General features: G+C 60.9%; 102 protein-coding genes and 2 pseudogenes (1 of these 104 running past the window's edge). 56 read left to right on the top strand and 48 right to left on the bottom strand.

Annotated elements, in window-relative coordinates:
- Window positions 1–201: pseudogene (locus tag CAF90_RS29625) on the top strand (hypothetical protein); the annotation flags it as partial.
- 218 nt (window positions 202–419) lie between these two features.
- Here the strand turns inward: CAF90_RS29625 and CAF90_RS11850 are convergent.
- Together CAF90_RS11850 and CAF90_RS11845 are read right to left on the bottom strand one after the other, a co-directional pair.
- Window positions 420–1,640 carry a CaiB/BaiF CoA-transferase family protein gene (locus CAF90_RS11850; protein WP_085606455.1) on the bottom strand — a complete coding sequence of 407 codons (1,221 nt, stop codon included), beginning with the start codon at window positions 1,638–1,640 and terminating at the stop codon, window positions 420–422.
- Window positions 1,641–1,653: 13 nt separating this feature from the next.
- Window positions 1,654–2,835 carry an acyl-CoA dehydrogenase gene (locus CAF90_RS11845; RefSeq protein WP_085606453.1) on the bottom strand — a complete coding sequence of 394 codons (1,182 nt, stop codon included), beginning with the start codon at window positions 2,833–2,835 and terminating at the stop codon, window positions 1,654–1,656.
- A 158-nt stretch (window positions 2,836–2,993) separates the two neighbouring features.
- Here CAF90_RS11845 and CAF90_RS11840 point away from each other — a divergent pair, with 158 nt between their 5' ends.
- From CAF90_RS11840 to CAF90_RS11795, 10 genes are all read left to right on the top strand, one after another.
- On the top strand, window positions 2,994–3,893 hold the full coding sequence (locus CAF90_RS11840; RefSeq protein ID WP_085606451.1) for a LysR family transcriptional regulator: 900 nt from the start codon (window positions 2,994–2,996) through the stop codon (window positions 3,891–3,893).
- 434 nt (window positions 3,894–4,327) lie between these two features.
- A complete protein-coding gene (locus tag CAF90_RS11835; RefSeq protein ID WP_085606449.1) occupies window positions 4,328–5,449 on the top strand; it encodes a Re/Si-specific NAD(P)(+) transhydrogenase subunit alpha in 1,122 nt (373 codons plus the stop codon).
- A 15-nt stretch (window positions 5,450–5,464) separates the two neighbouring features.
- Window positions 5,465–5,785, top strand: coding sequence for an NAD(P) transhydrogenase subunit alpha (locus tag CAF90_RS11830; RefSeq protein ID WP_003220416.1), 321 nt, complete (start codon window positions 5,465–5,467; stop codon window positions 5,783–5,785).
- Complete coding sequence (locus tag CAF90_RS11825) at window positions 5,785–7,218, top strand: NAD(P)(+) transhydrogenase (Re/Si-specific) subunit beta (protein WP_085606447.1); 1,434 nt, start codon at window positions 5,785–5,787, stop codon at window positions 7,216–7,218. Before CAF90_RS11830 ends, CAF90_RS11825 begins: the two co-directional genes overlap by 1 nt.
- 214 nt (window positions 7,219–7,432) lie before the next feature.
- Window positions 7,433–8,926: an acetyl-CoA hydrolase/transferase family protein gene (locus tag CAF90_RS11820; RefSeq protein WP_064592552.1), complete on the top strand. Its 1,494-nt coding sequence runs from the start codon at window positions 7,433–7,435 to the stop codon at window positions 8,924–8,926.
- Between the two features lie 321 nt (window positions 8,927–9,247).
- The gene (locus CAF90_RS11815) at window positions 9,248–9,463 is read left to right on the top strand and encodes a DUF1127 domain-containing protein (RefSeq protein WP_007911656.1); all 216 of its coding nucleotides are present in this window, start codon (window positions 9,248–9,250) and stop codon (window positions 9,461–9,463) included.
- A 332-nt stretch (window positions 9,464–9,795) separates the two neighbouring features.
- Window positions 9,796–10,113 carry a DUF2388 domain-containing protein gene (locus tag CAF90_RS11810; RefSeq protein WP_007953908.1) on the top strand — a complete coding sequence of 106 codons (318 nt, stop codon included), beginning with the start codon at window positions 9,796–9,798 and terminating at the stop codon, window positions 10,111–10,113.
- Window positions 10,114–10,220: 107 nt separating this feature from the next.
- Entirely contained in the window at window positions 10,221–10,529 is a 309-nt protein-coding gene (locus CAF90_RS11805) for a DUF2388 domain-containing protein (protein ID WP_007953909.1), read from the top strand.
- A gap of 27 nt (window positions 10,530–10,556) precedes the next feature.
- Window positions 10,557–10,877, top strand: a complete 321-nt coding sequence (locus CAF90_RS11800; RefSeq protein WP_007953910.1) for a DUF2388 domain-containing protein — start codon at window positions 10,557–10,559, stop codon at window positions 10,875–10,877.
- On the top strand, window positions 10,874–12,835 hold the full coding sequence (locus CAF90_RS11795) for a DUF4105 domain-containing protein (protein WP_085606445.1): 1,962 nt from the start codon (window positions 10,874–10,876) through the stop codon (window positions 12,833–12,835). The genes CAF90_RS11800 and CAF90_RS11795 overlap by 4 nt, the downstream gene beginning before the upstream one ends.
- Window positions 12,836–12,903: 68 nt before the next feature.
- On the opposite strand, the gene CAF90_RS11790 is transcribed toward CAF90_RS11795, so the two are convergent.
- The 3 genes from CAF90_RS11790 to trpB all read right to left on the bottom strand — a co-directional run bounded on the left by CAF90_RS11790 (window position 12,904) and on the right by trpB (window position 15,529).
- Window positions 12,904–13,347 carry an anti-virulence regulator CigR family protein gene (locus CAF90_RS11790; RefSeq protein ID WP_007953914.1) on the bottom strand — a complete coding sequence of 148 codons (444 nt, stop codon included), beginning with the start codon at window positions 13,345–13,347 and terminating at the stop codon, window positions 12,904–12,906.
- A gap of 122 nt (window positions 13,348–13,469) precedes the next feature.
- On the bottom strand, window positions 13,470–14,282 hold the full coding sequence (trpA, locus tag CAF90_RS11785) for a tryptophan synthase subunit alpha (protein ID WP_007953915.1): 813 nt from the start codon (window positions 14,280–14,282) through the stop codon (window positions 13,470–13,472).
- A complete protein-coding gene (trpB, locus tag CAF90_RS11780; RefSeq protein ID WP_085606443.1) occupies window positions 14,282–15,529 on the bottom strand; it encodes a tryptophan synthase subunit beta in 1,248 nt (415 codons plus the stop codon). The genes trpA and trpB overlap by 1 nt, the downstream gene beginning before the upstream one ends.
- A 112-nt stretch (window positions 15,530–15,641) precedes the next feature.
- Here trpB and CAF90_RS11775 point away from each other — a divergent pair, with 112 nt between their 5' ends.
- Entirely contained in the window at window positions 15,642–16,559 is a 918-nt protein-coding gene (locus CAF90_RS11775; RefSeq protein ID WP_085606441.1) for a LysR family transcriptional regulator, read from the top strand.
- On the opposite strand, the gene CAF90_RS11770 is transcribed toward CAF90_RS11775, so the two are convergent.
- Complete coding sequence (locus CAF90_RS11770) at window positions 16,532–16,858, bottom strand: YqjD family protein (protein WP_007953918.1); 327 nt, start codon at window positions 16,856–16,858, stop codon at window positions 16,532–16,534. The genes CAF90_RS11775 and CAF90_RS11770 overlap by 28 nt on opposite strands.
- Window positions 16,859–17,014: 156 nt before the next feature.
- Between CAF90_RS11770 and CAF90_RS11765 the strand changes: the two genes are divergently transcribed.
- Together CAF90_RS11765 and CAF90_RS11760 are read left to right on the top strand one after the other, a co-directional pair.
- Window positions 17,015–17,230, top strand: coding sequence for a dodecin (locus tag CAF90_RS11765; RefSeq protein ID WP_007953919.1), 216 nt, complete (start codon window positions 17,015–17,017; stop codon window positions 17,228–17,230).
- Between the two features lie 128 nt (window positions 17,231–17,358).
- Window positions 17,359–17,583, top strand: coding sequence for a DUF1161 domain-containing protein (locus CAF90_RS11760; protein ID WP_085606439.1), 225 nt, complete (start codon window positions 17,359–17,361; stop codon window positions 17,581–17,583).
- A gap of 61 nt (window positions 17,584–17,644) precedes the next feature.
- On the opposite strand, the gene CAF90_RS11755 is transcribed toward CAF90_RS11760, so the two are convergent.
- Window positions 17,645–18,646: an LLM class flavin-dependent oxidoreductase gene (locus tag CAF90_RS11755; RefSeq protein WP_065260633.1), complete on the bottom strand. Its 1,002-nt coding sequence runs from the start codon at window positions 18,644–18,646 to the stop codon at window positions 17,645–17,647.
- 243 nt (window positions 18,647–18,889) lie between these two features.
- On the opposite strand from CAF90_RS11755, the gene CAF90_RS11750 reads away from it, so the two are divergent.
- Together CAF90_RS11750 and CAF90_RS11745 are read left to right on the top strand one after the other, a co-directional pair.
- The gene (locus CAF90_RS11750) at window positions 18,890–19,321 is read left to right on the top strand and encodes an OsmC family protein (RefSeq protein WP_007953923.1); all 432 of its coding nucleotides are present in this window, start codon (window positions 18,890–18,892) and stop codon (window positions 19,319–19,321) included.
- Between the two features lie 103 nt (window positions 19,322–19,424).
- Window positions 19,425–19,664, top strand: coding sequence for a DUF1161 domain-containing protein (locus tag CAF90_RS11745; protein ID WP_007953935.1), 240 nt, complete (start codon window positions 19,425–19,427; stop codon window positions 19,662–19,664).
- 6 nt (window positions 19,665–19,670) lie between these two features.
- On the opposite strand, the gene CAF90_RS11740 is transcribed toward CAF90_RS11745, so the two are convergent.
- Entirely contained in the window at window positions 19,671–20,090 is a 420-nt protein-coding gene (locus tag CAF90_RS11740) for a hypothetical protein (RefSeq protein ID WP_085606437.1), read from the bottom strand.
- 40 nt (window positions 20,091–20,130) lie between these two features.
- Window positions 20,131–20,553 (bottom strand): hypothetical protein, encoded by a 423-nt coding sequence (locus tag CAF90_RS11735; protein WP_085606435.1) that lies wholly within the window; start codon window positions 20,551–20,553, stop codon window positions 20,131–20,133.
- Window positions 20,554–20,611: 58 nt separating this feature from the next.
- Here CAF90_RS11735 and CAF90_RS11730 point away from each other — a divergent pair, with 58 nt between their 5' ends.
- Window positions 20,612–21,688 carry an aminopeptidase gene (locus CAF90_RS11730; RefSeq protein WP_085606433.1) on the top strand — a complete coding sequence of 359 codons (1,077 nt, stop codon included), beginning with the start codon at window positions 20,612–20,614 and terminating at the stop codon, window positions 21,686–21,688.
- 114 nt (window positions 21,689–21,802) lie between these two features.
- Here CAF90_RS11730 and CAF90_RS11725 read toward each other — a convergent pair whose 3' ends face one another.
- Together CAF90_RS11725 and CAF90_RS11720 are read right to left on the bottom strand one after the other, a co-directional pair.
- Window positions 21,803–22,453: an HAD family hydrolase gene (locus CAF90_RS11725; protein ID WP_085606431.1), complete on the bottom strand. Its 651-nt coding sequence runs from the start codon at window positions 22,451–22,453 to the stop codon at window positions 21,803–21,805.
- A gap of 28 nt (window positions 22,454–22,481) precedes the next feature.
- Entirely contained in the window at window positions 22,482–23,027 is a 546-nt protein-coding gene (locus tag CAF90_RS11720) for a gamma carbonic anhydrase family protein (RefSeq protein WP_085606429.1), read from the bottom strand.
- Between the two features lie 89 nt (window positions 23,028–23,116).
- Here CAF90_RS11720 and prlC point away from each other — a divergent pair, with 89 nt between their 5' ends.
- The 3 genes from prlC (at window position 23,117) to CAF90_RS11705 (ending at window position 27,610) form a co-directional block, all read left to right on the top strand.
- A complete protein-coding gene (prlC, locus tag CAF90_RS11715) occupies window positions 23,117–25,168 on the top strand; it encodes an oligopeptidase A (protein WP_085606473.1) in 2,052 nt (683 codons plus the stop codon).
- Window positions 25,165–25,455, top strand: a complete 291-nt coding sequence (locus CAF90_RS11710) for a YheV family putative zinc ribbon protein (RefSeq protein ID WP_007953955.1) — start codon at window positions 25,165–25,167, stop codon at window positions 25,453–25,455. Before prlC ends, CAF90_RS11710 begins: the two co-directional genes overlap by 4 nt.
- A 112-nt stretch (window positions 25,456–25,567) precedes the next feature.
- Window positions 25,568–27,610, top strand: a complete 2,043-nt coding sequence (locus tag CAF90_RS11705; RefSeq protein WP_085606428.1) for a M3 family metallopeptidase — start codon at window positions 25,568–25,570, stop codon at window positions 27,608–27,610.
- Here CAF90_RS11705 and CAF90_RS11700 read toward each other — a convergent pair.
- The gene (locus CAF90_RS11700) at window positions 27,597–28,241 is read right to left on the bottom strand and encodes a dual specificity protein phosphatase family protein (protein WP_085606426.1); all 645 of its coding nucleotides are present in this window, start codon (window positions 28,239–28,241) and stop codon (window positions 27,597–27,599) included. The two genes, CAF90_RS11705 and CAF90_RS11700, sit on opposite strands and share 14 nt — an antisense overlap.
- 297 nt (window positions 28,242–28,538) lie before the next feature.
- On the opposite strand from CAF90_RS11700, the gene CAF90_RS11695 reads away from it, so the two are divergent.
- The 6 genes from CAF90_RS11695 (at window position 28,539) to CAF90_RS11670 (ending at window position 36,106) form a co-directional block, all read left to right on the top strand.
- Window positions 28,539–29,285, top strand: coding sequence for a gluconate 2-dehydrogenase subunit 3 family protein (locus tag CAF90_RS11695; RefSeq protein WP_085606424.1), 747 nt, complete (start codon window positions 28,539–28,541; stop codon window positions 29,283–29,285).
- Between the two features lie 2 nt (window positions 29,286–29,287).
- Window positions 29,288–31,072, top strand: a complete 1,785-nt coding sequence (locus CAF90_RS11690) for a GMC family oxidoreductase (RefSeq protein WP_007953975.1) — start codon at window positions 29,288–29,290, stop codon at window positions 31,070–31,072.
- 12 nt (window positions 31,073–31,084) lie between these two features.
- Window positions 31,085–32,386 (top strand): cytochrome c, encoded by a 1,302-nt coding sequence (locus CAF90_RS11685; protein ID WP_085606422.1) that lies wholly within the window; start codon window positions 31,085–31,087, stop codon window positions 32,384–32,386.
- A 74-nt stretch (window positions 32,387–32,460) separates the two neighbouring features.
- Window positions 32,461–33,519, top strand: coding sequence for a PA0069 family radical SAM protein (locus tag CAF90_RS11680; RefSeq protein ID WP_085606420.1), 1,059 nt, complete (start codon window positions 32,461–32,463; stop codon window positions 33,517–33,519).
- A gap of 238 nt (window positions 33,520–33,757) precedes the next feature.
- Window positions 33,758–34,489 (top strand): carbonic anhydrase, encoded by a 732-nt coding sequence (locus CAF90_RS11675; protein ID WP_007953979.1) that lies wholly within the window; start codon window positions 33,758–33,760, stop codon window positions 34,487–34,489.
- Window positions 34,490–34,579: 90 nt separating this feature from the next.
- Complete coding sequence (locus tag CAF90_RS11670) at window positions 34,580–36,106, top strand: SulP family inorganic anion transporter (protein WP_085606418.1); 1,527 nt, start codon at window positions 34,580–34,582, stop codon at window positions 36,104–36,106.
- A gap of 51 nt (window positions 36,107–36,157) precedes the next feature.
- Here CAF90_RS11670 and CAF90_RS11665 read toward each other — a convergent pair whose 3' ends face one another.
- Complete coding sequence (locus tag CAF90_RS11665; protein WP_007953981.1) at window positions 36,158–36,790, bottom strand: hypothetical protein; 633 nt, start codon at window positions 36,788–36,790, stop codon at window positions 36,158–36,160.
- Window positions 36,791–37,159: 369 nt separating this feature from the next.
- On the opposite strand from CAF90_RS11665, the gene coxB reads away from it, so the two are divergent.
- The 4 genes from coxB to CAF90_RS11645 all read left to right on the top strand — a co-directional run bounded on the left by coxB (window position 37,160) and on the right by CAF90_RS11645 (window position 41,454).
- Complete coding sequence (gene coxB / locus CAF90_RS11660) at window positions 37,160–38,287, top strand: cytochrome c oxidase subunit II (RefSeq protein WP_085606416.1); 1,128 nt, start codon at window positions 37,160–37,162, stop codon at window positions 38,285–38,287.
- A gap of 82 nt (window positions 38,288–38,369) precedes the next feature.
- Window positions 38,370–39,962, top strand: coding sequence for a cytochrome c oxidase subunit I (ctaD, locus tag CAF90_RS11655; protein WP_011331800.1), 1,593 nt, complete (start codon window positions 38,370–38,372; stop codon window positions 39,960–39,962).
- A 27-nt stretch (window positions 39,963–39,989) separates the two neighbouring features.
- Complete coding sequence (locus CAF90_RS11650) at window positions 39,990–40,541, top strand: cytochrome c oxidase assembly protein (protein WP_085606414.1); 552 nt, start codon at window positions 39,990–39,992, stop codon at window positions 40,539–40,541.
- A 25-nt stretch (window positions 40,542–40,566) separates the two neighbouring features.
- Entirely contained in the window at window positions 40,567–41,454 is an 888-nt protein-coding gene (locus CAF90_RS11645) for a cytochrome c oxidase subunit 3 (protein ID WP_007953985.1), read from the top strand.
- Window positions 41,455–41,462: 8 nt separating this feature from the next.
- Here CAF90_RS11645 and CAF90_RS11640 read toward each other — a convergent pair whose 3' ends face one another.
- Entirely contained in the window at window positions 41,463–41,666 is a 204-nt protein-coding gene (locus CAF90_RS11640) for a twin transmembrane helix small protein (RefSeq protein ID WP_085606412.1), read from the bottom strand.
- Between the two features lie 72 nt (window positions 41,667–41,738).
- Between CAF90_RS11640 and CAF90_RS11635 the strand changes: the two genes are divergently transcribed.
- From CAF90_RS11635 to CAF90_RS11615, 5 genes are read left to right on the top strand one after another with little or no spacing between them, the layout of a single operon-like run.
- Entirely contained in the window at window positions 41,739–42,479 is a 741-nt protein-coding gene (locus CAF90_RS11635) for an SURF1 family protein (protein WP_085606409.1), read from the top strand.
- Window positions 42,445–43,038 (top strand): hypothetical protein, encoded by a 594-nt coding sequence (locus CAF90_RS11630; protein ID WP_085606407.1) that lies wholly within the window; start codon window positions 42,445–42,447, stop codon window positions 43,036–43,038. The genes CAF90_RS11635 and CAF90_RS11630 overlap by 35 nt, the downstream gene beginning before the upstream one ends.
- 10 nt (window positions 43,039–43,048) lie before the next feature.
- Entirely contained in the window at window positions 43,049–44,128 is a 1,080-nt protein-coding gene (locus CAF90_RS11625; RefSeq protein ID WP_085606405.1) for a heme A synthase, read from the top strand.
- Window positions 44,116–45,015 (top strand): heme o synthase, encoded by a 900-nt coding sequence (gene cyoE, locus CAF90_RS11620; protein ID WP_085606403.1) that lies wholly within the window; start codon window positions 44,116–44,118, stop codon window positions 45,013–45,015. The genes CAF90_RS11625 and cyoE overlap by 13 nt, the downstream gene beginning before the upstream one ends.
- A complete protein-coding gene (locus tag CAF90_RS11615; RefSeq protein WP_007953994.1) occupies window positions 45,012–45,647 on the top strand; it encodes an SCO family protein in 636 nt (211 codons plus the stop codon). The genes cyoE and CAF90_RS11615 overlap by 4 nt, the downstream gene beginning before the upstream one ends.
- A 156-nt stretch (window positions 45,648–45,803) precedes the next feature.
- On the opposite strand, the gene CAF90_RS11610 is transcribed toward CAF90_RS11615, so the two are convergent.
- The 3 genes from CAF90_RS11610 to CAF90_RS11600 form a co-directional block, all read right to left on the bottom strand.
- Window positions 45,804–46,577: a MetQ/NlpA family ABC transporter substrate-binding protein gene (locus CAF90_RS11610; protein ID WP_007953996.1), complete on the bottom strand. Its 774-nt coding sequence runs from the start codon at window positions 46,575–46,577 to the stop codon at window positions 45,804–45,806.
- Between the two features lie 74 nt (window positions 46,578–46,651).
- Window positions 46,652–47,326, bottom strand: coding sequence for a methionine ABC transporter permease (locus tag CAF90_RS11605; RefSeq protein WP_007953997.1), 675 nt, complete (start codon window positions 47,324–47,326; stop codon window positions 46,652–46,654).
- Complete coding sequence (locus CAF90_RS11600; protein ID WP_007953999.1) at window positions 47,326–48,333, bottom strand: methionine ABC transporter ATP-binding protein; 1,008 nt, start codon at window positions 48,331–48,333, stop codon at window positions 47,326–47,328. The genes CAF90_RS11605 and CAF90_RS11600 overlap by 1 nt, the downstream gene beginning before the upstream one ends.
- Window positions 48,334–48,592: 259 nt before the next feature.
- Here CAF90_RS11600 and katE point away from each other — a divergent pair, with 259 nt between their 5' ends.
- Window positions 48,593–50,734 (top strand): catalase HPII, encoded by a 2,142-nt coding sequence (gene katE, locus CAF90_RS11595; protein WP_085606401.1) that lies wholly within the window; start codon window positions 48,593–48,595, stop codon window positions 50,732–50,734.
- A 108-nt stretch (window positions 50,735–50,842) separates the two neighbouring features.
- On the opposite strand, the gene CAF90_RS11590 is transcribed toward katE, so the two are convergent.
- The 4 genes from CAF90_RS11590 to zur are packed head-to-tail and all read right to left on the bottom strand — an operon-like array spanning window position 50,843 to window position 53,642.
- Window positions 50,843–51,556 carry a PA5502 family lipoprotein gene (locus CAF90_RS11590; RefSeq protein ID WP_011331786.1) on the bottom strand — a complete coding sequence of 238 codons (714 nt, stop codon included), beginning with the start codon at window positions 51,554–51,556 and terminating at the stop codon, window positions 50,843–50,845.
- Window positions 51,557–51,593: 37 nt separating this feature from the next.
- Entirely contained in the window at window positions 51,594–52,382 is a 789-nt protein-coding gene (gene znuB / locus CAF90_RS11585; RefSeq protein WP_007954005.1) for a zinc ABC transporter permease subunit ZnuB, read from the bottom strand.
- Entirely contained in the window at window positions 52,375–53,160 is a 786-nt protein-coding gene (gene znuC / locus CAF90_RS11580; protein WP_064379570.1) for a zinc ABC transporter ATP-binding protein ZnuC, read from the bottom strand. Before znuC ends, znuB begins: the two co-directional genes overlap by 8 nt.
- Complete coding sequence (gene zur / locus CAF90_RS11575; protein WP_011331783.1) at window positions 53,160–53,642, bottom strand: zinc uptake transcriptional repressor Zur; 483 nt, start codon at window positions 53,640–53,642, stop codon at window positions 53,160–53,162. Before zur ends, znuC begins: the two co-directional genes overlap by 1 nt.
- 66 nt (window positions 53,643–53,708) lie before the next feature.
- Between zur and CAF90_RS11570 the strand changes: the two genes are divergently transcribed.
- Entirely contained in the window at window positions 53,709–54,629 is a 921-nt protein-coding gene (locus CAF90_RS11570; protein ID WP_085606399.1) for a zinc ABC transporter substrate-binding protein, read from the top strand.
- Window positions 54,630–54,670: 41 nt separating this feature from the next.
- Here the strand turns inward: CAF90_RS11570 and CAF90_RS11565 are convergent, their stop codons facing one another.
- Window positions 54,671–55,624 carry a homoserine kinase gene (locus CAF90_RS11565; RefSeq protein ID WP_085606397.1) on the bottom strand — a complete coding sequence of 318 codons (954 nt, stop codon included), beginning with the start codon at window positions 55,622–55,624 and terminating at the stop codon, window positions 54,671–54,673.
- 61 nt (window positions 55,625–55,685) lie between these two features.
- Window positions 55,686–55,982: a DUF2782 domain-containing protein gene (locus tag CAF90_RS11560; protein ID WP_011331780.1), complete on the bottom strand. Its 297-nt coding sequence runs from the start codon at window positions 55,980–55,982 to the stop codon at window positions 55,686–55,688.
- A 74-nt stretch (window positions 55,983–56,056) separates the two neighbouring features.
- On the opposite strand from CAF90_RS11560, the gene polA reads away from it, so the two are divergent.
- A complete protein-coding gene (polA, locus tag CAF90_RS11555) occupies window positions 56,057–58,864 on the top strand; it encodes a DNA polymerase I (RefSeq protein ID WP_085606395.1) in 2,808 nt (935 codons plus the stop codon).
- A gap of 414 nt (window positions 58,865–59,278) precedes the next feature.
- On the opposite strand, the gene yihA is transcribed toward polA, so the two are convergent.
- A complete protein-coding gene (gene yihA, locus CAF90_RS11550; RefSeq protein ID WP_085606393.1) occupies window positions 59,279–59,923 on the bottom strand; it encodes a ribosome biogenesis GTP-binding protein YihA/YsxC in 645 nt (214 codons plus the stop codon).
- 191 nt (window positions 59,924–60,114) lie between these two features.
- Between yihA and CAF90_RS11545 the strand changes: the two genes are divergently transcribed.
- From CAF90_RS11545 to CAF90_RS11515, 7 genes are all read left to right on the top strand, one after another.
- Entirely contained in the window at window positions 60,115–60,420 is a 306-nt protein-coding gene (locus CAF90_RS11545; protein WP_045121721.1) for a cytochrome c5 family protein, read from the top strand.
- Window positions 60,421–60,452: 32 nt separating this feature from the next.
- Window positions 60,453–61,064: a cytochrome c gene (locus CAF90_RS11540; RefSeq protein ID WP_085606391.1), complete on the top strand. Its 612-nt coding sequence runs from the start codon at window positions 60,453–60,455 to the stop codon at window positions 61,062–61,064.
- A gap of 200 nt (window positions 61,065–61,264) precedes the next feature.
- Complete coding sequence (locus CAF90_RS11535; protein WP_007954043.1) at window positions 61,265–61,906, top strand: thiol:disulfide interchange protein DsbA/DsbL; 642 nt, start codon at window positions 61,265–61,267, stop codon at window positions 61,904–61,906.
- Window positions 61,907–61,920: 14 nt separating this feature from the next.
- Window positions 61,921–62,799, top strand: a complete 879-nt coding sequence (locus tag CAF90_RS11530; protein WP_085606389.1) for an endonuclease/exonuclease/phosphatase family protein — start codon at window positions 61,921–61,923, stop codon at window positions 62,797–62,799.
- A complete protein-coding gene (locus CAF90_RS11525) occupies window positions 62,796–64,886 on the top strand; it encodes a diguanylate cyclase (RefSeq protein ID WP_085606387.1) in 2,091 nt (696 codons plus the stop codon). The genes CAF90_RS11530 and CAF90_RS11525 overlap by 4 nt, the downstream gene beginning before the upstream one ends.
- A gap of 101 nt (window positions 64,887–64,987) precedes the next feature.
- Window positions 64,988–65,767, top strand: a complete 780-nt coding sequence (locus tag CAF90_RS11520) for an N-acetylmuramoyl-L-alanine amidase (protein ID WP_007954046.1) — start codon at window positions 64,988–64,990, stop codon at window positions 65,765–65,767.
- Between the two features lie 75 nt (window positions 65,768–65,842).
- The gene (locus CAF90_RS11515; protein ID WP_170929372.1) at window positions 65,843–67,456 is read left to right on the top strand and encodes an EAL domain-containing protein; all 1,614 of its coding nucleotides are present in this window, start codon (window positions 65,843–65,845) and stop codon (window positions 67,454–67,456) included.
- On the opposite strand, the gene CAF90_RS11510 is transcribed toward CAF90_RS11515, so the two are convergent.
- A complete protein-coding gene (locus CAF90_RS11510; protein WP_085606383.1) occupies window positions 67,453–69,243 on the bottom strand; it encodes a KinB sensor domain-containing domain in 1,791 nt (596 codons plus the stop codon). The genes CAF90_RS11515 and CAF90_RS11510 overlap by 4 nt on opposite strands.
- 10 nt (window positions 69,244–69,253) lie before the next feature.
- A complete protein-coding gene (gene algB / locus CAF90_RS11505; protein ID WP_007954049.1) occupies window positions 69,254–70,600 on the bottom strand; it encodes a sigma-54-dependent response regulator transcription factor AlgB in 1,347 nt (448 codons plus the stop codon).
- Window positions 70,601–71,027: 427 nt separating this feature from the next.
- Between algB and CAF90_RS11500 the strand changes: the two genes are divergently transcribed.
- The 5 genes from CAF90_RS11500 (at window position 71,028) to CAF90_RS11475 (ending at window position 75,372) form a co-directional block, all read left to right on the top strand.
- Window positions 71,028–71,312: a hypothetical protein gene (locus CAF90_RS11500; RefSeq protein ID WP_011331770.1), complete on the top strand. Its 285-nt coding sequence runs from the start codon at window positions 71,028–71,030 to the stop codon at window positions 71,310–71,312.
- A gap of 67 nt (window positions 71,313–71,379) precedes the next feature.
- On the top strand, window positions 71,380–71,544 hold the full coding sequence (locus tag CAF90_RS11495; protein WP_003177151.1) for a DUF1328 domain-containing protein: 165 nt from the start codon (window positions 71,380–71,382) through the stop codon (window positions 71,542–71,544).
- A gap of 2 nt (window positions 71,545–71,546) precedes the next feature.
- Window positions 71,547–72,011: an inhibitor of vertebrate lysozyme family protein gene (locus CAF90_RS11490; protein ID WP_007954053.1), complete on the top strand. Its 465-nt coding sequence runs from the start codon at window positions 71,547–71,549 to the stop codon at window positions 72,009–72,011.
- Window positions 72,012–72,708: 697 nt separating this feature from the next.
- The gene (gene gltP, locus CAF90_RS11480; protein WP_007954055.1) at window positions 72,709–74,040 is read left to right on the top strand and encodes a glutamate/aspartate:proton symporter GltP; all 1,332 of its coding nucleotides are present in this window, start codon (window positions 72,709–72,711) and stop codon (window positions 74,038–74,040) included.
- Between the two features lie 102 nt (window positions 74,041–74,142).
- Window positions 74,143–75,372: a nucleoside recognition domain-containing protein gene (locus tag CAF90_RS11475; protein ID WP_007954056.1), complete on the top strand. Its 1,230-nt coding sequence runs from the start codon at window positions 74,143–74,145 to the stop codon at window positions 75,370–75,372.
- Between the two features lie 7 nt (window positions 75,373–75,379).
- Here CAF90_RS11475 and CAF90_RS11470 read toward each other — a convergent pair whose 3' ends face one another.
- The 13 genes and pseudogenes from CAF90_RS11470 to CAF90_RS11410 form a co-directional block, all read right to left on the bottom strand.
- Window positions 75,380–76,003, bottom strand: a complete 624-nt coding sequence (locus CAF90_RS11470; protein ID WP_085606381.1) for an ABC-type transport auxiliary lipoprotein family protein — start codon at window positions 76,001–76,003, stop codon at window positions 75,380–75,382.
- Window positions 76,000–76,938, bottom strand: a complete 939-nt coding sequence (locus CAF90_RS11465) for an MlaD family protein (protein WP_007954061.1) — start codon at window positions 76,936–76,938, stop codon at window positions 76,000–76,002. The genes CAF90_RS11470 and CAF90_RS11465 overlap by 4 nt, the downstream gene beginning before the upstream one ends.
- Window position 76,939: 1 nt before the next feature.
- Window positions 76,940–77,743 (bottom strand): ABC transporter ATP-binding protein, encoded by an 804-nt coding sequence (locus tag CAF90_RS11460; RefSeq protein ID WP_085606379.1) that lies wholly within the window; start codon window positions 77,741–77,743, stop codon window positions 76,940–76,942.
- Window positions 77,740–78,888, bottom strand: coding sequence for an ABC transporter permease (locus CAF90_RS11455; protein ID WP_045121722.1), 1,149 nt, complete (start codon window positions 78,886–78,888; stop codon window positions 77,740–77,742). Before CAF90_RS11455 ends, CAF90_RS11460 begins: the two co-directional genes overlap by 4 nt.
- A 55-nt stretch (window positions 78,889–78,943) precedes the next feature.
- Window positions 78,944–79,972 (bottom strand): DUF5924 family protein, encoded by a 1,029-nt coding sequence (locus CAF90_RS11450; RefSeq protein WP_007954065.1) that lies wholly within the window; start codon window positions 79,970–79,972, stop codon window positions 78,944–78,946.
- Window positions 79,973–80,047: 75 nt separating this feature from the next.
- Window positions 80,048–81,439 (bottom strand): pitrilysin family protein, encoded by a 1,392-nt coding sequence (locus tag CAF90_RS11445; RefSeq protein ID WP_085606377.1) that lies wholly within the window; start codon window positions 81,437–81,439, stop codon window positions 80,048–80,050.
- Window positions 81,440–81,533: 94 nt separating this feature from the next.
- Complete coding sequence (locus CAF90_RS11440) at window positions 81,534–83,192, bottom strand: Na/Pi cotransporter family protein (protein ID WP_085606375.1); 1,659 nt, start codon at window positions 83,190–83,192, stop codon at window positions 81,534–81,536.
- 212 nt (window positions 83,193–83,404) lie between these two features.
- Window positions 83,405–84,040: a hypothetical protein gene (locus CAF90_RS11435; RefSeq protein ID WP_256578438.1), complete on the bottom strand. Its 636-nt coding sequence runs from the start codon at window positions 84,038–84,040 to the stop codon at window positions 83,405–83,407.
- A 57-nt stretch (window positions 84,041–84,097) separates the two neighbouring features.
- Window positions 84,098–84,715: a hypothetical protein gene (locus CAF90_RS11430; RefSeq protein WP_256578437.1), complete on the bottom strand. Its 618-nt coding sequence runs from the start codon at window positions 84,713–84,715 to the stop codon at window positions 84,098–84,100.
- 17 nt (window positions 84,716–84,732) lie between these two features.
- Complete coding sequence (locus CAF90_RS11425) at window positions 84,733–85,890, bottom strand: DUF2515 family protein (RefSeq protein WP_085606371.1); 1,158 nt, start codon at window positions 85,888–85,890, stop codon at window positions 84,733–84,735.
- 17 nt (window positions 85,891–85,907) lie between these two features.
- Window positions 85,908–86,406, bottom strand: a pseudogene (locus tag CAF90_RS11420) (PAAR domain-containing protein).
- A 141-nt stretch (window positions 86,407–86,547) separates the two neighbouring features.
- On the bottom strand, window positions 86,548–87,315 hold the full coding sequence (locus CAF90_RS11415; protein WP_007954068.1) for a TerC family protein: 768 nt from the start codon (window positions 87,313–87,315) through the stop codon (window positions 86,548–86,550).
- A 71-nt stretch (window positions 87,316–87,386) separates the two neighbouring features.
- Complete coding sequence (locus CAF90_RS11410; RefSeq protein ID WP_085606369.1) at window positions 87,387–88,694, bottom strand: CitMHS family transporter; 1,308 nt, start codon at window positions 88,692–88,694, stop codon at window positions 87,387–87,389.
- Between the two features lie 323 nt (window positions 88,695–89,017).
- Between CAF90_RS11410 and CAF90_RS11405 the strand changes: the two genes are divergently transcribed.
- Window positions 89,018–89,419, top strand: a complete 402-nt coding sequence (locus CAF90_RS11405) for a GFA family protein (RefSeq protein WP_085606367.1) — start codon at window positions 89,018–89,020, stop codon at window positions 89,417–89,419.
- On the opposite strand, the gene CAF90_RS11400 is transcribed toward CAF90_RS11405, so the two are convergent.
- Window positions 89,420–89,746, bottom strand: a complete 327-nt coding sequence (locus CAF90_RS11400) for a DOPA 4,5-dioxygenase family protein (protein ID WP_085606365.1) — start codon at window positions 89,744–89,746, stop codon at window positions 89,420–89,422.
- 84 nt (window positions 89,747–89,830) lie between these two features.
- Between CAF90_RS11400 and CAF90_RS11395 the strand changes: the two genes are divergently transcribed.
- Entirely contained in the window at window positions 89,831–90,490 is a 660-nt protein-coding gene (locus CAF90_RS11395) for an NAD(P)-dependent oxidoreductase (protein WP_085606363.1), read from the top strand.
- A 4-nt stretch (window positions 90,491–90,494) separates the two neighbouring features.
- Here the strand turns inward: CAF90_RS11395 and CAF90_RS11390 are convergent, their stop codons facing one another.
- Window positions 90,495–91,445, bottom strand: coding sequence for a LysR family transcriptional regulator (locus tag CAF90_RS11390; protein ID WP_085606361.1), 951 nt, complete (start codon window positions 91,443–91,445; stop codon window positions 90,495–90,497).
- Between the two features lie 114 nt (window positions 91,446–91,559).
- Between CAF90_RS11390 and betC the strand changes: the two genes are divergently transcribed.
- From betC to CAF90_RS11375, 3 genes are all read left to right on the top strand, one after another.
- Window positions 91,560–93,074 (top strand): choline-sulfatase, encoded by a 1,515-nt coding sequence (gene betC / locus CAF90_RS11385; protein WP_085606359.1) that lies wholly within the window; start codon window positions 91,560–91,562, stop codon window positions 93,072–93,074.
- A 16-nt stretch (window positions 93,075–93,090) separates the two neighbouring features.
- Entirely contained in the window at window positions 93,091–94,008 is a 918-nt protein-coding gene (choX, locus tag CAF90_RS11380) for a choline ABC transporter substrate-binding protein (protein WP_085606357.1), read from the top strand.
- A gap of 102 nt (window positions 94,009–94,110) precedes the next feature.
- The gene (locus CAF90_RS11375) at window positions 94,111–95,679 is read left to right on the top strand and encodes a SulP family inorganic anion transporter (protein ID WP_085606354.1); all 1,569 of its coding nucleotides are present in this window, start codon (window positions 94,111–94,113) and stop codon (window positions 95,677–95,679) included.
- A 7-nt stretch (window positions 95,680–95,686) separates the two neighbouring features.
- Here the strand turns inward: CAF90_RS11375 and aroE are convergent, their stop codons facing one another.
- Both aroE and hemF read right to left on the bottom strand, forming a co-directional pair.
- Window positions 95,687–96,508: a shikimate dehydrogenase gene (gene aroE / locus CAF90_RS11370; RefSeq protein ID WP_085606352.1), complete on the bottom strand. Its 822-nt coding sequence runs from the start codon at window positions 96,506–96,508 to the stop codon at window positions 95,687–95,689.
- A gap of 9 nt (window positions 96,509–96,517) precedes the next feature.
- On the bottom strand, window positions 96,518–97,432 hold the full coding sequence (gene hemF / locus CAF90_RS11365; protein ID WP_085606469.1) for an oxygen-dependent coproporphyrinogen oxidase: 915 nt from the start codon (window positions 97,430–97,432) through the stop codon (window positions 96,518–96,520).
- Window positions 97,433–97,579: 147 nt separating this feature from the next.
- On the opposite strand from hemF, the gene CAF90_RS11360 reads away from it, so the two are divergent.
- Window positions 97,580–98,557 (top strand): NADPH:quinone reductase, encoded by a 978-nt coding sequence (locus CAF90_RS11360; protein WP_085606350.1) that lies wholly within the window; start codon window positions 97,580–97,582, stop codon window positions 98,555–98,557.
- Between the two features lie 23 nt (window positions 98,558–98,580).
- On the opposite strand, the gene CAF90_RS11355 is transcribed toward CAF90_RS11360, so the two are convergent.
- The 5 genes in view from CAF90_RS11355 to CAF90_RS11335 are tightly spaced (at most 42 nt apart) and all read right to left on the bottom strand, a layout consistent with a single transcriptional unit that may run on beyond the window.
- A complete protein-coding gene (locus tag CAF90_RS11355; RefSeq protein WP_085606348.1) occupies window positions 98,581–99,879 on the bottom strand; it encodes a phenylacetate--CoA ligase family protein in 1,299 nt (432 codons plus the stop codon).
- The gene (locus tag CAF90_RS11350) at window positions 99,869–101,137 is read right to left on the bottom strand and encodes an aminotransferase class I/II-fold pyridoxal phosphate-dependent enzyme (protein WP_085606346.1); all 1,269 of its coding nucleotides are present in this window, start codon (window positions 101,135–101,137) and stop codon (window positions 99,869–99,871) included. The genes CAF90_RS11355 and CAF90_RS11350 overlap by 11 nt, the downstream gene beginning before the upstream one ends.
- Window positions 101,134–102,228 carry a DUF3419 family protein gene (locus CAF90_RS11345; RefSeq protein ID WP_085606344.1) on the bottom strand — a complete coding sequence of 365 codons (1,095 nt, stop codon included), beginning with the start codon at window positions 102,226–102,228 and terminating at the stop codon, window positions 101,134–101,136. Before CAF90_RS11345 ends, CAF90_RS11350 begins: the two co-directional genes overlap by 4 nt.
- Before the next feature lie 42 nt (window positions 102,229–102,270).
- The gene (locus CAF90_RS11340; RefSeq protein WP_085606342.1) at window positions 102,271–103,005 is read right to left on the bottom strand and encodes an iron-containing redox enzyme family protein; all 735 of its coding nucleotides are present in this window, start codon (window positions 103,003–103,005) and stop codon (window positions 102,271–102,273) included.
- On the bottom strand, window positions 102,983–103,041 hold the 3' end of the coding sequence (locus CAF90_RS11335) for a hypothetical protein (RefSeq protein ID WP_085606340.1). Its footprint extends 613 nt past the window's final position; 59 of the gene's 672 nt are visible here — the last part of the coding sequence; its start codon lies off the right edge, out of view; it ends in the stop codon at window positions 102,983–102,985. Before CAF90_RS11335 ends, CAF90_RS11340 begins: the two co-directional genes overlap by 23 nt.

Here is a 103,041-nt window from a genome sequence, read left to right as displayed (position 1 = left end):
AGTGATTATTTTCAGAAGTTTTCGAAGATTTCTTCAACAACTTCAACCACTTGCGCTTCCGATCTCTCGTTAGCGGGAGGCGAATTCTACAGCGTTACACGCTGCTGTCAACACCTCTTTTCTCCGCTTTCGACTGAGAAGATCGAACCGTTGAAAGCACCGAACAAACCGGCATTTCCAACTCCTTCCAGGCTTCGATGAACTGAAGCGACCCGCTCTCGAAACCTACTTAACTCATTGAATCTCAAGGAGTTTTCCGTTTCTACTGCGCCGGAAGTGGGGCGAATTATAGAGACTCAGAATCTGCCGTCAACCCTTAATTTCGCTTTTCTTTCAATAACTTGCGGATAGGCCAAAAAACACCCAATACCCTCTATATAGAAGAAGGATTCAGTACCCCTTCTATATAGAGAGAACCATCAGAGCACTCCATCCTCTTTCATCGCAGCCACCGCTCCAGCCCCAAGACCCAGCACCCGCTGCAAAACTTCCAACGTATGCTCGCCCAGCAAAGGAGGCGCATGGCGATACTCGACAGGCGTCCTCGACAGCCGAATCGGACTGGCCACCTGCGGCACCATCCCCGCCAGCGCGTGAGGCAGCTCAATCGCCAACCCGCGAGACTTCACCTGCGGATCCTCGAATACCTGCGACAGATCATTGATCGGCCCACATGGCACACCCGCCTGTTCTAGCTGAGCCACCCACTCGGAGGTCGTCTTGAAGACTGTCGCCTGGCGGATCAACGGAATCAGCACCGCACGGTTCGCCACCCGCAACTTATTAGTCGCGAAACGCGGATCGTCCGCCCACTGCGGTTGCCCCGCCACTTCGGCGAACTTGCGGAACTGCCCGTCATTGCCCACCGTGAGAATGAAGTCGCCGTCAGCCGTAGGGAAATCCTGGTACGGCACGATATTCGGATGTGCATTCCCCAGCCGCTTTGGCGCAGTGCCCGTCGTCAGGTAGTTCATCGCCTGATTGGCCAGGCATGCTACCTGCACATCCAGCAACGCCATATCGATATGCTGCCCGCCGCCATCGTGATCACGATGAGCCAGTGCTGCCAGAATCGCCACGGTCGAATACAGCCCCGTCAGGATATCCGTGAGCGCCACCCCCACCTTAACCGGTCCGGCACCTTCATCACCCTCAGGTCGCCCGGTCAGACTCATCAGCCCGCCGAGACCCTGGATCATGAAGTCATAACCCGCACGCTTGGCATACGGTCCGGTTTGACCGAAACCGGTGATCGAGCAATAGATCAGATCCGGATTGATCGCCTTCAGCGACTCGTAATCCAGGCCATAGGCCGCCAGACCACCCACCTTGAAGTTCTCGATCAGGATGTCGGACTTGGCTGCCAGCTCGCGAATCAGTTTCTGACCTTCGGGACGCGTGAAGTCGATCGTCACCGATTGCTTGTTGCGGTTGGCCGACAGGTAATAAGCCGCCTCGCTGGTGTTCTCGCCGTAAGCGTCCTTCAGGAAGGGCGGCCCCCAGGCGCGGGTGTCGTCACCATTGCCCGGGCGCTCGACCTTGATCACTTCCGCCCCGAGATCGGCCAGGATCTGACCAGCCCATGGGCCGGCCAGCACTCGCGATAAATCCAGTACCCGCAGATGCGACAGCGCGCCCATGGTCGCTCTCCTATTAATAGAACGCCTGCAGGCCGGTCTGCGCACGACCGAGGATCAGCGCGTGAACGTCGTGAGTACCTTCATAGGTATTCACCACTTCCAGGTTGACCAGGTGACGGGCCACACCGAACTCATCAGAGATCCCGTTGCCGCCCAACATGTCACGCGCCATGCGGGCGATCTCGAGAGACTTGCCGCAAGAGTTACGCTTCATGATCGAAGTGATTTCAACCGCAGCGGTCCCCTCATCTTTCATACGGCCCAGACGCAGGCAGCCTTGTAGCGCCAAAGTGATCTCGGTCTGCATATCCGCCAGCTTTTTCTGGATCAACTGAGTAGCAGCCAGCGGGCGACCGAACTGCTGACGATCCAGGGTGTACTGGCGAGCGGTGTGCCAGCAGAACTCGGCAGCACCCAACGCGCCCCAAGAGATGCCATAACGTGCGGAGTTGAGGCAGGTGAACGGACCTTTAAGACCACGCACGTCCGGGAAAATGTTCTCTTCCGGCACAAACACGTTGTCCATGACGATTTCGCCGGTGATCGAAGCCCGCAGACCGACCTTGCCGTGAATCGCTGGAGCGCTCAGGCCTTTCCAGCCCTTCTCCAGAACGAAGCCACGGATGTCGCCCGCATCGTCCTTGGCCCAGACCACAAACACATCGGCGATCGGGCTGTTGGTGATCCACATCTTGGCACCGGTCAGGCTGTAGCCGCCGTCGACTTTGCGTGCACGCGTAATCATCGCGCCCGGGTCGGAGCCGTGGTTCGGTTCAGTCAGGCCGAAGCAGCCGATCCACTCCCCGGAAGCCAGCTTCGGCAGGTACTTCTGCTTCTGTGCTTCAGTACCGAATTCGTTGATCGGCACCATCACCAGCGACGACTGCACGCTCATCATCGAACGGTAGCCAGAGTCGACGCGCTCGACTTCACGAGCGATCAGGCCATAGCTGACGTAGTTGAGGCCGCTGCCGCCGTACTGCTCGGGAATGGTCGCACCCAACAGGCCGACTTCACCCATTTCACGGAAGATCGTCGGATCGGTCTTCTCGTGGCGGAAGGCTTCCAGAACGCGTGGCGCGAGGCTCTGCTGGGCGAATTGCGCGGCAGTGTCGCGGATCATGCGTTCTTCTTCAGTCAGCTGTTGATCCAGCAGCAGTGGATCGATCCAGTTGAAGCTAGCTTTACCGCCCATGAGTGAGTCCTCGCAAATCGGGTGAATTAACGTGGCATTGATCCTAGGCCCGCTTTGCCATCCCGGCAAACGAGGATTTCGCATCCTGTTGTGCTAATTTCTCACTCCGAAACGTCGCAAAATGCCGATTAAGCGATGTATTAGTGAGGTTGACGTACATGCGCCGCAAGATACCCAGCACCACCGCCCTGATCAGCTTCGAGGCCGCCGCCCGTCACGAGAGCTTTACCAAGGCCGCCGAAGAACTTTCCCTCACTCAGGGCGCCATTTGCCGACAGATCGCCAGCCTCGAGGACTTCCTCAGCGTCGAACTCTTCCGACGTTCGCGTCGCGGAGTGAAGCTGACGGAAGCCGGGCTTTCCTACAGCCGTCGGGTCGCCACCCAACTTGATGCGGTTGAGCGCGACACCCTGTCGGTGATGGGTCAGCAAGGCACCAATGTGATCGAGCTCGCCGTGGTACCGACATTCGGCACGCAATGGCTGCTGCCAAGATTGAAGGACTTCCAGCTCAAGCACCCGGAAGTGACAGTCAACCTGACCAACCGCACGCGCCCGTTCCTGTTTGCCGACACTGACTTCGATGCCGCCATCTACTTTGGCGATGCCGACTGGTCCGGTACCGAATCCCACAGACTGATGGGGGAGAATCCGATGCCGGTATGCAGTCCCGTCCTGCTCGGCAACAAGACGCACCTGACACCCGATGAAATCGCCGATCTGCCGCTGCTCCAGCAAACCACCCGCCCCTACGCCTGGCGACAGTGGTTCAACTCGCAACACCTGAACATCCCCCGTGACATGACAGGTCCGCGCTACGAGCTATTCTCCATGCTGGCCCAGGCGGCCATGCATGACATGGGCATCGCGCTGATCCCACCGTTCCTGATTCAGCGCGAACTGGCCGAGAAGCGCCTGGTGGTTGCCAACCCGAACGCGCTCTCCAGCATCAAGGCGTATTACCTGATGATTCCGGAACGAAAGGTCGAATCGGCGTCACTCAAGGCTTTTCGTGACTGGCTGGTGAACCAGGCACACAGCTACAACCTAGAAGGATAAAGGCCTCCAGCGATTACTAACCCCGTAGTCAGGAAAACCAAAGCCCTACAGATATAACTATTTGTCGCAAACAGACAGACTGTATCCGAAAGTCGTACAGACGTCCCACAAGCGCCTGCCGACGTGGCTTTGCGCCCTCATTCGCGACTCATTGCGGCCTATTCACGTCACCGATGAGAAAATTCTTCAAATTCATCCAGACTCCTTGAAAGGCACGGCCTGCAAGGGATTCAACTGGCCATCTGCGACATTCGGTCACGGGATGACTTGTAGTTAATTTTCCGTCACCCGTCATAATCCCTTGAAGGGCATAAACTTCGCCTGCAAAATGCCGCGCCCCGCCCTGATTTGGCGGGATCGTGCTGATCGGCCGCCCCAGTCGCACCATCCGTAGTGCATGGGTTTACTCAATAAGATCACGCAGGAGATTTGACGTGCACATTGGTGTTCCTCTCGAAACCCAGACCGGTGAAACACGGGTTGCTGCAACCCCGGAAACCATTAAAAAGCTGATCAGCCAAGGTCATAAGGTCACTGTGCAAACCGGCGCCGGCATTAAAGCCAGCGTTGTCGACAGTGCCTATGAAGCGGCAGGCGCAACCATTGGCAGTGCCAATGACGCGTTTGGCGCCGAGCTGATTCTCAAAGTGGTCGCGCCAAGCGATGCCGAACTGACGCTGATCAAGCGCGGAACGGTGCTGGTGGGCATGCTCAACCCGTTCAACAACGACACCATCGCGAAGATGGCCGAGTGCGGGATTACCGCGTTCGCCCTGGAAGCGGCGCCACGTACCTCCCGGGCCCAGAGCCTCGACGTGCTGTCGTCCCAGGCGAACATTGCCGGCTATAAGGCGGTGCTGCTGGCCGCTCACTACTATCCGCGCTTCATGCCGATGCTGATGACCGCTGCGGGCACCGTGAAAGCGGCGCGCGTGCTGATTCTGGGTGCTGGTGTGGCCGGGTTGCAGGCGATTGCCACGGCGAAACGTCTGGGTGCCGTCATCGAAGCGTCCGACGTACGTCCGGCCGTGAAGGAACAGATCGAATCCCTCGGCGCCAAATTTGTCGACGTGCCTTACGAGACCGATGAAGAACGCGAATGCGCGGTCGGCGTCGGCGGTTACGCACGCCCGATGCCGGCGAGCTGGATGCAGCGCCAGGCCCAGGCCGTGCACGAGCGCGCCAAGCAGGCTGACATCGTCATCACCACCGCACTGATCCCGGGCCGCAAGGCACCGACATTGCTGAGCGCGGACACCGTGGCGCAGATGAAACCCGGCTCGGTGGTCATCGACCTCGCAGCCGCCCAGGGTGGCAACTGCCCGCTGACCGTCGCCGATCAGGTCGTGATCGAGAACGGCGTGACGATCGTCGGCCCGACCAACCTCGCCGGTGAAGTCGCCGCAGACGCCTCGGCGCTGTACGCACGCAACCTGCTGGACTTCCTGAAGCTGGTCTTCACCAAAGAAGGCCAGTTCGAAGTGAACCTCGAAGACGACATCGTCGCCGCGTGCCTGATGTGCCGCGACGGCCAAGTCATCCGCAAAAACGCCTAAGCAGGGATTCAGACGATGGAAGAGCTTATCTCCCCCGGTATCTACAACCTGATCATCTTCGTGCTGGCGATTTATGTCGGTTACCACGTGGTCTGGAACGTTACACCCGCGCTGCACACGCCTTTGATGGCAGTGACCAACGCCATTTCGGCGATCGTGATCGTAGGCGCCATGCTCGCTGCTGCATTGACCGTCACTCCGCTGGGCAAGACCATGGGCACCCTCGCGGTGGCACTGGCCGCGGTCAACGTGTTCGGTGGCTTCCTGGTCACCCGCCGCATGCTTGAGATGTTCAAGAAGAAAGCCCCGAAAGCAAAAGAAGAGGCGCCTAAGTAATGAGCATGAACCTCGTCACGACGCTCTACCTGATCGCGTCGATCTGCTTCATCCAGGCCCTCAAGGGTCTGTCGCACCCGACCACGTCGCGCCGCGGCAACCTGTTCGGCATGCTCGGCATGGCGCTGGCAATCCTCACCACCGTCGGCCTCATCTATAAGCTGGGCGCTGAGCTGGCGACTGCTGGCATCGGTTACGTGATCGTCGGCCTGCTGATCGGCGGCACCGCCGGTTCGATAATGGCCAAACGCGTTGAAATGACCAAGATGCCTGAACTGGTTGCGTTCATGCACAGCATGATCGGTCTGGCAGCGGTGTTCATCGCCATTGCTGCCGTGGTCGAGCCGCAGTCGCTGGGCATCGTCAAGCAACTGGGTGACTCGATCCCGGCGGGTAACCGTCTGGAGCTGTTCCTCGGCGCAGCCATCGGTGCAATCACCTTCTCCGGTTCGGTGATCGCCTTCGGCAAGTTGTCGGGCAAATACAAGTTCCGTCTGTTCCAGGGCGCACCGGTACAGTTCAGCGGTCAGCACAAGCTGAACGCGGTACTGGGTCTGGCGACTCTGATCCTCGGCATCACCTTCATGCTGACCGGCAACCTCGCCGCGTTCGCACTGATGCTGGCCCTGGCGTTCGTCATGGGCGTGCTGATCATCATCCCGATCGGCGGCGCCGACATGCCGGTGGTGGTGTCGATGCTCAACAGCTATTCCGGCTGGGCAGCAGCGGGTATCGGCTTCTCGCTGAACAACTCGATGCTGATCATTGCAGGTTCGCTGGTGGGTTCGAGCGGTGCGATCCTCTCGTACATCATGTGCAAGGCGATGAACCGTTCCTTCTTTAATGTACTGCTCGGCGGTTTCGGCAATACAGCAGACGCCGGTCCTGCCGGTGAGAAGGAAGCCCGCCCGGTGAAATCCGGCTCGGCTGACGATGCGACTTTCCTGCTGACCAACGCTGACACCGTGATCATCGTTCCGGGTTACGGCCTAGCGGTAGCCCGCGCACAGCACGCCCTGAAAGAGCTGACCGAGAAGCTGACCCACCATGGCGTGACCGTGAAGTACGCGATCCACCCGGTGGCCGGTCGGATGCCTGGGCACATGAACGTACTGCTGGCCGAGGCCGAAGTGCCGTACGACCAGGTGTTCGAGATGGAAGACATCAACTCCGAGTTCGGTCAGGCCGACGTGGTGCTGGTGCTCGGCGCCAACGACGTGGTCAACCCGGCCGCCAAGAACGATCCGAAATCGCCGATCGCTGGCATGCCGATCCTCGAAGCGTTCAAGGCCAAGACCATCATCGTCAACAAGCGCTCGATGGCCAGCGGCTATGCCGGTCTGGACAACGAACTGTTCTACCTGGACAAGACCATGATGGTGTTCGGCGACGCAAAAAAAGTCATCGAAGACATGGTCAAAGCAGTCGAGTAACCCTCGCCGGCAACACCGAACGCCCCGACTTGTCGGGGCGTTTTTGTTTACGCAAAACGTCGGACAATTTGCCGCGTTGTTGCAGATCCAGTAACGGTGTTTTACTTGAAACCCGCTAAATAGACGCCTCGTTTGCGACCTTGGTAGCGGGACAGGCGCTCGCGAAATTCACTAGACTGCGCATCCTGCTACTCGCTGCCCGAGAAAATAATCCATGTACCGTGACCGTATTCGCCTGCCTTCGTTGTTGGATAAAGTGATGAGCGCCGCCGACGCCGCTGCGCTGATTGAGGACGGCATGACCGTCGGCATGAGCGGCTTCACCCGCGCCGGCGAAGCCAAGGCCGTGCCCCATGCGCTGGCCGAGCGAGCCAAGGTCACGCCGCTGAAGATCAGCCTGATGACCGGCGCCAGCCTGGGCAATGACCTCGACAAGCAACTGACCGAAGCCGGCGTGCTGTCGCGGCGTATGCCGTTCCAGGTCGACAGCACCCTGCGCAAGGCGATCAACGCCGGCGAAGTGATGTTCATCGACCAGCACCTCTCGGAAACCGTCGAGCAACTGCGCAACCAGCAGCTGAAGCTGCCGGACATTGCCGTGATCGAAGCCGTGGCCATCACCGAACAGGGCCACATCGTGCCGACCACTTCGGTGGGTAACTCGGCGAGCTTCGCGATCTTCGCCAAACACGTGATCGTCGAGATCAATCTGGCACACAACGCCAACCTCGAAGGTCTGCACGACATCTATATCCCGACCTATCGCCCGACCCGCACGCCGATTCCGCTGGTAAAGGTCGACGACCGCATCGGCAGCACCGCGATCCCGATCCCGCCGGAGAAGATTGTCGCCATCGTCATCACCCAGCAGTCGGACTCGCCGTCCACCGTGTCGTCGCCGGATGTCGATACCAAAGCCATCGCCGATCACCTGATTACCTTCCTCAAGCAGGAAGTCGATGCCGGGCGCATGACCAACAAGCTCGGCCCGTTGCAGGCCGGGATCGGCAACATTGCCAACGCGGTGATGTGCGGGCTGATCGATTCGCCGTTCGAAGACCTGACCATGTACTCCGAAGTGCTGCAGGACTCGACCTTTGACCTGATCGACGCCGGCAAGCTGAGCTTCGCCTCGGGCAGCTCGATCACCCTGTCGGAGCGGCGCAACAGCGACGTGTTCGGCAACCTGGAGAAGTACAAGGACAAGCTGGTACTGCGTCCCCAGGAAATCTCCAACCACCCGGAAGTGGTGCGGCGCCTGGGCATCATCGGCATCAACACGGCCCTGGAGTTCGACATCTATGGCAACGTCAACTCCACCCACGTCTGCGGCACGCGGATGATGAACGGCATCGGCGGCTCGGGCGACTTCGCGCGCAACGCACACCTGGCGGTGTTCGTGACCAAGTCGATCGCCAAGGGCGGTGCGATTTCCAGCGTGGTGCCAATGGTCAGCCACGTCGACCATACCGAGCATGACGTCGACATCCTGGTGACCGAGGTGGGCCTGGCCGACCTGCGCGGCCTGGCGCCACGCGAGCGCGCCCGGGTCATCATCGATAACTGTGTGCACCCGGATTTCCGCCAGGCGCTGAACGACTACTTCGACAAAGCCTGCGCCATTGGCGGCCACACCCCGCATATCCTGCGTGACGCCCTGAGCTGGCACATCAATCTGGAAGAAACCGGACGCATGCTGGCGGTGTAATCCGCACAGATTTCCCGTTGGTGCAAACACAGTTTCGCCAGCGGGATTCTGAAAACCTCTGCAACCGTCAAAAACTGTACTGCTGTACCGGTCTTTTCCTACGGCTTTTGCCTACTCGAACCATCGAATTGGGTAAAAATGCACCAAATAAGCGCAGACAGGTACAGTTTGCGCAATTTTGACCCGTACACCCCCTATAAACAGTTAACTGGTCACTCACAATACAGGTGAACTGTATCTAGAGAGACTGGCCAAACGAGAGGATCATGGGCACCAGTTAAACCACTACCTAATCCCGCCACAAGCGGAAGGATGTCAACCATGGAACGTACACTCAGTTCCGAACTGTTCTTCGAAGACAAAGCTGTAAACACCCAGGCTTCCCTGCCTCTGCGCGTTATCGCCAACCTGATGCTTTGGCAGCGCCGCATCTCCAGCCGCCATCAACTGGCTCGTCTGGATTCGCGTCTGCTGGCTGACGCCGGGATTAGCGAAGCACAACGCTACGAAGAGCTGAGCAAGCCGTTCTGGCGCTAAGCAGCGTCGCTGGCTCTGGTCGCTAGACCCACCGCCAGCAACCCGAATTGAACACACAAGACCCGTCGCGGGAAACCGCGACGGGTCTTGTCGTTTCAGGGCAGAAAAACCTGAATACCCAGCCTGAAACACCAGACAGGTACAGTTTCTTTAAATTGATTAATGACAAGTACAGTTACGCAAAATGTGTTCAGGCCAGCATCCTGACCACTGTGCGAACTCGCAACGGAGGCCTAAGATCCATGCAGAACGTGGCGAATGCTGTGCGACTGGCGTCTGACCTTCAGACACCGAGCCACCTCTCAATACGGTTTATCCACAGGAGTTCTCCCATGTCCCGTCTTCGTCTGCTCAGCGCCGCCGCTCTGCTGGCCGTAGCTGCCAACGCCAGCGCCACTAGCTTCATCGTTACCACCGACGCCGTTGTTGGCGCGCTCAAGTCCTCTTCCGATGCCACCTCCGACGTCACCTCGTCCTTCCGTGACGACAAGATCGTGCTCGCTGCCCGTGACGACGCTGCCAGCTTCGTGGCCAGCGAAGGCGAAATCCGTGGCGTGAAACTGGAGAGCGCACTGGATCACATCCGTCATCAGGCTCCACAACTGAACGCGACCGACGCACAACTGGCCCAGGCCATTCTGACGATCTAAGCGACAGAGGCATCGCGGGACACGCCGGTCGTGTCCCGATGTTTCGGCGCTGGCTCTAGTCCGGGCATTGCGCTAGCCTTGGGACTCGCCAACAGCTGCCGAGTCCCATGCGTTTTCTTACAAATCTGCTTATCCCTTCTATCCTGATCACCGCCTGCTGGGTTCCTCTTGCAGACGCCTTCGATGTGTCCACGCAGAACACCGTTGTCAGCGTCTGGGCCACCGGCATGGTGTCTTCCGCGCCGTTCGACCGTAAACTGATCATCGCCGCGCACGACGATGCCGCAGCGTTCGTTGCCAGTGACGGCCAGATGCGCGGCGCACAGCTCGAATCCGCCCTGCATTACCTGCGCAAGAGCCGGCCAAAACTTCATGTCAGCGACCTTGAACTGGCACAGGCAATTCTCGTCCAATAGTCATCCCTGTCTTTTCGGAGTCGTTCCATGCGTAGCCCGCTGATTGCTGCCGCCCTTGGCCTGCTGTTGTTGGCCGATATGGCCCAGGCACACACCCTGGTAGCCACCAGTAACATCATCGTCCGCGCTTCCCAGCGCACCATCGATTTCACTTCCGACACCACCACGTCGATTCGCGATTCGAAAATCATCCGCGAAGCCCACGACGACGCCGCCAGTTTCGTGGCCAGCGACGGTGATATCCGTGGTGCAAACCTGGAAGCCGCCTTCAACACCTTGCGCACCCGCGTGCCGGAAGCTCGCGACGCCAGTGATCAGGTACTCGCCGAAGCCATCCTCGCACTGTGAAGTCACTCGGCGCCTGGCTGCTGGCCGGGGCGTTGTTGCTGCTTGGCAACAGCGCCCACGCCGGCCTGCAATTGCGGCTCAAGACCGACGGTCTGAGCCCCGCCCAACAACAGGCCAGCCAGGCACTGCTCGATGAAGCCATGCAGGCGTTGCCGCCGAGCTTCATCGAACGTCTGGACCGGCGCATCGATGTCGGCTGGACCGACGACATGCCCGGCAACGCCTACGGCCAAGCGACACTCGTCTCCGAGCTGGATCTGAACCGCAAACTGCTCGCCAGCCTCACCGACGGCAGTGCGGCGAAACAAAAAACCAATCGCCCCCACGGCACCGTTCGCCGGGAACTGCTGGCCACGGTGCTGCACGAAATCACCCATATTTACGATCGCGCGCGCTTGTGGCCGGCGGCCGAACGCACGCTGATCCAGCGCTGTACCCGACGCAACAACAGCGCCGGGCTGATCGGCATTCCCGATGAATGCCGCGGCCAGAACGGTCGGCGCTTCACCCTCAGCGATGATCCACGCCTGCTCGACCTCGCCGGCTGGCAGCAATACGTCGGGCGTCGGGGTGAGCGGGAACAGCACAACCGGCAGATCGCCCGCAGCCCCGACCTCTACGAAATCTCCAGCCCAAAGGAGTTTGTCGCGGTCAACATGGAGTATTTCCTCCTCGACCCGAGTTACGCCTGCCGTCGCCCGGCGCTGTATCACTATTACCAGGAACACTTCGGCTGGGCACCGCCCGCGAAAGATGAGTGCGCCAAAACCTTCGCCTTCCTCAATGCCGGCAACGACTTTGCCAAACAGCCCCTGGGCCAGGTCGATCCGGAGCGCGTGTACGCGGTGGATTACCTGTTGGCCGAAGCCAATCAGAACTGGGTCAGCCGTTGGGGCCACAGTATGTTGCGTCTGGTGATCTGTGCACCGGGCCGACCACGCGGGCCCGACTGCCGACTGGATCTGGACCAGCATCTGGTGCTCTCGTACCGCGCCTTCGTCGGTGACGTACAACTGTCGAGCTGGGACGGACTGGTCGGCAAGTACCCGTCACGACTGTTCGTGCTGCCGCTGGCGCAGGTGATCGACGAATACACCAAGACCGAACTGCGCAGCCTGGCGTCGGTGCCGCTGAATCTCTCGCGCAGCGAAATCGAGGGCGTGGTCGAACACGCCGCCGAAATGCACTGGAGCTACGACGGCAATTACTTCTTCCTCTCCAACAACTGTGCGGTGGAAGGACTGAAGCTGTTGCGCAGCGGCAGCAACAACGCCCGGCTCACCGGCCTGGACAGCATCATGCCCAATGGCTTGCTGGAAGTGCTGAAGGGGCGAGGCCTGGCCGACACCAGCGTGCTCGATGATCCGAAAGAGGCGTTGCGCCTGGGTTATCGCTTCGACTCGTTCCGTGATCGTTATCAAGCGATGTTCGATGTGTTGAAGAAGCAATTGCCGATCAAGCAGACAACCGTGGAAGAATGGCTTTCGCTGTCTGCCGAAGAGCGTCGCCCGTGGTTCGAACGGGCCGACCTGCGCACCAGCGCCGCGCTGTTGTTGCTGGAGCAAGCCAGTTTCCGCCGCCAACTGTTGCTCGCTCAGGATGAGGTCAAGCAACGCTACCTCGGCGCCCGGGAGCTGGAGAACGGTGGCATGGACAAGGCCAACGCGACCTTGCAACAGATCCTCGCCAACAGCGGCTTCCTCAGCCGGCCGGCAGAGTTGCTCGACTCCCGAGGTTACGGCCTGCCGCAACCAAGCGAGTTCAGCAGGCTTGAAGCCGAAAGCAGTCAGCGCCAGAAACAGTTGCTGGCACTCACCGGCGATCTGGATAAAGAAGTGCGCGCGCTGCTGGAGCCAAGGCGAGCAGCCGAGATTGCGGCCAGCGAGGCCAACGTGAAGCAGATCGGCGAGCATCTGCGCAAACTGCACAAAGCCTCGGGCGGACTGGAGCTGCCCTGAAAAACAACGACCCTGAAAACAAAAGACCGCAGCCTGTGAAGATTGCGGTCTTTTTTATTGCCTGACGATCAGTACAGAACGCCATCCAGCACTTCGTAAACGACCCCGCTACCCACCGCGATCAGCACGATGTCACCACCGGCACGACGCCATTCATAACCCGGGTAATACGGCAGACGACTCAACGCCCGGTTATCCAGCCGCTCGCCGTAATAGCCGTGGGGCAGCGGCCGGCCACGTACCAGATGGATGCCTGGAGGTGGCGGTGCACCGCGAACGAAGTAGCCATGATTGTCGCGGATCACCTGACGCACCGGGCCGAAATCCCGAGGCGGCGGGCCGCCGCGATGGTTGCTTTGCCAATCATGGTGATCGCCACCGCGATTGTCGTAGTGGCCCTGTTGCGGGCCGCCGTGGTCGTGATCGTCGCGCGGATCGGCGCTGGCCAGCAGCGGCGTCGCGCTGATCATCAGCACGCCCAGACTGGCAATCAGACGTTTCGGCATTTTCATCGGGTCTTTCCTCACTGCACTGACAGCAAAAAGGGATTCAGAACGTGGTTCTGAATCCCTCGGTCTTGCTCAATTAGTCTGTGCCGCGAGGCCCTAATTCCTCTGTATCAGGAACTTTACCTTCAGCTGACGCGAGCCTTACGCACGCCTTCGGACAGCGCCGAGCACAGGCTCAGCACGCCGTCGATGGCCTGGTCCGGCGTGGTCGCATTGGCGATGTGATCGATCAGCGCCGAACCCACCACCACACCGTCGGCCAGACGCGCGATGGACGCCGCCTGCTCCGGCGTGCGGATACCAAAACCGATGCTGATCGGCAGGTCGGTATGCCGACGCAGACGCGCCACCGCTTCTTCGACGTGTTCCAGCGTAGCCGCACCGGCACCGGTCACACCGGCAACCGACACGTAGTAAACGAAGCCAGAGCTGCCGTTCAACACTTTTGGCAGACGCGCATCATCGGTGGTCGGGGTGGTCAGGCGAATGAAGTCGATCCCCGCCGCCTGGGCCGGGTCGCACAGCTCCGAGTTGTGTTCTGGTGGCATGTCGACCACGATCAGGCCATCAACGCCGGCCTCTTTGGCTTCGGCGATGAAGCGCTCGACGCCGAACTTGTGGATCGGGTTGAAGTAACCCATCAGCACCAGCGGCGTGTCGCTGTTGTCCTTGCGGAACTCGCGGACCATTTGCAGGGTTTTGATCAGGTTCTGCTTGGCGCCCAAAGCACGGATGTTCGCCAGCTGAATCGCCGGGCCGTCGGCCATCGGGTCGGTGAACGGCATGCCCAGTTCGATCACGTCGGCACCGGCTTTCGGCAGGCCTTTGAGGATGGCCAGCGAAGTGTCGTAGTCCGGGTCGCCAGCTGTGACGAAGGTCACCAGGGCGGCGCGGTTCTGTTCTTTGAGTTCGGCAAAGCGGGTTTGCAGGCGGCTCATCAGTGTTTCTCCTGCTTCGATTGCTCTTGTTGAGAGTGTTCCATGTGGTGCATGACGGTCTGCATGTCTTTGTCGCCGCGACCGGAAAGGTTGACCACCATCAGGTGATCCTTCGGCAGTTTCGGTGCACGTTTGAATACTTCGGCCAAGGCATGGGCGCTTTCCAGTGCCGGGATGATCCCTTCCAGACGGCAGCACTGGTGGAACGCAGCGAGGGCTTCGTCGTCGGTCACCGAGGTGTACTGGACGCGGCCGATGCCATGCAACCACGCGTGCTCAGGGCCGATGCCGGGATAGTCGAGGCCGGCGGAAATCGAGTGGGCGTCGATGATCTGGCCATCGTCGTCCTGCAGCAGGAAGGTACGGTTGCCGTGCAGCACACCCGGTACGCCGCCGTTGAGGCTGGCCGCGTGTTTGCCGGTCTCGATACCGTAACCGGCGGCTTCGACGCCGATGATTTCCACGCTCTTGTCGTCGAGGAACGGGTGGAACAGGCCCATGGCGTTGGAGCCGCCGCCGATGCACGCCACCAGGCTGTCCGGCAGGCGACCTTCCTGGGCTTGCAGCTGATCGCGGGTTTCCTTGCCGATTACGGCCTGGAAGTCGCGAACCATGGCTGGATAAGGGTGCGGACCGGCCACGGTGCCGATCAGGTAGAAGGTGCTGTCGACGTTGGTCACCCAGTCACGCAGCGCTTCGTTCATCGCGTCTTTCAGGGTGCCGGTGCCGGCGACCACCGGGATCACTTCGGCGCCCAGCAGCTTCATGCGGAACACGTTGGCCTGCTGACGTTCGATGTCAGTGGTGCCCATGTAGATCACGCAGTCCAGACCGAAACGTGCAGCCACGGTGGCGGTAGCCACGCCGTGCATGCCGGCGCCGGTCTCGGCGATGATGCGTTTCTTGCCCATGCGCCGCGCCAGCAGGATCTGGCCGATGCAGTTGTTGATCTTGTGCGCGCCGGTATGGTTCAGCTCTTCGCGCTTGAGGTAAATCTTGGCGCCACCGCAGAACTCGGTCAGGCGCTCGGCGAAGTACAGCGGGCTCGGACGTCCGACGTAGTCGCGCTGGAAGTAGGCCAATTCTTCTTTGAACGCCGGATCTTCCTTGGCCGCTTCGTATTCGCGGGCCAGGTCGAGGATCAACGGCATCAGGGTTTCGGCAACGTAACGGCCGCCGAACGAGCCAAACAGGCCGTTGGCGTCAGGGCCGTTACGCAGATCGGAGGTGTTCGAAGTCTGGGTCATGGTTCGCTCCAGCGGATTTCACGAGAAGACAATGGCGTTCACTCTACCCCTGACCTTCCAGGCTGAAAACCGATAAGATCGCCACAACCTGTCAGGAAAACTCACAGATATCATGAGCCATGACCTTCCCCCGCTGAATGCCCTGCGCGCCTTCGAAGCCACCGCCCGCCTGAACAGTGTCAGCCAGGCTGCGGAGCAACTGCACGTCACCCACGGCGCGGTCAGCCGCCAGCTCAAGGTGCTGGAAGAGCACCTCGGCGTCAGTCTTTTCGTCAAGGACGGTCGTGGCCTGAAACTCACAGATGCCGGCATCCGTCTGCGCGATGCCAGCGGCGAGGCGTTCGACCGCTTGCGCAGCGTTTGCGCCGAACTGACCCAAAGCACCGCCGATGCGCCGTTCGTACTCGGTTGCTCAGGTAGCTTGCTGGCGCGCTGGTTCATTCCGCGATTGGGGCGCTTGAACGCCGATCTTCCGAATTTGCGTCTGCACTTGTCCGCCGGTGAAGGCGATCTCGACCCGCGTCGCCCGGGGCTGGATGCATTGCTGCTGTTCGCCGAACCGCCATGGCCGGCAGACATGCAAGTTTACGAGCTGGCCAGCGAGCGCATCGGCCCGGTCATGAGCCCGTTGTTCAGCGGCTATCAGCGCCTGCAATCGGCACCGCCCATTGCCCTGCTCGACGAACCCTTGCTGCACACGACTTCACGCCCGCAAGCTTGGCCGAGCTGGGCGCAGCAAAGCGGCCTCGACGCCAAGGCGTTGAAGCTGGGGCAGGGTTTCGAGCATTTGTATTACTTGCTGGAAGCGGCCGTCGCCGGGCTGGGCGTGGCGATCGCGCCGGAACCGCTGGTGACCGAAGACTTGAAGGCCGGGCGCCTGGTCGCGCCGTGGGGTTTCAGTGAAACCCCGGCGCAACTGGCGTTGTGGCTACCCAAGCGCGCCGTAGACGGGCGCGCCCGGCAATTGGCGCAGTGGCTCAGGAACGAGCTGCGCCAGGCGGATCACTCGCCGCGCTTGAACAGCAAGTAAGCGGCCAGCAGACCCAGCGCACCGACCGCCACACCGGCAGTCGTCCACGGATGTTCCTGCGCGTAATCGCGGGTGGCGATCCCGGTCTCGCGGGTTTTGACTTTGACTTCTTCGTAGGCATCGCTGAGCAGGCTGCGCGAGTGTTTCAGCGCGCTTTCAGCGTTGCCCTTGAGCGCCTTGAGGGTCTTGCGCGACTCGTCAGAAGCGTCGTCCTTCAGGCTTTCCAACGACTTGAGCAGACTCTCGATCTCCGCTTCCATGCTTTGCAACGAGGCTTTGCGTAACGAGGTGTTGGCCATGGTGGCTCTCCTGCATTGGTGATGAGTGGCGTGTGTTGGTTGGGACTTCACGGGTTCTGGAAAGTGCAGAAAATCTGAACTTCCCCTCGCCCGGATCGCCGAAATCAACACGGCAAATCGCTGCTAGGCTCAATTGCACACTTCAAGGAGAACACCATGAGTGACCATCACACCTACAAGAAAGTCGAGCTGGTCGGTTCGTCCACCAGCAGCATTGAAGACGCCATCAACAATGCGTTGGCCGAGGCCAACAAAAGCATCAAGCATCTGGAATGGTTCGAAGTGACCGAAACCCGAGGCCACATCAAGGACGGCAAGGCGGCGCACTTTCAAGTGACCCTGAAAGTCGGGTTCCGGATTGCCAGCAGCTGAGTTTGGTCTACGCTTCTGAACTTGCGCGCTGGCCGAGTGCCATAGGAATGGCAAAGCGCTACAAGGTGAGCGCATCGGGCGAACGGCTCGATGCCCGCCTTTTTTAATCCGACCAGGGAGTGCGACCGATGAAGAAGTTCATGTTGGCGGTAGGTTTGTTGAGCCTTGCGGGTGGTGCGTTTGCTGCCGGCAAGCCCTGTGAAGAACTGAAGGCTGAAATTGCGGCCAAGCTGGATGCTAAGAACGTTTCCGGGTATTCGCTGGAGATTGTCGACAAGGGTGCGGCCAGTGGCGGCAAAGTCGTCGGCACCTGCGAAGGCGGTGCCAAAGAGATCGTCTACACCCGCGGCTGATCACGCCGGAAAAACAAAAGCCGACGCAATGCGTCGGCTTTTTTGTGCGCGGCGATCGGGCTCAGCCCTTCATGACCTGCGCCAGCAATTCGTAGGAATGCAGGCGATCGGCGTGTTCATACAGGTCGCAGGTGAAGATCAGTTCGTCAGCCTGGGTCTGTTCGATCAGCACTTCGAGTTTCGCGCGGATTTTCTGCGGACTGCCGACCATCGCCAGACCGAGGAAATCCCCCACCGCCTCACGTTCATGCGGCAACCACAGACCGTCCATGGTTTTCACCGGCGGGCGCTGCACCAGACTTTGCCCACGCATCAGCGCGAGAATTCGCTGGTACACCGACGTTGCCAAGTAATCGGCCTGCTCATCGGTGTCAGCGGCCACCAGCGGCACGCCGAGCATCACGTACGGTTTATCGAGTACCGCCGATGGCTTGAAGTGATTGCGGTAGACGCGGATCGCCTCGTGCATGAAGCGCGGTGCGAAATGCGAGGCGAAGGCGTAGGGCAAACCGCGCTCGCCGGCCAGTTGCGCACTGAACAGACTGGAGCCGAGCAGCCAGATCGGCACATTGGTGCCGGTGCCCGGCATCGCGATCACCCGCTGATCCGGGGTGCGCGGGCCGAGGAAGCGCACCAGCTCTGCCACGTCCTCGGGGAAGTCATCGGCACTGCCGGAGCGCTCACGGCGCAGGGCACGGGCGGTCATCTGATCCGAACCCGGCGCACGGCCCAGACCGAGGTCGATTCGCCCCGGATACAGGCTTTCGAGGGTGCCGAACTGCTCGGCAATCACCAGCGGTGCATGGTTGGGTAGCATCACGCCACCGGAGCCGACTCGGATGGTCGACGTGCCGCCGGCCAGGTAGCCCAGCAACACCGAGGTGGCAGAACTGGCAATGCCATCCATGTTGTGGTGCTCGGCGACCCAGAACCGCGTGTAACCGAACTTTTCAACATGCTGCGCCAGATCCAGCGAATTGCGCAGCGACTGGGCCGGGCTGCCGTTCTCGCGTACCGGCACCAGATCAAGGGTGGAAAACTTTACGTCGGACAGTTGCTTCATAAACCTGCATCTCCGATTGAGGGCGCAGGTGTGTTCTTGGCGAACGCAAACCTGCCCAATTCATAAGCGTGTTCTGTGCAATAAGGGCATATACCCGAGTTTCAATAGCCGATCCGAAATTTCCTACTAAAAAAGTCAACGATTCACTTGGGCTGAACTTTGTTCCGGCGTCTATCCTCAGAAGCCTTGCAGGCAAAAACCACGACGGCGCGGCGTTTCGCGCCCGAATTGAAGGAGGCACACATGGCTATCGTGAAGAAGGCATCCGCGCATTGGGAAGGTGACCTGAAAACCGGCATCGGCTCGATTTCCACCGAAACCGGCGTCCTGCGTGAAGCGCCGTACGGCTTCAAGGCCCGCTTCGAGGGCGGCAAGGGCACCAATCCGGAAGAACTGATCGGCGCCGCCCATGCGGGCTGTTTCTCCATGGCGTTCTCGATGATTCTCGGTGACGCCGGGCTCAAGGCCGACAGCATCGACACCCAGGCCGAGGTCACGCTGGATCAGGTGGATGGCGGCTTTGCGATCACCGCAGTGAAACTGATCCTCAAGGCAAAAATTCCGGGAGCGACCCAGGCGCAGTTCGAAGAACTGAGCAACAAGGCCAAGGAAGGTTGCCCGGTGTCCAAGGTGCTGAATGCGAAGATCAGTCTCGACGCGTCGCTTGTTGGCTGACGGGATTGAGCCGGATCAGAACCCGCCAGGCAAAAATGTGGTCGAATAAATGACAGCAGCTTTCGCGCATCTTCGTGCGCGCTGCTTCGATGGAGCTTCAACCATGAAACGTTTTGCCTTGGCGGTTATCTGTGGCGTGCTGGCAACGTCAGCCTTCGCAGCGCCCAAAGACTGCGAAGAACTCAAGCAAGAGATCGAAATCAAGATTCAGGCGAATGCCGTGCCCTCCTACACCCTGGAGATAGTCTCCAAGGAAGAGGCTGAAAAACACGACATCGCCATGATCGTCGGCACCTGCGACAACGGCACAAAAGCCATCATCTATCAGAAGAACGACCGCTGATGCGCCTCAGATGATGCAGTTGACCTCGCGGTCCTCGGCGACGATTTCCCGCTTGTCGTTGTACAGGCGGGCACTCGGGGTAAACGCCAGCGAACGGCCTTCGAGCAAGTAACGCTGGCCTGCCTCGAAATGATCGTAGCGGATGGTCAGATAGCACAGCCGCTCAACGGGGCCGGTCATCAGGCTGCCGCCTCCGCCGAACACTTCAAAGTCGAAGCGCACCCGCATCTCATGGCTGCCGGGGGTGACCTGGAAGAAACGTCCGTCAGTCAGCCGCTTGTTGTCGAGACGCTCGGCCATCAGCAGTTTCCCGCCGGGGGTTGGCGTAGAGAATTCGACCCAGGCCATGTTCGGGTCGACGGGGGGCAACGGTGTCTGGCACCCGGCGAGTACGCCTGCGGCCAGCAACAGCATCAACGTGCGCATGATGGATGTCCGTGAGTTCGGACATCCAGCATAACGCCGATCAGGTTCGCTGACAGCCCGCCGGCGTGCCTTGGCCCACCACGTTGCGTTGTTGATCGTAGAGCTTGGCCCATGGACGGAAACCAATGCTTCCCGCCTGCAACTGATAACGCTGGCCGGCGTTGAAATCCTTGAATTTCACGTTCAACTGACAATCGCGCCACAGCGGCTCGGCATCCGGGCCGATATTGGTCGCTTCGACCGGGAATTGATAACGCACCGTCAGCTCATGACTGCCGGGCTGCACTTCGAAGTAACGATGATCGACGGCAGCCTTTTTGTCGACTTCCAGCGCCTGCAACGCCGTGTCCTGTTGCCGGGCATCCAGATCAATCCAGGCTTGCGAGGGGTCAGGGGACGGCATTCCGAATCCGGCACAACCGGCCAGCGTCAGCACGCTTCCTGTCAGTATCAACATGCGCATAGCGGAGCTCCAATGGGCGGGATAGTCTTGGGCAGACTTTCCGGGGGGATTTCTTATTTTGATCAGGCCGCTTCCAAGCCATGGGTTACTTGATCGCGTTTTGCGGGTTTTGTTTCCGGGTGTGATGATTTTGTTGCTCAACGGTTGCTCAAGCCTGAGCTATTACAGCCAGCTGGCCAGCGGTCAGCTGCAGCTTTTGCGGGCACGGGAGCCGGTGGCCAAGGTGATTGCCGACCCGGCTCGCGACGCCAAACTGCGCACTCACCTCGCCCAGTCCCAGAAAGCCCGGGCCTTCGCCAGCGAACACCTGCACCTGCCAGACAACCAAAGCTATCGCCTCTATGCCGACATCGGTCAGCCGTTTGTCGTGTGGAATGTGTTCGCCACCCCGGAATTTTCCCTGAGCCCGCAGAACCATTGCTTCCCGATTGCCGGTTGCGTGGCCTACCGCGGCTATTACAGCCAGAGCGCGGCGCGGGGCGAAGCCGCGATTCAGCGCTTGCAAGGCATGGACGTGTCGATCGGCGGCGTCGAGGCCTACTCGACCCTGGGCTGGTTCAACGACCCGATCCTCAATTCGATGATGGGCTGGGGCGACGAGCGTCTGGCGACGCTGATTTTCCATGAGCTGGCCCACCAGCGCTTCTACGTGAAGGACGACACCGAGTTCAACGAGTCTTTCGCCACCTTCGTCGAGCAGGAAGGTACGCGGCAGTGGCGAGCGTTTCGTAACTTGCCCCCGGAAAACGACTCGAAGCTCAAGCAGCGGGATCAATTCATTCAGTTGATCCTCGATACCCGCTCACGGCTTGAAAAACTCTATGCACAACCATTGGCGACAGCGCAGATGCGCGAGCGCAAGGCGGCGGAGTTCGAACGGTTTCGACACGACTATCGAACAATGCGCGATGGTCAGTGGGCCGGCGACAAACGCTATGACGCCTGGGTCAATGCGCCGTTGAACAACGCACGGCTGTTGCCGTTCGGGCTGTATGACCAGTGGGTGCCGGCGTTTACGGCGTTGTTCAGGCAGGTCGGTGGGGATTGGGTCAGGTTTTACGCAGAGGTCGAGAAGTTGGGTGGCTTGCCAGTCGTTGAGCGTAAGTCGGCTCTGAAACTGCTGGCAGGCTCTTAAACCTGGAGCGGCTTTTTGTCCCCATCGCGAGCAAGCTCGCTCCCACAGGAAACCGGGATCTATTACTGAAACGCGGTCACTGTGGGAGCGAGCTTGCTCGCGATGGCTGACTCATCAGCGCTGCAAAAACGCCTGATGCAGCTCGGCCAGCGTCTCGAAGTGATACGCCGGCGCTTCGGCACTCAGCTCTTCATGGCTGCCAAAACCGTAACCCACGGCCGCCGCATCCAGCCCGTTGCTGCGAGCACCGATCAGGTCATGCTTGCGGTCACCGATCATCAGCGTATTGGCCGGATCCAGACCCTCTTCAGCGATCAGGTGCGCAATCAGCTCGACCTTGTTGGTGCGGGTGCCGTCCAGTTCGCTGCCGTAAATCACCTTGAAGTGTCTGGCGAAATCAAAGTGCCGGGCGATTTCCCGGGCGAACACCCACGGCTTCGACGTCGCGATATACAGCTGGCGGCCCTGGCCGCTCAGGGTTTCCAGCAACGGCGTGACGCCCTCGAACACCCGATTCTCGTACAGGCCGGTGACCTTGAAGCGCTCGCGATAGAAATTCACCGCCTCCCAGGCTTTCGCTTCATCAAAACCATAAAACTGCATGAACGCCTGCAACAGCGGCGGGCCGATGAAGTGTTCCAGTCTGGTCAGGTCCGGCTCATCGATGCCGAGTTTGCTCAAGGCGAACTGGATGGAACGGGTGATGCCCTCACGCGGGTCGGTGAGAGTGCCGTCGAGGTCGAATAGAACGGTCTGGTAATGCATGAAAAATCCCGGGCAATAGAGAGAAAAGTCAGAGCTGGTCGTAGCCTTCGGCCAGATGCAGGTCCTTGAGCTTCACGTAGTTCGCCGCGCTGTAGGTGAAAAAGGCGTTTTCCTTGTCGGTCAGCCGGCGAACCTGCTTCACCGGGCTGCCCACGTACAGAAAACCGCTTTCCAGACGCTTGCCCGGTGGCACCAGGCTGCCGGCGCCGATGATCACATCGTCCTCGACCACCGCGCCGTCCATGACGATGCTGCCCATGCCGATCAACACGCGGCTGCCCACAGTGCAGCCATGCAGCATGACCTTGTGGGCGATGGTCACGTCATCGCCGATCAGCAGCGGGAAGCCATCGGGATTGAACGGGCCGGCGTGGGTGATGTGCAACACGCAGCCATCCTGCACGCTGGTGCGCGCGCCGATGCGGATGTGGTGCATGTCGCCGCGGATCACGGTCAGCGGCCACACGGAGCTGTCTTCGCCGATTTCGACGTCGCCGATCACCACCGCGGAGCCGTCGACAAAAGCGCCTTGGCTCAAGCGTGGGGTGTGATTCTGGTACTTGCGAAGGGACACGATTAGTTCTCTCTCTGTCGCCGATAGCTGCGGTGGGTGTCGATTGTAATTAAGATGGGCGCATGTTTCTTCCAGCCAAGGTGCCAACCGTGAGCGTGAACAACCCTCTTCTGCAGTCCTACGACCTGCCGCCGTTCTCCGCGATCCGTGCCGAACACGTGCAGCCGGCCATCGAAACCATCCTGGCCGACAACCGCGCCGCCATTGCCGAAATCCTCAAGACCCAGGGCCAGAACCCGACCTGGGCCGGGCTGGTGCTGGCGATGGACGAACTCAATGATCGCCTGGGCGCAGCCTGGAGTCCGGTCAGCCACCTCAATGCCGTGTGCAACAGCGCCGAACTGCGTGAAGCCTACGAGTCGTGCCTGCCGGCATTGAGCGCCTATTCCACCGAAATGGGCCAGAACCGCGAGCTGTTCCAGGCTTATGAAGCCCTGGCCAACAGCCCGGAAGCCGCCGGTTTCGACGTGGCGCAAAAAACCATCCTGGAACATGCCCTGCGCGACTTCCGCCTGTCGGGTATCGATCTGCCGGAAGCCGAACAGAAACGCTACGCCGAAGTGCAGAGCAAACTGTCCGAGCTGGGCAGCCGCTTCTCCAACCAGTTGCTCGACGCCACTCAGGCCTGGACCAAACACCTGACCGACGAAGCCGCCCTCGCCGGCCTGACCGATTCGGCCAAGGCACAAATGGCTGCCGCCGCACAGGCCAAAGGCCTCGATGGCTGGCTGATCACCCTGGAATTCCCGAGCTACTACGCGGTGATGACCTACGCCCAGGACCGTGCGCTGCGTGAAGAAGTCTACGCCGCCTACTGCACCCGTGCGTCGGATCAAGGCCCGAACGCCGGCCAGAACGACAACGGCCCGGTGATGGGCGAAATCCTCGACCTGCGTCAGGAACTGGCCAAACTGCTCGGTTTCTCCAGCTTCTCCGAACTGAGCCTGGCGACCAAAATGGCCGAGTCCAGCGATCAGGTGCTGAGCTTCCTGCGTGATCTGGCCAAGCGCAGCAAACCGTTCGCCGCCCAGGATCTGCAACAGCTCAAGGCTTACGCCGCCGAACAGGGCTGCGCCGATCTGCAAAGCTGGGACAGCGGTTTCTACGGTGAAAAACTCCGTGAACAACGCTACAGCGTCGCCCAGGAAACCCTGCGCGCCTACTTCCCGATCGACAAAGTGCTGGGCGGCCTGTTCGCCATCGTTCAGCGCTTGTACGGCATCGAAATCGCCGAACTGAAAGGTTTCGACACTTGGCACCCGGATGTTCGCCTGTTCGAGATCAAGGAAAACGGCCAGCACGTCGGCCGCTTCTTCTTCGATCTCTACGCCCGCGCCAACAAGCGCGGCGGTGCCTGGATGGATGGCGCCCGCGACCGTCGCCGCACCCTCGACGGCGTGCTGCAAAGCCCGGTGGCCAACCTGGTGTGCAACTTCACCCCGGCCGACAGCGGCAAGCCTGCGCTGCTGACCCACGATGAAGTGACCACCCTGTTCCACGAATTCGGCCATGGCCTGCATCACCTGCTGACCCGCGTCGAGCATGCTGGCGTGTCCGGCATCAACGGCGTGGCGTGGGATGCGGTCGAGCTGCCGAGCCAGTTCATGGAAAACTGGTGCTGGGAGCCGGAAGGCCTCGCGCTGATTTCCGGCCACTACGAAACCGGCGAGCCGCTGCCGCAGGATCTGCTGGAAAAAATGCTCGCAGCGAAGAACTTCCAGTCCGGCCTGATGATGGTGCGTCAACTGGAGTTCTCGCTGTTTGACTTCGAACTGCACGCCACCCACGGTGATGGCCGCAGCGTTGCCCAAGTGCTGGAAGGCGTGCGCAACGAAGTCTCGGTAATGCGTCCTCCGGCCTACAACCGCTTCCCTAACAGCTTCGCGCACATCTTCGCCGGCGGTTACGCGGCGGGTTACTACAGCTACAAGTGGGCGGAAGTGTTGTCGGCGGATGCCTTCTCGAAGTTCGAAGAAGACGGCGTGCTGAATGCCGACACCGGTCGCGCCTTCCGCGAGGCAATCCTGGCCCGTGGCGGCTCGCAGGAACCGATGGTGCTGTTCGTCGACTTCCGTGGCCGTGAGCCGTCGATTGACGCACTCTTGCGCCACAGCGGCCTGAGTGAGGACGCGGCAGCATGAGTGAGGCACCCGTGAAGACCAAAAAACGCTTTATCGCCGGGGCGGTCTGCCCGGCGTGCAGCGAGCCGGACAAACTGATGATGTGGAGCGAGGACGATGTCCCGCACCGCGAATGCGTGGCGTGCGGCTACAGCGATACGCTGAATGCCCAAGGGCTTTCGGTACCGAAAGAACTGGGCACGAGGGTCAACACCAGCGCGCTCAAGCCGGCACCGGACAAAACGGTTCAGGCGGTGCAATTCTTCCCGAATCCGAAGCTGAAGAAAAAGCCCGACGAGCAGCACTGATCCAGAACCACCTTCCCCGATTCGTCGGTGGAAGGTGGTATTGGCTTAACACCTGTCCCCCGCACTTGCTTCGTAGGCTGGCCCTTTGTGCCACGCCTCGAAGGAAGCTGCCATGCCCGACACCAATCCCCTCCTGCAACACTGGACGCTGCCACCGTGGCCAGCGATTCGAGCCGAGCACCTGCTGCCGGCCGTCAACGGCATCATTGCCGACAACCAGCGAATCATCGCCCAGGTGATCGCCAGTCAGGCCGAACATCCCGGCTGGGATGATCTGGTGCTGAGCATCGACGAGGCCGACGCGCGCCTCGGTGAACTCCGCTCGATTCTCGAAACGTTGTCGATGGTCAGATCCGACGATGCCACCTGGCTCGTGGAAAGCGCCAAGGCGCATCTGGCGATCAATCAGTATCGCTCCGAAAAAGCCCGAAATCGCCCGTTGTACGAGGCTTACCAGCGTTTGGCGCAGAGCTCGATCGCCGGCAGTTTCGATGAGTCGCGCAACATCGCGCTGGCGCGGATTCTGCGCCGATTCAAGCAGTCGGGCATCGAGCTTCCTGCTGAACAGCAACAGGAACTGGCGCGATTGAACCGCGAGATCGGCGGGCTGGAGTACGTGTTTCTGGACAACCTCGAGCGCTGGACCGAGGCGTGGAGCAAACGTGTAGACGATATTGCGCTGCTTGCGGGCCTGTCGTCGGCGATGACGAATCGGCTGGCACTCGCCGCACGCGAGGCCGGCCATGACGGCTGGCTGATCCGGCTGGACCAGAACACCTGCCAGCACATCCTCAAGTACGCCGAGAACCGTGCCTTGCGAGAGGAATGCTACGTTGCCTACATGACCCGCGCCTCCGATCGGGGCCCACTGGCCGGCCGCTTCGATAACGGCCCGGTGCTGAAGAAACTGCTCGCCCTGCGCCAGCAGAAAGCCCGTTTGCTCGGCCATGAAAACGCCGCGCAACTGAGCCTGGCCAAAAACAGCGCCGGGACGACCGCATGGGTCAGTCGCTTTCTCCAGCGTCAGGCGGCGCAACGGGCACCTGCCCTCGCGCAGGATATAGCGCAACTGGCAGCCTTCGCGCAGCAACGCGGGATCGACCGGGTCCAGCCGTGGGACGAAGATTTCCTCGCCGAACAATGGCGCCAGCAGCAGTTTCCCGGTGCGCTGAAAAACCTGCGTGATTACTTTCCGCTCGAGGGCACCCTGCGCAGGCTCTTTCTGTTCTGCGAACGGATGTTCGGGATCCGCATCGTCGAGCGGTCCAGTGGCGGCCACTGGCATGACGATGTACGCCTGCTGGAAATCAGCGAGCATGAGCAGGTCATCGGCTACATCTACCTCGACCCGTTTCACCGCGACAACGCGGTGGACTTCCCCGGCACCTCCACACTGCGCAATCGCCGGATCAATGCCGAAGGTCGCCCCGCGCTGCCGATTGCCCTGCTCTACAGCAACTTCACACCGGCCACCGACCCCCATCCGTGCCGGCTCGAAATCGACGATCTGCGGGTGCTGTTTCATGAATTCGGCCACTGCCTCCAGCACGTGCTGACGCGCTCGTCCCATCACAGCCTGTCCGGCATCCTGCAACTGGGCCATGAAGCGGCGGAGTTTTCCGGGCAGTTGTTCGAGCAGTGGTGTTTGTCGCGGGAATTTGTGCTGTGGCTCGGCGCGCATTTCCAGACCGGCGAACGCTTGAGCGCCATTCGGGTCGACGCGGCACTGTCAGCTGCTCAGGCCCACTCCAGCCGGCAGCAGGCCTTGTTGCTGATGGGGGCGATGATCGACTTCGAACTACACCTGACCCACGGCGATGGGCGCTCGGTCGAGGAGGTTTGCAACGATGTGCAGCGCAACCTGGGTCCTCTGCAACTGCCGGACGATCACCGTTTCGCCAATGGATTCGATTACATGGTGACCCAGTACGACGCTTCGGTTTACGCCTACATCTGGTCGGGCGTGCTGGCTGAGGAAGCGTTCAAGCGCTTCAGCCGGGACTGGGTGTTCAACGCGCAAACCGGCCGAGAGTTTCGTGCAACGTTCTTTGCCCCGGGTGCCGGGCGTCCGTTGCTGGACGCGGTGGAAGCGTTCATCGGCCAGCCGGTCGCCGGCCTCGTTGACGGAGAGGCCGGACGAGTTACTTCAGATTGACCGTCTGAAACCAGCTCTTCATCGAGCACGTAGCAAACGCGCTGGTGCTGCAATCGCCATTGGCCAGCGCGGTGCGCAATTTATCGACATCGGCCTGCATCACGTAGCGCACGCTGTCCCGGAAGTGCCCACTCTCACCAAAGCCGCCCTGGGTCATTTCGTTGAGGGCGTCTTCCTTGCTCCAGCCCTGCACAACGATCCGGTACATCGCCGCCATCAGGCCGGTGCGATCGGAGCCGTGCTTGCAGTGCATCAGCACCGGGCCGTCGGCTTCGGCGGACTGGATGGCACGCAGGGTCTTGAGCACATCACTGTCGTCCACGTGATTGGTGCGATAGGGCAATTGCACCTGATGGATACCGGGGGCTTTCAGCCAGCTGGAATCCGCTTCCGGCAGGAAGTTGATGACCGTGGCCACCTTCAGGTTGGTCAGCAACGGTACCGCGCCGTCATCCGGGAGCGCGCTGCGATACAGCGTGGGCGACATCTGGAACAGGTTGTATTGCACTTCTACCGGTTGCGCCCACTCGACGGGACGGGAAGCCGGAGTTTCCGCGGCCTGAGCGGGAATCCAGCTGAACAGCGCAAGCAGCGACAAACAGAGAGCAGAGGAAAAACGCGTCAGGAACATGCTTTACGGCGACCGTGTGGGTTTCGTCAGTGAAGACCGCAGCTTGCGAGCCACGCAGTCAAATCCCTGTGAGGCGCTTGTAAAAGAATCGTGAAGACGCCGGTTCCCTTGGTCGAAAAGCGGTCTTTTTTTGGCTGAATCGGTTCATCCGGTTGCTTAGCCTGCTACCATTTGTCACATCATGTTGCAGACGCGTCCCCCTTCTCCCGGTCATTCCGGCCACGTCGCAGCCAGAAAACTCTTGAGCCGTTCACAGAAACGGCTGACAACCATCAATGCCTGATGAGGTGCATCCCCATGTCTGATGAAGATCGAGACAACCCGCGGCGTGAGTTTTTGCGCAAATCCCTGACCCTGATTCCGGTCGTGACTCTGGCCGGCAGCGGTCTCGGCAGCACGGTGCTGCAAGCAGCGCCTGAAAGCGCGCCTGCCACAGCCCCGGCAAAATCGGCCGCCGTTGAAGCCAGCACTTATCAGCCGAGCTACTTCACCGCCGAAGAGTGGGCATTCATCAATGCCGCCGTCGCGCAGTTGATCCCCAACGATTCGCAGGGTCCAGGTGCACTCGAAGCTGGCGTGCCGGAATACATCGACCGTCAGATGAATACCCCGTACGCCGCCGGTGCCCTTTGGTACATGCAGGGCCCGTTCAATGCCGACGCCGCGCCGGAGATGGGCTGGCAGAGCAAACTGGTGCCAAAAGAGATCTATCGCCTCGGCATCGCCGCCACGGATCAGTGGGCAAAATCCATCAACGGTAAAACATTTGCCGAGCAAGACAGCGCTACCCGAGACGATCTGCTCAAGCAGCTTGAAGCCGGAAAACCGCAATTCGACGCTGTTCCCGCGAAGATTTTCTTCAGTCTGCTGCTGCAAAACACCAAGGAAGGGTTCTTCTGCGACCCGATCCACGGCGGCAACAAAGGCATGGTCGGCTGGACCATGATCGGCTTCCCCGGCGCCCGCGCCGATTTCATGGATTGGGTGGAACGCAACGAGCAGTACCCCTTCCCGGCAGTTTCGATTCGCGGCGAGAGGGCGTGAGCATGGCAACGGTAATGAAGAAGGTCGACGCAGTGATCGTCGGTTTCGGCTGGACGGGCGCGATCATGGCCAAGGAGCTGACCGAAGCCGGGCTCAACGTGCTGGCGCTGGAACGCGGGCCGATGCAGGACACCTACCCGGACGGCAACTATCCCCAGGTGATCGACGAACTCACCTACAGCGTGCGGAAAAAACTCTTCCAGGACGTTTCCAAGGAAACCGTCACCATCCGCCACAGCGTCAACGACATCGCCCTGCCGAACCGTCAGTTGGGCGCGTTCCTGCCGGGCAATGGCGTGGGCGGCGCCGGGCTGCACTGGTCGGGCGTGCACTTTCGTGTCGACCCGATCGAGTTGCGCATGCGCAGCCACTACGAAGAGCGCTACGGCAAAAGCTTCATCCCCAAGGACATGACCATCCAGGACTTCGGCGTCAGCTATGAAGAGCTGGAACCATTCTTCGATTTCGCCGAAAAAGTCTTCGGCACCTCCGGCCAGGCCTGGACCGTGAAAGGCCAACTGGTCGGTCAGGGCAAGGGCGGCAACCCGTACGCGCCGGATCGCTCGAACCCGTTCCCGCTGGAAGCGCAGAAGAACACGGTTTCCGCACAGCTGTTCGGCAAAGCGGCTACGGAGGTTGGCTACAAACCCTACAACCTGCCTTCCGCGAATACTTCAGGGCCGTACACCAACCCCTACGGCGCGCAGATGGGCCCGTGCAACTTCTGCGGTTTCTGCAGCGGTTACGTCTGCTACATGTATTCCAAGGCCTCGCCGAACGTGAACATTCTACCGGCGCTGAAGCCGCTGCCGAATTTCGAACTGCGGCCTAACGCGCACGTCCTGCGGGTCAACCTCGACAGCACGAAAACCAAGGCCACCGGCGTTACCTACATCGACGGTCAGGGTCGCGAGATCGAGCAACCGGCGGATCTGGTGATCCTCGGCGCGTTCCAGTTGCACAACGTGCGTCTGATGCTGCTCTCCGGCATCGGCAAACCGTACGACCCGGTCAGTGGTGAAGGCGTGGTCGGGCGCAACTTCGCCTACCAGAACATGGCCACGATCAAGGCGTTCTTCGACAAGGACACCCACACCAACAACTTCATCGGCGCCGGCGGCAACGGTGTGGCGGTGGATGACTTCAACGCCGACAACTTCGATCACGGGCCGCATGGCTTCGTCGGTGGCTCGCCGATGTGGGTCAACCAGGCCGGCAGCCGACCGATCGCCGGCACCTCCAACCCGCCGGGCACCCCGGCCTGGGGCAGTGCGTGGAAACGCGCCACCGCCGACTACTACACCCACCAAGTGTCGATGGACGCCCACGGCGCGCATCAGTCCTACCGTGGCAACTACCTTGATCTGGACCCGGTGTACCGCGATGCCTACGGCATGCCGCTGCTGCGGATGACGTTCGACTGGCAGGAAAACGACATCAAGATGAACCGCTTCATGGTCGAGAAAATGGGCAAGATCGCCGAGGCCATGGGCCCGAAAGCCATCGCCGTGATCGGCAAGAAAGTCGGCGACCACTTCAACACCGCGTCGTACCAGACCACCCACCTCAACGGTGGCGCGATCATGGGCACCGATCCGAAGACCAGCGCGCTGAACCGCTACCTGCAGAGTTGGGACGTGCACAACGTATTCGTCCCGGGCGCCTCGGCATTCCCGCAAGGCCTGGGTTACAACCCGACCGGCCTGGTTGCCGCGTTGACCTACTGGTCGGCGAAAGCGATCCGCGAGCAGTACCTGAAAAACCCCGGCCCGCTGGTTCAGGCTTAAGGAGCGATGACCATGAAGACTCTCGTTATCGCGACCCTGGCCCTGCTCGGCAGCACTGCCGTTCATGGCGCCGAAGTTGATCAATCCTTGATCAAGCAAGGCGAATACCTCGCCCGTGCCGGCGACTGCGTGGCCTGCCACACGGCCAAGGACGGCAAGCCGTTCGCCGGTGGCCTGCCGATGGAAACCCCGATCGGCACGATCTACTCGACCAACATTACCCCGGATAAAACCGGCGTCGGTGACTACAGTTTCGAGGATTTCGACCAGGCCGTGCGCCATGGCGTGGCCAAAAACGGCAGTACCTTGTACCCGGCGATGCCGTACCCGTCCTACGCCCGCGTCAGCGAAACCGACATGCAGGCGCTTTACGCCTACTTCATGCACGGCGTGGAACCGGTGGCGCAGGAGAACAAGGCCAGCGACATCCCTTGGCCATTGAGCATGCGCTGGCCGCTAATGGGCTGGCGCTGGCTGTTCGCGCCGAAGGTCGAGGACTACAAAGCCGCGTCGGACGATGCCGTCGTCAGCCGTGGGGCGTATCTGGTGGAAGGCCTCGGACATTGCGGCGCCTGCCATACGCCACGAGCCCTGACCATGCAGGAAAAATCCCTGAGCGCGGCCGAAGGCAGCAGCTTTCTGTCAGGCAGTGCGCCGCTGGAAGGCTGGATCGCCAAGAGCCTGCGCGGCGACCACAAGGACGGTCTCGGCAGCTGGAGCGAAGAACAACTGGTGCAATTCCTCAAGACCGGTCGCAGCGACCACAGCGCAGTGTTCGGCGGCATGAGCGACGTGGTCACCCACAGCATGCAGTACATGACCGACGCCGACCTGACCGCGATTGCCCGTTACCTGAAATCGCTGCCGGCCAATGACCCCGCCGACCAGCCGCACCAGTACGACGAGAAAGCCGCCAAGGCCTTGTGGAACGGTGACGACAGTCAACGCGGTGCGTCGGTGTACATCGACAACTGCGCGGCGTGCCACCGCACCGACGGCCATGGCTACACCCGGGTGTTCCCGGCGCTGGCAGGCAATCCGGTGCTGCAATCGGACGACCCGACTTCGCTCATCCACATCGTGCTCAAGGGCGGCACCCTGCCTGCGACGCACACGGCGCCGTCCACCTTCACCATGCCGGGTTTCGCCTGGCGTCTGTCGGATCAGGAAGTGGCGGATGTGGTGAGCTTCATCCGTGGTAGTTGGGGCAACAAGGGCGCGCCGGTCAAGGCCGCTGATGTGGCCGAGTTGCGCAAGGAAGACATGACGCACACCTCGACCGATGACCTCGGCCAGGTGACACAACACAACTGACTGTTCGCCCAACGGCACTAGTCAGATCGACAGTGCCTCGATACTGTATATGCACACAGTATCGAGGCACTGCCATGTCCATCCCTCTTCCTCCGCGCGGTCGCGGCACCGCCACCAACCCGCACAACCGCTTCGCGCCGAGTCGTTCGGTGGCGGAGGATGACGGCTGGTTTCAAGAAGTGCCTTTGACCCAGGGCACCGAAGTCAGCTTCGAAACCGCGAAGACCATCATCACCCGCAACACTTCGCCGGACCTGCCCTTCGACCGCTCGATCAATCCCTATCGCGGCTGTGAGCATGGCTGCATTTATTGCTACGCACGGCCCAGCCACGCCTATTGGGACATGTCGCCGGGGCTGGATTTCGAAACCAAACTGATCGCCAAGACCAACGCCGCCCAAGTGCTGGAAGAACAGCTGGGGAAAAAAGGCTATCAATGCGCGCCGATCAACCTTGGCTCCAATACCGATCCCTATCAGCCGATCGAACGCGAACACCGGATCACCCGCCAGACCCTCGAAGTGCTGCTGCGCTACCGGCATCCGGTGACCATTGTCACCAAAGGCTCGCTGATCCTGCGTGATCTCGATCTGCTCACCGAACTGGCACAACAGCGGCTGGTGGCGGTGATGATCAGCCTCACCACCCTGGACGACGAACTCAAACGCATCCTCGAACCCCGCGCAGCTGCGCCCAAGGCCCGGTTGCGGGCGATTCGGGTGATGCGCGAGGCGGGGATTCCGGTCGGTGTGCTGTGTTCGCCGATGATTCCGATGATCAACGACAGCGAAATCGAAAGCCTGCTGACCGAAGCCCACGCCGCCGGCGCCCAGAGCGCTGCGTACATGATGCTGCGTCTGCCGCTGGAGGTGGCGCCGCTGTTCGAGGAATGGCTTGAAGCGCACTACCCGCAACGTGCGGCGCATGTGCTGAGCCTGATCCGCCAGAGCCGTGGCGGCGAGCTCTACGACAGCCGTTTCGGTGCCCGGATGCGCGGCGAGGGGCCGTTCGCCGACCTGCTCGCCCAGCGCTTCGCCAAAGCGCTGAAGCGCCTGGGGCTCAATCACCGCGAAGGCTTCAATCTCGATTGCACGGCCTTCTGTCCGCCGGGTCGCCAGATGGCGCTGATTTAGGGACAATTGGCCTATGGTTGAGAGGAAGGAATGCTTGGCCCGGTTTACGCCGGTCACGTTTTTTGTGACCTGGAACACACGTTCTAGAGCGCTTGATTCAGTTTGAGTTAAGTTTCGGCGGTTACCTTGTTCATCGAGTGACTGACGGGTCGGGATGACCCGGATGTTCTAAACAGCCACTGGCTTCACACCGGAATACACGGGAACGACTCCCCGAATCCGCCAATGAGGATGAATCATGAGTGACAAGGATAAACAGCCGTTGGCTGCGTCGGCGCAAGCCGCCCCTGTGGCGGAATCCGCCGATGCAGCGTTGAAGCATATCGTTGACGGCTTTTTGCATTTTCATCATGAGGTCTTTCCACAGCAGGAAGAACTCTTCAAGAAACTCGCCACGGCCCAGTCGCCACGAGCGATGTTCATCACCTGCGCCGACTCGCGCATCGTGCCCGAACTGATCACCCAGAGTTCCCCCGGCGATCTGTTCGTGACCCGTAACGTCGGCAACGTGGTGCCACCCTACGGCCAGATGAACGGCGGCGTTTCCACCGCCATCGAATACGCGGTACTGGCCCTTGGCGTGCAGCACATCATCATCTGCGGCCACTCCGATTGCGGCGCCATGCGTGCGGTGCTCAATCCGGACAGCCTGGAAAAAATGCCGACGGTCAAAGCCTGGCTACGCCACGCCGAAGTCGCGAAAACCATGGTGCAGGACAACTGCAACTGCGCCAACGAAAAAGAAAGCATGCCGATCCTCACCGAGGAGAACGTCATCGCCCAACTGCAGCACTTGCGTACCCATCCTTCGGTAGCCTCGCGCATGGCGAACGGTCATCTGTTCATCCATGGCTGGGTCTACAACATCGAAACCAGCGAAATCAAAGCTTACGACGCGGATCAGGGTTGCTTCCTGCCGCTCGACGGCAGCCATCCGATCCCGGTGGCGACGCCCAAAGCGCGCTTCTAAATCCTCCTAAAAATCTGTGTGGTTTGACGCCGGCCGCTGTTTCAGCGGTCCGGCCTCGCCACGCCTGAAGAAAACTTCGGGAGTATCGCCATGCGTGCGGCTCAATTGAAAGCTGTGTTGCCACGGGAGCTGCTCGCTTCAGTGGTTGTGTTTCTGGTCGCCCTGCCGCTGTGCATGGGCATTGCCATTGCGTCAGGGCTGCCGCCAGCCAAAGGCCTGATCACCGGGATCATCGGCGGTCTGGTGGTGGGCTGGCTGGCGGGTTCGCCGTTGCAGGTCAGCGGGCCGGCGGCGGGTCTGGCGGTGCTGGTGTTCGAGCTGGTGCGCCAGCACGGCATCGAAATGCTCGGGCCGATCCTACTGCTCGCCGGTTTCCTGCAACTGGTGGCCGGACGGCTGAAGCTCGGTTGCTGGTTCCGGGTCACGGCGCCAGCGGTGGTGTACGGCATGCTTGCGGGGATTGGCGTGCTGATTGTGCTGTCGCAGGTACATGTGATGCTGGATGCCGCGCCGAAACCGTCTGGTCTGGACAACCTCACGGCATTCCCCGGCGCGGTGGCGCAGGCCTTGCCGTCCCTTGGCTGGCAGGCCGGGTTGCTCGGGCTTTCGACCATCGCCGTGATGTGGCTGTGGGAGAAATTCCGCCCGCATTCGCTGCGCTTCATTCCGGGCGCGCTGCTCGGTGTCGGCCTGGCGACAGGTGCCAGCCTGCTGTTGGCGTTGCAAGTGAAACGAGTTGAAGTGCCAGAGAATCTCGCCGAAGCCATCGACTGGCTGAAACCAGCGGACCTGCTCAGTCTCGCCGATCCAACGCTGCTGATCGCCGCGTTCGCTGTGGCCTTCATCGCCAGCGCTGAAACCCTGCTGTCCGCCGCCGCGGTGGATCGCATGCACAGCGGCCCGCGTTCGGATTTCGACCGTGAGCTGTCGGCGCAAGGCGTCGGCAACATGCTCTGCGGGCTGGTCGGTGCGCTGCCGATGACCGGGGTGATCGTGCGCAGTTCGGCCAACGTCCAGGCTGGCGCCACCACGCGCTACTCGACGATTTTCCATGGCCTGTGGCTGCTGGCGTTCGTGCTGTTGCTGTCGAGCGTGTTGCAGAGCATTCCTGTGGCGAGTCTGGCGGGTGTTCTGGTCTACACCGGTTTCAAACTGGTGGATCTCAAGGCGTTCCGTGGTCTGGGGCGTTATGGCCGGATGCCGATGTTCACCTACGCCGCCACGGCGCTGGCGATCATCTTCACCGACCTGCTGACTGGTGTGCTGATCGGTTTCGGCCTGACCCTGGTGAAGCTGGCGTTCAAGGCTTCACGCCTGAAAATCAGCCTGATCGATCTGCCGCAGGACGGGGAAATGGAGTTGCGTCTGGTGGGCGCGGCAACGTTCCTCAAAGTGCCGGCACTGACGCAGGTGCTGGGCAGCATTCCGCCGGGCACCACGGTGCATGTGCCGCTCAACAATCTGAGCTACATCGACCATTCGTGTCTGGAACTGCTCGAAGAGTGGGGCCGGGCGAATGCGGCCAAGGGGGCGAAACTGTTGATCGAGTCGCGCGGGTTGAAACGGCGGCTCGAAGGGCGGATCCGCACCACCACCGGGATCGGAGCGGCGGGCTGAAAACACTTGGGGGAACAGAGCAATCTGTTCCCCCAATCGTTTGCGCCGAGATCAAGCCGCAGGCTGATCCAGCTCCAGGCCCACGCCCAAACGGCGGCTCATGCACGGCCAGCGTTTCCACGCCGCACCGGTGTCCGGGCTGCTGAGTTTCTCGCGGTAGGCTTCCACCGACTCCAGCGCAAAGCTGTCGTCGTCGAGCATGCTGTCCACCGCGTGATGCACCACTTCGTCGAGTTGGTTGGCAAATTCCTCACCGATCAACTGGTGAGCAATCAGATTGGCGACCGTCATGTCCAAGGGGATCAGTGGCTGGCCGAAATGCTTGATGTACAGGTCGTTTACCTCTTCGACAAAACGGTGCGCCAGATAGGCTTCGTCCAGCAGACTGTCCAGGCCCACGGGCGGCTGGATGAAGTACTGCTCGGCGATTTTCAGCACCGGTTTGATCTGCGACTCGATTCCCGCTTCCCTGGCGACTTCATTGGCTGCATCCAGCAGGTCTGGCACTTCGTCGATGTAGGCGGCGACAAAACGCGTCAGCACGCCGTTGGCGTCGGTTTCCGGCAACTGGATGGCCGGGTGCAGGTGTTGCAGTTGGGCTTCCAGCTGACGGGTCAGCTTTCCGGTTTCAATCTCGTGTTGTCGGGCTATGTGGATCTGCTCGCGCAATGCGGCGGTGTTCATGAAAACTCCAGGAAACAAGGCAATGAAATAGGGAAGACATAACTTAGCTGGCTTACGAAAAATGCTAAGACGCATTTGTCATAATTATTTCATCCTTGATGCAACGGCGTTATATCGGTTTGCCACCACTCGTCTGCATCCTTCTCCATTCGTGCCCTGGAACGCAAGCGTCAGCTGTTTCATTCGATTTACGTCCGCACATTGCATTTTTCAGCCGCTGTCTATACTCGCCATTGAATGGAGTTAGCTGATGACGCCCGACTGCCCACGCAGCAAGGCCCGGCGATTCAAGTTCGTAGTCTGATGCAGCCGCTCCCTTGCCTCTGGTGAAAGCCGGCGGGATAACAAGAACGATAAGGGGAACCCGCAATGATGCGACATCCACACGTCTGGATGGGCCTCCTGTTGTGGTCGATTTTCAGCCCGGCGCACGCTGCCTGGACTGTGAATATGGCGCCTGGAGCGACTGAAATCAGTCACGCAGTATTCGACCTGCACATGACCATTTTCTGGATCTGTGTGGTGATCGGGATCATCGTCTTCGGCGCCATGTTCTGGTCGATGATGGTGCACCGCCGTTCAACCGGGCAGGTCGCCGCAAAATTCCACGAAAGCACCACCGTCGAAATTCTCTGGACCGTCGTCCCGCTGCTGATCCTGGTGGCGATGGCCGTTCCGGCGACCGCGACCCTGATCAAGATGTACGACACCAGTGAGCCGGATATCGATATCCAGATCACCGGTTATCAGTGGAAGTGGCACTACAAATACCTGGGCCAGGACGTCGAGTTCTTCAGCAACCTGGCCACGCCCGCCGAGCAGATCCACAACAAGGAAGCCAAGGGCGAGCACTACCTGCTCGAGGTCGACAAGCCGCTGGTGCTGCCGACCGGGGCCAAGGTGCGCTTCCTCGTGACCTCCGCCGACGTGATCCACTCCTGGTGGGTGCCGGCCTTCGCGGTCAAGCGCGATGCGATCCCGGGGTTCGTCAACGAAGCCTGGACCCGCATCGACAAGCCCGGCCTCTACCGTGGTCAGTGCGCCGAGCTGTGCGGCAAGGACCACGGCTTCATGCCGATCGTGGTCGACGTCAAGGAGAAGGCCGACTACGAAAAATGGCTCGCCGAGCGCAAGGCCGAAGCATTGCAGCTCAAGGAGCTGACCAGCAAGGAATGGACCCTCGACGAACTCAAGGAACGTGGCGACAAGATCTACCACACCACCTGCGTCGCCTGTCACCAGGCTGAAGGCCAGGGCCTGCCGCCGATGTTCCCGGCCCTCAAGGGCTCGAAAATCGCCACCGGCCCGAAAGACGCGCACCTGAGCATTGTCTTCCACGGCAAGCCCGGCACCGCCATGGCGGCGTTCGGCAAGCAGCTGTCGGAAGTCGATATCGCAGCGGTCGTGACCTACGAACGTAACGCCTGGGGCAACAACAAGGGCGACATGGTCACGCCAAAAGAAGTGCTGGAGCTGAAACAGGCGGAAAGCAAATGAGCCGGTCTATTGCGTACTTCGTGAACCGGTCGGGGCCCTGCGCCCCGGCCTGCCCAGTCCACTCACTTGAAGGAGACCGGCCATGAGCGCTGTCATCGATGACCACGGTCATGCCGACCACGACCACGCCCACGGCCCCGCCAAAGGCCTGATGCGCTGGGTGCTGACCACCAACCACAAGGACATCGGCACGCTGTACCTGTGGTTTGCGTTCTGCATGTTCCTGCTCGGCGGCTCGTTCGCCATGGTGATCCGCGCCGAGCTGTTCCAGCCCGGCCTGCAGATCGTCGAGCCTGCGTTCTTCAACCAGATGACCACCATGCACGGTCTGGTGATGGTGTTCGGTGCGGTGATGCCGGCGTTCGTCGGCCTCGCCAACTGGATGATCCCGTTGATGGTCGGCGCGCCGGACATGGCCCTGCCGCGGATGAACAACTTCAGCTTCTGGCTGCTGCCGGCGGCGTTCCTGCTGCTGGTCTCGACCCTGTTCACCGCCGGTGGCGGGCCGAACTTCGGCTGGACGTTCTACGCACCGCTGTCCACCACTTATGCGCCGGAAAGCGTGACGTTCTTCATCTTCGCCATCCACCTGATGGGGATCAGTTCGATCATGGGCGCGATCAACGTGATCGCCACCATCCTCAACCTGCGCGCCCCCGGCATGACCCTGATGAAAATGCCGCTGTTCGTCTGGACCTGGCTGATCACCGCGTTCCTGCTGATCGCGGTGATGCCGGTGCTGGCCGGGTGCGTGACGATGATGCTGATGGACATCCACTTCGGCACCAGCTTCTTCAGTGCCGCCGGTGGCGGTGACCCGGTGCTGTTCCAGCATGTGTTCTGGTTCTTCGGCCACCCCGAGGTGTACATCATGATCCTGCCGGCCTTCGGTGCCGTCAGCCAGATCATCCCGACCTTCTCGCGCAAACCGCTGTTCGGCTACACCTCGATGGTCTACGCCACGGCGAGCATCGCGTTCCTGTCGTTCATTGTCTGGGCGCACCACATGTTCGTGGTGGGCATCCCGCTGGTGGGCGAGTTGTTCTTCATGTACGCGACGATGCTGATCGCGGTGCCGACCGGGGTGAAGGTGTTCAACTGGGCCAGCACCATGTGGCAAGGCTCGATGACCTTCGAGACGCCGATGCTGTTTGCCGTGGCGTTCGTGATTCTGTTCTCGATCGGCGGTTTCTCCGGGCTGATGCTGGCCATCGCCCCGGCGGACTTCCAGTACCAGGACACCTACTTCGTGGTTGCGCACTTCCACTACGTGCTGGTGCCGGGGGCGATCTTCGGGATCTTCGCGTCGGCCTACTACTGGCTGCCGAAATGGACCGGCCACATGTACGACGAAACCCTGGGCAAGCTGCACTTCTGGCTGTCCTTCGTCGGCATGAACCTGACGTTCTTCCCGATGCACTTCGTGGGCCTGGCGGGCATGCCCCGGCGGATTCCGGACTACAACCTGCAGTTCGCCGACTTCAACATGGTCTCGTCGATCGGCGCGTTCATGTTCGGTGCCACGCAGATCTTCTTCCTGTTCATCGTGATCAAGACCATCCGTGGCGGCGAGCCGGCACCGGCCAAACCGTGGGATGGCGCCGAAGGTCTGGAATGGAGCGTGCCGTCACCGGCGCCGTATCACACCTTCACCACGCCGCCGGAAGTGAAATGAACCCCGTAGCCGTTGAGGACCGCCACCATGGCTGACTCGATTTCGATGAAGAAGCTGGTCACCCGACTGCTCGGCGTGGTGGTGGCGATGTTCGTCTTCGGTTTTGCCCTGGTGCCGATCTACGACGTGATGTGCAAGGCGTTCGGCATCAACGGCAAGACCGCCGGGCAGTACGAGGGCGAGCAGACCGTCGATGCCACCCGGCAGGTGCGGGTGCAGTTTCTGTCGACCAACACCGCCGACATGCCGTGGGACTTCTACCCCAAGCATGACGAACTGACGGCCAACCCCGGCGCGGTGAACGAGATGATCTTCATCGCGCGCAATCCCACCGACAAACCGATGAGCGCTCAAGCCGTACCGAGCATCGCGCCGAGCAATGCAGCGGCGTATTTCCACAAGACCGAATGCTTTTGCTTTACCCAGCAGGTGCTGCAGCCCGGTCAGCAGATCGAGATGCCGGTGCGTTTCATCGTTGACCGCGACATGCCCAAGGACGTGAAGCACCTGACGCTGTCCTACACGCTGTTCGATATCACCGCCCGACATCCTCCGGTGGCTGCAAACACTGGCGGTTAAGCGTGCCCGATAAGGAGAACAATAAATGGCAACTCATGAGCACTATTACGTCCCGGCCCAGAGCAAGTGGCCGATCGTGGCCACGGTGGGGATGTTCGTCACCGTGTACGGTCTGGCGACCTGGTTCAACGATCTGAAGGCAGCGCGCCCGGAATCCCACGGCCCGCTGATCTTTTTCGTCGGCGGCCTGTTGCTGGCGTACATGCTGTTCGGCTGGTTCGGTACGGTGATCAAGGAAAGCCGCGCGGGGTTGTACAGCCCGCAGTTGGACCGCTCGTTCCGCTGGGGCATGAGCTGGTTCATCTTCTCCGAGGTGATGTTCTTCGTCGCCTTCTTCGGCGCGCTGTTCTACGTGCGGCACATCTCCGGCCCGGCGCTGGGCGGCGAAGGCACCAAAGGCATCGCCCACATGCTCTGGCCGAATTTCCAGTTCACCTGGCCGCTGCTGCACACGCCGGATCCGAAACTGTTCCCGCCGCCCAAGGAAGTCATCAGCCCCTGGGGCCTGCCACTGATCAACACCATCCTGCTGGTGAGCTCCAGCGTGACCATCACCATCGCCCACCACGCGCTGAAGAAAGGTCATCGCGGCGCGCTGAAACTGTGGCTGGCGATCACCGTGCTGCTGGGCTGCGCGTTCCTCGGCTTCCAGGCCGAAGAATATATCCACGCCTACCACGAACTGGGGCTGACCCTCGGCTCGGGCATCTACGGCGCGACGTTCTTCATGCTCACCGGTTTCCACGGCGCCCACGTGACCATCGGCACGATCATTCTGTTCGTGATGCTGATGCGCATCATGAAGGGCCACTTCGACAACGAACATCAGTTCGGCTTTGAAGCGGCGAGCTGGTATTGGCACTTCGTCGATGTGGTGTGGATCGGCTTGTTCATCTTCGTTTACGTGCTCTGAGGATCAGCTCACCAAGGCGCGTGCGACACCAGTTGGCCGCTGTAAAAACCCCAGGCAATCAAGCCGACGGTGACAGCGGCCAATGCCACCCGAACACTCAAGGCGATCACCAGCCGATTCGATCTGCTGTCGTCCTTGACCAGGAAAAACAGGCCGCTGAACAGGCTGACCACCGTGGCAATCAGCATCAGGACGATGGCTGCTTTGAGCATGGGAAGAACTCCGGGGGAACAAGCGATGCAGTTGAGTATAGCGATCGCGCACACTGATTTTCTGGCACGGCCATGAAGCGCTTCCGGCCGGGCGTGGTGCCGACACTGGTAGTCGGCCTGCTGCTGCCGTTGCTGATTTCGCTGGGCTTCTGGCAACTGGGCCGGGGCGCGGAGAAAACCGCCCTGCTCGCCAGCTACGCCGAACGCCGCGCCGCCGAACCGATGGCCAGCACCGAGTTGCTGCACAGCGCCGATCCGGCGTTTCGCCGGGTGCATCTGCACGGCCAGTTCGATGCCGCCCACAGCCTGTTGCTGGACAACCGTCAGCGCAACGGCAAGGTTGGCGTCGAATTGCTGCAACCGTTTCAGGATCAACGCAGCGGCCAGTGGCTGCTGGTCAATCGCGGCTGGCTGCCGTGGCCGGACCGGCGCACAGCCCCGCAATTCAACACACCGACCGACGCCGTGAACATCGATGCCTGGGTGTACGTCGCCCCCGGCGCCACCTTCCAGCTGCATGCCGATCCGGTCAGCAGCCGCTGGCCGCAAACCGTCACCGCCGTCGAACCCGCAAAATTGTGGAAAACCCTCGAACGCGACGGCTTCGCCTACGAATTACGCGCCGAACCTGGACCCGCCAGCTATCAGGCCGACTGGCCGGTGGTCGCGATGGGCCCGGAAAAACACCTCGGTTACGCCGTGCAGTGGTTCGCCATGGCCACCGCCCTGTTCGGTCTCTACCTCTATCTCGGCTGGCACAACGCAAAGGAGAAACACCATGGGAGCGGCCATGAATCCACCCAGCATGTCTGAAGCAAAAGCCCCGGCCAGTCGCCGTCGCGGACGCATCCAGCTGCTGCTGATCGTGCTCGGCGTGGTCGGGCCGATGATCCTCGCCACCGGCATGTACAAGTTGCAGTTCTGGGTGCCGGAAGGTCGCAGCTACCACGGCGAACTGATCGGCAACGGCCAGACCCGCGCCGACCTCGGCATCCAGGCTGACGAAACCCGCTGGCAGATGCTGGTCACCGCACCGAAGGACTGCGCGGTGGACTGCCAGCAACTGGTGTACCTGGCGCGGCAGATCCAGATCGGCCTCGGCCGCGAAGCCGGGCGCGCCAGCCACGCCCTGGCCGCTGCACAACCGTTGGCTGCCGACTACGAAGCCAAGCTGACCCGCGAATATCCGCAGCTGCAACGCTACCCGCTGGACGCAGCCACCTTCAGCAAGGCCACAGGCGACAAGGCCACACCGCAGCTGTGGATCATCGATCCCCACGGCAACCTCGTGCTGCGCTACGACCCGAGCGTGAAAGGCAAGGATCTGCTCAACGACCTGCGCCACCTGCTGAAACTGTCGAACATCGGATAAGGGCATCGTCATGGCCAAACCTGGATTTCGCCTCGCGCTGTTTGCCACCCTGCTGGCACTGATCGTAGTGCTGCTCGGCGCCTACACCCGCCTGACCCACGCCGGCCTCGGCTGTCCGGACTGGCCGGGCTGCTACGGGTTCATCAGCGTGCCGAAAAGCGAAGCCCAACTGGCCCATGCCGAACTGCATTACCCCGACTCGCCAGTGGAGGCGCACAAAGGCTGGAACGAGATGATCCACCGCTACTTCGCCGGCACCCTCGGCATGCTGATCTCGGTACTGGCCGGGCGCGCGTGGGTCAATCGTCGTCATCCGGGGCAACCGCTGAAACTGCCGCTGTTTCTGCTGGCGGTGGTGTTCGCCCAGGCCGCATTTGGCATGTGGACGGTGACACTCAAGCTCTGGCCGCAAGTGGTGACCGGGCATTTGCTCGGTGGCTTCGCGACCTTGAGCCTGCTGTTTCTGCTGACCTTGCGACTGTCCGGCGTGCTGCCGGCGCTGACCGTGCCCAAGCGTCTGCAATATTGGGCGACCGCCGGCCTGTTGCTGGTGATCGGCCAGATCGCGCTGGGTGGCTGGGTCAGCTCCAACTATGCGGCGGTGGCCTGCATCGACTTTCCGACCTGCCACGGCCAATGGCTGCCGCCGGCGGATTTCGCCAACGGCTTTCACCTGACCCAACACATCGGCCCCAACTACCTCGGCGGGCAACTCGACAGCGATGCACGCACGGCGATTCACCTGACCCACCGCATCGGCGCCCTGCTGGTGACGATTGTCCTGCTTGGTCTGGCCTGGCAACTGAAAGTGGTGGGCATGACGCGACTGGCCGGGCTGGTGCTGATCGCCCTCGCCGCGCAGATCACCCTTGGCATCAGCAACGTGCTGTTCCATCTGCCGCTGCCGGTGGCTGTGGCGCATAACGCCGGCGGTGCGGCGCTGCTGCTGACGATGGTGCTGGTCAACTATCACGCGCGGACCAGCCTGTTTCGGGTCAAGCAACCGATGATCGCGCGCTGGCGCCTGAGCCCGCGCAAACACTCGGCGGCGCCCATCACTATTAAAGGAGAGACGCCATGGCGATTCTGATCGGCGAACGTCCGGCGCAGGCGCTGTGGCGTGATTACCTGGAGCTGACCAAACCGAAAGTCGTGGTGCTGATGCTGATCACCTCGCTGGTTGGCATGTTCCTCGCGACCCGCGCCGGGGTGCCGTGGACGGTGCTGGTGTTCGGCAACCTCGGGATTGCGTTGTGTGCCGGTGGCGCGGCGGCAGTCAATCATGTGGTGGACCGGCGCATCGATGCGGTCATGGCCCGCACCCACAAACGGCCGCTGGCGGAGGGCCGGGTTTCGCCCACGGCAGCACTGACCTTTGCGCTGGTGCTGGCGTTGCTCGGCCAGGCCTTGTTGCTGACCTTCACCAATCCGCTGACCGCATGGCTGACCCTGGCCTCACTGCTCGGCTACGCGGTGATCTACACCGGTTTCCTCAAACGCGCGACGCCGCAGAACATCGTCATCGGCGGCCTTGCCGGCGCTGCCCCGCCGCTGCTCGGCTGGACCGCCGCCACCGGCCACGTCAGCGCCGAACCGTTGCTGCTGGTGCTGATCATCTTCGCCTGGACCCCACCGCACTTCTGGGCGCTGGCGATCCATCGCAAAGAGGAATACGCCAAGGCCGACATTCCGATGCTGCCGGTCACCCATGGCGAGCACTACACCAAGGTGCACATTCTGCTGTACACCTTCGCCCTGCTGGCGGTCAGCCTGTTGCCGTATGTGATCCACATGAGCGGCCTGCTGTACCTGATCTGCGCGCTCGGGCTGGGCGCCAGGTTTCTGCAATGGGCCGTGGTGCTGTACCGTGGCACTCGGCCGCACGCGGCGATCAACACCTTCAAGTACTCTATCTGGTACTTGTTTCTGCTGTTCATCGCCCTGCTCGTAGACCACTACTTACTGTTGAACCTATGACTCGAACCCAGAAAACCGTCTTCATCCTCGTCGCCGTGATCGCGCTGATCCTCGGCCTGACCGTCAACAAAGTGCTGAGCGGCAAGGGCCAGGGCGACCCGACCGCACTGATCGACGCCGGCATCATCCTGCTGCCGCAGAGCCGCAACCTGCCGGACGTGACGATGACCAATCAGGACGGCCAACCGGTCACGGTCAACGAGCTCAAGGGCAAGTGGAGCCTGCTGTTCTTCGGCTACACCTTCTGCCCGGACATCTGCCCGACCACCCTCGCCCAGCTGCGCCAGATCAAGAGCGAACTGCCGAAGGACGCTGTGGATAAATTGCAGATCGTGCTGGTCAGCGTCGACCCGAACCGCGACAACCCTGCGCAGTTGAAGCAGTACCTGGGCTACTTCGATCCACAGTTCATCGGCCTGACGCCGAAGTCGATCGACGAGCTGCAGAAGGTGGCGAACGCGGTGAGCATCCCGTTCATTCCGGCGGATACCAGCAAGCCGAATTACACGGTGGATCACAGTGGGAACCTGGCAGTGATTGGGCCGGACGGGACGCAGCGCGGGTTTATTCGGGCGCCGTTGAATAATGCCAAGCTGGTTGCGCAGTTGCCGGTGATGCTTAACCGCAAGTAAAAATGAACGCACAAAAAAGGGGACGCCACTGGCGTCCCCTTTTCGTTTTGATCGTTCCCACGCTCTGCGTGGGAATGCAGCAAGGGACGCTCTGCGTCCCAGCGGACGCGGAGCGTCCGGGGATGCATGCCCACGCAGAGCATGGGCACGATCAGATTAGAACGCCGGCAGTACCGCGCCTTTGTACTTCTCGGTAATGAATTTCTTCACTTCCGGGCTGTGCAGCGCAGCGGCCAGTTTCTTCATGGCGTCGCTGTCCTTGTTGTCCGCGCGGGACACCAGGATGTTCACGTAAGGCGAGTCGCTGCCTTCAATGACCAGCGCATCCTTGGACGGATCGAGCTTGGCTTCCAGCGCGTAGTTGGTGTTGATCAGCGCCAGGTCGACCTGGGTCAGCACGCGCGGGATGGTCGCGGCTTCCAGTTCACGGATCTTCAGGTCTTTCGGGTTCTGGGCGATGTCCTTGACGGTCGACAGGATGTTGGTCGGATCCTTCAGGGTGATCACGCCAGCCTTGGCCAGCAGCAACAGCGCACGGCCGCCGTTGGTGGCGTCGTTCGGGATCACCACGTTGGCGCCGCTTGGCAGCTCTTCGATTTTCTTGAACTTGCTGGAGTAGGCGCCCAGCGGTTCCAGGTGCACACCGGTCACGGACACCAGGCTGGTGCCCTTGGCCTTGTTGAACTCATCGAGGTACGGCTGGTGCTGGAAGAAGTTGGCGTCCAGACGCTTCTCGGCCACCTGCACGTTCGGCTGAACGTAGTCGGTGAAGACCTTGACCTTCAGATCCACGCCTTCTTTGGCCAGTACCGGCTTCACGAACTCGAGGATTTCCGCGTGCGGCACCGGAGTGGCAGCAACGGTCAGGGTTTCGTCGGCGTGGGCCGAGAACGCTGCAACGGCAGCCAGGGCAACGATCAGTTTTTTCATTCAGCTAACTCCTTTTTACGGCGCCCGTCTGGCGCCTGCCAGCGAATGGCCGGCTCATGTCATTACAAAACCGGTTATTTGCGCGAGAAGTGCACGACCAGTCGGTCGCCTACCATTTGCAGCACCTGCACCAGAATCAGCAGCAACACCACGGTCACGATCATCACGTCGGTCTGGAACCGCTGATAGCCGAAACGGATCGCCAGGTCACCCAGGCCACCGGCGCCGACCACACCGGCCATCGCCGTGTAGGAAACCAGTGTAATCGCCGTCACCGTAATCGCTGCGAAGATGCCCGGACGGGCCTCCGGCAGCAAGGCGTTCATGATGATCTGGCGAGTGGTCGCGCCCATCGACTGGGTCGCTTCGATGATGCCGCGATCGACTTCACGCAGGGCAGTTTCCACCAGCCGCGCGAAGAACGGGGTCGCGCCCACTACCAGCGGCGGAATCGCACCGGCCACGCCCAGCGAGGTGCCGGTGATCAGCACGGTGAACGGGATCATCACGATCAACAGAATGATGAACGGCAGCGAACGCAGGATGTTCACCACCAGCGACAGCAGCGCGTAAACGCCTTTGGCTTCGAGCAACTGACGCGGGCTGCACAGGAACAGCAACACGCCCAGCGGCAGGCCGAGCAGCACGGTGAACAACAGCGAACCGCCGAGCATCATCATGGTGTCGCCGGTGGCGAGCCAGATTTCGTACCAGTCGATATTGGTGAAGAAACTCATCAGGTCTTCCATTAGCGCAACACCTCCATGTGAACGTCAGCGGCGGTGAAGCGGGCAAAGGCCGCTTCCATGTCGCCACCGGTGACGGCGAGGGTCAATTGCCCGTAAGGAATGTCTTTGATGCGGTCGATACGACCGGCCAGGATGCTGTAGTCCACACCGGTTTCCCGGGCGACGGTACCGAGCAACGGCGCGTAGGTCGCTTCGCCCTGGAAGGTCAGACGCACGATGCGACCCGGCACGTGAGCGAAGTCATCGCGCTGCTCGCTTTCGTCGATCTGCTCGCTTTCCTGAACAAAGCGCTTGGTGGTCGGGTGCTTCGGATGCAGGAACACATCGGCCACCGAACCTTGCTCGACGATCACACCGGCGTCCATCACGCCAACCTGATCGCACACGCGGCGGATCACATCCATCTCGTGGGTGATCAGGACGATGGTCAGTTTCAGTTCGCGGTTGATCTCGGCCAGCAATTGCAGGACCGACGCCGTGGTCTGCGGGTCGAGGGCGCTGGTGGCCTCGTCGCACAGCAGGATTTTCGGCTTGGTCGCCAGAGCACGGGCGATGCCGACGCGCTGCTTCTGACCGCCGGACAGCTGTGCCGGGTACTTTTTGGCGTGATCGGACAGACCGACCCGCGCCAGCAACTCGGCCACACGCTGGTCGATCTCGGCGCGGGACAGTTCACCGGCCAGGGTCAGCGGCAGCGCGACGTTGTCGGCCACGGTCTTGGATGCCAGCAGGTTGAAGTGCTGGAAGATCATCCCGACCTGCTGACGGAAACGGCGCAGGCCGTTGGCGTCCAGCGCGGTGACTTCTTCGCCGTCGACGATGATCTTGCCGCCACTGGATTGCTCCAGGCGATTGATCAGACGCAGCAGGGTACTTTTTCCCGCACCGGAATGGCCAATCAGGCCGAACACCTGACCGTTCTCGATGGAGAAGCTGGTCGGGTGCAGCGCGGTGATGTCCTTACCGGCGACGCGGTAAGTCTTATGGACGTTTTGAAACTCGATCACGTAGCGAACCTTGTGGGGCGCGTTGGAAAAGGATCAGCGGTTAGCCGGGCGCGCATTTTAGCCTGTCCGTATAGAGGTTATTAGCATTTATTCCGCATTCAACCTTTCATTTGGCAATAACGCGATCAAAGGTCATAAAAAAGGAACGGCCAAAACCCTCATCAGTCACTAGTTAAGCGACTTGAAACTCCGGGCGCCGTGTCCGGGAACCACTCAAGAGCCTCGGCAACACCGAGGTCAAACGAGGAGTTTACGTCTGATGAGCAGCAAAAAACCTGTCCCTTCCAAAAGTGAGCTGGCCGGAACCGATACCGCGGATCGCGCCAACACCAACGCCAAACTCGACAGCCTGGAAAAATTTCGCTCCGACGCCACCGGCCAGGCCCTGCGCACCAATCAGGGCGTGAAGGTCGCGGACAACCAGAACACCCTCAAGGCCGGTGCTCGCGGGCCGTCGCTGCTGGAAGACTTCATCATGCGTGAAAAAATCACGCACTTTGACCATGAGCGGATTCCCGAGCGCATCGTCCACGCTCGCGGCACCGGCGCTCATGGTTTCTTTCAGAGCTACGAGAACCATTCGACGCTGACCAAGGCCGGTTTCCTGCAGGATCCGGGGAAGAAAACCCCAGTGTTCGTGCGTTTTTCCACGGTACAGGGGCCACGCGGTTCCGGCGACACCGTGCGTGACGTGCGTGGTTTTGCCGTGAAGTTCTTCACCGACGAAGGCAACTTCGATCTGGTCGGCAACAACATGCCGGTATTTTTCATACAGGACGCGATCAAGTTTCCTGACTTCGTCCACGCGGTGAAACCCGAACCGCATAACGAGATCCCTACCGGCGGCTCGGCTCACGACACGTTCTGGGATTTTGTGTCGCTAGTGCCGGAATCGGCGCACATGGTCATCTGGGCCATGTCCGACCGGGCCATCCCGAAAAGCCTGCGCAGCATGCAGGGCTTCGGTGTGCATACCTTCCGGCTGATCAACGCCGAGGGCAAATCGCGCTTCGTCAAATTCCACTGGCGTCCAACTGCCGGCACCTGTTCGCTGGTGTGGGACGAAGCGCAGAAGCTTGCGGGTAAAGACACCGACTACCACCGGCGCGATCTCTGGGAAGCTATCGAGATGGGTGATTACCCGGAATGGGAACTCGGCGTACAGGTCATCGAGGAAGAAAACGAGCACGACTTCGATTTTGACATCCTCGACCCGACCAAACTGATTCCCGAGGAAATCGTTCCGATCACGCCGCTGGGCAAAATGACCCTCAACCGAAACCCGGACAATTTCTTCGCCGAGACCGAGCAGGTCGCGTTCTGCCCCGGCCATATCGTACCGGGCATCGACTTCTCCAATGACCCGCTGCTGCAAGGTCGGCTGTTTTCCTACACCGACACGCAGATCAGCCGACTCGGCGGGCCGAACTTTCATGAGCTGCCGATCAATCGCCCGGTCGCACCGTTCCACAACGGCCAGCGCGATGCCCAGCACCGTACGGTGATCGACAAGGGCCGCGCGTCCTACGAACCGAACTCCATCGATGGCGGCTGGCCGAAAGAGACCCCACCGGCCGCGCAGGACGGCGGGTTCGAAAGCTATCCGGAGCGTATCGACGCCAACAAGATCCGTCAGCGCAGCGAGTCGTTCAGCGAACACTTCTCCCAGGCGCGGCTGTTCTTCAAGAGCATGAGCAAGCACGAGCAGGAACACATCATCTCGGCTTACAGCTTCGAACTGGGCAAAGTTGAACGCGAGCACATTCGGGCGCGGGAAGTGAACGAGATCCTGGCCAACATCGATCTGGAACTGGCCAAGCGCGTGGCGCAGAACCTGGGGTTGCCAGCACCGGCCAAAGGCACGGTCGACGTGCCAAAGACATCACTGGATCACTCGCCATCGCTGAGTCAGGCCAACCTGCTGCCGGAGAACATCAAGACGCGAAAAGTCGCAATCCTTGCGGCCAACGGCGTCGATGGTGCGGCGATTGATGCTATGAAAAAGGCGCTGGCGGCAGAAGGTGCACACGCCAAATTGCTCGGCCCGACCTCAGCGCCGGTGAAAACCGCCGATGGCAAAAGCCTGGCGGTGGATGCGTCGATGGAGGGTTTGCCATCGATAGCGTTCGACGCGGTGTTCGTGCCGGGTGGCGCGGCGTCGGTCAAGGCGTTGAGCGGTGATGGGGTGGCGTTGCATTACCTGCTGGAGGCGTACAAACACTTGAAGGCGATTGCGTTGCATGGCGAGGCCAAACAGTTGCTGGATGTGCTGAAGCTGGAGGCGGATGCCGGATTGTTAGAAGGCAAGGATGTTGGCGCGCTGACCAAGCCATTCTTTGCTGCGATCGGGCAGCATCGGGTCTGGGATCGGGAGCCTAAGGCCAAGGCTATTCCCGCTTAAGATCTTCGCTGGCTGAAAGGACGCTTTCGCGAGCAAGCTCGCTCCCACAGGGTTCAGGCTGTACCTGTGGGAGCGAGCTTGCTCCGGGCGGCGTTCCGACGATGCTTTTTAAGGTTTACGCGGGCTCAGAACCATCTGCGCCGGCACCGTGCGCAGAATCTGTTTCTCGATTTTCAGATCGAAATCCGGATCGAGCTTCTTCACGCGCTTGGTGATCAACGTCGCCAGCCACGGGTAATCATTGGTGCGCGGGGCCTGGATGCTCACCGCACAGTCGTAATTCACCACATCGGCGGCGATCGCATCCAGTTGGCGGCGAAGTTTGCGGCTATCGGTGATATTCAGCGCGACCGTGGTGCTCTCGGCGGTCGGATCGATCACCTTGGCTTTCGGCTTGGCTTCAGCGGCCTGCAGCGCTGCTTCGGCTTTCTCCAGCTCGGCCTTGCGCGCTTCGGTGATCGCGCCGTTGACGCCACCGGTCAGCGCCGGGGCCTTGGGCATCAACACGCGGGCACGGGCCAATGCGGTTGCGGCCGCATTCACATCGCCCTTCTGCAGGACGATCTGGCTGCGACGCAGATAGGCTTCGGCCAACTGGCGCTGGTATTGCTCAAGGGATTGATCGTTGGGTGTTTCGGCCTGCAAGGCTGCCAATTGGTCTTCGGCAGTGGCCAGTTCGCTGCTGGCCAGGCTTTGCTCCAGCTGTGCGATGGCCGTGGCCCGCGCATCGGGGACTTCGGCCACCGGCGGCGTGCTTTGGCAGGCGCCCAGCAGCACTGAAAAGGCCACAAGGAGCAGATAACGGGAGGCGAACGGCTTCATTCCTGCGACTCTCTATTTGCGCAAAAAACGAGCAAGTCTACACCCCTCGACGGGGCAGAACAAAACTCAGCAGAAACAGTGCGGCCGCCGTCACAACGATTGACGGGCCGGCCGGGGTATCCTTGAACCAGGACAGCGCCAGCCCGCCACACACGGCGAGCATGCCCAGCACGCTCGCGCCCAGTGCCATCTGCTCCGGCGAACGGGCGTGACGTTGTGCCGCAGCCGCCGGGATGATCAACAGCGAAGTAATCAGCAACACACCGACGATTTTCATCGCCACCGCGATCACCACTGCGATCAGCAGCATCAGCGCCATGCGCAGACCGGCCACCGGCAGGCCTTCGACTTTGGCCAGTTCTTCGTGCACGGTGATCGCCAGCAGCGGTCGCCACAGCGTCACCAACAACACCAGCACCGCCGCGCTGCCGCCGAGGATCCACGCCAGATCGGTCGGGCTGATCGCCAGCAGGTCGCCGAACAGATAGGCCATCAGGTCGATCCGCACTTCATGCATGAAGCTTAGTACCACCAGCCCGAGAGAGAGCGTGCTCGGTGCAAGAATGCCCAACAGCGTGTCGGACGCCAGTGGCTGACGCTGTTGCAAGGTCACCAGCAGCACCGCCAGCAACAGGCATCCAACGGTCACCGCCACGGTCGGGCTGACATCCAGCAGAAAGCCCAGCGCCACGCCGAGCAGAGCGGCGTGGGACAGGGTGTCGCCGAAATAGGCCATGCGCCGCCAGACCACGAACGAGCCCAGCGGCCCCGCGACCACCGCCAGCGCCAGACCTGCAAGCAGGGCGTAGAACAGAAAATCAGCCATGCTTGCAGCTATCTCCGTGAACGTGAGGTTGGCCTGTCACAGGCCCCTTGACCACCGAACCGTGCAGGTCGTGGGCGTGGTCATGATGGTGGTGATAGATCGCCAGGCTCGGCGCATTGTTGCCGAACAGCTCGACGAAGGCCGGATCGCCACTGACCTGCTCGGGATGCCCGGAGCAGCAGACGTGACGGTTGAGGCACACCACCTGATCGGTAGTGCTCATCACCAAATGCAGATCGTGGGACACCATCAGCACGCCGCAGCCGTGACGGTCACGCAGACGGGTGATCAGGCTGTACAGCTCGGCTTGCCCGGCGACATCGACGCCTTGCACCGGCTCGTCGAGCACCAGCAGTTCCGGCTCGCGAAGCAGCGCCCGGGCCAGCAGCACACGCTGCATTTCACCGCCGGAAACGCTTTGCACCGGGCTGTCGATGACATGCTCGGCGCCGACTTCCTTGAGTGCCGCCAGCGCACGTGGGCGATCGACGCCCGGCACCAGCCGCAGGAAGCGCAGCACTGACAGCGGCAGGGTCGGATCGACGTGAAGTTTTTGCGGCATGTAACCCACGCGCAGTTTCGGCTTGCGCCAGACGCTGCCGCTGTCGGGTTTCAACAGCCCGAGCACGGCGCGCACCAGCGTGGTCTTGCCGGCGCCGTTGGGGCCGATCAGGGTGACGATCTGCCCCGGCTCGACGCTCAGGTGAATGTTGTCCAGCACGTTCTGCCCGGCAAACCGGACCGCCACCTGCTCCAGACGGATCAACGCATCGCTCATCAAGCCCCCCGGCAACCGGAGCAGAGGCCGACCACTTCCACGGTCTGGGCCTCGACGATGAAGCCGACATCCTTGGCGCTGTGGACGATGGCGTCGCTGATGGTTTTTTGCTCAAGTTCGATGGCGGCGTGGCATTCACGGCAGATCAGGAACTGGCCCTGGTGCGAATGTTTCGGGTGAACGCAGCCGACGAAAGCGTTGAGCGAAGAGATGCGGTGCACCAGACCGTTTTCCAGCAGGAAATCCAGCGCCCGGTACACGGTTGGCGGCGCGGCACGGCGGCCGTCCTGCTCGCTGAGCACCGCCAGAATGTCGTAGGCACCCAGCGGCTTGTGGCTCTGCCAGACCAGTTCCAGCACCCGCCGGCGCAGCGCGGTCAGGCGCAGGCCTTTCTGTGCACACAGGGCATCGGCCTCGGACAGCGCGCTGTGAACGCAGTGCGAGTGGTCATGGGGACGGCTGGCAATCGGTGTAATAGGCATGAGCGGCGACGAGTTTGGTTAGAGACGTTATTATGTTACCCGTTCTCGCCTCATTGAGTGGTCATCGTGTCCCGACTTTTTTCTGTTTTTGTCGTATTCATCACCGGTTTTCTGCTGATCGGTCCGGCTCAGGCCGAGGTGAGAGTCCTCACCAGCATCAAGCCCCTGCAACTGATTGCCGCTGCGGTGCAGGACGGCGTGGCGATTCCGGAAGTGCTGCTGCCACCGGGCGCTTCGCCGCATAACTACGCGTTGCGTCCGTCCGATGTACGCAAGGTGCAATCGGTGGACCTGCTGTACTGGATCGGCCCGGACATGGAAGGTTTCCTGCCTCGCGTGCTGAACGGTCGTACGCTGCCGAGCGTTGCCGTGCAGGATCTGCCGGGCATGAAACTGCGCCGCTTCGCTGCGGACAGCCATTCCCACGCTGAAGAAGCCGACGAACACGATCACGACCATCGCCCGGGCAGCCTCGATGCGCATTTGTGGCTATCACCGGTGAACGCACGGGTTATTGCCGACAAAATGGCCGCTGACCTGAGCGCCGCCGACCCGGCCAATGCCGAGCGCTATCAGAGCAATGCCAAAGCGTTCGATGAGCGTCTGGATGCACTGGATCAGCGCTTGAAGAAACGTCTGGCCGGTATTGAAGGCAAACCCTACTTCGTCTTCCACGAAGCCTTCGACTACTTCGAAGACGCCTACGGCTTGAAACACACCGGCGTGTTCAGCGTCGTGGCGGAAGTGCAGCCGGGCGCTCAGCATGTGGCGGCAATGCGCACGCGTTTGCAGGAAGTCGGCAAGACCTGCGTGTTCAGTGAGCCGCCGCTGCGTCCACGTCTGGCCGAGACCCTGGTGGCGGGCCTGCCGGTGAAACTGGCAGAACTCGATGCGTTGGGCGGATACACGCCTGCGACGGCTCAGGGTTATGAGCAAGTGCTGGAGAAGCTGGGGAATGATCTGGCGGGATGCCTGGAATCGCTCTGATACAAAAAAACCGCAGCCTGCACAGGCTGCGGTTTTTTCTTTTACAGGGCGAAAGGTAGCGGCGTACTGACCGTCTGACGCTGCGCCAGACGCTGCTCGAACTCTTTCGGATCGTGGATCAACACGTCCTGCCCGGCGAACGATTCCGCCGCGATCAGACGCGACAGCCAGAACCGCACGCACGCCACTCGCAGCATGGTCGGCCACAGCTCGGCTTCGGCTGCCGTGAACGGACGCAGTGCCGCGTAGGCACCAAGAAACGCACGTGCACGCGGGCCGTCGATCAGGCCGTCATCGTCCGAACACCAGTCGTTCAGGGCAATCGCCACGTCATAAAGCATCGGGCCAGAGCAGGCGTTGTAGAAGTCGATCAGCCCGGTCAGGTGCGTGCCTTCGAACATCGCGTTGTCGCGGAACAGGTCGGCGTGGATGTTTGCCCGTGGCAGCGCGAGAATTTTCTCTTTCTGTTGGGTGATTTCGTCCAGCGCCTTTTGCAGCAGCGCACGCGGTTCATCGCTCAGGTGCGAAAGAAACTGCGTGCCCTCTTCCAGCATCCAGTCCAGGCCACGATCGGTCTTGCGCTTGATCATGTTGTCGCCCTGGGTCGCCAGGTGCAGGTGCGCCTGCAACTCACCGACCTGCGCGCAATGCTGGGCGTTGGCCTGCTTGATGTGCTTGCCGGCCAGGCGCGGTTGCAGCAGCGCCGGTTTGCCTTTCAGCTCGCGCAGGGCCACGCCGTCAGTGGTGCGCAGTGCATAAGGCACCGGCAGATCGGCTTCGTGGAGGACATCGAGCAGGTCGATGAAGAACGGCATTTCCTGCACCGGGCCGCGCTCGACCAGGGTCAGGACGAACTCGCCCTTTTCCATGCTGATGAAGAAGTTGGTGTTTTCGCTACCGGCGGCGATCCCCTGGAAATCGAGCAGACGGCCGAGCCCGTAAGGGGCGAGAAAGGTTTCCAGCTCGGGCCGAGCCAGGGGGGTGAACACAGACATGGTTAAAAACTGCTCAGTTCTGGCGCCGCCATCAAACGGCGCCGATTAAAAGTCAGGAAACTTACTTCCAGGTAAAGATTTCCCACGACGGAATCAGCATATCCGGCTGGTCGGACCGGATGTAGTTCGCGTCCGTACCATCGGCGCGCACCAGGAAATAGGGTTTGCCGCCCTTCGGTGTGACCTTGATCGCATACACGAATCCACTCCGGCTGTATTCCTGAATGACCTTGTCGCCTTCCGTGTGCGTGCTAATGGTAACTTCCGGCTCCGACGATGGCGCATCATCCGCCGCGATCGCGGCCAGCGGTGAGACAGCAATCAGACTGACCAGCAGCAAGCGATTTAACGTACGCATGATAACCTTGTCCCTTTGTCGTCAACGGTCCCGCTATTCTAGCGCCGGGCCCGCCGAAAAGGTTGATTCTGCTCATGAGCCAAGCCCCCCTCGTCCTGGTGGACGGTTCGTCTTACCTGTACCGCGCCTTTCACGCGCTGCCACCGCTGACCACCTCCAAAGGCCTGCCGACCGGTGCGGTCAAAGGCGTGCTGAACATGCTCAAGAGCCTGCGCAAGCAGTATCCGGACAGCCCGTTCGCCGTGGTGTTCGACGCCAAGGGTGGGACATTTCGCGATGAGATGTACGCCGAATACAAGGCCAACCGCCCAAGCATGCCCGACGACATGCGCGTGCAGATCGAGCCGCTGCACCAAAGCGTGATCGCTCTCGGTTTCCCGCTGCTGTGCGTCGAAGGCGTCGAGGCCGATGACGTGATCGGCACCCTGGCCCGCAGCAGCGCGGCCGCCGATCGCCCGGTGATCATCTCCACCGGCGACAAGGACATGGCGCAATTGGTCGACGGCCACATTACCTTGGTCAACACCATGTCCGGTAGTTCGATGGACGTGGAAGGCGTGAAGGAGAAATTCGGCGTCGCTCCGGAGCAGATCATCGATTATCTGGCCCTTATGGGCGATTCTTCCGACAACATCCCCGGCGTTCCGGGCATTGGCCCGAAGACTGCTTCCGGCTTGCTGGTAGGGGTCAACGGCGGTCTGACCGAGCTGTATGCGCAGCTCGACATCGTGCCGACCCTGCCGATTCGCGGCGCCAAGACCCTGCCGGCCAAGCTCGAAGAGCACAAGGAGATGGCCTTCCTCTCCTATCAACTGGCGACAATCAAGGTCGACGTGCCGCTGGATATCGGCCTCGACGACCTGCAAATGGGCCCGGAAGATTCGGCCAAACTGCTTGAGCTCTACACCCTGCTGGAGTTCAAGAGCTGGATCAACGATCTGGAGCGGGACGCCAAGCGTCTGGAGCTGAGCGCTGCCACCGAGCCTGCGCCGGTCGGCGATCTGTTCAGCGCGCCTGCCGAAGAAGAAGTGCCTGCCGCTCCGGCTGAAGCCGCGTACGAAACCATCCTCGATCAGGCGCGATTCGACGTCTGGCTGGAAAAACTGAAGAACGCCAAGCTGTTCGCCTTCGACACCGAAACCACCGGGATCGATGCGCAGCAGGCACAACTGGTCGGTCTGTCCTTCGCAGTGCAGGCCAACGAAGCGGCCTACATCCCGCTGACCCACTCCTACATCGGCGTGCCGGAGCAGCTGGATCGCGACACCGTGCTGCGCGCGCTCAAGCCAATCCTTGAAGACCCGAACAAGCTCAAGGTCGGCCAGCACGCCAAGTTCGACATGAACATCCTGGCCAACTGCGCCATCGGTGGCGATCAGAACGAAGGCATCACCGTACGCGGGATCGCCTTCGACACGATGCTTGAGTCCTACGTGCTTAACTCCACCGCCACCCGTCACGACATGGACAGCCTGGCGCAGAAGTACCTGGATCACACCACCGTGAGCTTCCAGGACATCGCCGGCAAAGGCGCCAAGCAACTGACCTTCGACCAGATCGCCCTGGAACAGGCCGGCCCATACGCCGCCGAAGATGCCGACGTGACCCTGCGTCTGCACCAGACGCTGTTCGAGAAGCTGAGCGCCATCCCAAGCCTGGCCAGCGTACTGACCGATATCGAGATCCCGCTGGTGCCGGTGCTTGCTCGCATCGAGCGCCAGGGCGCGTTCGTCGACGCTGAGCTGCTCGGCATCCAGAGCATTGAGCTGGGCAACAAGATGGTCGCGTTGGAGCGTGAAGCCTTCGAGATCGCCGGTGAAGAATTCAACCTGGGCTCGCCGAAGCAACTGGGCGTGATCCTCTACGAAAAGCTCGGTCTGCCGGTGCTGAAGAAGACCGCCAAGGGCCAGCCGTCCACCGCCGAGGAAGTGCTGGCGAAACTGGCCGAAGACGATCACCGCTTGCCGAAAGTGCTGATGGAACACCGTTCCATGAGCAAGCTGAAAAGCACCTACACCGATCGCCTGCCGGAGCAGATCAACCCGCGCACCGGGCGTATCCACACTTCGTACCATCAGGCCGTTGCGTCGACCGGTCGCCTGTCGTCGAGCGATCCGAACCTGCAGAACATCCCGGTGCGCACTGCTGAAGGCCGACGCATCCGTCAGGCGTTCGTCGCGCCGAAAGGCTACAAGCTGCTGGCGGCGGACTACTCGCAGATTGAACTGCGGATCATGGCGCACCTGTCTCGCGACGAAGGCTTGATGAACGCGTTCCGCAACAATCTGGACGTGCACACCGCCACCGCGGCCGAAGTGTTCAAGGTTGAGCTGAACGAAGTGTCCTCCGACCAGCGCCGGGGCGCCAAGGCGATCAACTTCGGTCTGATCTACGGCATGGGCGCGCAGAAGCTGGGTAAGGACATCGGCGTCGACACCAAGACTGCCAAGGCCTACATCGACACCTACTTCGCGCGCTACCCGGGCGTTCGTGAATACATGGACCGCACCCGCACCCAGGCGGCGGATCAGGGCTTCGTGGAAACGATCTTCGGTCGTCGCCTGTATCTGCCGGACATCAACTCCAACAAGCCGCAGGAACGCGCTGCCGCCGAACGCACGGCAATCAACGCGCCGATGCAAGGCACCGCAGCAGACATCATCAAGAAAGCCATGGTGGCGGTGGACAACTGGCTGAGCGCTTCCGGGCTGGACGCCAAAGTCATCCTGCAGGTGCACGACGAACTGGTGCTGGAGGTCCGCGAGGATCTGGTCGATCAGGTTCGCGAAGAAATTCGTGTGCACATGAGTGAAGCGGCAAAACTGGATGTGCCGTTGCTGGTAGAAGTGGGGGTTGGCAACAACTGGGACGAGGCGCACTGAGGCGTCTGGGGCGGGGTTTTGCCGCGACCGAGCGTCGCGGCAAAGGCACCGGAAAGCGCTTAGGCCTGATCGTTCTTTAGCTTATTCCAAAGTTTTTTGAAAAGATTCTGAACTAATCTTGCGACAGGGCACTCAGAGATACTGAATGGCTGGTGAAGCCCTTCGATGCTCCTATGTTGTGTTAAGTGTTGGCAGATATCTGAACCCCGCCCTAGCGGTTCGGAACTTAAACCCCGGAACTTCTCCCTCCCCATATGAAGTCCGGGGCTTTTTTTTGCCTCAAAATTGGCTGTAGCGCGGTCATGCTGCGTTAAAAGCGTTAGTAAAAATGCTCATTTAGGTCCCCTAAACTCCGCTTTTTACTAACACTTTTGCCTTGCCTGACCGCACTACAGCCAATTTTCCATATTCCGATTATTCGGTCGCCGCTTCCGCGCCTTTGTCTGCCAGTTCCATCCAGCCCGCCAGCACAGTGTAGGCCTCTTCCAGGCCCATGCGTTTCGGGGCGGAGAACAGCTGGATCGTTACCAGATCGCCCCAGCCCTTACGAATTTCCGACTGCACCTTGAGCAGCGTGTTCTTGGCTGCGCCGTAGGTCAGTTTGTCGGCCTTGGTCAGCAGGATGTGCATCGGCATGCCGGCGGCAACGGCCCAGTCGAGCATCAGCAGGTCGAAGTCGGTCATTGGATGACGGATGTCCATCATCAGAATCAAACCCTTCAAACTCTCGCGGCCACCGAGGTAAGCCTCAAGATGACGCTGCCAGTGTTGCTTGAGCGGGATCGGTACTTTTGCATAACCGTAGCCCGGGAGGTCGACCAGACGCCGTTCATCGTCTAGCTTGAAGAAGTTCAACAGCTGTGTGCGACCCGGGGTTTTCGAGGTGCGCGCCAGGCTGGCGTGAGTCAAAGTGTTCAGTGCGCTGGATTTACCGGCGTTGGAACGACCGGCGAACGCCACTTCGAAGCCTTCGTCGTCGGGGCACTGATCGACTTTGGCGGCACTGAGCATGAACGTGGACTGTTGGCACAGGCCGAGGATGGGATTCTTGAGTTGCATGGGATTTCCGATGTGGGCGGCGCCGGGATTAGGCGCGGAACGCGGTGTCGCTTCCGTTTCAGTGACGCCAGTATATAATGCCGCAGATTTTGTGTGTGCTTTGTCCCAGCGAAGGATGAAGTTCACGAGAGCGACAGACCTTGATTGCGCATTAGAACGCAGAACGCTCTCAACCCTGAAAAGGTCGTTTTATGACGAAATGGCTGCTGGCTGCCGGAGTCTTGATGCCGCTTTACAGCGCACAGGCTACACAGGATCCGGAAGCCGTGTACAACCGTGTTTGTGGAGCCTGTCATTCCGGCCAACTACCCATGGCGCCCAGAAGAGGCGATCAGGAAGCTTGGACGCCGAGGTTGGCGAAAGGTATGGAGACGCTGGTGCAACACGTGACCCAGGGTTTCAAGGCGATGCCGCCGCGTGGTTTGTGCATGGACTGCAGTGCCGAGGATTACCAGGCCCTCATCCTCTGGATGAGCGAGAGTAAGCCCGGTCCATAACTCTTAACCCTTAGCCGTAGTTGGATTAGCTGATGAACAAACTGATCGTGAGTCTGCTGTTGACCGTGGGAATCTCAGGCTTCGCCCATGCTGCCGGTGATGCAGCCGCAGGCCAGGCAAAAGCCGCCGTATGCGGCGCCTGCCATGGCCCGGATGGCAACAGCATGGCGCCAAACTTTCCAAAGCTGGCCGGACAGGGTGAACGCTACCTGACCAAGCAATTGCACGACATCAAGTCGGGCAAGCGCACCGTTCTGGAAATGACCGGCCTGCTGACCAACCTGAGCGATCAGGACCTGGCCGACATCGCCGCTTACTTCGCCAGCCAGAAAGGCAGCGTCGGCGCCGCCGATCCGAAGATCGTCGCTCGCGGTGAAGCCCTGTTCCGTGGCGGCAACCTCGAGAAAGGCCTGCCAGCCTGCACCGGCTGCCACTCGCCGAACGGCGCCGGCAACGCAGCCGCCGGCTTCCCGCACCTGGGTGGCCAACACGCTCAGTACATCGCCAAGCAACTGACCGATTTCCGCAAGGAAGAAGCCGGCCGCAGCAACGACGGCGACGCGATGACCATGCGCACCATCGCCCGCAAGCTGAGCGACGAAGACATCGCGGCAGTCTCCAGCTACATTCAGGGCCTGCACTAAGACGCGCGATTCGAGCGTTGTGTGCAATGGCCAACGCCTGCCACGTTAACGCTCGATTAATCCGTCGCAGCAAGTATAAAAAGGGTGGCTTTGGCCGCCCTTTTTTGTGGCCGCTGCCGTTACACTACAGAACTCATGCCCGCCAGGATCTGTCTGAAAACAGGTCGCGCGAGGCGACCAAAATTGTCCAGGAGTAAAGCATGCGTAATCTGATCATCAGCGCCGCCCTCGTCGCTGCCAGCCTGTTCGGCGTGACCGCCCAGGCCGCCGAAGCCCCTGCTGCCCCTTACGTCGAACTGAGCAACCCGGTACCCGTCGCCGTGCCTGGCAAGATCGAAGTGGTCGAGCTGTTCTGGTATGGCTGCCCGCATTGCTACGCGTTCGAGCCGGTGATCAATCCGTGGGTTGAAAAACTGCCGTCCGACGTCAACTTCGTGCGCATTCCTGCGATGTTCGGTGGCCCGTGGGACGCTCACGGCCAGATGTTCCTGACCCTGGAAGCAATGGGCGTCGAGCACAACGTACACGCTGCCGTATTCAACGCGATCCAGAAAGAACACAAGAAACTGACCGACAAGAACGACATGGCCGACTTCCTCGCCACTCAAGGCGTGGACAAGGACAAGTTCCTGGCGACCTTCGATTCGTTCGCCATCAAGGGGCAGATCGTGAAAGCCCGCGAACTGGCCAAGAAGTATGAAATCTCCGGCGTTCCAACCATGATCGTCAACGGTAAGTACCGCTTTGACATCGGCTCTGCCGGCGGTGCCGAACAGGCGCTGAAACTGGCTGACCAACTGGTGGCCAAAGAGCGAGCGACCAACAAGGCAGCCGCCAACTAAGCGCGGCAATCGCCATGCGCCGCTGGGGAACCGAACGCGTCGTTGGCCTGCATGATCCGCAGGTCAACGAGCATCACCTGGAATCGACGGGCCTGCCCGCAGACAGCCGTCTGCGCTTGCTCAGCTTCAATATTCAGGTCGGCATCAGCACCGAGCGCTATCGGCACTACCTGACCCGCAGCTGGCAGCATCTGCTGCCGCACCCCGGGCGCTCCACCAATCTGCAAAAGATCGGCAATCTGCTCGGCGACTTCGATCTGGTCGCCCTGCAGGAAGCCGATGGCGGCAGCCTGCGTTCAGGCTACGTCAATCAGGTCGAACATCTGGCCCAGCTCGGCGCCTTCCCCTACTGGTATCAACAACTCAATCGCAACCTTGGCCGACTGGCCCAGCACAGCAATGGCGTGCTCAGTCGCCTGCGGCCGTGGGCGATCGAAGACCATCCGCTGCCGGGTCCGAAGGGACGCGGTGCGATTCTGGTGCGCTTCGGCGAAGGCCCGGAAGCGCTGGTGGTGGTGATGATGCACCTGGCGCTCAGCGCCCGGGTGCGTAGCATGCAGCTGGCCTACATCCGCGAACTGATCGGCGGCTACAAGCATCAGGTGCTGATGGGCGACATGAACACCCACGCCAGCGATCTGCTGCAACACTCGCCGTTGCGCGACCTCGGCCTGCTGGCCCCGCAACTCGAAGCGACATTCCCCAGCTGGCGCCCCCAGCGCTGCCTGGACCATATTCTGCTCAGCCCGACCCTGACCCTGGAAAAGGTCGAAGTGCTGGCACAACCGATTTCCGATCACCTGCCGGTCGCGGTAGAGATTCGTCTGCCGGGTTCGCTCACGGCCGATGCATTGCCCGCGTTGAGCACTGCCCTTCGCGGAACCCCTGAATGAGCGACGAAGCCCAGCGCTGGAAAGAGAAATACCTCAAAAGCATCGAACAACAGGAAAAGCTCGAACGTCGATGGGACGCCCGGCTCGACCTGCTGCGCCGTGGCCTGGTGCGCAGCACCCTGGCGGCGGAAGGCACCGACCGCGTGGTCGATCAGTGCATGAAAGAGATGCGCGACGTGGTGCGCACCGATGACATGGACGCCGGCCTCGCCGCCTTGCTGCCGCGCCTGGAAAAAGCCGTGCTTGATTCCGAGCAGCGCCGGGAAACCCGGATCGAACAGGTCAGCACTGCACTGACTGCGCTGGTCACTCAGTTGCAATCCCTGCCCCTGCCCCGCGATGTGGCCCAGCCGCTGAAGAAATTCGCCAAGCAGCTGGACGGCCGGGTGAGTCAGGCAAGGGAAATGCCGCTGCTGCTCAGCGAACTCAGCGGCTTGCAGGGCAAGGCTTTGAGCCAGCTGGAGACCCCGGCAGAACCGGGACGCCCCGGATTGTTGCAGCGTCTGTTCGGCAGCCGCGACAACGAGGAAACGCCTGCGACGGCGACCCAGCCTGCCGTGGCGGCACCGCCCGCACCGTCAGAGCAAGCGCCCGTCACGCATGAAACAGCGCCCTTGCAGGAAGCGCCTGTCACGACCGCCGAACCGGTCGCCTCTACGCCCGTCAGCCAAGCACCGATCGCCGCCCCCGTGGCCGAACCAGCGAAAATTCCGGAGCCAACCCCCGAGTATCATGCGGAGCCGGAGGTGGTGGCCTTCGAGCCGGCCAGAATCCTCACCGAAGCTCCTACCGCCTCTAGCGAACCAGAACCCGCCGAGCCAAAACCGGAGCCGCAGGCTTTCACGCCTCCACCGGTTTTCGCGCCGACAGTGCCAACAGCCATCAACCCGGACGAACTGATCCACCCCGGCGATACCCCGCCGCCGGTGATCCTCGACAGCCTGCCCCTGCCCGAGCCCATCGCCCAGGCATTGGCCGCAATCGATCCCGAGCAATCCGAGCACGACATCCTCTACGCCCTGCCGGACTCGCCAGAACCATCCTACAGCTCGGTCGCCAAACACATCGAAGACACGCTGATCGGGTTGCTGGACGACCTGACCCTGCCGGAGCGCCACCGCCCGCAAGCCGAAGCCATGCGCGATCGCCTGAAAAACGGTCTGAACTGGTACGAACTGCTGCCGATCCTCGACGATCTGGCGACCTTGATGCTGGCGATTACCGACAGCGGCCAGCACGAATTCGAAGCTTATTTGCAGCAACTCAACGAACGCCTCGAAGCGTTCCAGAGCAACTTGCAGGCCGCCAGCGAAGGCCACGCCGACAACAGCTCCGCGGCGCGGGCGATGGACACGCAGATCCGCGAACAGGTCGACGGCTTGCAGAACAGCGTGCAGGAAGCGGCCGATCTGGATGATCTCAAGCAAGTGCTGGAAAACCACCTCGAAGGCCTGCTCGGCACGATGGATCAGCACCAGAAGCAGCGTGACGCCCGAGAACAGGAAGTCGCCGGACGCCTGAAAAGCCTGGCCGAGCGCGTCGCGCACATGGAGCAGGAAGCACTCGGCTATCGCGAACACCTTGAAGAGCAGCGCCAGAAAGCCCTGATCGACCCCCTCACCGGCCTGCCCAACCGCGCGGCCTGGACCGAACGGCTCGAACATGAAATCGCCCAATGGCAGCAACATGGCAACACCCTGAGCCTGGCCATGCTCGACCTCGATCACTTCAAACGGATCAACGATAACTACGGCCACCTGGCCGGCGACAAGGTGTTGAAGATCATCGCGACGGTGCTGCGCAAACGCCTGCGTGGCAGCGATTTCATTGCCCGATTTGGTGGAGAGGAATTTGTATTGCTGCTGCCGGCCACTCCGCCGGCCGTCGGCACCAAACTCCTGGAAACCCTGCGCGCTTCCATCGAAGCCTGCCCGTTTCACTTCAAGGGCGAGCGCGTCACGATCACGGTTTCCATGGGGCTGGCGGCGTTCCGGCCGGGAGAACACAGCGATCTGGTGCTCAAAAGAGCCGATCAGGCGCTTTACCGGGCGAAAAACGCAGGGCGTAACCGGGTGGAGCTGGGCTGAGGCAATTGTTCCATATTGTTTAAATCAGCCCTTTAAGCGTCGAAGCGCAAGGCGATACGTTACACTGTTGCATTATCGTCTTGCGTGTACTGCCCTCTGCCATGAAATTTTTTACCCTGCTCGCGTCGCTACTCTTACTGGCCGGTTGTGCCAGCGGCCCGCGTTTTGACACCAGCCATCCTTCGGTCAATCACGACAGTCGCGTGCAATTTGTGATCGTGCACTACACCTCCGCTTCACTCGAACGCTCATTGCAGTTGTTGACCCACGGCGAAGTCAGCAGCCATTACCTGATCGGCGACGACAAGAACGCCACCATCTACAAGCTGATGGACGAAAACCTGCGGGCCTGGCACGCCGGCGAAAGCGAATGGCAAGGCCGTACCTGGCTCAACTCCAGCTCGATCGGCATCGAGATCGTCAATCCGGGCTTCAAGGACACGCCGACCGGGCGCCTCTGGTATCCCTACAGCGAAGCCCAGGTGCAATCGCTGATCGTTCTGCTCAAGGACATCAGCAAGCGCCAGGGCATCAGCCCGCGCCACATCATCGGCCATAGCGACATCGCCCCGCTGCGCAAGCTCGACCCGGGACCGCTGTTCCCCTGGAAGCGCCTGGCGGCCGAAGGGCTGGGGCTCTGGCCCAACGAACAAGCCGTGGCACGCCAACAGGCGCAGTTCGACGCCGAGCTGCCGAGCATCACCTGGTTCCAGAGCCAACTGGCGCGCCTGGGCTACTCGACGCCGCAGACCGGGGAGCTGGATGTGGCGACCCGCCATGTGCTCGCGGCCTTCCAGATGCACTACCGCCCGACGCGCTTTGACGGCACGCCGGATGCGCAAACGGCAGCGTTGCTGCTGGTGCTGAATCAGACAAAATAATGACGCCCGCCCGACGGTCAGGGCGAAAGTGCAATCAGCAGCTATAACTCATTGGTAATTCTTCGGATATCCATGATGGTTGCTACCCGAGAGACGCTGCGTAGCTGGTTTTATCGCCCCTGGTTTCTGGCGATGATCGCGGCTGTCCTCAGTGCGAGCCTGCTGATCACCGGCGGGCTGTTCGTGGCCATGCGCCAGGTCGAACAAAGCGAAAGCCAGGAAATGAACGCCCAGGGCGAGCGGTTCCTGGCGCGTCTGGAGCAACTGTTCGGCCAGTTGCGCGAAAGCCTCGACGACCTCGAAGCCCAACCCTTGCGCAGCTGCGACGACGAAATGATCGCCACGTTGCAGCAAGTGACGTTCAACTACCGCTTCGTCTATGAAGCGGCCTACATGGACGCCACGCGGATCTGCTCCAACCGTCCGCGCCAGGAAGGCCTGTCGGTGATCCGTCCTCCGGACATCAAAGGCCCGACCTACAGCTATTGGCTGAACACCACCACCGAACCCGATGAAAACCGCGCAGCGCTGATGCTCGGGCGCGGCAACTTTCGCGTCGCCACTTCACGCGGGCATTTGACCGACATGGTCGACCTGTCGCCCGGCAGCAGCCTGCTGGTGGTGCTGGATCACGGGACCCGGGCGATTCCGGTACTCGGCGTTCCACAAGCCTGGCCACCCACTGAACCCTGGCCGCCGAAAACTCCGGATGCGCTGCAAGTCACCCAGTCGCACCTGATCTACCGCATGCCCACCGATAACCCGGAATACCAACTGGTGCTGATCAGCCCGCGCTCGGGCATGCACATTCCGGAGCTTTGGTGGTGGATGGTGCCGTTCTGTCTGGTGCTCGGTGCGCTGGTAGGCGTTCTGGTGTTCTGGATCGTGCGCCAGCGCCAGTCGCTGGATGCCGAGCTGCACGGCGCGATCCGCCGGGGCGAGTTGCAGGTGCTTTATCAACCGATCTTCGATCTCGACAGCCGCAACTGCGTCGGCGCCGAAGCCCTGCTGCGCTGGCGCCGGCCGGACGGCACGCTGACCAGCCCCGATTTGTTCATCCCGATGGCCGAGAACACCGGGCAGATTCGCCAGATGACCGACTTCGTCCTGCAACGCTTGCTTGAGCAGTTGGGCCAGTTGCTGCGAGCCAATCCGCAGTTGTACATCTCGGTGAACCTGGCCGCCTGCGACGTGATGGTGCCGCGCATCGGCCAGGTCATGGCGCGGCTGTTGACCCTGCATAGAGTCGCGGCGCGGCAGATTGCTTTCGAGGTGACCGAACGCGGCCTGATCGATGTGGTGGTGGCCCGGGAAAACCTGCAGGCGCTGCGGGATGTCGGCCATCAGGTGCTGATTGACGATTTCGGCACCGGCTATTGCAGCCTGGCGTACCTGCAAACCTTGCCGGTGGATTGCTTGAAGATCGACAAGGCCTTCATCGACGCCCTCGGCCATGACGCCGCCAGCAGCGGTGTCGCGCCGCACATCATTCACATGGCCCAGGCCCTGGACCTGAAGGTGATCGCCGAAGGGATCGAATATGAATCCCAGGCCGAGCTGCTGAGCAGCGAAGGGGTGAAATTCGGTCAGGGCTGGCTGTTCGCCCACGCTTTGAGCGCGGTGCAGTTCATCGAACTGATCACCCGTGGTCGGCGGCTAGCCGGCCGCCGGATTGACGACGAAGCCTAGACCGCCAGCGCCATGTAGAACTGCGTGCCCTGCCCCGGCCGTGAGTAAACACCCATCCGCCCACCGTGCAACTGGACGATTTCCTTGCACAGCGCCAGACCCAGCCCGGCCCCGCCCTTTTTCCTGCCGACTTGAACGAACGGTTCGAAGATCCGCCCTTGCTGACCGTAAGCAATCCCTTCGCCGTTGTCTTCGACGCTGATGATCACCCGCTCGCCATGGCGCCGGGCCTGCAAGCGGATCAGCCCGTCGCGCGCCGTGTGGCGCAAGGCGTTGTCGATCAGGTTGTCGAGGACTCGATCGAGCTGCGCCTGATCCGCCTGCAAGCGTGGCAGCGGGCCTTGCGCTTCGACTTGCAGGGTAACGCCCTTCTGCGCCGCCGAATCGGCGAAACGCAAACGCGCCTGCTCCAGCAGATCCTCGATGGAGCACGGCGCCAGCGTGAGCTTCTGCAAACCGCTCTGATAACGCGAGAAATTCAGCAGATCGTTGATCAGTTGCATCAGGCGCTGCATTTCTTCGTTAACTGTGTCGAGCAGGTCGGACTCGCGCGACTCCGGAGGAAACTTAGCCCGCTCGCGGAACAGCCCGAAAGCCATGTGCATGCCCGTGACCGGTGTGCGCAATTCGTGAGACGCGCGCAGCACGAACTCGCTGCGCACCCGTTCGAAGGCGCGTTGCTCGGTGACGTCATGCAAAACCATCACGGCGCCAAGGATATGCCCTTGGGTATGGCTGACCGGCGTCAGGCTGTAGGTCAGCAGGCGCGATTCGCCATCGACCTCGATGCTCAAATCTTCCGGCGCCCGCTCGAGGGTGCCGCCGCGCAACACCAGTTGCAGCTGTGCATCCAGCTCTGGACGCTGAAGCGCTGTGCCCAGGCCCTCGCCGAAACGGTCGCTGTCCCAGCCCAATTGTCGCTGGGCCACCGGGTTCAAGTGTTCCAGACGACCCTGACGGTCGATCATCAGCAAACCATCATCGATGCTGTCGAGTACCGCTTGCAGGCGCTGCTGGCCAGCGAGCAGTTCGTCGACATTGGTCGCCTGATGCTCGCGCAGGGCTTCGGCCATCAGCCCGAAGCGGCGCGTCAACAGATTGATCTCCATCGCCGAGGACACCGGCAGGGTCACTTCGAAATTGCCCTGACCGATGTTGTCCGCCGCTTTGGCCAGCGCTTCGATCGGCGCACCAAAACGCCGGGCGATGCCTTGGGCGGTGATGAAGCCGATGATCAGCACCGCCAGCCCCACCAGCCCGAGCAAACCGGAAATCAGCAGCGCCCGGTCACGGGCGGCGTGCTGGACTGCGTTGATGTTATCCAGCGCGTGCTTGTGTTCTGAGATCAAACCGTTACGCAGGGTGTTGAATCGTTCGCGCAAGTCGCCACTACCACTCAGGGCGGCGCCCGGATCGCGGGAGATATCGAACGCCTCAAGGAAGGTCAGGTAATCGCTCTTCGCCTGACTGAAGCCATATTGGCGATTGTCGTTTTTCTGCTCTTGGGCGATACCCTCGTCGAGCAATTCGAAATAGCGTTGTTTGGATGCTTCGAACGCCACGGGATCGGGTTTCTCGGCAAGCATCATGATCAGTTGATCGCCAAGCGTCTGCCGCAGCTTGAGCCCCAGATCGAGGGTGACGAAGTTGTTGCGGATCAGCGCCTCCTGGGTGCCGGCCATCTGCATCACGCTGACCAGCCCGAGCATCAGCCCGAGCAAGGCCACGGTGATCAGCGCGGAAATGCTCAGGAACAAGCGAGTCCGCAACTTCATCGCCAGTTTCATCGGCGGATGCTCACAGGTTGTACTGCTTGCGCTTGCGATACAGGGTCGAGGCGTCGATCCCCAGAGTCTTGGCGGCCTGATCAAGAGTGCCGGCAGTCGCCAGTACCGCGCCGATGTGGGCTTTCTCCAGCTCGTCGAGGCTCAGCGCGGCGCCAACCCGTGGCGCGTTGTTCGCCGGTTGTTCGGCCATGCCGAGGTGGCTGATTTCCACACGCTCCTGCGGGCAGATGATGCTCGCCCGCTCGACCACGTTACGCAGCTCGCGGATATTGCCGGGCCAGCGATAACCCAACAGTGCTTCACGAGCCTCATCACTGAAACCCCGCGCGGGGCGCGCGTATTCCTTCACGAAGCGAGCGAGGAAACGGTCGGCCAGGGTCAGGATGTCTTCGGCCCGTTCGCGCAGCGGCGGCAAATGCAGGGTGATGACGTTCAGGCGATAGAGCAGGTCCTCACGGAAACGCCCGTCGCGCACCATGTCTTCAAGATTGAGGTTGGTGGCGGCAAGAATGCGCACATCGGCGCGGCGGGTGACTGGATCCCCTACCCGCTCGTATTCCTTGTCCTGGATGAAACGCAGCAACTTGGGTTGCAATGTCAGGGGAAAATCGCCGATCTCGTCGAGAAACAGCGTACCGCCATCGGCTTGGTTGACCCGACCCAGTGTGCTCTCGCTGGCCCCGGTGAACGCGCCACGACTGTGACCGAACAACTCGCTTTCCATCAGTTCGGCGGTCAGCGACGGGCAATTGATGGTCACGCAGGATTTCTTCTCGCGCTTGCTCCACCCATGAATCGCTCGGGCCAGTTCACCCTTACCGGTGCCGGACTCGCCGAGGATCAGAATGTTGGCGTCGGTGCCCGCCACTTGCCGCGCGGTTTCAAGTACGACTTTCATCGCCGGGCTGTGGGAATCGAGACCGTCCTTGGGTTTGCGGATCTCGCCTTCGAGGGCTTCCAGACGCGCCGATAGCTGACGTACTTCCAGTTGCTTGGCGGTCGCCAGGCGCAATTGATCCGGACTGCACGGCTTGACCAGATAGTCGGCAGCGCCGGCCTGAATTGCGTCCACCGCGGTGTCGACAGCCGAATGGGCGGTGACGATCACGACCCGCATCCACGGCGCCTGAATGCGCATCTGCGCCAATACATCCAGGCCGTTGTCTTCACCCAGGCGCAAATCAAGGAAGCACAGATCGAACACCTGGCGTTGCAGCAGCGCGTCAGCCTGAGCCGCGCTGTTGGCGGTGGCGACGGTATAACCTTCGTCTTCGAGGCAATAACGAAAGGTTCGCAGGATGGCGGATTCATCGTCCACCAGCAGAATGCGGCCTTGGTGCTCAGTGGCTGATTCCATTTTTCCTACGCTCCATAAGTGAATGTCTTGGGTTAGTCCCGGAAAAATCGGGCAAGTTGCATGGTTGATTCTGATCGATTCCGGTCATAGCAGGGTAGCTCTCTCCTGCCCTCACGGCTAATCCGCTGATTTTGTTGATTTTTTAAACATCGCACAGTTTCAAGGCGGTTTCCTGCCTCCTTTTCTGACATCCGCACCCTGCCCTCAATTCAAAAAGAATGATTTCTCCTACGAAATAATCGTGCATTACGCACGACCCTGCGCGGGCCATCGTGCAGGATGCGTCGTCAGGAATTTTCACGCCATCTATAACTATCTGATTTTATTGGTTTTTTTTAAACAAAAAAGCTGGCATGCAGGCTGCAATACCTCTCTCAGCCCGGGCAGAAATGCACTGCCCCAACCGAATAAGAGTGAGGAACCCAGGATGACTCGCCCACGTGCCGCCCAAATGCGTATCTCGCCACTGCACTTGCAGCAGGCCCTGTTTGGCGCACTTGCGCTGTTGATCACGCTGATCGCCTGCCAGCAATACCTGCGCTGGGAGCACAGTCAGCAACCTGAGCCCCTGATTTCCATGCAACACGCGACGCAGACGCACTTCAGCGCCGTCAGCAGCAGCCAGGCCGACAACGGCGCGATGCGCATGATGGACGTCGACCAGCCACAGCCACTGGGCGACATGCCCCGTGAAGAACGCTGGGTTTTCTGATCAACGAATCTGGGCGCCCCCGCGCCGAGACCGGCAACACCCCTAAATAGAAACAAGGAGAATCACCATGTTGAGCTGGGCAATCACATTCCTGATCATTGCCATCATCGCTGCAGTACTGGGCTTCGGTGGTATCGCGGGCACCGCCACGGGTATCGCCAAGATTCTCTTTGTCGTGTTCCTGGTGATGTTCATCGCTTCCTTCTTCTTTGGCCGTCGCGGTCGAGGTTGAACATGAAGGGTTTAAAGACACTGGCAGCCGCCCTGCTCCTGGGCGGTAGTGCCATGGCGATGGCGGCCAATGACGGCCAGGCGCGGGTCAACGAACTGTTGAGTTCCGACCCGCAATACAGGGAAACCTGGGAAGGCGTGGTGAAGAAGGAAGAACGACTGCCGGAATGGGTGATGAACCTCTCCGGCGCACCGGACCAACAGATGAATGCCGTGACTGAAGATGGCGATCAGTATCTGGTGGGGCCGCTCTGCGAATCGCAGGACAAATGCCTCAACCACCGCCTGATCGTCGCCTTCAGCTTCGACAAGAAACACGCTTACGCCATGCTGGTCGATGTGCCCGAAGGACTGCCGGCGGACAAGTCGCCAACGCGACATGCCACCTACCGCTTCCTCGGCAAGCCCGACCAGGGCATGCAGGATCTGTTGATGGAAACGCTGAAGAAAGATCCGAACTGGTATTGAACATGAGGGCAGCTGAAAGGCTGTCCTCCATTGCACCCGCCCGAGGAAGGCCGGTGCATGACCAGGGGGCCGGGACGTTCTGACTGTTGCAGGGTCGGAGTGACCTACGGGTACAGGGAGTGCCTGCGATGAGGGCCGGGTCAGGGTAAGAGCTGCGACGCAAGTTCGCCAACCGGAGCGGTTCGACGGACTTGCGCTGAGCTTTCAACGTGACAAAACGTTGATCCAGAGCGTTCTGCTCGTCTTTTTTATCGCTCACACTGCGTGCGAAAGCATTTCGCGGTGTTTCCTCGCGACCGTATATCGAGAAAGAGTCGATCGAGTAAGTCGGACTTTTAGATTCCGAACGTAGGCTTTTTCCTAAATTTTTCGTTGAAATCACTCGTTCAAAAAATAACCAACCTACGCTGTAATGGCCGGTTCACGGCACTTATGCCTGCCGAAATGTCGTATTCGAACCGGTTGGGACGCCAGTTTCATTTAAAAAAGCTCATGCCGATTCGGCATAGGGTAGGCGTTTACGGCATTAGACGGCGCAACCTTGCATCGGAATAGTTGCGCCTTTTTTCGCCTGCCGGAGAGCCGTAAACACGCGCTTCGGGGCACCTTATACGGAGGCAGATGCACAGACTTTTCCGCTAAAGAGCGTTCCAGTTCCTGCATGTGCCTGAGTCAAACGCAAGTAAGGGTAAAGATAATGAAGAAGGCAAAGCTTAGCCTCGCCTGGCAGATCCTCATCGGTCTGGTGTTGGGGATTGCAATCGGTGCGTTGCTCAACCATTTCAGTGCCGAGAAGGCCTGGTGGATCAGCAACGTCCTGCAACCGGCAGGCGATATCTTTATCCGTCTGATCAAGATGATCGTGATCCCGATCGTCATCTCTTCCCTGATCGTCGGCATCGCCGGCGTGGGCGACGCCAAGAAGCTCGGGCGCATCGGCCTGAAGACCATCATCTACTTCGAAATCGTCACCACCATCGCCATCGTCGTCGGCCTGCTGCTGGCCAACCTGTTCCATCCGGGTGCCGGCATCGACATGAGCACCCTGGGTACTGTGGACATCTCCAAGTACCAGGCGACCGCCGCCGAAGTGCAGCATGAACACGCGTTCATCGAGACCATCCTCAACCTGATTCCGTCGAACATCTTCGCGGCCATGGCCCGCGGCGAGATGCTGCCGATCATCTTCTTCTCCGTGCTGTTCGGTCTCGGTCTGTCGAGCCTGCAGTCGGACCTGCGCGAGCCACTGGTGAAGATGTTCCAGGGCGTCTCGGAAAGCATGTTCAAAGTCACCCACATGATCATGAACTACGCCCCGATCGGCGTATTCGCACTGATCGCGGTGACCGTGGCCAACTTCGGTTTCGCTTCGCTGCTGCCGCTGGCCAAGCTGGTGATCCTGGTTTACGTCGCCATCGCCTTCTTCGCCTTCGTGATTCTGGGCCTGATCGCCAAGATGTTCGGTTTCTCGGTGATCAAGCTGATGCGCATCTTCAAGGATGAGCTGGTGCTGGCTTACTCCACCGCTTCCTCGGAAACCGTGCTGCCACGCGTGATCGAGAAGATGGAAGCCTACGGCGCACCGAAAGCCATCTGCAGCTTCGTAGTACCGACCGGCTACTCGTTCAACCTCGACGGTTCGACCCTGTACCAGTCCATCGCGGCGATCTTCATTGCTCAGCTGTACGGCATCGACCTGTCGATCAGCCAGCAACTGCTGCTGGTCCTGACCCTGATGGTGACCTCCAAAGGTATCGCCGGCGTACCGGGCGTGTCCTTCGTGGTATTGCTGGCCACTCTGGGCAGCGTTGGTATCCCGCTGGAAGGCCTGGCCTTCATCGCCGGTGTCGACCGTGTGATGGACATGGCGCGTACCGCCCTCAACGTGATCGGCAACGCCCTCGCCGTACTGGTCATCGCCCGTTGGGAAGGCATGTACGACGACGCCAAGGGCCAGCGCTACTGGAACTCGCTGCCGCACTGGCGCAGCAAGGAAAAACTGCCGGCCGGTGACGTTTCGAACAACTGATCCCCGCCCGCCAGGCACCCTGACAAACCCCGGAGAAATCCGGGGTTTGTCGTTTCTGGCGACCCCGCTATCATTCGCCGCATCTTCCGGGGGATTTGACTGATGCTTAATGGCCTGTGGCTTGGCTTCTTCATCGTGGCAGCCGTTTCGGCGCTGGGGCAATGGCTGATCGGCGGCAACGCCGGGATCTTCGCGGCGATGGTGGAAAGCATTTTTGCCATGGCCAAGCTGTCGGTCGAAGTCATGGTGCTGCTGTTCGGCACGCTGACCCTGTGGCTGGGCTTTCTGCGCATCGCCGAGAAAGCCGGGATCGTCGAATGGCTGGCCAAAGCGCTGGGCCCGCTGTTCCTGCGACTGATGCCGGAAGTGCCAGCGGGGCACCCGGCCATCGGCCTGATCACCCTGAACTTCGCCGCCAACGGCCTGGGCCTGGACAACGCCGCCACGCCGATCGGCCTTAAAGCGATGAAGGCGCTGCAAGAGCTCAACCCCAGCTCGACCATCGCCAGCAACGCGCAGATCCTGTTCCTGGTACTCAACGCTTCGTCCCTGACCCTGCTGCCGGTGACGATCTTCATGTACCGCGCCCAGCAAGGCGCGCCGGACCCGACGCTGGTGTTCCTGCCGATCCTGCTGGCCACCAGCTGCTCGACCATCGTCGGCTTCCTGTCGGTGGCGTTCATGCAGCGCCTGCGGGTCTGGGACCCGGTGGTGCTGGCTTACCTGATTCCCGGCGCGCTGATCCTCGGCGGCTTCATGGCGTTGCTCGCGACGATGTCGGCCACCGCACTGGCGGGGCTTTCGTCGATTCTCGGCAACCTGACGCTGTTCGGCCTGATCATGCTGTTCCTGGTGATCGGCGCCTTGCGCAAGGTGAAGGTCTACGAGGCCTTTGTCGAAGGTGCGAAGGAAGGTTTCGACGTGGCCAAGAACCTGCTGCCGTATCTGGTGGCGATGCTTTGTGCGATCGGCGTATTGCGCGCATCGGGCGCATTGGATTTCGGCCTCGACGGCATTCGCCATCTGGTGGAGTGGGCAGGGTGGGACACGCGTTTCGTCGATGCGCTGCCGACCGCCATGGTCAAACCGTTCTCCGGCAGCGCCGCCCGGGCGATGCTGATCGAAACGATGAAGACCTCGGGCGTGGACAGTTTCCCGGCGCTGGTGGCCGCGACCATTCAGGGCAGCACCGAAACCACGTTCTACGTATTGGCGGTGTACTTCGGCGCGGTGGGCATCCAGCGCGCCCGGCATGCCGTCGGTTGCGCGCTGCTGGCCGAGCTCGCGGGCGTGCTCGGCGCTATCGGCGTCTGCTACTGGTTCTTCGGTTAAGTAAGGCTCAAGGCCGGGCAGGTGGGGCAACTTTCTGGCCTTGCTCCACCGCCCACGCCACGACCTTCGCGGTGAGGCGATCACTGGCCTGACCGAAGCCGGCCACCACCGCCGGGACTTTCACATCATTGAGCGGCTGACGCTCTTCGAAGCGGCGACTGGCGAGAATCCGCTGGTCATAGCCACGCACCAGCAACGCATCGACCCGCACCACCACGCTGGCCTGATTGCCCTGATACTCGGTCTGAAACGCCTGCAGGCTGCCGCCCAATTCCAGGTCTGCCTGGAAGTTGCTGTCATCGGTGCTCAACAGCGACACCCGGCCATCGCGCTGGAATCCATCAAGCAATCGATTACGCACCAGCACCGGCGCCGGATCGCTCCAGCGCGAGGCCTTGTAGCTGCTGATCAAATCGCCCTGAGGAATCACCGCAATACTCGGCCGGTTCAGTGCTTCGCTGGCCTGCAGTTTGTTCAGGCGCAGCGACCAGTGCTGAGCCGCCGAACTGGCCGAGGCAGGCGCCTGTGCGGCTGGCAAACGGTAGACGTCCAGCGGTTCGGACTTGGGCAGGATCGAGCACGCGCTGATCAGCGTGAAGCCGGCGAGGAGGGCGAGGCGAGTCAGCTTCATGGCGTGAACTCCTTGTTCTTGTCACTGCCCAGCAGGTAACCGCTGGGGTTGGCCTCCAGGCGTTGGGAAATGGCGCGCAGCGAATTCAGGGTTTCACGCAGTTCGCGGATCGCCGGGGCCAGACCGTTGAGGCCCTGCATGCCGCTGTCGAGGGAGTTCTGGTTCTTGCTCAAAAGGCCGTTGATGGTGGCGCTGCTTTGCTCCAGGGATTTCATCGCCTGTTCAGCACTGCCCAGGGCCTGCTTGCCCTGATCGTTGAGCAGGCCGTTGGCGTTGCGCATCAGCGCGGACGTCTGTTCGAGCATGCTGCCGGCCTGTTTGCCGACCGTCGCCAGTTGCTGCATGGCCTGACGCAGGTCGCCGCGCTGATCGTTGATCGAGCCGGTGGTCTGTTCCAGATGCTGGAGGGTTTTGCTCACGCGCTCGATGTTGTCGGCGGAGAACATCTGATTGGCGTTGCTCAGCAGGGTGCTGACTCCGCTCATCAGGTCGTTGCTGTCATTGAGCAGCCGCGAGATCGGCGAGGGCGAGGCGACGATGGTCGGCAGATTCCCGTCATGGCCCTTGAGTTTCGGGCTCTCTGGCGTGCCGCCGCTGAGCTGGATGATCGAGGTGCCGGTGATCCCGGCCAGGGCCAGTTTGGCCTGGGTGTCTTCCTTGACCGGCGTATCACCCGCCAGGCGAATCCGCGCCAGCACCCGGCGCGGGTCCTGCGGGTCGAGGCGCAGGCTGACCACATCGCCGACCTTGATCCCGCTGTACTGCACCGGGCTGCCCCGGGACAGGCCACTGACCGCTTCGTTGAAGACGATTTCGTAATCCTTGAACTCGGTGTCGACGCTGGACTTGGCCAGCCACAGACCGAAGAGCAGGGCGCCCGCCACCACAATCACCGTGAACAGGCCGATCAATACATGATGGGCTCGGGTTTCCATGTCAGACCTCGTTGAGCTGTTTGGCGGCGTCCAGCGCCGAGCGGCCGCGAGGGCCGTGGAAGTATTCGTGAATCCACGCGTCATCGGTTTCCGAGACCACGTCGATGGGACCGGCCACCAGCACTTTCTTCTGCGCCAGTACCGCGACGCGGTCGGTGATGGTGTAGAGCGTGTCGAGGTCGTGGGTCACCAGAAACACGCTCAGGCCCAGCGCGTCGCGCAGGGTCAGGATCAATTGGTCGAACTGCGCCGCGCCAATCGGATCGAGGCCGGCGGTGGGTTCGTCGAGAAACAGGATGTCCGGGTCCAGCGCCAGCGCCCGGGCCAGTGCCGCGCGCTTGATCATGCCGCCGGACAGCGAAGCCGGGTACTTGTCCGCCGCCGACAGCGGCAGCCCGGCCAGCGCCAGCTTCACCGCCGCCAGATGCTCGGCGTCGTCGCGGCTCAGACCGGCGTGTTCGATGAGGGGCAGGGCGACATTCTCGGTGACGGTCAGCGACGAGAACAGCGCGCCTTTCTGGAACAGCACACCGAAACGCCGCTCGATCAGCGAACGCTCATGCTCCGGCAGGCTCGGCAGGTTCTGGCCGAACACCTTGACCATGCCTTCACTGGGCCGGCGCAAGCCGACGATGCTGCGCAGCAACACCGATTTGCCGCTGCCGGAGCCGCCGACCACGGCCAGGATCTCGCCTTTGTACAATTCGAGGTCGAGGTTCTCGTGCACGCTCTGGCTGCCGAAGCGATTGCACAGGCCACGGACTTCGATCACCGCCTCGGAGGGCGCGCGGGGTAGACGACTCACCAGCCCATCTCCATGAAAAACAGCGCGGCGACCGCATCGAGCACGATCACCACGAAAATCGATTGCACCACGCTTGAGGTGGTGTGGGCGCCAACGGATTCGGCGCTGCCGCTGACCTTGAAACCTTCCAGACAACCGATAGCGGCGATCAGGAACGCAAAGATCGGGGCTTTGACCAGGCCGACCAGGAAATGTTGAATCCCTATGTCGCTTTGCAGCAGCGACAGGAACATCGCCGGCGAGATATCCAGCGACACCGCGCAGACCACCGCGCCGCCGACGATCCCGCAGATCATCGCCAGAAAGGTCAGCATCGGCAGCGCCACCAGCAGCGCCAGCACCCGTGGCACCACCAGCAATTCCATGGGGTCGAGGCCGAGGGTGCGAATCGCGTCGATTTCCTCGTTAGCCTTCATCGAGCCGATCTGCGCCGTAAAGGCACTGGCGGTGCGGCCGGCCATCAGGATCGCCGTGAGCAACACGCCGAACTCGCGCAGGAAGGCGAAGCCGACCAGATCCACGGTGAACACGCTGGCGCCGAAACTGGCCAGCACCGTCGCCCCGAGGAACGCCACCACCGCGCCCACCAGAAAGGTCAGCAACGCGACGATGGGCGCGGCGTCGAGGCCGGTCTGTTCGATGTGGGCGATCATCGGCGTGATACGCCAGCGCTTGGGCCGGAACAGGCTGCGGGCGATGGTTTCGAGGATCAGGCCGACGAAGCCGAGCAATTGCAGGGTGTCTTGCCAGACCGTGTCGACGGCCCGGCCGATGCGGGTCAGCAATTGCACGCTGACGCTGATTTCCGGTTCCTTGATCGGTACGCAGAAGTCGGTCAGCGAGCGATACACGGTTTGCAGCAAGGCGCGGTCGGCGCTGGAAATCGTGCAGTCGGGGTGTTCGGCGGATTTGCCCAGCCGCTCCGAGCCGAGCAGTTCCACCAGCAGAGACGCGCCGGCGGTGTCGAGGGCGCCGAGGCCGTTGAGGTCGATAGGGGTGTTGGCGTCGTACTGGCCGTGGAGCGTTTCGCTCAGTTGCTTGAGGTCGGCGTAGTGGGCAAGCGTCCAGTCCCCAGTCACCCGCAGGCGGGCAGGGGTGATCGAGGTGTCCAGGCGGGCACTGCCGGTCATTGGGCTGCTGGTCATAAGCTCCGTGCTTGTTCGGCTGAATACGCTGGCATACGTAATAGCACGAACACGGTTACTTTTCTTTGGTCGGTGTGCTGTCCGTGACCTCGAAGCGCAGCACGCCGATTACCTGACCGTCCTCGGTCAACACCCGCACCTGCCATTTGCCCGCCGGGTTGCCGGGGAAGTTCTGCTTGTGGGTCCAGGCCCGGTAGCCTTCCTTGCGCCCGCCGTGGATGTCGAGGGCAATGCGGTCGACCTCTTTGCCGTTGAACTGCCAGACGTGATAAATCCGCTCATCAAGCCCGCGCGGTGCGTTGATCGCGGTGTAGGCATAGAGCCCGCCGCCACGGATCTGCTCGGCGCTGACTTCCTTGAGGCTGGCGCCCGGAACCCGGTCCTGCACCTGGGTGCTGATCGCCACGTCGGTCATCCACAGCGTTGCCGGCGGCACCCACGAACGCAGAACCCAGCCCACGCCACCGATGCCGACCGTGATACACAGGATCGCCAAGGCATTGCGCACGGTGCGGATCGGGAAGATCGACGCCAGGCTCGGGAACGACAACACCACTGCAATCCCCAGCGCCCATTTGAAGCTCTGCGAGGTGGTCAGGTGCATGATCACCGGCAGCGCCGTGAGCAGGGCGGCGAACAGGGTCAGGGTGTGCAGCGCCAGGAACGCCCAGCGCCGTGGCGCCAGCCATTTGTAGTAGAGCGGGTCGACGATCGAGATCAGCGCCGCGATGCACAGCAGCCCGGTGAAAAACAGCTGGCCGCTGTTCCAGGTGGTGGTGATGAAGAAGAACGGCAGGACGAAAAACAGGCTTTCCTGGTGGATCATCTGCGTCGCGTAACGCAGCAGCGGCTGGGGGATTTCCCGTTTGAAAATCCGCGTGAACAGCCTGGTCAGGCTGTTTTCCAGCATCAGCCAGATCCAGCTCAGCAGCATGATCGTGGTGATCCAGCTCGCCAGCCCCTGTTGCCGGTCGACCAGAATGAAGCTGCCGACCCCGGAGATGAAACCGCCGAGCGCAATGACCCCGGGGTAGCGCTTCATCAGTTCGAGAATGCGCTGGATCAGAAGGGTCAATTTAGACATTTGGGCGGTTCACGACAGTCGAGGAAAAAACCCCGACAGAGTACCGCCCGCCGGGCCGTGTGGCGAGGCTGCCGGTCAGTCTGGATGCACGGATTTGCGCCGATGCAGGCGCCAGCCGAGCAGCATCAGCACCACCACGCCCAATCCGCCCGCCAGCAGCCACAACACCTGATCGTCACTGAGCAGCGGTTTCTCGATCCGCAGATAGCCCGGTTGCAGCAGCAACTCGCGCATGGCCTTGTTCGCCGCCTCCAACGTCACGCCTTGCAGCTCCCGCGCAGGATCGGCAAAACGGCCATCCTCGTAGTCGCCCAGGGCGCTCCAGTAATAGTCGGCCATGGCGCTGGTGCCCTGCACGGCCCAGGCCTGGTGGGCGATGGCAGCTTGCTTCAAACGATTGAACGTGTCGGCATCGAGGCCGTTTTTCAGCAGGTCGGCCTTGAGGTCTTCCAGCACTTGTTCGGCTTCGGCAATGTCGCCGCGATCCAGGTCGGCGTTGAGGCTCATGAAACCCACGCCGCCGAACACTTCGCGCTCGGCCCACGGCCCGTAGGACAAACCGTGGTTCAGGCGCAATTGGCGATACAGCGCCCACTCCAGATATTCCTTGAGCAGGTCGAAGGTTTCGTCGTACTGATCGTCCAGCACCGGCTCCGGCACCAGCCAGTGCAGCTTGGCGCTGTTGCCGATGAAGCCGCGAGTGATCGTGCGTTCGTGAGCGGCGCTGGCGCGGATGTCCGGCAATGGACGATGTTCGCTCGGGTCGACCGCTTCCAGCGCGCCCCATGCCCGTTCCAGATAGGCCGGCAGCAGTTTGTCGAGGTCGCCGACGACGATCAGGGTCATGTTGTTCGGTGCGTACCAAGCCTTGCGCACCTTCTCCAGCTGTTCGCGGGTCAGGCCATCGACCTCGGCCCGCTGCGGGCATTTCAGGCCCAGCTCGACCGCCAGTTGATTGCTCGCGGTGTGGCCCAGATCCTGCCGGTCGAGGAAGCGTTGCAGGCGGGTGTAATGGCCGCCGTCCTCACGCTCGACCACTCGCTTGGCAGCGTTGATCGCGTTGTCGTCGAAGCGGGTCTGAGTCAGCAGGTCCAGCAGCAGGTCGAGGACCTTGCGCTGGTTTTTCGCCGGGGCTTCGATGACGAACGTGGTGTCGGCGTTGCTGGTGAAGGCGTTCCAGTCACCGCCGAGGGCCTGCATGCGTTCTTCGAGGCCACCTTCACCGGTGGCGTCGATGCCGCTGAACAGCAAGTGTTCGAGCAGGTGCGGCAGCTCCTTTTCATTGCAGTCAAAATCGTCGAGACCGACACCGATCACCAGCCGGATCGCCACGTGCCCACGCTCGGTGCCGGGCTTGAGCAGCAATTGCAAACCGTTGGGCAGCGCATAGCCCTCGACCTGAAAACGATCCAGGGCGAAGGCGGGCAGGGAACCGAGCAACAGACAGGCGAACAACAGGCAACGCATAACGAGCTTCCATACGGCTGAATTGGAGATCCGTGTCGTCAGTCCGGCCGCGAGGCCGAACCTTGAGTTACTGACTGACCACAACCCCAGACGTTCAAGGCGAATGCGTGATGTCCGCCATATCGTCCGCCGCCAGCGCGCCGGTATCGGAAGTTTCCAGCACCACATAGGCGCTGCTGCAGAACAGCGAGTTCAGGCGTTTCATGTCGGCAATCAACTCCAGGTGCAACGAACTGGTCTCAATACTCTGCACGATCTTGCGTTGCAATCGGCTGACATGGGCGTGGGCCAGACGTCGTTCCTGTGCGCGAAAGCGACGTTTCTCGCGCAGCAGCTGACGGGCGCTTTCCTTGTCGCCGCTGAGGAACACCGACAGCCCCAGCCGCAGGTTGGCGATCAATTGCTGTTGCAGGCCGGCCAGCTCCTCCAGTCCATCTTCGGAGAACGACCGACGTTGCGAAGTCTTCTGCTGCTGCACTTTGCGCAGCATGCGTTCGATCAGATCGCTGGCCAGTTTGAGGTTGATCGCCAGCTCGATGATCTCCGCCCAGCGCCGACTGTCCTGCTCGCCGAGATCTTCGCGGGGCATCTGCGCCAGGTACAGCTTGATCGCGCTGTACAGCGCTTCGACGTCATCGGTCAGCTTGCGCATTTCCTGAGTGATGGCGGTCTGCTTGCCGCGCAGCACGTCGAGGGTCGCATCGAGCATGTTGTCGATCAGGTCGCCCATGCGCAGGGTTTCCCGGGCGGCGTTGGCCAGCGCCAGACTTGGCGTGACCAATGCCGTCGCATCCAGATGACGCGGCTTGGCGGTACCGTTGACCTCCGGGCGCTCCGGCAGCAGCCAGGCGCACAGTCGCGCCATCGGCCCGACGCTCGGCAGCAGGATCAGGCAGCGCGCGGTGTTGTAGAGCAGGTGGAAGCCGATGACCATTTCCTGCGGGCTGAAATCCAGGCTGTCGATCCAGTGCACCAGCGGGTCGAGCACCGGAATGATCAGCAGCAGCCCGATCAGCTTGTACAGCAGGCTGCCCAGCGCCACCTGCCGGCCGGCGGCGTTCTGCATGCTGGTGCTCATGAACGCCAGCACGCCGCTGCCGATGTTGGCGCCGATCACCAGACCGATCGCCACCGGCAGACTGATCACCGCAGCGCCAGCGAGCGTGGCGGTCAGCAGCACGGCCGCCAGGCTGGAATAGGAAATCATCGCGAACAGCGCACCGACCAGGGCGTCGAGCAGGATATCGCCGGTCAGCGAGGCGAAAATCACCTTCACCCCTTGGGCATGGGTGATCGGCGCAGCGGCCTCGACGATCAGTTGCAGCGCCAGAATGATCAGCCCCAACCCGATGGCCACACGGCCCATCTGCCCGAGCCGGGTCTGTTTGCGCGAGAGAAAGAAAATCACCCCGAGGAAAATCAGCAGCGGCGACAGCCACGACAGGTCGAACGTCAGCACCCGCGCCATCAGCGCCGTACCGACGTCGGCGCCGAGCATGGTCGCCAGGGCCGGGGTCAACGCCATCAGGCCCTGACCGACAAAGGACGTCACGAGCATGGCAGTCGCGTTACTGCTCTGCACCATCGCGGTCACGAGGATGCCGGCGACAAAGGCCAGCCAGCGTTTGGACATGTTCTGGCCGATCACGTGGCGCAGATTGGTGCCGTACACCCGCAGGATGCCGGTTCGGACGATGTGCGTGCCCCAGATCAGCAAGGCCACGGCAGAGAGCAGATTGAGCAGGGTGAGCATGCAGACCCCCTGTAATAGCAGCGCCCCAGAGGGGCAAATTGACGGTACCGCGCAATTTCTACGTTCTGATACTTAAGCTGTAGTTGGCTAACGGTCTGGGCGCCAGCATTGCACAGCTAAAGCGGGGATTGAAACAAAAGTGTCATGAAAAGGGCTTCACGTGGGCCTTTGATTTCTACACAGAAACCATGCAGGGACTGCGCTTCGCTGGATCAATCGCTGTAGTGGTCTCTTCCCACGCTGACGTCGATCAAGTATTTCGCTGTACTCGGGTCCCGCTTATCGCAGTGTGCGTAGCACTTGACGTTGAGTGCCAGGGAGTACTTGTGCGGAACTTGCAAAACAGCTACCACCACGTTGTCAAATAATTCTGCCTGTAACTGCTTCCTGTCAGCTTCCGTAGAGGTTTTCACCCAAGGATTGGTTTCCGCATTCCACTCAATCCATCCGGTTTTATTGAGCTGACCTTGTAGTTGATCAAGCACGACAATCATTTGGTCGAACGGCAGAACCTCAAGCATTGGGGATGTCGTTATGTTTGAGACCGTCCAGTTATCGAAACCTACTGCGCCGAATAGCGTCGCGGGCAGGCTGAAGCCATGTTTGGGGTCGTCAAACGTTATGACAACAGGGCTACTGATCCAGACAGAGCTTGGATGAGGTGGAGCGCCAGGGTAAATCACCGTTTTATCTTCAACAGGGAAGGAGGAGTCTTTAATGACCTGTTCGTAAGATTTACCGATATGGACGGACAAAGTTTTGGGGAGTGAAAGTGAGTAAATCAGACCACCGGATGCCAGAAGAAAGACGACCACCATCGTCAGTAAACGATTGCTCGTCCGGATCACTGATGAATACTCCGATTGCGGATACCTTCATCAGTTGCCCTATCTCTAGGGGTGCGCTCAATCACTGAAATGGTCTCTGCTCAAGCCGATGTCGATCAGATATTTGGCGGTCTCTGGATTTCGCTCATCGCAACGCGCATAGCATTTGATATGCAACAGTAGGCTGTACTTGTGCGGAATCAGAAGAGTGACACCGTCCACCTGATTGAAGAGTTTGGCTTGCAACTGACGCCTGTCTTCATCACTCGAAACCTTAATCCAGTCATTCCCCTCAACTGATTCGGGCATCCATCCTGCTTTTTTGAACATGGACTGCAGCTCAACCAGCAGCGTCGCTGTTCGGTCGAATGGCAGTGTTTCGACCATGGGTGAAGTGGTGATGCCGTCAACCTTTCCCTTGTTATACCCAACTGCGCCGAAGACCGTTTCGGGCAAGGTGAAACCATGCTCTGGATCATCAAATGTGATCACGACGGGGCTGCTGATCCAGGTTGAATCAACCTCGGGCGGCTCGCTTGGGTAAATAGCCGTTTTACGCTCAACCGGAAAAGTAGAATCTTTGACCACGGCGGTATATGGCTTGCCGATATGAGCAGAGATCCTGTCGACACCAGACATGGCATAGGCGACAACGCCCGCCAAAATGAGCGCAATAACAACCCCGACAATAAGCAATCGACGTGAAACCCTAATCACTTGATCCCGCCTCCATTAGCGATGTCCGTAATCGATTGCTTCAACTGAGCACGACTTGTTGGATTCTTGAGCAAGTTGTCGAATTGGTTGGCTGCACGTAACACGAACTCCATTCGCTGATCTCTGTCTGCAAGATTCGCTAATGGGTTCTTGGAAAAGGAAACCTGTCTGTTATCCGGGGCTTTGCATTGACTGGCTAGAGTCAGCTGGATTTCTTCTGCCGCCCCTGAAAACAAACCCGTCACGACAGAGATGGAATTACCTGCATGGGTGCCACGCATCAAAGCTGCGAATTGGGCGTCCTCATACATTGCCGGTTGCAAAATATTGATCTGCTCGTGTCGCGCCATCTGCCGAACGCTTTCCGCAATTTCGCCAGCATCAATGGCTTCAAAAGTTCGGTAGATCTCACCGGCATCAACACCAAACTCCACCTTGCTCGCAATCGGCCACATCACATCCTTGGTTATGCCGCGCCGGCTCTTCAGGCATTTCTCCATTTCCTTGTACCCCCGCACCATAAAAAACCGGTGCAGCGGATAAACGTCCAGAAACAACGATGTATTACCGAGCGCCAACATCTCATACACGTAGTCCAACTGCTGCTGAACCACTGAGCGCGGGTTGTCGCCGAAGGTGATGTCTTCAGTGGGCAACGGGTTGGCAGCCCGGGCTTTCTCCAGTTCGCGCTCCGCCTCAGGATTGGTCTTGCTGAGCTTGAAACCGAAACCTTCAAAAATCGTTTCCGATTTGGCGGTACGAAGTTTCTCCTGCACGGCTTTCTGCGCGGCTATCGCGGTTTGCAGTTTAGTCGCATGGATCAACCCACACCCCACCTGCTTCGAAGCAAACGCCGCCAGCCCCGCCCACTGGAACCGGTTATCCGCCAGCCACAACTGCGCGTACGCCGCGTTGATCTTGCGGTTGCGCGCCTGTGGGTCGGCAATCAGAACGCCGCCCGGGGCGACCCATTCTTCGGCTTCTTTCTGGAAGCGGCGCCACAGGCAGTTGCAGGTCAGCAGCGGGACTTCGACGCGGGTTTTCGGGTTGGGCCCGGTCTTGGTGGTTTCGCGTTTGCAGGCAGGCAGCTCGCAGGTACTGTCCCAGAGCTTTTTCATGTCCAGGTCGTCGGGGGCGATGCATTGTCCGGTCATGGGTTCTTCCTTGAGGCTCACACTGTCCAGCGCACGACCGCCAGATCAGGCTGGAGGGTCGCGACGCTTTGGGTCATGCCTTGTGCGTTGGTCTGGCCTTTGACGATGCGGCCTTCGGCGGTTTCGATCTCGTAGCCTTGTTCGGCGATGGGTTCACCATTGCCGGCGCTGACCGCTTTGAACTCGACCAGTGGCTTGCCGATAATCGGCAACGGCGGGATGAACGGCGCGGGCGTGTGGCTGCTGCCAATGATGACGTCACCGGAACCGCCGACCACCACGCCGCCGTGGCTGGCGGTACTGTCGAGGGTCATGGCGTTCTTGCCGTTGATCAACACGGTCGCGGAGAAGGCGCCGCTGAGGGCCTGCCCAAAAGTGCATTGTGTCGCCCAGGCGAGCGGCGGCGAGGCCGTTGAAGAAAACGTCGGGCGAGCCACTGGCAATCGGGTTGGTGCCATGGCCGGGGAGTGGGCATGTGGTCGGATCCGTGACGCGTGCAGCTGGCTTTCCAGACATGTGCATTCCTTGTCATTGTCGAAGCGAGGGTGGACGCTAACCAGCGCAGCCCGGTGCGTCAACCTTCAACGGCTCCCGCGCGTTTCGGCCGGCCAGAAAAAAGGGGCTCGAAGGCCCCTTTTTCTGTTCACTGCGTTCGGGTTACTGACCCGGAATATCCTTGCGCAGTTTCACCGGATCCTGCTGTTTGCGTTTTTTCGCGATGGCGGTGCGCATCTTGATGTTGATCGCTTCGACCGCCAGCGAGAACGCCATGGCGAAGTAGACGTAGCCTTTCGGTACGTGCACGTCGAACGATTCGGCAATCAGCACGGTGCCGACCACCAGCAGGAACGACAGCGCGAGCATTTTCAGCGACGGGTGCTTGTCGATGAACTCGCTGATCTTGCCCGAGGCCAGCATCATCACCAGTACCGCAACGATGATCGCCGCGACCATGACCGGAACGTGGGACACCATGCCGACGGCGGTGATCACCGAGTCCAGCGAGAACACGATGTCGATGATCGCGATCTGGATGATGGTGTAGAGGAAATTGCCGCCCTTGCCGCCGGGCGTCTCGTCGCTTTCGTCTTCACCTTCCAGTGCGTGGTACATCTCCTGGGAGCTTTTCCACAGCAGGAAAAGGCCACCGAAGAACAGGATCAGGTCGCGACCGGAAATGCCCTGGCCGAACACTTCGAACAGGTCGGCGGTGAGGCGCATGACCCAGGTGATCGACAGCAGCAACAGGATCCGCGTGATCATGGCCAGGCCAAGACCGAAGATCCGGGTGCGCTGCTGCATGTGTTTGGGCATGCGGCTGACCAGGATCGAAATCATGATGATGTTATCGATGCCCAGAACGATTTCCAGGGCGGTCAGGGTGAAGAAGGCAACCCAGATCTCAGGGTTGGTCAGCCATTCCATGTGTATTCCTTTGAGCGAGTGTTAAACCAGGACGCCAGCAATCAGCTGGCGTCCTGGTGAGTTTGGTGCGGTTACAACGTGCTGAACAGCGGGAAAGTCCCCAACAGCAAGGCTGCGACCAGTATGCACAGGCAGACCAGCACTGCCCACTTCAGGGTGAAACGCTGGTGATCGCCGAACTCGATCCCCGCCAGTGCCACCAGCAGGTACGTCGACGGCACCAGTGGGCTCAGCAGGTGAACCGGCTGACCGACGATCGAGGCACGGGCCATTTCCATCGCGGTGATGCCGTAATGGCTGGCCGCTTCGGACAACACCGGCAACACACCGTAGTAGAACGCGTCGTTCGACATGAAGAACGTGAACGGCATGCTCACCAGCGCCGTGATCACCGCCAGGTACGGGCCGAGGAAATCAGGGATCACTGCCAGCAGGCTTTTCGACATGGCATCAACCATGCCGGTGCCCGACAGGATACCGGTGAAAATGCCCGCCGCGAAGATCAGACTGACCACCGACAGCACGCTACCGGCGTGGGCGGCGACACGATCCTTCTGCATTTGCAGGCAAGGGTAGTTGACGATCATGGCAATACTGAACGCCACCATGAACAGCACCGGCAGCGGCAGCAGGCCGGCGATCAGGGTGCACATCAGGGCCAGGGTCAGCAGGCCGTTGAACCAGATCAGTTTCGGACGGCGGGCATCCGGGAATTGCGAGACGCTGATTTCGCTGTGATCGATTTCGTCGCCGATCAGGTGCAGCTCACCCAGACGCGCACGCTCACGTTTGCCGTAGAAGTAGGCAATGATCAGGATCGCCACCACACCGGCAGCCATCGCCGGGATCATCGGCACGAAGATGTCCGACGGGTCCACGTGCAGCGCGCTCGCCGCACGGGCGGTCGGGCCACCCCACGGGGTCATGTTCATCACGCCGCCGGCGAGGATGATCAGACCGGCCATGATCCGCGGGCTCATGCCGATGCGGCTGTACAGCGGCAGCATGGCGGCCACGCAGATCATGTAAGTGGTCGCGCCGTCACCATCGAGGGAAACGACGAGCGCCAGTACGGCGGTGCCGACCGAAACTTTCAGCGGGTCGCCCTTGACCAGTTTGAGGATCTTGCGCACGGCCGGGTCGAACAGGCCGGAGTCGATCATCAGGGCGAAATACAGAATCGCGAACATCAGCATCACGCCGGTCGGCGCAAGCTTGGTAATACCTTCGAGCATCATCGGGCCGATCTTCGGGGCGAAACCACCGAACAGGGCGAACAGGATCGGGATGATGATCAGAGCGATCAGCGCAGACAGGCGCTTGGTCATGATCAGGAACATGAACGTGATGACCATGGCGAAGCCAAGGAAAGTCAGCATGGGAATACTCCAGGCGTAGCGCGGCTAGGTAAGTGAGCGGATCGGGTGGATCAGCGCAGAACGGGAAGCACGAGGCGTACGGGCGGAGTTGGAGCGAGGAGGCGGGTTGCAGAGGACATCAGAATCACCATTGTTGTTGTTAATTGGGCCTGTCGTGCGAGCAATCACACGCGTTGGCCAACCGGTCTGTTGCCGGCAGTGGGGGCGATCCTAATCGGGGAACCTTTCAGCTACCTTTCGCGCAAGAAAGCTTTGGGCGAACGGCCAACCGGCCGTCGGATGCGGGCTAGAGTCAATGAACACGGGAAGCGGAGGACAGGGCGATGACTGAGTTGCACGGCGGTGGCTGTCACTGCGGACATATCCGCTATCAGTTCAGCGGAGCATTGCACGACATCGCCCACTGTCATTGTTCGATCTGTCGAAAGGTCAGCGGCGGCATCGTCACCACCTGGATCACGCTGCCGGCGGCGAACTTCCAGTGGCTGGCCGGGACGCCTTCGCGTTATGACTCGTCGACCAGTTGTGCCCGGTTCTTCTGTCCGAACTGCGGCGCACAACTGGCGCTGGTGACGTTGCTCAGTCCCGAGAGCATCGATCTGACGATTGCCACACTGGATCATCCCGAGCGGGCCGCCGCCGAGCGGCATATCTGGACCGACAGCCAGTTGCCGTGGCTGCACCTGGACGAGCATCTGCCGGGCGAACCCGAAGAAAGCATCTGATTAAAAAATAGACAGATCCAGCGGCCGCATCGCGCCCATCCAGATCGCGTGCTCGGTGTGATCGAGCAAGTCATCGCCGGTGTCCGGGTGCAGGAACACCACCAAACCTTTGCGATTGAGCGCCAGCCACGGCAACACCTCGCCGATCAGCTCCGGGCCGAAGGCCAGCTGGCAGCTCCAGTCCGGGTGCGGGCCGACCGGGCGTTCATGCACGCGGCCCATCTTCAATGGGAACAATTGCGCGGCCTGCTCACACAGCGCCCGCGCCTGTTCGATCGTGCTGGCGTCGTAATAAACGTGGGCGTGATAACCCTTGATCGTCTGCATCGCAAACCCTCTGAATCGGTTCGAACCCTCGGCGTTGCCCGTATGTCACACGCCATACAAGGGAAAACAAAAGGGACCTCAGCCATGAAAAATGCCGAAACCCCGGCGGTGAAAGTGGTGCTCTATGGTGCCATGAGTAGCCTGGGCAGTGCGTTGATGGCTGAACTGCTGCGGCGCCAGCACGAAGTCATCGCGATCCTCGACGATCTGACGGCGCTCGCGCCACGGCCGGGGCTGCGTACCAAAAGCGGCGATCTGCTCGATGCCGAGCGGGTCAATCAGAGCGTGGCCGGCAGCACGGCGGTGATCTGCCTGCTGAATGCGCCGGGCTTGCCGCTGAGTAGTGATCATGTCGAAAAATCCGTGGTGCTGGGGCCAGTGGAACAGGTGCTGGCGGTGGATGCGTTGATCGATGGATTGCAAGCGGCGAACGTCTCGCGGCTGTTTGTCATCGGCGAATTCGAAGCACTGGACGATCCGGAAAACGCCGACCCGCTGCAACGCCACGCCGCCGAGGAAGTGCGCGAAGCCCTGCAAAGCAGCCCGTTGCACTGGACGCTGGTGAATGCACCGCGCAGCGTCGCCGGGCTGACGATCGAACATTTCAGTCAGGTCGGCCGCACGCTGGAACCGGGTCTGGCCGAACCGCTGGAACGCCTGAACCGGGTGGCGGTGGGGATTGCCGACGAGCTGCGGCTGAATCTGCATCTGCGTCAGCACGTGGATTTTGTCGCCGCCTCTTGATCCATTACACAGCAATCGAAGGCAACGGCAATCCAGCCAAGGACTCGGCGCTGCTGGCTTGTTCGGCCATCAGCCAATCCACGAACGTCTGGATCAGCGCGCCCCGGCGTTTGCGCTGCGGCAGCACCACGTAATAACCGAGGCGCGACAGGGTGGTCTCAGCGATCGGCCGGCACAACAGCCCCTGGGTGAGCAAGTTATCCACAAGGTGCCGCCAGCCAATTGCCACGCCCTGACCGCCAATCGCCGCTTGAATCAGCAATGTGTAATTGTCGAAGCGCAACTGGCCCGGGGCCGGCGGCGTACTGATGTTAAGCACGCGGAACAGACCGCTCCAGTCGAACCAGTTACTGCTGTTTTCCCCGCGGAGGTGCAGCAGCGGAAATTCCATAAGTGCCTGGGCCGGCAAGGGCAGGGGGCGATCCTTGAGCAGTTGCGGGCTGCACACCGGAAACACTTCTTCGCTGAACAACCAGTGACTTTCGCCCTGTTTGAAGCGACCGTCGCCGAACAGCACGGCAACGTCGATATCCGGGCGCAGCATGTTGTGATTGCGCTCGCTGGTAACCAGGCTCACGTCCACCTGTGGATAAGCTTCGTGAAAGCGATGCAGACGCGGCATCAGCCAATACGCGGCGAAGGCAAAATCGGTGGCGACCTGCAGCACTTCATGTTGCTGCTGCGTGCTGATCGCGCTCAATCCTGCGTCGATATTCTGCAAACCGAGGATAACCTGCTCGAACAGGATCGAGCCGACCTCGGTCAGTTCGATGCCCCGGTAGATCCGGTCGAACAGCCGCGTTCCGAGCTGTTCCTCCAGCCGTTTGATCTGCTGACTGATCGCCGGTTGCGTCGTGCCGAGCTCCACCGCCGCAGCGGTAAAACTGCGATGACGGGCCGCCGCCTCGAAGGCGCGCAGCAGGTCCAGCGACAAATCACCGAGGGCTTCATACATAAGCTGTGCTTATCCTAGTCATTGTCCGGCGCGGGCTTTACCGGATATTGCGTGGAATCCATGCTCGATCGCAGCAATGTCGCATAAATATTCACTATGGAATGCCGCGATCACATGAAGCGCAAGAACATTCTTTTCATCATGGCCGATCAAATGGCCGCGCCAATGTTGCCGTTCTACGGCCCGTCGCCGATCAAACTGCCGAATCTCAGCCGCCTCGCCGAACAAGGCGTGGTGTTCGATGCCGCCTACTGCAACAGCCCGCTGTGCGCACCCTCGCGTTTCACCCTGGTCAGCGGCCAGTTGCCGAGCAAAATTGGCGCCTACGACAACGCCGCTGATTTCCCCGCCGACATTCCAACTTACGCCCATTACCTGCGCCGCCTCGGTTACCGCACTGCGCTGTCGGGCAAGATGCATTTTTGCGGCCCCGATCAACTGCACGGTTACGAAGAGCGCCTGACCAGCGACATCTATCCGGCCGACTACGGCTGGGCGGTGAACTGGGACGAACCCGACGTGCGGCCGAGCTGGTATCACAACATGTCTTCGGTGTTGCAGGCCGGGCCGTGTGTGCGCACCAACCAGCTCGACTTCGACGAAGAAGTGGTGTTCAAGGCTCAGCAATACCTGTTCGACCATATTCGCGAGGACGGCGACCAGCCGTTCTGCCTGACCGTGTCGATGACTCACCCTCACGACCCGTACACGATTCCCAAGGCGTTCTGGGATTTGTATGACGATGCGGATATCCCGCTTCCGACGACGCCGGATCAGCATTCACTCGATCCGCACTCCCAGCGTTTGCTCAAGGTCTACGACCTGTGGGACAAGCCGCTGCCTGTGGATAAAATCCGCGACGCACGCCGCGCGTACTTCGGTGCATGCAGTTATATCGACGCCAACGTCGGCAAACTCCTGCAAACCCTCGAAGATTGTGGGCTGATGGACGACACCGTCATCGTTTTCTCCGGTGACCATGGCGACATGCTCGGCGAGAAGGGCCTCTGGTACAAAATGCACTGGTACGAAATGGCCGCGCGAGTGCCCCTGTTGATAAGTGCACCCGGTCAGTTCAAATCGGGCCGTGTCAGCTCTGCCGTCTCCACCGCCGACCTGTTGCCGACATTCGTCGAACTGGCCGGGGGCAACCTGGAACCGAATCTGCCGCTGGACGGCCGCTCGCTGGTGTCGCACCTGCAAGGGCAGGGCGGTCACGACGAAGTGTTCGGCGAATACATGGCCGAGGGCACTGTCAGCCCGCTGATGATGATCCGCCGTGGCGCCTTCAAATTTATCTACAGCGAAACCGACCCTTGCCTACTCTTCGATGTGGATAACGACCCACGCGAGCAGGAAGAACTCAGCCAATCACCGCAACATCGCCAGCTGTTCGACGATTTTCTCGCTGAAGCGCGGGCCAAGTGGGACATCCCGGCGATCCACCGCGAAGTCCTTGAAAGCCAGCGCCGTCGGCGTTTCGTCGCCGAGGCGCTGACGATCGGCAAGCTGAAGAGCTGGGATCACCAGCCGCTGGTGGACGCCAGTCAGCAGTACATGCGCAACCACATCGACCTCGATGACCTGGAGCGCAAGGCCCGTTATCCACAACCCTGCCAAAACCAATAACGTTAAGGGGAAGTCCATGGTCAAGTTATCCACAGTCGTGACGGTCAGTCTGCTGGCACTGGGCAGCGCATCCGCGTTCGCCGAGAGCTGCGACACGGTGAAAATGGCCGACCCCGGCTGGAGCGACATCGCCGCGACCAACGCCATCACCGGGTTTCTGCTGGAGGGCATGGGCTACAAGGCCAAGGTCGACACCCTCGCGGTGCCAATCACCTTCGGCGGATTGAAGGATGGCCAGGTCGACGTGTTTCTCGGCAACTGGATGCCGGCGCAGCAGGGCTTCTACGACAAGTTCGTCGCCACTGGCGACGTCACCCAACTGGCGAAGAACCTCGACGGCACCGAGTTCACCCTGGCCGTGCCGGATTACGTGTGGGACGCGGGTGTGCATAACTTTGCCGACCTGAATAAGTACGCCGATAAATTCGAGAAGAAGATCTACGGCATCGGCTCCGGCGCGCCGGCGAACATTTCGTTGCAAGAGATCATCAAGAAAAACGACTTCGACCTGGGCCAGTGGAAGCTGATCGAGTCCAGCGAACAGGCGATGCTGGCCGAAGTGTCGCGGGCGGTGAAAAAGCAGAAGTTCGTCACCTTCCTCGGCTGGACTCCGCACCCGATGAACGTGCAGCTGAAAATGCATTACCTCAAGGGTGGCGAGAAGTACTTTGGCGACACGGGTAGTGTCTACACCCTGACCCGCAAGGGCTACGCCGAGGCCTGTCCGAATGTGGGTAAGTTGCTGACCAATCTTGCGTTCACTCAGGAGATGGAGAACAGCATCATGGCCGAGGTGGTGAACAAGAAGGTCAGCAATGCGGAGGCGGTGAAGGCCTGGATCAAGGCGAATCCGGCGGTGTTGGACAAGTGGCTTGATGGTGTGAAGACCGTGGACGGCAAAGATGCGTTGCCGGCCGTTAAAGCCAAACTGTAACTGCGCGGGCCGATCGTTCCCACGCTTTGCGTGGGAACGCCGCAATGGACGCTCCGCGTCCCGGGCTGCGTACAATGCGCAAAATTTCACCCGAGAGGATCCATGGCCCTCCCCAGCCGTCGCTCACTTTTCCCCTTCCTGACCTGGCTGCCCCGGCAGACCCGCGCCAGCGTCGGGCGGGACCTGGTCGTCGGCCTCAGCGGGGCGATTCTCGCGTTGCCCCAGTCGATTGCCTACGCGCTGATCGCCGGTCTCCCACCGGAATACGGGCTCTACGCTGCCATCGTCCCGGTGTTGATCGCCTGCCTGTGGGGCTCGTCGTGGCATCTGATCTGCGGCCCGACCGCGGCGATTTCGATTGTGCTGTTCGCCAGTGTCAGTCCGCTGGCCGTGCCTGCGTCACAGGACTACATCACCCTGATCCTGCTTCTGACCTTCCTCGCCGGGATTTTCCAGTGGCTGCTCGGGCTGTTGCGCTTCGGCGCGCTGGTAAATTTCGTCTCGCATTCCGTGGTGCTGGGTTTCACCCTCGGCGCGGCGGTGGTGATTGCCATCGGTCAATTGCCGAACCTGCTGGGACTGGATCTGCCGGCCAAGGCCACGGCGCTGGCCAGCCTGATGGATCTGCTGCGCCATCTCGGGGCTGTGGATAAACCATCATTGGTCCTTGGTGTGGCAACGGTGGTGGTCGGTGCGTTGCTCAAACAGTGGCTGCCACGCTGGCCAACGCTGTTGATGACCTTGGTGCTCGGCAGTGTGGTGGTGTGGCTGTGGCCGGCGATGTTCGGCCATGTTCAATTGGTCAGCGCATTTGTCGGCCGCTTGCCGCCGTTCAGTGGATTGCCGCTGGATATGGATCTGATCCTGCGCCTGCTGCCCAGCGCCGTGGCGGTGGGTATGCTCGGGCTGGTCACCAGCCTGTCGATTGCCCGTTCGATTTCCGCACGCTCGCAACAGCTGCTCGACGCCAACCAGGAAGTCCGCGCGCAGGGTCTTTCGAACATTGTCGGGGCGTTCTTTTCAGGATCCTTGTCCGCCGGCTCGTTCACCCGTTCCGGGCTGAGCTACGAGGCCGGGGCCTGTTCGCCGCTGGCCGGGGTGTTTTCGGCGTTGTGGGTGGCGTTGTTCGCGATCTTCGGTGCCGGGCTGATCGCGCACATTCCGATCCCGGCCATGGCCGGCAGCATTCTGTTGATCGCCTGGGGACTGGTGGATCATCGCGGCATTCGTGCGCTGTTGCGGGTGAGCCGGGCGGAATTCGTGGTGATGAGCCTGACCTGCATCGCCACGTTGCTGCTGGAGTTGCAGACGGCGATTTACGCAGGCGTGCTGGCCTCGTTGTTTTTCTACCTTAAGCGCACCTCGCAGCCGAGGGTGCAGCATTGGCGCGATGGCGAGGACGATGTGTTGCGGGTCGGCGGGTCGATCTTTTTCGGCGCCAGCCACTACCTGCAAGTGCGCTTGCAACGGATGCATGGCGCGCGGGTGGTGATCGAGGCGCAACAAATCAACTTCATCGACTATTCAGGCGTGGAAATGCTCCATCAGGAAGCCCGGCGCCTGTTGCGCCAGGATCGCAGCCTGACCTTGCGTCAGGCGCGACCGCAGGTGGTGGAGGAGTTGCGCAAACTCGAAGGGCCGGAGAAATGCCCGATCCGCTTCGAGGACTGAGGGCGCCTTACAGCGCCAACTGCCGACGCAATTCCGCCAGAACCGGCGCAGTGTCCGGACGCACGCCGCGCCACAGGAAGAAGGCTTCGGCAGCCTGCTCGGCCAGCATGCCCAAGCCGTCCATCACCACACCCGCGCCGTGCTCGCTGGCCCACCGGCAGAACGCGGTCGGTTCCTTGCCGTACATCATGTCGTAGCACAGGGTCTTGCCCGGCTCGATCAGGCTTGGGGCAATCGGCGGCACGTCGCCGGTGAGGCTGGCGGAGGTGGCGTTGATGATCACGTCCACCGGCTCGCGCAACCAGTCGTAACCGCTGGCCGATACTGGCCCCAGATCACAGAACAGTTCGGCCAGCAGCTCGGCCTTGTCCACTGTGCGGTTGGCGATGATCACCGAAGCCGGCTTCTCCGCCAGCAAAGGCTCCAGCGCACCGCGCACCGCGCCACCGGCGCCGAGCAGCAGAATGCGCTTGCCGGTGAGGCTGAACCCGGCGTTGACCGTCAGATCCCGCACCAGACCGGCGCCGTCGGTGTTATCGCCGAGCAATGTACCGTCGGCGAGTTTGCTCAAAGTGTTCACCGCACCCGCGCGTTCGGCGCGGGCGGTCAGGCTGTTGGCCAGACGATAAGCATCTTCCTTGAACGGCACGGTCACGTTTGCGCCGCGACCTTCCTGGAAAAACGCCGTGGCGCAGCCGGAAAAGTCCTCGAGCGGCGCCAGCAGGGTGCTGTAGTCGAGACTCTGCCTGGTCTGTTCGGCGAACAGTTTGTGAATCATCGGCGACTTGCTGTGGCCGATCGGGTTACCGAAAACGACGTAACGATCCATCAAAAGTCCTCAGGCCTGGGCCAGCCAGTCGCGGTCTTGCAGGAAGTACTCGGTCAGGCGTGCTTCTTCGCTACCCGGCTCAGCTTTCCAGTCGTAGGCCCAGCGCACTTGCGGCGGCAGCGACATCAGGATCGATTCGGTGCGCCCGCCCGACTGCAGGCCGAACAGGGTGCCACGGTCGTAAACCAGGTTGAACTCGACGTAGCGGCCGCGACGGAATTCCTGGAACTCGCGCTGCTTGGCGGTGAACGCATCGTTCTTGCGGCGCTGCACGATCGGCAGGTAAGCGTCTATGTACGCATCGCCGATGGCGCGCATGAAGGCGAAACTGGTGTCGAAGTCCCACTCGTTCAGGTCATCGAAGAACAGGCCGCCAATGCCACGCGGCTCGTGGCGGTGCTTGATATGGAAATAGGTATCGCACCAGGCCTTGTAGCGCGGGTAGACGTCCGGGCCGAACGGCGCGCAGGCCTGTTCGGCTACGCGGTGCCAGTGGATGCAGTCTTCTTCGTTGCCGTAGTACGGAGTCAGGTCGAAGCCACCGCCGAACCACCAGACCGGCTCTTCACCTTCCTTCTCGGCGATGAAAAAACGCACGTTGGCGTGGGACGTCGGCACATGCGGGTTGTGCGGGTGGATCACCAACGACACGCCAAGGGCTTCGAAACCACGCCCGGCCAGCTCCGGCCGATGGGCACTGGCGGACGGTGGCAGGCCACTGCCGAAGACGTGGGAAAAGTTGACGCCGCCCTTTTCGATCACCGTGCCGTTCTCGATTACCCGGGTCCGACCACCACCGCCGGCCGGACGGGTCCAGGCGTCTTCGATGAAGCGCGTGCCGCCGTCTTCAGTTTCCAGCGCGGCGCAGATGCGGTCTTGCAGGTCGAGCAGATAGGCCTTTACGGCGTCGGTGCGGGTCGTCATGGCTTCACCTTGGATCGGGCGGAACTGCGCGGCGCCCCGCGCAAATGGGCGCGTAGCATACCATCGCAAACCGGCACGCCGCAGTTGACGAAGATCAAGCATGAGCGTTCGATAGGGACCTTCCCAAATGACCCAAGGAGTAGGCAGATGGCCAAGCGAATCCAGTTCCGCGCCCACGGCGGCCCCGAAGTGCTCGAGTACGTTGACTATCAACCCGCCGAACCCGGTCCGCAGCAGGTTCGCGTGAGCAACAAGGCCATCGGCCTGAACTTCATCGACACCTACTATCGCAGCGGTCTGTACGCGCCACCGGCGTTGCCGTCGGGCGTGGGGGCGGAAGGCGCCGGTATCGTCGAGGCCGTGGGCAGCGAGGTCAGCCGGTTCAAGGTCGGTGATCGTGTGGCGTACGGCAGCGGCCCGTTGGGCGCGTACAGCGACGTTCACGTCTTGCCAGAAGCGAATCTGGTGCACCTGCCGGACGCCATCAGCTTCGAAACCGCCGCCGGCGTGATGCTCAAGGGCCTGACCGTGCAGTACCTGCTGCGCCAGACCTACGAACTGAAGGGTGGCGAAACCATTCTGTTCCACGCAGCGGCCGGGGGCGTCGGTTTGCTCGCCTGCCAATGGGCCAGAGCCCTGGGCGTGAAGCTGATCGGCACCGTCAGCTCGAAAGCCAAAGCCGATCTGGCCAAGGCCCATGGCGCCTGGGAAACCATCGACTACAGCCACGAAAACGTCGCCCAACGGGTGCTGGAATTGACCGACGGGAAAAAAGTCCCGGTGGTCTACGACGGCGTCGGCAAGGACACCTGGCCGGCTTCGCTGGACAGCGTGGCGCCCCGTGGCCTGCTGGTGAGCTTCGGCAATGCGTCGGGCGCGGTGGACGGCGTGAATCTGGGGATTCTGGCGGCGAAAGGTTCGCTCTACGTCACCCGGCCGACCCTGGCGACCTACGCCAACAACGCCGAAAACCTGCAGCGCATGGCCGACGAACTGTTCGGGATGATCACCAGCGGCAAGCTGAAAGTGGATATCAGCCAGCGTTATCCACTGGCTGACGCGGCCAAAGCGCAGACCGAGCTGTCGGCGCGGCGAACCACGGGCTCCACTGTCCTGCTGCCCTGACCACCGATGACCTCGTCCCATCTTCATGACGGTGCCGGGGTCTGTTCAAACGTCACAAAAAACGGCGTCTTGCCGGCCAGGGTGGTTTCGAACTCCTGACGAGCAAGACGCTTCACCTCCAGCCCCAGCACACCGGGCAGCCTGAGCAATGCGCTGGCCTGCCCTTCGACCTGCAACGCATCTTCAATGACGCTTTGTGTGTCGGCTGTCAGTGTGTCCTCGGCGAGGACCAGACGCATGCTTGCTCCCTCGGGCCGTCGATCAATCTGCACCTGGACATCGGTGGCCTGCAGCTGCGGCAAAATCTGCCGGAGTACATGCAATACCTGTGACTGAGTGATGAGCGCGCCACCCAGCTTGATCGATGACTCGACCCGCCCCTCAAGCGCCAGCACCGGCATGGGACTGCCACAGGCACACTTCGTCACTGTGCGCAGGATTCGCCCACGATCCCCGATCCGGTAGCGCAACAGCGGCACGTGATCGGGCAGCAGTGGCGTCAGCAGAAACTCACCGGTTTGCTCTTCAGCCACAGCTTGGAGGGTCAGCGGATCAACAACTTCGAGCAGCATGGCGTCGGCATGCAGGTGATAAAAACCGTGCTCCAGATGGGAGCACTGAAAACCGATGGGGCCGGTCTCCGTCGAGCTGTAGCCCAACGAGCGGATCTTCAGCGCCGGCCAGTCCCGGGCCAATTGGTCGCGCAGCGTTTTACTGCAAGGTTCTCCAATGTAGTAGAGCCACTTCAGGCTGCACAATTGCACAGCGCCAGCTGTTTCATGATTGAACAAAGCAGCGGCGAAGGAGGGAGTGCATATCAACGCATCGGCTTTGTGTGCATGTATCAGCTCGGCGACGCGCTGCACGCCCATCTGTGAACCGGCAGGCAACAAGCGTGCGCCAATGTGCTGGACGATGGCTGACGCGTATTGAAAGGCACCCTGCATTTCCCCGGCCGTCAGGCAGTTGATGACCGATTCAGGTCGTTCGTCCGTCCCCCCGAACATCCGTGCTCCCAAGGGCACGATTGCAGCGTTGAACGCCCAGGAATGGGTGATCTGTTTGCGATTGCCGGTGCTGCCTCCCGAGGTCAGGGTCAGCCCGCCACCCAGTGCTCGGTGTGAAGCTTCACCGAGCGCGGAAAACAGCCCGTCGCCGGACTCGTCTTCCACCGCCAGTACCGGCAATCGATGCAGATCGGCCAATCCCTGTACTTCAAGGATTCGCGGATACAGCGCATGGAACCACGGCAGTGAACGCGCGTGAGCCAATTTACGCGCGAAGGCCTCGGCCGATACATCCGTGACGAGTTCATTGCTCATGGCCGCGCCCTCCCTGACGAATGCCCAGCTCATCGAATCCGCTACGGACGGCGTTCGCCAGAGACTCCAACTGGTGCTGACTGTGGCTCGCGCTGATGGCCAGACGCAAAATCGCCTCGCCCTTGGCCACCACCGGAAACAGCGCAGTAGTGACCGCCATACCCTGCCGGCGCAAATGCTGCGCCAGGCTGATCGCATCTCTCTCGGCCCCGACGCGGACGAAACGAATGGGGGATGCGACGTGATGATTGCCCAGCACTGGCCCCAGCAAACGGTCGATCGTGGCGATATTTCTCCACAGCGCCACCTGCAATTGACCCAGCTCCGGCGACAAATGAATTTTCCCCGAAGCAACTGCTGCGCCCACCCCGCCAACGGACAATGGCCCGCCAAACGTATAGGTCGATGCATGGCGCCTAATCATCTCGGCATCCGCTTCGGTGCGCACAGTAATCGCCCCACCGGTTGCGCCGAAGGCCTTGGACAACGACGACAGCAGGATCAGCCGGCCACGCTGTCGTTCATCCGCCGCGTCCAGCGCGTAACCACCTCCGGCCACGCCATGGATCGACGTACCGTGGGCGTCATCCGCATAGAGATAACCGTCGAAACGCTCCGCCAGTTGCAGCAGGCGATTGATCGGGTAAACACCGCGCATCGAGCCAATGCTGTCGGTCAGGATGATGGGCGTATTACCCGCCGCGACCGCCGTTGAGCACGCTTCCTCCACCTGCTCTACATCGCTGCAATCGCGGCGTTGTATCGGGCCGAATTGCCAGAGAATGCCTTGCAACACTTGCATAGAAGCATGAGCGGCACGGTCGACAATCCAGCACGGGCCACGACGCATGGGATACGAGGGCATCTCGCCGGAGCCGAGCAGCGGCAGACAGCCAAGGTGCGCACTGCCCACCGAGTTGAAGGTGACCGAATGCCCCTGAAATATCCGGTTCAGCAGTTCATCCAGCTCACGCATGGGTGGCAACAGCGCTCGAGTTCGTGCGGCGGCGAACTGCACGCCGAAAGACTCCACGGCGCTCACCGCTCCTTGGATCAAGCGAGGATCACACTCAAGCCCCAGATAAGAACACGAGAGAAACTCGGTCAGCCGTTCACCGCTTTCGAGCTTGATCTCTTTGCCTTCACGTTTAGCCAGCTTCAGGCCATTCAGCCCCGCATCGAATAGCTGTTGCTGATCGTCACGCGCTTGCCGGACACGGTTTTTGACCCAATTGACGGTCGGTTGAAAAGTGTTCATCGGGATACCTGCAAAGAGGGTGTGCGGCGATAGACCTGGACATGCCAGAGCTGGGTTTTTTCTCGCGCAATGTCTGCCTGGTACTGTTGGGTGATGTCGCAGAAACCTGCGCAATCGGGCCGCACCACATGCAAATGCCCCCGCATGACCACTTGTGCGTTTTCCGACAGAGCTGGAGCCAGGCGCTGCAGGACATTTTTTCCGGCCGCTTCGGGCATAAAGGAAGGCACGTCCGACAGCGATACGAAATCGATGGCTGTTTCCCCGGCAACACAGTCGAGGATGTCGGCCTGCACCACACGTAACTCGCACTGCTGAAGTCCCTCACGAGCCCGCTGGAAAATTGCCGGATCGCACTCCAGCGGAAAGCCTTGTGGATAACGCAGCTCACCGAAAAACAGCATTTGCAGGAAAAAGCTCTCGCGGACCACCTGAGCGGTGAACATCGTATGGAAAATTTCCAGATACGCCGCGCGGGAGCTGATCCCCAGGTTGTTGGGTGGAAACGCGCCCTTGTACAGCAGCGAATTGAGGACTGCTGCGTTTCCCAGCAAAGCGATCACGGCTTTCCAGCGCTTGAGCGGAAAGCGGTTTCGGTAATACTCCGTTTGTTCCTCAAGCCGGCTGAACTGAAAAATGCCCCGGCCAGCCTTGCCGGTAAACAGTCCGGTGATCTTGGCCAACCGCTTCAAGGTCTGCTCGAATGCGCCCATGTAAATCGGTGCTTCCCAACGTCGGGACTGGAAGAACGCGGAAAGCCAGCGACGATCCGTCGGTGGTAAAACCAGTTGCTGGAAAATGGAGCGGCGTCGCGCCCGCATACTTTCCATTCGATAGCCCATGAACGCCATGAACGACTCGTGATCAGTCTGTTCCAGCAGGGCAAAACGCAATCGGGTAAACGTCAGTTGCGGCGCGCTGATATCGGTACAGGTCATGCGTGCCGGGGCGGCGGCCAATAACGGCAACAGCCGGCCGCCGCATCCGGCGATACCCAGCACGTGCCTGGCATGTCTGGGCAGGATCGCGTACTCAAGCGCGGTGTCCTCATCCCCGAGCGTGTAGTTGAGCCGGTCGAAATAATCAGCCATGTCTGCCTCCAACCATCTGATCTGAACATGGGCGGACGGCCTTCATTGGTTGTCCAGCGCATGGAGGAAGTCGTATCGGGGTGCCAACCCGTTTTGCCAGGCCTCGAACTGCTCGTAAACCGCCTCGAGCATGTTGCCGGTCAGGCGCAGGCTGGTTTCCATGACAGTGCTAATCGCATCCCAGTCCTCCTGACGCTTGCAGGTGCGCTGCAGCATCAGTTTGATTTCGTTGAAGTGCTCGATATCAATGTCGGAATGTGCAATGAAGAAGGTCAGTTGAGCGGGTTTGAGCGCCAGTGTTTCACTCAGGCTATCAATGAGAGGAGTAATGAACTGATAGGCATTTTCTGCCCAATAACTATAACCAAGCCGTTGTAACGGGTTACCGGTAAAGGAAATCCAATATAAATAAGCGATCAGCACATCAGTGGCCGGTAGTGCAGGCGGAATATCAAACACTTCATTCTTCAAACCAAGGCTCATGACATCATGCAGTGCCATTTTTTCATGACCGACTTCCTGTGCCGCATGTTCAAAGCAGAACTTGGCATACACCGGATTATCCGCATGTCTAACACCCACCAGTCCTTGATTTCGCGCATTGTGCGCCGTGTAGTGAAAAGTCTGGATCATATAGATCGCATATAAGGCTCTTGAAACGCTACCTTCGCGGATGGCATTCACCAACCGCGAACTTTCCAGAATATCGGCCCATGACTTTTCGATTCGCTCATCGAGCAGGCTTAATTGTTGTTCAAAACTGAGAGGCGTATTCATCAACGGAGTTCTCCAATGGGTTGGCGAGCAGGTGGG

Source organism: Pseudomonas sp. B37(2017), assembly GCF_002112885.1.
GTDB classification, from domain to species: domain Bacteria; phylum Pseudomonadota; class Gammaproteobacteria; order Pseudomonadales; family Pseudomonadaceae; genus Aquipseudomonas; species Aquipseudomonas paraglycinae.
The sequence above is the reverse complement of the archived record's forward strand: the minus strand, read 5'-3'. Positions and strand labels throughout refer to the sequence as shown.

Bases quoted from the DNA above. Each gene is read 5' to 3' on its own strand.
- CAF90_RS11615 (WP_007953994.1), top strand. From the start codon at position 45,012: ATGACTCGAACCCAGAAAACCGTCTTCATCCTCGTCGCCGTGATCGCG.
- CAF90_RS11565 (WP_085606397.1), bottom strand. From the start codon at position 55,624: ATGTCTGTGTTCACCCCCCTGGCTCGGCCCGAGCTGGAAACCTTTCTC.
- katE (WP_085606401.1), top strand. From the start codon at position 48,593: ATGAGCAGCAAAAAACCTGTCCCTTCCAAAAGTGAGCTGGCCGGAACC.
- trpA (WP_007953915.1), bottom strand. From the start codon at position 14,282: ATGAGCCGCCTGCAAACCCGCTTTGCCGAACTCAAAGAACAGAACCGC.
- CAF90_RS11740 (WP_085606437.1), bottom strand. From the start codon at position 20,090: ATGCGCACGTTGATGCTGTTGCTGGCCGCAGGCGTACTCGCCGGGTGC.
- CAF90_RS11545 (WP_045121721.1), top strand. From the start codon at position 60,115: ATGACGAAATGGCTGCTGGCTGCCGGAGTCTTGATGCCGCTTTACAGC.
- gltP (WP_007954055.1), top strand. From the start codon at position 72,709: ATGAAGAAGGCAAAGCTTAGCCTCGCCTGGCAGATCCTCATCGGTCTG.
- CAF90_RS11635 (WP_085606409.1), top strand. From the start codon at position 41,739: ATGAAGCGCTTCCGGCCGGGCGTGGTGCCGACACTGGTAGTCGGCCTG.
- CAF90_RS11350 (WP_085606346.1), bottom strand. From the start codon at position 101,137: ATGAACACTTTTCAACCGACCGTCAATTGGGTCAAAAACCGTGTCCGG.
- CAF90_RS11525 (WP_085606387.1), top strand. From the start codon at position 62,796: ATGAGCGACGAAGCCCAGCGCTGGAAAGAGAAATACCTCAAAAGCATC.
- CAF90_RS11815 (WP_007911656.1), top strand. From the start codon at position 9,248: ATGGAACGTACACTCAGTTCCGAACTGTTCTTCGAAGACAAAGCTGTA.
- CAF90_RS11470 (WP_085606381.1), bottom strand. From the start codon at position 76,003: ATGAAGCTGACTCGCCTCGCCCTCCTCGCCGGCTTCACGCTGATCAGC.
- CAF90_RS11340 (WP_085606342.1), bottom strand. From the start codon at position 103,005: ATGAATACGCCTCTCAGTTTTGAACAACAATTAAGCCTGCTCGATGAG.
- CAF90_RS11560 (WP_011331780.1), bottom strand. From the start codon at position 55,982: ATGCGTACGTTAAATCGCTTGCTGCTGGTCAGTCTGATTGCTGTCTCA.
- CAF90_RS11440 (WP_085606375.1), bottom strand. From the start codon at position 83,192: ATGCTCACCCTGCTCAATCTGCTCTCTGCCGTGGCCTTGCTGATCTGG.
- choX (WP_085606357.1), top strand. From the start codon at position 93,091: ATGGTCAAGTTATCCACAGTCGTGACGGTCAGTCTGCTGGCACTGGGC.
- CAF90_RS11450 (WP_007954065.1), bottom strand. From the start codon at position 79,972: ATGTCTAAATTGACCCTTCTGATCCAGCGCATTCTCGAACTGATGAAG.
- CAF90_RS11495 (WP_003177151.1), top strand. From the start codon at position 71,380: ATGTTGAGCTGGGCAATCACATTCCTGATCATTGCCATCATCGCTGCA.
- CAF90_RS11345 (WP_085606344.1), bottom strand. From the start codon at position 102,228: ATGGCTGATTATTTCGACCGGCTCAACTACACGCTCGGGGATGAGGAC.
- betC (WP_085606359.1), top strand. From the start codon at position 91,560: ATGAAGCGCAAGAACATTCTTTTCATCATGGCCGATCAAATGGCCGCG.
- CAF90_RS11410 (WP_085606369.1), bottom strand. From the start codon at position 88,694: ATGCTGACTTTCCTTGGCTTCGCCATGGTCATCACGTTCATGTTCCTG.
- CAF90_RS11500 (WP_011331770.1), top strand. From the start codon at position 71,028: ATGACTCGCCCACGTGCCGCCCAAATGCGTATCTCGCCACTGCACTTG.
- CAF90_RS11515 (WP_170929372.1), top strand. From the start codon at position 65,843: ATGGTTGCTACCCGAGAGACGCTGCGTAGCTGGTTTTATCGCCCCTGG.
- CAF90_RS11475 (WP_007954056.1), top strand. From the start codon at position 74,143: ATGCTTAATGGCCTGTGGCTTGGCTTCTTCATCGTGGCAGCCGTTTCG.
- CAF90_RS11680 (WP_085606420.1), top strand. From the start codon at position 32,461: ATGTCCATCCCTCTTCCTCCGCGCGGTCGCGGCACCGCCACCAACCCG.
- CAF90_RS11710 (WP_007953955.1), top strand. From the start codon at position 25,165: ATGAGTGAGGCACCCGTGAAGACCAAAAAACGCTTTATCGCCGGGGCG.
- CAF90_RS11640 (WP_085606412.1), bottom strand. From the start codon at position 41,666: ATGCTCAAAGCAGCCATCGTCCTGATGCTGATTGCCACGGTGGTCAGC.
- CAF90_RS11810 (WP_007953908.1), top strand. From the start codon at position 9,796: ATGTCCCGTCTTCGTCTGCTCAGCGCCGCCGCTCTGCTGGCCGTAGCT.
- CAF90_RS11590 (WP_011331786.1), bottom strand. From the start codon at position 51,556: ATGAAGCCGTTCGCCTCCCGTTATCTGCTCCTTGTGGCCTTTTCAGTG.
- ctaD (WP_011331800.1), top strand. From the start codon at position 38,370: ATGAGCGCTGTCATCGATGACCACGGTCATGCCGACCACGACCACGCC.
- CAF90_RS11665 (WP_007953981.1), bottom strand. From the start codon at position 36,790: ATGAACACCGCCGCATTGCGCGAGCAGATCCACATAGCCCGACAACAC.
- CAF90_RS11670 (WP_085606418.1), top strand. From the start codon at position 34,580: ATGCGTGCGGCTCAATTGAAAGCTGTGTTGCCACGGGAGCTGCTCGCT.
- hemF (WP_085606469.1), bottom strand. From the start codon at position 97,432: ATGACGACCCGCACCGACGCCGTAAAGGCCTATCTGCTCGACCTGCAA.
- CAF90_RS11685 (WP_085606422.1), top strand. From the start codon at position 31,085: ATGAAGACTCTCGTTATCGCGACCCTGGCCCTGCTCGGCAGCACTGCC.
- yihA (WP_085606393.1), bottom strand. From the start codon at position 59,923: ATGCAACTCAAGAATCCCATCCTCGGCCTGTGCCAACAGTCCACGTTC.
- CAF90_RS11455 (WP_045121722.1), bottom strand. From the start codon at position 78,888: ATGACCAGCAGCCCAATGACCGGCAGTGCCCGCCTGGACACCTCGATC.
- znuC (WP_064379570.1), bottom strand. From the start codon at position 53,160: ATGAGCGATGCGTTGATCCGTCTGGAGCAGGTGGCGGTCCGGTTTGCC.
- CAF90_RS11675 (WP_007953979.1), top strand. From the start codon at position 33,758: ATGAGTGACAAGGATAAACAGCCGTTGGCTGCGTCGGCGCAAGCCGCC.
- znuB (WP_007954005.1), bottom strand. From the start codon at position 52,382: ATGGCTGATTTTCTGTTCTACGCCCTGCTTGCAGGTCTGGCGCTGGCG.
- CAF90_RS11520 (WP_007954046.1), top strand. From the start codon at position 64,988: ATGAAATTTTTTACCCTGCTCGCGTCGCTACTCTTACTGGCCGGTTGT.
- CAF90_RS11625 (WP_085606405.1), top strand. From the start codon at position 43,049: ATGGCCAAACCTGGATTTCGCCTCGCGCTGTTTGCCACCCTGCTGGCA.
- CAF90_RS11745 (WP_007953935.1), top strand. From the start codon at position 19,425: ATGAAACGTTTTGCCTTGGCGGTTATCTGTGGCGTGCTGGCAACGTCA.
- CAF90_RS11735 (WP_085606435.1), bottom strand. From the start codon at position 20,553: ATGCGCATGTTGATACTGACAGGAAGCGTGCTGACGCTGGCCGGTTGT.
- CAF90_RS11645 (WP_007953985.1), top strand. From the start codon at position 40,567: ATGGCAACTCATGAGCACTATTACGTCCCGGCCCAGAGCAAGTGGCCG.
- CAF90_RS11650 (WP_085606414.1), top strand. From the start codon at position 39,990: ATGGCTGACTCGATTTCGATGAAGAAGCTGGTCACCCGACTGCTCGGC.
- CAF90_RS11690 (WP_007953975.1), top strand. From the start codon at position 29,288: ATGGCAACGGTAATGAAGAAGGTCGACGCAGTGATCGTCGGTTTCGGC.
- CAF90_RS11775 (WP_085606441.1), top strand. From the start codon at position 15,642: ATGAGCCATGACCTTCCCCCGCTGAATGCCCTGCGCGCCTTCGAAGCC.
- polA (WP_085606395.1), top strand. From the start codon at position 56,057: ATGAGCCAAGCCCCCCTCGTCCTGGTGGACGGTTCGTCTTACCTGTAC.
- CAF90_RS11820 (WP_064592552.1), top strand. From the start codon at position 7,433: ATGTACCGTGACCGTATTCGCCTGCCTTCGTTGTTGGATAAAGTGATG.
- CAF90_RS11490 (WP_007954053.1), top strand. From the start codon at position 71,547: ATGAAGGGTTTAAAGACACTGGCAGCCGCCCTGCTCCTGGGCGGTAGT.
- CAF90_RS11610 (WP_007953996.1), bottom strand. From the start codon at position 46,577: ATGAAAAAACTGATCGTTGCCCTGGCTGCCGTTGCAGCGTTCTCGGCC.
- CAF90_RS11850 (WP_085606455.1), bottom strand. From the start codon at position 1,640: ATGGGCGCGCTGTCGCATCTGCGGGTACTGGATTTATCGCGAGTGCTG.
- zur (WP_011331783.1), bottom strand. From the start codon at position 53,642: ATGCCTATTACACCGATTGCCAGCCGTCCCCATGACCACTCGCACTGC.
- coxB (WP_085606416.1), top strand. From the start codon at position 37,160: ATGATGCGACATCCACACGTCTGGATGGGCCTCCTGTTGTGGTCGATT.
- CAF90_RS11755 (WP_065260633.1), bottom strand. From the start codon at position 18,646: ATGAAGCAACTGTCCGACGTAAAGTTTTCCACCCTTGATCTGGTGCCG.
- CAF90_RS11360 (WP_085606350.1), top strand. From the start codon at position 97,580: ATGGCCAAGCGAATCCAGTTCCGCGCCCACGGCGGCCCCGAAGTGCTC.
- CAF90_RS11700 (WP_085606426.1), bottom strand. From the start codon at position 28,241: ATGTTCCTGACGCGTTTTTCCTCTGCTCTCTGTTTGTCGCTGCTTGCG.
- CAF90_RS11845 (WP_085606453.1), bottom strand. From the start codon at position 2,835: ATGGGCGGTAAAGCTAGCTTCAACTGGATCGATCCACTGCTGCTGGAT.
- CAF90_RS11800 (WP_007953910.1), top strand. From the start codon at position 10,557: ATGCGTAGCCCGCTGATTGCTGCCGCCCTTGGCCTGCTGTTGTTGGCC.
- CAF90_RS11765 (WP_007953919.1), top strand. From the start codon at position 17,015: ATGAGTGACCATCACACCTACAAGAAAGTCGAGCTGGTCGGTTCGTCC.
- CAF90_RS11530 (WP_085606389.1), top strand. From the start codon at position 61,921: ATGCGCCGCTGGGGAACCGAACGCGTCGTTGGCCTGCATGATCCGCAG.
- CAF90_RS11375 (WP_085606354.1), top strand. From the start codon at position 94,111: ATGGCCCTCCCCAGCCGTCGCTCACTTTTCCCCTTCCTGACCTGGCTG.
- CAF90_RS11445 (WP_085606377.1), bottom strand. From the start codon at position 81,439: ATGCGTTGCCTGTTGTTCGCCTGTCTGTTGCTCGGTTCCCTGCCCGCC.
- CAF90_RS11750 (WP_007953923.1), top strand. From the start codon at position 18,890: ATGGCTATCGTGAAGAAGGCATCCGCGCATTGGGAAGGTGACCTGAAA.
- CAF90_RS11465 (WP_007954061.1), bottom strand. From the start codon at position 76,938: ATGGAAACCCGAGCCCATCATGTATTGATCGGCCTGTTCACGGTGATT.
- CAF90_RS11405 (WP_085606367.1), top strand. From the start codon at position 89,018: ATGACTGAGTTGCACGGCGGTGGCTGTCACTGCGGACATATCCGCTAT.
- CAF90_RS11400 (WP_085606365.1), bottom strand. From the start codon at position 89,746: ATGCAGACGATCAAGGGTTATCACGCCCACGTTTATTACGACGCCAGC.
- CAF90_RS11805 (WP_007953909.1), top strand. From the start codon at position 10,221: ATGCGTTTTCTTACAAATCTGCTTATCCCTTCTATCCTGATCACCGCC.
- CAF90_RS11790 (WP_007953914.1), bottom strand. From the start codon at position 13,347: ATGAAAATGCCGAAACGTCTGATTGCCAGTCTGGGCGTGCTGATGATC.
- CAF90_RS11535 (WP_007954043.1), top strand. From the start codon at position 61,265: ATGCGTAATCTGATCATCAGCGCCGCCCTCGTCGCTGCCAGCCTGTTC.
- CAF90_RS11395 (WP_085606363.1), top strand. From the start codon at position 89,831: ATGAAAAATGCCGAAACCCCGGCGGTGAAAGTGGTGCTCTATGGTGCC.
- CAF90_RS11705 (WP_085606428.1), top strand. From the start codon at position 25,568: ATGCCCGACACCAATCCCCTCCTGCAACACTGGACGCTGCCACCGTGG.
- CAF90_RS11425 (WP_085606371.1), bottom strand. From the start codon at position 85,890: ATGACCGGACAATGCATCGCCCCCGACGACCTGGACATGAAAAAGCTC.
- trpB (WP_085606443.1), bottom strand. From the start codon at position 15,529: ATGACCCAGACTTCGAACACCTCCGATCTGCGTAACGGCCCTGACGCC.
- CAF90_RS11725 (WP_085606431.1), bottom strand. From the start codon at position 22,453: ATGCATTACCAGACCGTTCTATTCGACCTCGACGGCACTCTCACCGAC.
- CAF90_RS11840 (WP_085606451.1), top strand. From the start codon at position 2,994: ATGCGCCGCAAGATACCCAGCACCACCGCCCTGATCAGCTTCGAGGCC.
- CAF90_RS11415 (WP_007954068.1), bottom strand. From the start codon at position 87,315: ATGGAATGGCTGACCAACCCTGAGATCTGGGTTGCCTTCTTCACCCTG.
- CAF90_RS11630 (WP_085606407.1), top strand. From the start codon at position 42,445: ATGGGAGCGGCCATGAATCCACCCAGCATGTCTGAAGCAAAAGCCCCG.
- CAF90_RS11825 (WP_085606447.1), top strand. From the start codon at position 5,785: ATGAGCATGAACCTCGTCACGACGCTCTACCTGATCGCGTCGATCTGC.
- aroE (WP_085606352.1), bottom strand. From the start codon at position 96,508: ATGGATCGTTACGTCGTTTTCGGTAACCCGATCGGCCACAGCAAGTCG.
- CAF90_RS11390 (WP_085606361.1), bottom strand. From the start codon at position 91,445: ATGTATGAAGCCCTCGGTGATTTGTCGCTGGACCTGCTGCGCGCCTTC.
- cyoE (WP_085606403.1), top strand. From the start codon at position 44,116: ATGGCGATTCTGATCGGCGAACGTCCGGCGCAGGCGCTGTGGCGTGAT.
- CAF90_RS11830 (WP_003220416.1), top strand. From the start codon at position 5,465: ATGGAAGAGCTTATCTCCCCCGGTATCTACAACCTGATCATCTTCGTG.
- CAF90_RS11510 (WP_085606383.1), bottom strand. From the start codon at position 69,243: ATGAAACTGGCGATGAAGTTGCGGACTCGCTTGTTCCTGAGCATTTCC.
- algB (WP_007954049.1), bottom strand. From the start codon at position 70,600: ATGGAATCAGCCACTGAGCACCAAGGCCGCATTCTGCTGGTGGACGAT.
- CAF90_RS11540 (WP_085606391.1), top strand. From the start codon at position 60,453: ATGAACAAACTGATCGTGAGTCTGCTGTTGACCGTGGGAATCTCAGGC.
- CAF90_RS11355 (WP_085606348.1), bottom strand. From the start codon at position 99,879: ATGAGCAATGAACTCGTCACGGATGTATCGGCCGAGGCCTTCGCGCGT.
- CAF90_RS11770 (WP_007953918.1), bottom strand. From the start codon at position 16,858: ATGGCCAACACCTCGTTACGCAAAGCCTCGTTGCAAAGCATGGAAGCG.
- CAF90_RS11605 (WP_007953997.1), bottom strand. From the start codon at position 47,326: ATGGAAGACCTGATGAGTTTCTTCACCAATATCGACTGGTACGAAATC.
- CAF90_RS11695 (WP_085606424.1), top strand. From the start codon at position 28,539: ATGTCTGATGAAGATCGAGACAACCCGCGGCGTGAGTTTTTGCGCAAA.
- CAF90_RS11760 (WP_085606439.1), top strand. From the start codon at position 17,359: ATGAAGAAGTTCATGTTGGCGGTAGGTTTGTTGAGCCTTGCGGGTGGT.